This is a genomic window from Corynebacterium aurimucosum (assembly GCF_046895345.1).
Taxonomy (GTDB): Bacteria; Actinomycetota; Actinomycetes; order Mycobacteriales; family Mycobacteriaceae; genus Corynebacterium; species Corynebacterium aurimucosum_G.
In genome coordinates this window covers 1,198,538-1,313,880 of record NZ_CP160096.1, presented here as the reverse complement: position 1 = coordinate 1,313,880, position 115,343 = coordinate 1,198,538, and the positions used below count along the sequence as shown (strand labels likewise).

105 protein-coding genes, 2 tRNA genes and 1 pseudogene (2 of these 108 running past the window's edge) are annotated in these 115,343 nt (G+C 59.9%); 59 read left to right on the top strand and 49 right to left on the bottom strand.

Going from position 1 to position 115,343, the window contains the following annotated elements; genetic code table 11:
• Positions 1–93: the 3' end of a type II toxin-antitoxin system RelE/ParE family toxin gene (locus ABZS45_RS06285; RefSeq protein WP_412101093.1), read on the top strand. The gene continues 189 nt to the left of window position 1, outside the view; 93 of the gene's 282 nt are visible here — the last part of the coding sequence; the start codon falls outside the window, past its left edge; its stop codon occupies positions 91–93.
• Between the two features lie 33 nt (positions 94–126).
• Positions 127–387, top strand: coding sequence for a HigA family addiction module antitoxin (locus ABZS45_RS06280; RefSeq protein ID WP_070447199.1), 261 nt, complete (start codon positions 127–129; stop codon positions 385–387).
• 183 nt (positions 388–570) lie between these two features.
• Here ABZS45_RS06280 and ABZS45_RS06275 read toward each other — a convergent pair whose 3' ends face one another.
• Complete coding sequence (locus ABZS45_RS06275; protein ID WP_412101092.1) at positions 571–1,074, bottom strand: N-acetyltransferase family protein; 504 nt, start codon at positions 1,072–1,074, stop codon at positions 571–573.
• A 163-nt stretch (positions 1,075–1,237) separates the two neighbouring features.
• On the opposite strand from ABZS45_RS06275, the gene ABZS45_RS06270 reads away from it, so the two are divergent.
• From ABZS45_RS06270 to ABZS45_RS06250, 5 genes are all read left to right on the top strand, one after another.
• Positions 1,238–2,062, top strand: coding sequence for a TatD family hydrolase (locus tag ABZS45_RS06270; RefSeq protein WP_070447195.1), 825 nt, complete (start codon positions 1,238–1,240; stop codon positions 2,060–2,062).
• Positions 2,063–2,306: 244 nt separating this feature from the next.
• On the top strand, positions 2,307–3,455 hold the full coding sequence (locus tag ABZS45_RS06265) for a resuscitation-promoting factor (RefSeq protein ID WP_070646153.1): 1,149 nt from the start codon (positions 2,307–2,309) through the stop codon (positions 3,453–3,455).
• Positions 3,456–3,488: 33 nt separating this feature from the next.
• On the top strand, positions 3,489–4,331 hold the full coding sequence (gene rsmA / locus ABZS45_RS06260; protein WP_144657734.1) for a 16S rRNA (adenine(1518)-N(6)/adenine(1519)-N(6))-dimethyltransferase RsmA: 843 nt from the start codon (positions 3,489–3,491) through the stop codon (positions 4,329–4,331).
• Positions 4,328–5,266 (top strand): 4-(cytidine 5'-diphospho)-2-C-methyl-D-erythritol kinase, encoded by a 939-nt coding sequence (locus ABZS45_RS06255; RefSeq protein ID WP_412101091.1) that lies wholly within the window; start codon positions 4,328–4,330, stop codon positions 5,264–5,266. The genes rsmA and ABZS45_RS06255 overlap by 4 nt, the downstream gene beginning before the upstream one ends.
• 49 nt (positions 5,267–5,315) lie before the next feature.
• Positions 5,316–7,151, top strand: coding sequence for an ABC-F family ATP-binding cassette domain-containing protein (locus tag ABZS45_RS06250; protein ID WP_412101090.1), 1,836 nt, complete (start codon positions 5,316–5,318; stop codon positions 7,149–7,151).
• Between the two features lie 22 nt (positions 7,152–7,173).
• On the opposite strand, the gene ABZS45_RS06245 is transcribed toward ABZS45_RS06250, so the two are convergent.
• On the bottom strand, positions 7,174–8,088 hold the full coding sequence (locus ABZS45_RS06245; protein WP_412101089.1) for an AEC family transporter: 915 nt from the start codon (positions 8,086–8,088) through the stop codon (positions 7,174–7,176).
• 158 nt (positions 8,089–8,246) lie between these two features.
• On the opposite strand from ABZS45_RS06245, the gene ABZS45_RS06240 reads away from it, so the two are divergent.
• Together ABZS45_RS06240 and ABZS45_RS06235 are read left to right on the top strand one after the other, a co-directional pair.
• Positions 8,247–8,834, top strand: a complete 588-nt coding sequence (locus ABZS45_RS06240; RefSeq protein ID WP_412101088.1) for a hypothetical protein — start codon at positions 8,247–8,249, stop codon at positions 8,832–8,834.
• A 98-nt stretch (positions 8,835–8,932) separates the two neighbouring features.
• Complete coding sequence (locus ABZS45_RS06235) at positions 8,933–9,253, top strand: putative quinol monooxygenase (RefSeq protein WP_070447180.1); 321 nt, start codon at positions 8,933–8,935, stop codon at positions 9,251–9,253.
• A gap of 72 nt (positions 9,254–9,325) precedes the next feature.
• On the opposite strand, the gene ABZS45_RS06230 is transcribed toward ABZS45_RS06235, so the two are convergent.
• Positions 9,326–11,941: an acyltransferase family protein gene (locus tag ABZS45_RS06230; protein WP_412101087.1), complete on the bottom strand. Its 2,616-nt coding sequence runs from the start codon at positions 11,939–11,941 to the stop codon at positions 9,326–9,328.
• A gap of 115 nt (positions 11,942–12,056) precedes the next feature.
• Between ABZS45_RS06230 and ABZS45_RS06225 the strand changes: the two genes are divergently transcribed.
• Complete coding sequence (locus tag ABZS45_RS06225) at positions 12,057–12,338, top strand: hypothetical protein (RefSeq protein WP_210386037.1); 282 nt, start codon at positions 12,057–12,059, stop codon at positions 12,336–12,338.
• Between the two features lie 60 nt (positions 12,339–12,398).
• On the opposite strand, the gene ABZS45_RS06220 is transcribed toward ABZS45_RS06225, so the two are convergent.
• The gene (locus tag ABZS45_RS06220; RefSeq protein ID WP_412101086.1) at positions 12,399–13,196 is read right to left on the bottom strand and encodes an HAD family hydrolase; all 798 of its coding nucleotides are present in this window, start codon (positions 13,194–13,196) and stop codon (positions 12,399–12,401) included.
• Between the two features lie 96 nt (positions 13,197–13,292).
• On the opposite strand from ABZS45_RS06220, the gene ABZS45_RS06215 reads away from it, so the two are divergent.
• Positions 13,293–14,327, top strand: coding sequence for an enoyl-CoA hydratase/isomerase family protein (locus ABZS45_RS06215; protein ID WP_070447176.1), 1,035 nt, complete (start codon positions 13,293–13,295; stop codon positions 14,325–14,327).
• Between the two features lie 7 nt (positions 14,328–14,334).
• Here ABZS45_RS06215 and ABZS45_RS06210 read toward each other — a convergent pair whose 3' ends face one another.
• Genes ABZS45_RS06210 through ABZS45_RS06200 form a run of 3 tightly spaced genes read right to left on the bottom strand, consistent with a single transcriptional unit; the run spans position 14,335 to position 17,885 of the window.
• Entirely contained in the window at positions 14,335–15,495 is a 1,161-nt protein-coding gene (locus tag ABZS45_RS06210; protein WP_070447173.1) for a DUF6882 domain-containing protein, read from the bottom strand.
• Positions 15,495–16,658, bottom strand: a complete 1,164-nt coding sequence (locus tag ABZS45_RS06205) for a glycosyltransferase family 4 protein (protein ID WP_412101085.1) — start codon at positions 16,656–16,658, stop codon at positions 15,495–15,497. Before ABZS45_RS06205 ends, ABZS45_RS06210 begins: the two co-directional genes overlap by 1 nt.
• A 6-nt stretch (positions 16,659–16,664) precedes the next feature.
• Entirely contained in the window at positions 16,665–17,885 is a 1,221-nt protein-coding gene (locus ABZS45_RS06200; RefSeq protein WP_412101084.1) for an NAD-dependent epimerase/dehydratase family protein, read from the bottom strand.
• Between the two features lie 248 nt (positions 17,886–18,133).
• On the opposite strand from ABZS45_RS06200, the gene ABZS45_RS06195 reads away from it, so the two are divergent.
• Positions 18,134–18,790: a hypothetical protein gene (locus tag ABZS45_RS06195; protein WP_412101083.1), complete on the top strand. Its 657-nt coding sequence runs from the start codon at positions 18,134–18,136 to the stop codon at positions 18,788–18,790.
• Between the two features lie 148 nt (positions 18,791–18,938).
• On the opposite strand, the gene ABZS45_RS06190 is transcribed toward ABZS45_RS06195, so the two are convergent.
• Positions 18,939–19,484, bottom strand: a complete 546-nt coding sequence (locus ABZS45_RS06190; RefSeq protein WP_412101082.1) for a gamma carbonic anhydrase family protein — start codon at positions 19,482–19,484, stop codon at positions 18,939–18,941.
• A 6-nt stretch (positions 19,485–19,490) separates the two neighbouring features.
• Positions 19,491–19,898 carry a hypothetical protein gene (locus ABZS45_RS06185; protein ID WP_412101081.1) on the bottom strand — a complete coding sequence of 136 codons (408 nt, stop codon included), beginning with the start codon at positions 19,896–19,898 and terminating at the stop codon, positions 19,491–19,493.
• A gap of 35 nt (positions 19,899–19,933) precedes the next feature.
• Between ABZS45_RS06185 and ABZS45_RS06180 the strand changes: the two genes are divergently transcribed.
• Both ABZS45_RS06180 and ABZS45_RS06175 read left to right on the top strand, forming a co-directional pair.
• Positions 19,934–20,803, top strand: a complete 870-nt coding sequence (locus tag ABZS45_RS06180) for a patatin family protein (protein ID WP_412101080.1) — start codon at positions 19,934–19,936, stop codon at positions 20,801–20,803.
• A 126-nt stretch (positions 20,804–20,929) separates the two neighbouring features.
• A complete protein-coding gene (locus tag ABZS45_RS06175; protein ID WP_412101079.1) occupies positions 20,930–22,495 on the top strand; it encodes an aspartate:alanine exchanger family transporter in 1,566 nt (521 codons plus the stop codon).
• Here the strand turns inward: ABZS45_RS06175 and ABZS45_RS06170 are convergent.
• The 3 genes from ABZS45_RS06170 to pth (ABZS45_RS06160) are packed head-to-tail and all read right to left on the bottom strand — an operon-like array spanning position 22,492 to position 25,727.
• A complete protein-coding gene (locus ABZS45_RS06170) occupies positions 22,492–24,123 on the bottom strand; it encodes a peptide chain release factor 3 (protein ID WP_412101078.1) in 1,632 nt (543 codons plus the stop codon). The two genes, ABZS45_RS06175 and ABZS45_RS06170, sit on opposite strands and share 4 nt — an antisense overlap.
• 24 nt (positions 24,124–24,147) lie before the next feature.
• Entirely contained in the window at positions 24,148–25,005 is an 858-nt protein-coding gene (locus tag ABZS45_RS06165; protein ID WP_412101077.1) for an SDR family NAD(P)-dependent oxidoreductase, read from the bottom strand.
• A gap of 41 nt (positions 25,006–25,046) precedes the next feature.
• Complete coding sequence (gene pth / locus ABZS45_RS06160) at positions 25,047–25,727, bottom strand: aminoacyl-tRNA hydrolase (RefSeq protein ID WP_412101076.1); 681 nt, start codon at positions 25,725–25,727, stop codon at positions 25,047–25,049.
• A 38-nt stretch (positions 25,728–25,765) separates the two neighbouring features.
• Between pth (ABZS45_RS06160) and ABZS45_RS06155 the strand changes: the two genes are divergently transcribed.
• On the top strand, positions 25,766–26,749 hold the full coding sequence (locus ABZS45_RS06155; protein WP_412101075.1) for a nitronate monooxygenase: 984 nt from the start codon (positions 25,766–25,768) through the stop codon (positions 26,747–26,749).
• A 64-nt stretch (positions 26,750–26,813) separates the two neighbouring features.
• The gene (locus ABZS45_RS06150; protein ID WP_412101074.1) at positions 26,814–28,268 is read left to right on the top strand and encodes a glyceraldehyde-3-phosphate dehydrogenase; all 1,455 of its coding nucleotides are present in this window, start codon (positions 26,814–26,816) and stop codon (positions 28,266–28,268) included.
• 172 nt (positions 28,269–28,440) lie between these two features.
• On the opposite strand, the gene ABZS45_RS06145 is transcribed toward ABZS45_RS06150, so the two are convergent.
• The 12 genes and pseudogenes from ABZS45_RS06145 to ABZS45_RS06090 all read right to left on the bottom strand — a co-directional run bounded on the left by ABZS45_RS06145 (position 28,441) and on the right by ABZS45_RS06090 (position 40,401).
• The gene (locus ABZS45_RS06145; protein WP_412101073.1) at positions 28,441–29,778 is read right to left on the bottom strand and encodes a hypothetical protein; all 1,338 of its coding nucleotides are present in this window, start codon (positions 29,776–29,778) and stop codon (positions 28,441–28,443) included.
• A gap of 187 nt (positions 29,779–29,965) precedes the next feature.
• Positions 29,966–30,709: an ATP-binding cassette domain-containing protein gene (locus ABZS45_RS06140; RefSeq protein ID WP_412101072.1), complete on the bottom strand. Its 744-nt coding sequence runs from the start codon at positions 30,707–30,709 to the stop codon at positions 29,966–29,968.
• A gap of 86 nt (positions 30,710–30,795) precedes the next feature.
• Complete coding sequence (locus ABZS45_RS06135) at positions 30,796–31,467, bottom strand: response regulator (protein WP_070520856.1); 672 nt, start codon at positions 31,465–31,467, stop codon at positions 30,796–30,798.
• Positions 31,448–32,653: a histidine kinase gene (locus tag ABZS45_RS06130; protein ID WP_412101071.1), complete on the bottom strand. Its 1,206-nt coding sequence runs from the start codon at positions 32,651–32,653 to the stop codon at positions 31,448–31,450. The genes ABZS45_RS06135 and ABZS45_RS06130 overlap by 20 nt, the downstream gene beginning before the upstream one ends.
• 30 nt (positions 32,654–32,683) lie before the next feature.
• Complete coding sequence (gene ppk2, locus ABZS45_RS06125; protein WP_412101070.1) at positions 32,684–33,583, bottom strand: polyphosphate kinase 2; 900 nt, start codon at positions 33,581–33,583, stop codon at positions 32,684–32,686.
• Between the two features lie 75 nt (positions 33,584–33,658).
• Positions 33,659–34,120: a PepSY domain-containing protein gene (locus ABZS45_RS06120; RefSeq protein ID WP_412101069.1), complete on the bottom strand. Its 462-nt coding sequence runs from the start codon at positions 34,118–34,120 to the stop codon at positions 33,659–33,661.
• A 95-nt stretch (positions 34,121–34,215) separates the two neighbouring features.
• Complete coding sequence (locus ABZS45_RS06115) at positions 34,216–35,094, bottom strand: fumarylacetoacetate hydrolase family protein (protein ID WP_412101068.1); 879 nt, start codon at positions 35,092–35,094, stop codon at positions 34,216–34,218.
• 5 nt (positions 35,095–35,099) lie between these two features.
• Positions 35,100–35,640: pseudogene (pth, locus tag ABZS45_RS06110) on the bottom strand (aminoacyl-tRNA hydrolase).
• A 106-nt stretch (positions 35,641–35,746) separates the two neighbouring features.
• Positions 35,747–36,403 (bottom strand): 50S ribosomal protein L25/general stress protein Ctc, encoded by a 657-nt coding sequence (locus ABZS45_RS06105; protein WP_412101067.1) that lies wholly within the window; start codon positions 36,401–36,403, stop codon positions 35,747–35,749.
• A 210-nt stretch (positions 36,404–36,613) separates the two neighbouring features.
• Complete coding sequence (locus ABZS45_RS06100) at positions 36,614–37,588, bottom strand: ribose-phosphate diphosphokinase (RefSeq protein ID WP_284762131.1); 975 nt, start codon at positions 37,586–37,588, stop codon at positions 36,614–36,616.
• A 24-nt stretch (positions 37,589–37,612) separates the two neighbouring features.
• Positions 37,613–39,076 (bottom strand): bifunctional UDP-N-acetylglucosamine diphosphorylase/glucosamine-1-phosphate N-acetyltransferase GlmU, encoded by a 1,464-nt coding sequence (gene glmU / locus ABZS45_RS06095; RefSeq protein ID WP_412101066.1) that lies wholly within the window; start codon positions 39,074–39,076, stop codon positions 37,613–37,615.
• 65 nt (positions 39,077–39,141) lie between these two features.
• On the bottom strand, positions 39,142–40,401 hold the full coding sequence (locus tag ABZS45_RS06090; protein WP_412101065.1) for an MFS transporter: 1,260 nt from the start codon (positions 40,399–40,401) through the stop codon (positions 39,142–39,144).
• A gap of 70 nt (positions 40,402–40,471) precedes the next feature.
• Between ABZS45_RS06090 and ABZS45_RS06085 the strand changes: the two genes are divergently transcribed.
• The 5 genes from ABZS45_RS06085 (at position 40,472) to ABZS45_RS06065 (ending at position 48,147) form a co-directional block, all read left to right on the top strand.
• Positions 40,472–42,106: a multicopper oxidase family protein gene (locus ABZS45_RS06085; RefSeq protein WP_412101064.1), complete on the top strand. Its 1,635-nt coding sequence runs from the start codon at positions 40,472–40,474 to the stop codon at positions 42,104–42,106.
• 310 nt (positions 42,107–42,416) lie between these two features.
• Complete coding sequence (locus ABZS45_RS06080) at positions 42,417–43,157, top strand: trimeric intracellular cation channel family protein (RefSeq protein ID WP_412101146.1); 741 nt, start codon at positions 42,417–42,419, stop codon at positions 43,155–43,157.
• Between the two features lie 248 nt (positions 43,158–43,405).
• On the top strand, positions 43,406–44,014 hold the full coding sequence (locus ABZS45_RS06075) for a TetR/AcrR family transcriptional regulator (RefSeq protein ID WP_412101063.1): 609 nt from the start codon (positions 43,406–43,408) through the stop codon (positions 44,012–44,014).
• Positions 44,015–44,026: 12 nt separating this feature from the next.
• Positions 44,027–47,665: a transcription-repair coupling factor gene (gene mfd, locus ABZS45_RS06070; protein WP_412101145.1), complete on the top strand. Its 3,639-nt coding sequence runs from the start codon at positions 44,027–44,029 to the stop codon at positions 47,663–47,665.
• Entirely contained in the window at positions 47,665–48,147 is a 483-nt protein-coding gene (locus ABZS45_RS06065; protein WP_412101062.1) for a hypothetical protein, read from the top strand. The genes mfd and ABZS45_RS06065 overlap by 1 nt, the downstream gene beginning before the upstream one ends.
• Here ABZS45_RS06065 and ABZS45_RS06060 read toward each other — a convergent pair.
• Positions 48,144–49,631 (bottom strand): amino acid permease, encoded by a 1,488-nt coding sequence (locus tag ABZS45_RS06060; RefSeq protein WP_412101061.1) that lies wholly within the window; start codon positions 49,629–49,631, stop codon positions 48,144–48,146. The genes ABZS45_RS06065 and ABZS45_RS06060 overlap by 4 nt on opposite strands.
• An 81-nt stretch (positions 49,632–49,712) precedes the next feature.
• Between ABZS45_RS06060 and ABZS45_RS06055 the strand changes: the two genes are divergently transcribed.
• Positions 49,713–50,330 (top strand): MazG nucleotide pyrophosphohydrolase domain-containing protein, encoded by a 618-nt coding sequence (locus ABZS45_RS06055; protein ID WP_412101060.1) that lies wholly within the window; start codon positions 49,713–49,715, stop codon positions 50,328–50,330.
• Here the strand turns inward: ABZS45_RS06055 and ABZS45_RS06050 are convergent.
• Positions 50,327–50,749, bottom strand: a complete 423-nt coding sequence (locus tag ABZS45_RS06050) for a hypothetical protein (RefSeq protein WP_070646285.1) — start codon at positions 50,747–50,749, stop codon at positions 50,327–50,329. The two genes, ABZS45_RS06055 and ABZS45_RS06050, sit on opposite strands and share 4 nt — an antisense overlap.
• A gap of 239 nt (positions 50,750–50,988) precedes the next feature.
• Between ABZS45_RS06050 and ABZS45_RS06045 the strand changes: the two genes are divergently transcribed.
• The 9 genes from ABZS45_RS06045 to ABZS45_RS06005 all read left to right on the top strand — a co-directional run bounded on the left by ABZS45_RS06045 (position 50,989) and on the right by ABZS45_RS06005 (position 60,067).
• Positions 50,989–51,780, top strand: a complete 792-nt coding sequence (locus ABZS45_RS06045; protein ID WP_070710718.1) for a hypothetical protein — start codon at positions 50,989–50,991, stop codon at positions 51,778–51,780.
• Positions 51,781–51,922: 142 nt separating this feature from the next.
• Positions 51,923–53,200: a phosphopyruvate hydratase gene (gene eno, locus ABZS45_RS06040; RefSeq protein WP_412101059.1), complete on the top strand. Its 1,278-nt coding sequence runs from the start codon at positions 51,923–51,925 to the stop codon at positions 53,198–53,200.
• 235 nt (positions 53,201–53,435) lie between these two features.
• Entirely contained in the window at positions 53,436–53,939 is a 504-nt protein-coding gene (locus ABZS45_RS06035) for a septum formation initiator family protein (RefSeq protein WP_412101058.1), read from the top strand.
• A gap of 34 nt (positions 53,940–53,973) precedes the next feature.
• A complete protein-coding gene (locus ABZS45_RS06030; protein WP_412101057.1) occupies positions 53,974–54,522 on the top strand; it encodes a DUF501 domain-containing protein in 549 nt (182 codons plus the stop codon).
• Positions 54,523–54,538: 16 nt separating this feature from the next.
• The gene (locus ABZS45_RS06025) at positions 54,539–55,501 is read left to right on the top strand and encodes a Ppx/GppA phosphatase family protein (protein WP_070646294.1); all 963 of its coding nucleotides are present in this window, start codon (positions 54,539–54,541) and stop codon (positions 55,499–55,501) included.
• A 78-nt stretch (positions 55,502–55,579) separates the two neighbouring features.
• A tRNA-Leu gene (locus ABZS45_RS06020) sits at positions 55,580–55,656 on the top strand.
• Between the two features lie 255 nt (positions 55,657–55,911).
• Entirely contained in the window at positions 55,912–56,712 is an 801-nt protein-coding gene (locus ABZS45_RS06015) for a Bax inhibitor-1/YccA family membrane protein (RefSeq protein WP_412101056.1), read from the top strand.
• A 1,073-nt stretch (positions 56,713–57,785) separates the two neighbouring features.
• Positions 57,786–58,223, top strand: coding sequence for a DUF3558 family protein (locus ABZS45_RS06010; protein WP_412101055.1), 438 nt, complete (start codon positions 57,786–57,788; stop codon positions 58,221–58,223).
• Positions 58,224–58,576: 353 nt separating this feature from the next.
• Positions 58,577–60,067, top strand: coding sequence for a hypothetical protein (locus ABZS45_RS06005; RefSeq protein WP_412101054.1), 1,491 nt, complete (start codon positions 58,577–58,579; stop codon positions 60,065–60,067).
• Between the two features lie 92 nt (positions 60,068–60,159).
• On the opposite strand, the gene ABZS45_RS06000 is transcribed toward ABZS45_RS06005, so the two are convergent.
• The 3 genes from ABZS45_RS06000 to ABZS45_RS05990 all read right to left on the bottom strand — a co-directional run bounded on the left by ABZS45_RS06000 (position 60,160) and on the right by ABZS45_RS05990 (position 61,597).
• Positions 60,160–60,417: a hypothetical protein gene (locus tag ABZS45_RS06000; RefSeq protein WP_070447056.1), complete on the bottom strand. Its 258-nt coding sequence runs from the start codon at positions 60,415–60,417 to the stop codon at positions 60,160–60,162.
• A 49-nt stretch (positions 60,418–60,466) separates the two neighbouring features.
• Positions 60,467–60,988 carry a transcription elongation factor GreA gene (gene greA / locus ABZS45_RS05995; protein ID WP_010187368.1) on the bottom strand — a complete coding sequence of 174 codons (522 nt, stop codon included), beginning with the start codon at positions 60,986–60,988 and terminating at the stop codon, positions 60,467–60,469.
• A gap of 117 nt (positions 60,989–61,105) precedes the next feature.
• A complete protein-coding gene (locus ABZS45_RS05990) occupies positions 61,106–61,597 on the bottom strand; it encodes a DUF4307 domain-containing protein (RefSeq protein ID WP_216379857.1) in 492 nt (163 codons plus the stop codon).
• 92 nt (positions 61,598–61,689) lie between these two features.
• On the opposite strand from ABZS45_RS05990, the gene mca reads away from it, so the two are divergent.
• The 3 genes from mca to ABZS45_RS05975 are packed head-to-tail and all read left to right on the top strand — an operon-like array spanning position 61,690 to position 63,669.
• The gene (mca, locus tag ABZS45_RS05985; protein WP_412101053.1) at positions 61,690–62,580 is read left to right on the top strand and encodes a mycothiol conjugate amidase Mca; all 891 of its coding nucleotides are present in this window, start codon (positions 61,690–61,692) and stop codon (positions 62,578–62,580) included.
• Between the two features lie 3 nt (positions 62,581–62,583).
• A complete protein-coding gene (locus ABZS45_RS05980) occupies positions 62,584–62,877 on the top strand; it encodes a hypothetical protein (protein ID WP_010187365.1) in 294 nt (97 codons plus the stop codon).
• Between the two features lie 21 nt (positions 62,878–62,898).
• Positions 62,899–63,669 carry an isoprenyl transferase gene (locus ABZS45_RS05975; RefSeq protein WP_070447051.1) on the top strand — a complete coding sequence of 257 codons (771 nt, stop codon included), beginning with the start codon at positions 62,899–62,901 and terminating at the stop codon, positions 63,667–63,669.
• 15 nt (positions 63,670–63,684) lie between these two features.
• On the opposite strand, the gene coaA is transcribed toward ABZS45_RS05975, so the two are convergent.
• Positions 63,685–64,611, bottom strand: coding sequence for a type I pantothenate kinase (gene coaA, locus ABZS45_RS05970; protein WP_412101052.1), 927 nt, complete (start codon positions 64,609–64,611; stop codon positions 63,685–63,687).
• Positions 64,612–64,807: 196 nt separating this feature from the next.
• Between coaA and glyA the strand changes: the two genes are divergently transcribed.
• Positions 64,808–66,109: a serine hydroxymethyltransferase gene (gene glyA / locus ABZS45_RS05965; RefSeq protein ID WP_412101051.1), complete on the top strand. Its 1,302-nt coding sequence runs from the start codon at positions 64,808–64,810 to the stop codon at positions 66,107–66,109.
• Here the strand turns inward: glyA and ABZS45_RS05960 are convergent.
• The gene (locus ABZS45_RS05960) at positions 66,106–66,426 is read right to left on the bottom strand and encodes a DUF5997 family protein (protein WP_412101144.1); all 321 of its coding nucleotides are present in this window, start codon (positions 66,424–66,426) and stop codon (positions 66,106–66,108) included. The genes glyA and ABZS45_RS05960 overlap by 4 nt on opposite strands.
• Positions 66,427–66,524: 98 nt before the next feature.
• Here ABZS45_RS05960 and ABZS45_RS05955 point away from each other — a divergent pair, with 98 nt between their 5' ends.
• From ABZS45_RS05955 to ABZS45_RS05935, 5 genes are all read left to right on the top strand, one after another.
• Complete coding sequence (locus tag ABZS45_RS05955; protein WP_412101050.1) at positions 66,525–67,226, top strand: LysR family transcriptional regulator substrate-binding protein; 702 nt, start codon at positions 66,525–66,527, stop codon at positions 67,224–67,226.
• A gap of 135 nt (positions 67,227–67,361) precedes the next feature.
• Positions 67,362–67,991, top strand: a complete 630-nt coding sequence (locus ABZS45_RS05950) for an LGFP repeat-containing protein (protein WP_412101049.1) — start codon at positions 67,362–67,364, stop codon at positions 67,989–67,991.
• 333 nt (positions 67,992–68,324) lie between these two features.
• Complete coding sequence (locus tag ABZS45_RS05945) at positions 68,325–69,683, top strand: PhoH family protein (RefSeq protein WP_412101048.1); 1,359 nt, start codon at positions 68,325–68,327, stop codon at positions 69,681–69,683.
• A 71-nt stretch (positions 69,684–69,754) separates the two neighbouring features.
• Positions 69,755–70,330, top strand: a complete 576-nt coding sequence (locus ABZS45_RS05940) for an N-acetyltransferase family protein (protein ID WP_412101047.1) — start codon at positions 69,755–69,757, stop codon at positions 70,328–70,330.
• Between the two features lie 81 nt (positions 70,331–70,411).
• Positions 70,412–71,545, top strand: coding sequence for a hypothetical protein (locus ABZS45_RS05935; RefSeq protein ID WP_412101046.1), 1,134 nt, complete (start codon positions 70,412–70,414; stop codon positions 71,543–71,545).
• A 76-nt stretch (positions 71,546–71,621) separates the two neighbouring features.
• Here the strand turns inward: ABZS45_RS05935 and ABZS45_RS05930 are convergent, their stop codons facing one another.
• From ABZS45_RS05930 to glpX, 4 genes are all read right to left on the bottom strand, one after another.
• Complete coding sequence (locus tag ABZS45_RS05930) at positions 71,622–73,196, bottom strand: MDR family MFS transporter (protein ID WP_412101045.1); 1,575 nt, start codon at positions 73,194–73,196, stop codon at positions 71,622–71,624.
• A complete protein-coding gene (locus ABZS45_RS05925) occupies positions 73,190–73,813 on the bottom strand; it encodes a TetR/AcrR family transcriptional regulator (protein WP_412101044.1) in 624 nt (207 codons plus the stop codon). The genes ABZS45_RS05930 and ABZS45_RS05925 overlap by 7 nt, the downstream gene beginning before the upstream one ends.
• A 155-nt stretch (positions 73,814–73,968) precedes the next feature.
• Positions 73,969–75,369, bottom strand: a complete 1,401-nt coding sequence (locus tag ABZS45_RS05920; protein ID WP_412101043.1) for a class II fumarate hydratase — start codon at positions 75,367–75,369, stop codon at positions 73,969–73,971.
• A 97-nt stretch (positions 75,370–75,466) separates the two neighbouring features.
• Positions 75,467–76,486 (bottom strand): class II fructose-bisphosphatase, encoded by a 1,020-nt coding sequence (glpX, locus tag ABZS45_RS05915; protein ID WP_070447033.1) that lies wholly within the window; start codon positions 76,484–76,486, stop codon positions 75,467–75,469.
• 201 nt (positions 76,487–76,687) lie between these two features.
• Here glpX and ABZS45_RS05910 point away from each other — a divergent pair, with 201 nt between their 5' ends.
• Positions 76,688–77,278: a DUF4245 domain-containing protein gene (locus ABZS45_RS05910; protein ID WP_412101042.1), complete on the top strand. Its 591-nt coding sequence runs from the start codon at positions 76,688–76,690 to the stop codon at positions 77,276–77,278.
• 10 nt (positions 77,279–77,288) lie between these two features.
• On the opposite strand, the gene ABZS45_RS05905 is transcribed toward ABZS45_RS05910, so the two are convergent.
• The 3 genes from ABZS45_RS05905 to xseA are packed head-to-tail and all read right to left on the bottom strand — an operon-like array spanning position 77,289 to position 79,231.
• A complete protein-coding gene (locus tag ABZS45_RS05905; protein ID WP_412101041.1) occupies positions 77,289–77,645 on the bottom strand; it encodes a hypothetical protein in 357 nt (118 codons plus the stop codon).
• Positions 77,646–77,933: an exodeoxyribonuclease VII small subunit gene (locus ABZS45_RS05900; protein WP_010187330.1), complete on the bottom strand. Its 288-nt coding sequence runs from the start codon at positions 77,931–77,933 to the stop codon at positions 77,646–77,648. It abuts the gene before it with no gap.
• Between the two features lie 56 nt (positions 77,934–77,989).
• Entirely contained in the window at positions 77,990–79,231 is a 1,242-nt protein-coding gene (gene xseA, locus ABZS45_RS05895; RefSeq protein ID WP_412101040.1) for an exodeoxyribonuclease VII large subunit, read from the bottom strand.
• 154 nt (positions 79,232–79,385) lie between these two features.
• Between xseA and ABZS45_RS05890 the strand changes: the two genes are divergently transcribed.
• Positions 79,386–80,345 carry a 4-hydroxy-3-methylbut-2-enyl diphosphate reductase gene (locus ABZS45_RS05890; protein WP_412101039.1) on the top strand — a complete coding sequence of 320 codons (960 nt, stop codon included), beginning with the start codon at positions 79,386–79,388 and terminating at the stop codon, positions 80,343–80,345.
• Here ABZS45_RS05890 and ABZS45_RS05885 read toward each other — a convergent pair.
• From ABZS45_RS05885 to ABZS45_RS05875, 3 genes are read right to left on the bottom strand one after another with little or no spacing between them, the layout of a single operon-like run.
• Positions 80,342–81,085, bottom strand: a complete 744-nt coding sequence (locus ABZS45_RS05885) for a DUF6542 domain-containing protein (RefSeq protein WP_412101038.1) — start codon at positions 81,083–81,085, stop codon at positions 80,342–80,344. The two genes, ABZS45_RS05890 and ABZS45_RS05885, sit on opposite strands and share 4 nt — an antisense overlap.
• Before the next feature lie 35 nt (positions 81,086–81,120).
• On the bottom strand, positions 81,121–82,191 hold the full coding sequence (locus ABZS45_RS05880) for a DNA recombination protein RmuC (RefSeq protein WP_412101037.1): 1,071 nt from the start codon (positions 82,189–82,191) through the stop codon (positions 81,121–81,123).
• Positions 82,192–82,227: 36 nt separating this feature from the next.
• Positions 82,228–83,721 carry an AI-2E family transporter gene (locus ABZS45_RS05875; protein ID WP_412101036.1) on the bottom strand — a complete coding sequence of 498 codons (1,494 nt, stop codon included), beginning with the start codon at positions 83,719–83,721 and terminating at the stop codon, positions 82,228–82,230.
• Positions 83,722–83,768: 47 nt separating this feature from the next.
• Between ABZS45_RS05875 and ychF the strand changes: the two genes are divergently transcribed.
• The 4 genes from ychF to ABZS45_RS05855 all read left to right on the top strand — a co-directional run bounded on the left by ychF (position 83,769) and on the right by ABZS45_RS05855 (position 87,847).
• A complete protein-coding gene (ychF, locus tag ABZS45_RS05870; RefSeq protein WP_412101035.1) occupies positions 83,769–84,854 on the top strand; it encodes a redox-regulated ATPase YchF in 1,086 nt (361 codons plus the stop codon).
• 31 nt (positions 84,855–84,885) lie between these two features.
• Positions 84,886–86,079: an amidohydrolase gene (locus ABZS45_RS05865; RefSeq protein ID WP_412101034.1), complete on the top strand. Its 1,194-nt coding sequence runs from the start codon at positions 84,886–84,888 to the stop codon at positions 86,077–86,079.
• Positions 86,080–86,173: 94 nt separating this feature from the next.
• Positions 86,174–86,707, top strand: a complete 534-nt coding sequence (locus ABZS45_RS05860; RefSeq protein WP_412101033.1) for a type 1 glutamine amidotransferase domain-containing protein — start codon at positions 86,174–86,176, stop codon at positions 86,705–86,707.
• Between the two features lie 228 nt (positions 86,708–86,935).
• Complete coding sequence (locus ABZS45_RS05855) at positions 86,936–87,847, top strand: cation diffusion facilitator family transporter (RefSeq protein WP_412101032.1); 912 nt, start codon at positions 86,936–86,938, stop codon at positions 87,845–87,847.
• A gap of 1 nt (position 87,848) precedes the next feature.
• Here ABZS45_RS05855 and ABZS45_RS05850 read toward each other — a convergent pair whose 3' ends face one another.
• Together ABZS45_RS05850 and ABZS45_RS05845 are read right to left on the bottom strand one after the other, a co-directional pair.
• Complete coding sequence (locus tag ABZS45_RS05850) at positions 87,849–88,814, bottom strand: winged helix DNA-binding domain-containing protein (protein ID WP_412101031.1); 966 nt, start codon at positions 88,812–88,814, stop codon at positions 87,849–87,851.
• An 11-nt stretch (positions 88,815–88,825) separates the two neighbouring features.
• Entirely contained in the window at positions 88,826–90,373 is a 1,548-nt protein-coding gene (locus tag ABZS45_RS05845) for a succinic semialdehyde dehydrogenase (RefSeq protein WP_412101030.1), read from the bottom strand.
• Between the two features lie 90 nt (positions 90,374–90,463).
• On the opposite strand from ABZS45_RS05845, the gene ABZS45_RS05840 reads away from it, so the two are divergent.
• The 4 genes from ABZS45_RS05840 to ABZS45_RS05825 all read left to right on the top strand — a co-directional run bounded on the left by ABZS45_RS05840 (position 90,464) and on the right by ABZS45_RS05825 (position 95,546).
• A complete protein-coding gene (locus ABZS45_RS05840; RefSeq protein ID WP_412101029.1) occupies positions 90,464–91,636 on the top strand; it encodes an amino acid deaminase/aldolase in 1,173 nt (390 codons plus the stop codon).
• The gene (locus ABZS45_RS05835; protein WP_412101028.1) at positions 91,633–92,916 is read left to right on the top strand and encodes a D-arabinono-1,4-lactone oxidase; all 1,284 of its coding nucleotides are present in this window, start codon (positions 91,633–91,635) and stop codon (positions 92,914–92,916) included. The genes ABZS45_RS05840 and ABZS45_RS05835 overlap by 4 nt, the downstream gene beginning before the upstream one ends.
• Positions 92,917–93,017: 101 nt before the next feature.
• A complete protein-coding gene (locus tag ABZS45_RS05830; RefSeq protein ID WP_412101027.1) occupies positions 93,018–94,208 on the top strand; it encodes an MFS transporter in 1,191 nt (396 codons plus the stop codon).
• Between the two features lie 186 nt (positions 94,209–94,394).
• Complete coding sequence (locus ABZS45_RS05825; RefSeq protein WP_412101026.1) at positions 94,395–95,546, top strand: HNH endonuclease signature motif containing protein; 1,152 nt, start codon at positions 94,395–94,397, stop codon at positions 95,544–95,546.
• 30 nt (positions 95,547–95,576) lie between these two features.
• On the opposite strand, the gene ABZS45_RS05820 is transcribed toward ABZS45_RS05825, so the two are convergent.
• The 4 genes from ABZS45_RS05820 to ABZS45_RS05805 form a co-directional block, all read right to left on the bottom strand.
• A protein-coding gene (locus ABZS45_RS05820) for an IS3 family transposase (RefSeq protein ID WP_412099203.1) occupies positions 95,577–96,769 on the bottom strand; the annotation gives its coding sequence in 2 pieces (ribosomal slippage) (positions 95,577–96,487 and positions 96,487–96,769; 1,194 coding nt in all).
• Positions 96,770–97,283: 514 nt separating this feature from the next.
• The gene (locus ABZS45_RS05815) at positions 97,284–98,570 is read right to left on the bottom strand and encodes an MFS transporter (protein ID WP_412101025.1); all 1,287 of its coding nucleotides are present in this window, start codon (positions 98,568–98,570) and stop codon (positions 97,284–97,286) included.
• 46 nt (positions 98,571–98,616) lie between these two features.
• Complete coding sequence (locus ABZS45_RS05810; RefSeq protein WP_412101024.1) at positions 98,617–99,969, bottom strand: dicarboxylate/amino acid:cation symporter; 1,353 nt, start codon at positions 99,967–99,969, stop codon at positions 98,617–98,619.
• 118 nt (positions 99,970–100,087) lie between these two features.
• Positions 100,088–101,158: a biotin/lipoate A/B protein ligase family protein gene (locus ABZS45_RS05805; protein WP_412101023.1), complete on the bottom strand. Its 1,071-nt coding sequence runs from the start codon at positions 101,156–101,158 to the stop codon at positions 100,088–100,090.
• 470 nt (positions 101,159–101,628) lie between these two features.
• Between ABZS45_RS05805 and ABZS45_RS05800 the strand changes: the two genes are divergently transcribed.
• From ABZS45_RS05800 to ABZS45_RS05780, 5 genes are all read left to right on the top strand, one after another.
• The gene (locus tag ABZS45_RS05800; protein ID WP_412101022.1) at positions 101,629–102,489 is read left to right on the top strand and encodes a PRC and DUF2382 domain-containing protein; all 861 of its coding nucleotides are present in this window, start codon (positions 101,629–101,631) and stop codon (positions 102,487–102,489) included.
• Positions 102,490–102,612: 123 nt separating this feature from the next.
• Positions 102,613–105,885 (top strand): formate dehydrogenase-N subunit alpha, encoded by a 3,273-nt coding sequence (gene fdnG / locus ABZS45_RS05795; protein ID WP_412101021.1) that lies wholly within the window; start codon positions 102,613–102,615, stop codon positions 105,883–105,885.
• A 9-nt stretch (positions 105,886–105,894) separates the two neighbouring features.
• The gene (locus ABZS45_RS05790; RefSeq protein ID WP_412101020.1) at positions 105,895–106,938 is read left to right on the top strand and encodes a 4Fe-4S dicluster domain-containing protein; all 1,044 of its coding nucleotides are present in this window, start codon (positions 105,895–105,897) and stop codon (positions 106,936–106,938) included.
• Positions 106,935–108,020, top strand: coding sequence for an NrfD/PsrC family molybdoenzyme membrane anchor subunit (gene nrfD, locus ABZS45_RS05785; protein ID WP_412101019.1), 1,086 nt, complete (start codon positions 106,935–106,937; stop codon positions 108,018–108,020). The genes ABZS45_RS05790 and nrfD overlap by 4 nt, the downstream gene beginning before the upstream one ends.
• Positions 108,021–108,148: 128 nt before the next feature.
• On the top strand, positions 108,149–109,051 hold the full coding sequence (locus ABZS45_RS05780) for a GDSL-type esterase/lipase family protein (RefSeq protein WP_412101018.1): 903 nt from the start codon (positions 108,149–108,151) through the stop codon (positions 109,049–109,051).
• Here the strand turns inward: ABZS45_RS05780 and selD are convergent.
• Positions 109,048–110,028, bottom strand: a complete 981-nt coding sequence (gene selD / locus ABZS45_RS05775; protein ID WP_412101017.1) for a selenide, water dikinase SelD — start codon at positions 110,026–110,028, stop codon at positions 109,048–109,050. The two genes, ABZS45_RS05780 and selD, sit on opposite strands and share 4 nt — an antisense overlap.
• Positions 110,029–110,063: 35 nt before the next feature.
• On the opposite strand from selD, the gene ABZS45_RS05770 reads away from it, so the two are divergent.
• The 3 genes from ABZS45_RS05770 to selB all read left to right on the top strand — a co-directional run bounded on the left by ABZS45_RS05770 (position 110,064) and on the right by selB (position 113,257).
• Positions 110,064–110,158 (top strand) — tRNA-Sec (locus ABZS45_RS05770).
• A 24-nt stretch (positions 110,159–110,182) separates the two neighbouring features.
• The gene (selA, locus tag ABZS45_RS05765) at positions 110,183–111,466 is read left to right on the top strand and encodes an L-seryl-tRNA(Sec) selenium transferase (RefSeq protein WP_412101016.1); all 1,284 of its coding nucleotides are present in this window, start codon (positions 110,183–110,185) and stop codon (positions 111,464–111,466) included.
• On the top strand, positions 111,467–113,257 hold the full coding sequence (gene selB / locus ABZS45_RS05760) for a selenocysteine-specific translation elongation factor (RefSeq protein ID WP_412101015.1): 1,791 nt from the start codon (positions 111,467–111,469) through the stop codon (positions 113,255–113,257).
• Positions 113,258–113,328: 71 nt separating this feature from the next.
• Here the strand turns inward: selB and ABZS45_RS05755 are convergent, their stop codons facing one another.
• On the bottom strand, positions 113,329–114,168 hold the full coding sequence (locus ABZS45_RS05755; protein WP_412101014.1) for a hypothetical protein: 840 nt from the start codon (positions 114,166–114,168) through the stop codon (positions 113,329–113,331).
• A gap of 139 nt (positions 114,169–114,307) precedes the next feature.
• Here ABZS45_RS05755 and ABZS45_RS05750 point away from each other — a divergent pair, with 139 nt between their 5' ends.
• Positions 114,308–115,343: the 5' portion of a BCCT family transporter gene (locus ABZS45_RS05750; protein ID WP_412101013.1), read on the top strand. It continues 902 nt past the right edge of the window; 1,036 of the gene's 1,938 nt are visible here — the first part of the coding sequence; it begins with the start codon at positions 114,308–114,310; the stop codon falls past the right edge of the window.

Genomic DNA, 115,343 nt, shown 5'->3' with positions numbered 1-115,343 from the left:
CAATATAGTATTCGTATCAATGACCAATGGCGGATCTGCTTCCGGTGGACCGCTTTAGGGCCAGAGGAGGTTGAGATCGTTGACTACCACTAACAAGCTCCCCCGGTGCACCCAGGTGAAATCCTTATGGAGGACTTTCTCAAGGGCATGGGGATTACCCAACACAAACTCGCTGTTTCGATAGGGGTCCCGCCTCGACGTATTAACGAAATCGTCCACGGAAAGCGGGCTATTACCGCCGATACGGCTCTTCGCCTTGCCAAGTACTTTGGAATGTCCCCACAATTTTGGCTCGGGCTGCAGACTCACTACGACTTGGATGTCGCAGAAGACAAAATTCTTGCTGAGTTGGACGATATTGTGCCGCTTCAGGCAGCGTCGGCTTAACACGTTTGCCGTCTGTGACCGCGTAGCGCAGGATAAGTTGTTTAAGCCGAAGTCGCCGTTGTTGCCAAAGTTTCCCGCTTTGCCTCAAGATCTGGCCAGATCTTTGGCAACAATGGCAGTGCCGTCACTGAGGCGGGGCGTAAGACAGTGCCGTCGCTGGGGTGGGGCGGCAATCAAGCCGTTTTAGGGGCGGTCGAAGTCGCGTTGCAGGTGTACCAGACCGAGGCGGACGCCATCCTTGGTGTGGATATTGGGCATGCGGCCGGTTTCCACAAATCCGAACTTTTTATGCAGGGCAATGGAGGACTCGTTGGTGTCCACGATGTAGGTAATCATCGTCTCCACGTAGTCATTTTCCTTCGCGTGATCCATGAGCGTGTCCATGAGCTCGCTGCCCACGCCCTTGCCGCGCGCAGACTCCGCAATATAGATAGAGTCCTCCGCCGTGCCGTAGTAGATAGCCGGGGTGACAAACTGGAAGTAGGCGGCCCAGCCAACGATTTCATCGTCATCGACGGCGACATAGACCGGATAGCCTTCCTTGTCCATCTGCGCCAGCCACTTTTCGCGGTCTTCTACGGATTCTTGCCATGTCACCAGGTTGGTAGCTGGTTTCGCGGCGGAGGCAGAGTTGTAGATGGCGGAGATTGCGGGGGCGTCGGCAAGCTCTGCGGGACGAACGTGCATGATGTTCCTTAAACCATGAGTTGCAAGTGGGTGAGGTCTATCCAGCGCCCAGCTTTGCGGCTGACTTCTTTTAACGTTCCTACAGTGGCAAAGCCGAACTTCTCATGCAACTTGATAGCTCAGCGTTAGGGGCTGGCCTAAGTCGGTGACTACACTCGCAGCCATGTCTAAGAAGAAGCCACGCCCCACGCCCGTGCCCGCCGAAGGTATGAGCCAGCTTATCGACGCCCATACGCACCTCGCCTCCTGCCGCGACGCCGACGCTGACCTTGTTGCCCGCGCTCATGCTGCTGGAGTTGAGCGCATCGTCACCGTGGGTGATGGTTTGGCCGAGGCGGAGAAGGCTTTGGCCGCAGCACACGAGTTCGACAACGTGTATGCGGCCTGCGCGATTCACCCGACGAAGGCTCAAGAACTCGATGAGGCCGCCCGCGCGCGCCTGATCGAGATGGCAGCGGACCCACGCTGCGTGGCCATTGGGGAAACGGGGTTGGATACCTACTGGATTCACCACGAGCCGGAGCGCACCGCACCCCTTGAGGTCCAAGAGGAAGCGCTGCGCTGGCACGCCGAATTGGCGGCGAAGGTGGGCAAGACACTGATGATCCACAATCGTGAGGCTGATGAAGATCTTATGCGCGTACTGGGGGAGTGCGCCCAGGCGCCGAAGGTGATGCTGCACTGTTTCTCTTCACCGTTGGAGGTAGCCAAAGAAGCCCTTGAGCGCGGTTATGTTCTTTCCTTCGCTGGCAATGTGACTTTCAAGCGCAACGAAGAAATGCGCCAGGCCGCAGCGCTTGCCCCAGCCGGCCAACTGCTCATTGAGACGGATGCGCCGTATATGACACCGGAGCCTTTCCGCGGTGCGCGCAACGAACCATCCTTGATCGGACACACCTATCGCTGCGTGGCCGAAGCGCGCGGTCAAAAGGTGGAGGATTTGGCTGCCGAGGTGACTGATACCTTCGCGCAGGTCTTCGGAGTGTGACGATTCTCACCCAACGCAAAAGTGCTGCTCATAGGTGGCGTGCGTGCTTGTTGTGGCAAGTGTGTTGCTAGTGGTCCTGGCGTGTAAATACGTCTCGATCGTTGAGTTCTGTTACCGTATCGTTATTCAAAGTTAGTCCGGCCTTGATGTTGCCGGCCGGCGCGCCCAGAGTGCGCCATGACAGGTGCCAAAGGTAGGAAGCTGCCTTTCGTGCACACAGCATCGCAGAGACGAGTAAAGGTTTATGTCCCCGAAGAAGCAGATCAAGCGAATCAATAACTCCCGCTCCTTGCCGCTGCGCATGGCCACCGGCGGTGTGCTCGGCACCCTTGCCGTGGGTGGTGTTGTTGCCGTTGGTGCCCAGAAGGACATCACGCTCGACGTCAATGGTGAGACCACCGAGCTGGCTACCTTCGCTGGCGATGTCAACGCCGCTCTCGAAGCTGCGGGCGTCAACGTCGGGGGAGAAGACGTTGTTTATCCCGCGCTGTCAGAGCAGGTTTCCGACGGTGATTCGATCACCGTTCGTACCGCTAAGCCGGTTGCGGTGACCATCGATGGTGTTGAAAAGCAGCTTTCCTCCACTGAACTCACGGTCTCTGACCTATTGGGCGGCCTCGATGGTATCGCCCCGGGAGCTGCCATCACTTCCGGCTCCAAGACCGTGAAGGAGGATGAAACGGTGACTGAGGGCATGAACCTTGAGGTTACGTCCCCGAAGATCATCAAGATTTCTGACGGCGGTTCCGTCTCCTACGCCAGCGTTGCCGCTAAAACCGTGGAAGACGTGCTGGAAGCCCGTGGAATTTCCGTGGGCAAGGATGACCGAGTATCCCCAGCGTTGGATACCCCGGTTAAGGCCGGCACGGCCATCACTGTGGACCGCGTCGAGATTTCCGAGGAAGAAAAGACCGAAGACTTCGATGCCCCCGCCGACTTTGTCGACGATCCTGAGTTGGAAGAGGGAACCGAGGAAGTCCGCGAGGAAGGCACCCCTGGTTCCCGTACCGTGACCCGCAAGATTGTGAAGGTCAACGGTAAGGAAGAGTCCAACGAGATCATCAAGGAAGACGTCCGCAATGAGGCCGTCGCCGCCGTGATCGCGCGCGGCACCAAGCCCAAGTCCACCGCCCCGGCCGTTGCCGAGGGCTCCGTGTGGGATGCCCTGGCGCAGTGTGAAGCTACCGGAAACTGGTCCATCAACACCGGCAACGGTTTCTCCGGTGGCCTGCAGTTCACCCCGTCGACCTGGGCTGCTTTTGGCGGAACCGAGTACGCCCCGCAGGCATGGCAGGCCTCCCGCGAGCAGCAGATTGCTGTGGCCCAGAAGGTTCAGGCCGCACAGGGCTGGGGTGCATGGCCCGCCTGCACCTCGAAGCTTGGCCTGCGCTAAAGCTTCCGAGCCGCGCGTATTAGTCTGGATGACATGACACAACCCCACCTGCTAGGCCCGGTGGAAATCCGCGAGCTCGCCGCTGAGCTCGATGTGACGCCGACGAAGAAGCTGGGCCAGAACTTTCTCCATGACCCCAACACCATCCGGCGCATTGTTGCCGCTGCGGACCTGAGTTCGGAGGATCGCGTGGTGGAAGTCGGCCCTGGTCTGGGTTCGCTGACCTTGGGGCTGTTGGGAGAGGTGGAGCACGTCACGGCAGTCGAGATTGACCAGCGTCTGGCAGGCAAGCTTCCGGACACCGTGGCCGCGCGGGCGGCCGACTTTGCGGAGCGCCTCACCGTGGTGGAGAAGGATGCACTCACCGTTGAGGCGGGGGAGCTGGGGGAGCCGACCGCCTTGGTGGCCAACCTGCCCTATAACGTGGCCGTGCCGGTGCTGCTCCACCTGTTGGAGGTCTACCCATCGATTCGCCGTGTTCTGGTCATGGTGCAGCTGGAGGTAGCTGAGCGCCTCGCCGCCGCGCCGGGCAGCAAGGTCTATGGCATACCTAGTGTGAAAGCATCTTTTTATGGCCCCGTCCGCCAGGCCGGCACGATTGGCAAGAACGTGTTTTGGCCGGCACCCAAGATCGAGTCAGGGCTGGTGCGTATCGACTGCACCCGCCCTTTCGACGAGGAGCTGCGACCACGGCTCTTTGCGCTGATCGACGCCGCCTTTGCCCAACGCCGCAAAACGCTTCGCGCCGCCTTAGCGGGCTTTTATGGCTCCGCCGCGGCAGCCGAGGAGGCGCTGCGCGCGGCGGAAATCGATCCGCGCCTGCGCGGTGAGAAGCTGGGCGTGGAGGACTTCGTTCGATTGGCGGAAGTCTCATGAACAAGACGGTAAACGAGTCCCCGCAGCTGTGGCAGGCGCGCGCCCACGCCAAGGTCAACCTACACTTGGGCGTCGGTGAGGCCCGCGCGGACGGTTTCCACGAGCTGGCTACTGTCTTCCAGTCTCTTGATGTGCACGATCGCGTAAGCTACCGCTGGAGCGAGGGAAGCACCGTGGAAGTCGCCGGCAACCATGCGAAGGGCGTTCCGGCAACGACCGAGAATCTGGCATGGCGCGCGGTGGAATCGGTGGCACAGAACCTCATGCTGCCGGCTGCTGGAACGCTTACGATGGAAAAGAGTATCCCCGCCGCCGGCGGCATGGCTGGCGGTTCTGCCGATGCCGCCGCAGCCCTGCTTCTGGCTAATCAGGCGTTGAGTACCGAGTTTGGCCGCGAGCCGCTCAGTATGGAGAAGCTCTACGAGCTTGCCGCGGAGCTGGGTTCCGACGTTCCTTTTACCCTCATGGGTGGCACGGCCTTGGGGCGCGGGCGCGGCGAGCTCTTGACGCCGATGCTCTCGCGTGGGCGCTATGTCTGGGCAATCATCACCAATGCGGAGGGCTTGTCAACGCCCTCTGTCTTCCGCAAGCTGGACGAATTGCGCGCTGCCGGCCGCGGAAGCACACCGCACCTCGACACTGAAGCCGTGGGGCAAGCCCTCGTGGGCGGCAACCCTCGCGAGCTCGCCGCGGTGATGCACAACGACCTCCAACCAGCAGCCCTCTCGCTACGCCCGGACCTGCGCAAGATTCTTGATACTGGTGAGGCCGCCGGCGCCCTCAAGGGCATCGTCTCCGGTTCCGGGCCTACCTGCGCCTTCCTCTGCGAAGACGAGGAGACCGCCCAGGAAATGGTGGCCCAGGTCTGCGCCGATAACCGCGGGACCCGTGGATTGGTGACCTATGGGCCGGCTACCGGCGCAACGCTGGTGTAGAGGCCCGCAGCCAGATTTCCACGCCGAGCCACTAAGATGAACTCTCGATATGGCGAACCTCATTAACCTGGAAAACGTAAGCAAGTCTTTTGGTCTCAAGACCCTGCTGGACGGGGTGTCCCTCGGCGTGCAAACCGGTGATCGTATCGGCATCGTCGGCGTCAACGGCGGCGGCAAAACCACGCTGCTGGAGGTCCTCACCGGCATCGAATCCCCGGACTCGGGCCGTGTGTCCCACAATTCGGATTTGCGCATGGCGGTGGTAACCCAGCGCTTTGAGCTGGAGGAGTCGCTCACCATCGCCCAGGTCATCATCGAGCCGCTTGGGTTGGAGACATTCGAATGGGCGTCTAATGCCAAGGTGCGTGATGTCCTCGGTGGCCTTGGCATCGTTGACCTAGGGCTAGACACCCCTGTGGGCTCGCTCTCCGGCGGTGAGCGCCGCCGCGTCAACCTGGCCGCCGCACTCGTCCAAGACCTCGATATTGTGGTGCTCGATGAGCCGACCAACCACCTTGACGTTGAAGGCGTGCAATGGCTGGCCAGCCACCTGCTTTCGCGCAAGCTGGCGGTTGTCGTTGTCACTCACGACCGCTGGTTCCTTGACACTGTGGCTACGACAACCTGGGAAGTACACGACGGTGTTGTCGATGCCTATGAGGGCGGTTATAACGACTGGACCTTTGCTCGTGCCGAGCGCGCCCGCCAGGCCGATGCCATCGAACAACGCCGACAGAACCTGGCACGCAAGGAGCTAGCCTGGCTGCGTCGAGGAGCACCGGCCCGTACCTCGAAGCCGCGTTACCGTATCGAGGCGGCCGAAGCACTCATTGCGGATGTACCCGCACCGCGCGACAAGGTTGAGCTCATGGCCTTTTCCAAGCAGCGTCAGGGCCGAGTCGTCATTGAGCTTGAGGATGCAAAGGTTACAACCCCGGACGGCCGCACGCTAGTGGATCACCTCACCTGGCGGCTGGCGCCGGGCGAGCGCATCGGCCTCGTCGGCGTTAACGGTTCCGGCAAGACCACGCTGCTGCGCGCCCTTGCTGGTGAAGTAGAGCTCGCCGCAGGCAAGCGCATCGAGGGCAAGACCGTGCGCCTGGGTTGGCTGCGCCAAGAACTCGATGACCTGGATCCACAGCGCCGGCTTCTCGACGCCGTCGAAGACGTTGCCACCTACGTCCACCTGGGCAAGAAAGAGCTTTCTGCCTCCCAGCTGGCCGAGCGCCTGGGCTTTTCGGCCAAGCGCCAGCGCACACCCGTCGGCGATCTCTCCGGTGGTGAGCGCCGCCGCCTGCAGCTGACCCGCGTGCTCATGGCAGAGCCGAATGTGCTGCTTCTCGACGAGCCCACGAACGATCTCGACATCGATACTCTTCAGGAGCTGGAGTCTCTTCTAGATTCGTGGCCCGGCACCTTGGTGGTGATTTCCCACGACCGCTACCTCATCGAGCGCATCGCCGATAACACTTATGCGCTTTTCGGGGATGGCAAGCTCACCAACCTGCCGGGAGGCATTGAGGAATACTTGCGTCGCCGCCAAGAGATGGAAGCTGCCACCGCCCGCGGCGTTCTCGACTTGGGGGAGAGCTCCAAGAACACCGACGAACAAAGCGCGGAAGCTGCCCCGACCAAGCGTTTGAGCTCCCAGGAGGAGCGCGAGCTGACCAAGAAGATGAATGCGCTGGAACGCAAGATGAGCAAGCTCGACGACAAGACCGCGAAGCTGAATGAAAAGATGGCACAAGCCGCGGAGAAGATGTCCTCTGGTGAGGGGGACAGTGGTGAGCTAGCGAAGCTCGACACCGAGCTCAAAGCCGTTGCCGCCGAGCGCGAAGAACTCGAGATGGAGTGGCTGGAGCTGGGGGAGAAGCTCGAAGGCTAGTGCTTGACGGTTTGGCCTAGCCCTACCCAAAGAACCCGGCGATAGCCAGCATGGCCGGCAGGGAGAGGAAGGTGGTGAGGAAGACCGTATCGCGCGCCACCGTTTCTCCCGATTGGTAGGTCGCGGCATAGTTGTAGACGTTCTGCGCGGTCGGAAGCGCGGCCAAGATGAGCGCTGCGTAAAGCTCGTTGCCGCTCAGCCCCAAGGCTAGGCCTGCCGCTAAGGCGATGGTTGGCATGGCAATGAGCTTAAGAACCGTGGCGGTAATCGTCGGCAGGCGGTCGTTGGTCAGCAACCCTTTACCTGTAAGGGAGGCTCCGAAACTCATGAGGATCATCGGAATGGAAGCACCACCGAGGATCTCGAGGGGCGCCATGATGACATCGGGGACCTGCCAGCCAGCCGCAGAAACGATGAAGCCAGCGATGGCCGCGATGACGACAGGTGCCGTAAGCCCGGAAACCACGGAGCTGGCGATCGAACGCAGGCTTGTCCCCTGAGCGTTGAGGCCGGCGATGATGAAGGGGGAGAGTACCGCCATCTGGAGTACGAGTGCTGGCACCACAAAGGTGGCATCACCGATGACATAGGTCGCGATGGGCAGTCCAATGTTGACGGAGTTGTAATAGCTTGCCGCTGCCGCACCGGCCATCGTTTCTGCTCCGCTTCGCCGGAAGAACAGTGCGCTGAGTAGACCATACAGTGCCATCGTGGTGACTGAAGCAATCGCAATGACAGCGACAACGGGAGAGGTGAAGGCAGAGGTATCTGAGGTGGCCACGCTGGAAAAAATCAGCGCCGGGGTGGCTGCCCAGAACGCTGTGCGGTTGAACTGCAGGCGCGCCTCGCCCTCGCCAATAACGCCTCGGTGAGCCAAGAAGAAGCCCACCCCGATAACCACAAAAATGATGGCGAAGCCGGTTAAGACGTCCAGCAACAGTGATCAACCTTTCGAATAATTGTGAAAGCTAGCCTTCGGTCATTCTTTCACGTCGTGGCGCTGACGCCGGCAGGGGATAACAAAGTGGTATCGAAAATCCCCTAGAGCCGAGCAGACCTTCACTGCGCTCGCAGTTGTATGGCACGGTAGAAGGCATGAATTCCTTCCGTCGTGTTTCCCGTCTGTCCGCTACTGCCGCCGTGGCAGCATCCCTTAGCGCCGCTTTGTCGGTCTCCGCGGCCCAGGCCGCCCCGGTCAACTTTTCCTCCGCACAGCCGCAGGAACTGAATCAGCTGTCCTCCCAGGCCGTTGAGCAGGTCAACTCTTTAGAGATCGAGCTGCCTGCGCAGGCTTATGACCTGGCCAAGCAGTACAACGTCGAGCTGCCAGGCTTCATCAAGAAGCCGACCCCGGCCGTGGCAAATGAGCTCGTTGGTGCAACCCACGCCCACCTGCTGAAGCAGGGCCACCACGAGGATGCCAACGCCAAGAACATTGCCCAGGAGTGGGCAAACCAGGCCGCGGCTGGCAAGGTCACCTTCCAAGACAATGTTGGCGATGGCCTGACCCACCTGGAAGAGGGCAGCGGCAACATCTACAAGCTCACTGAGTCGGAAGCGAAGGACCGCGTGAACTGGCTCAACCGCGACGTGCCCGTGACCAAGACCGATGGCACCGGTTTCGGCGTAGCCCAGGCCTTTGATGGCGCCCACGTCTATGTAGCGGAGTACTTCTTCAACTAAGCCGCCGCGCGGTTCATGAAAGCCGCCCTAGCAGAAGGCCCTGCCGCCTCAGGCAGGGCCTTCTGCACGTTTTCGTGGAGAGCGTTAATGTGGGGCACATGATTTTGATCAACGTACAGTTCCACGTTAAGCCCGAGTACGCGGATACCTTCCTGGACGAGATTGACTGGTACACCAAAGCATGCCAGGCAGAGCCCGGCTGCATCGACTTCAAGTGGTTCCGCGATCCGGAAGACAAGCAGCGCTTCCTGCTGCTTGAGTCCTACAAGGATGGCACTGACGTCGACCACGTCAACACCGAGCACTTCAAGCGCTCCTGCGAGGAGTTCCCGAAGTACCTGGTGGAGACCCCGGACATCATCAATACTTCCATTCCAGGTAAGACGGAGTGGGATAAGATGGCTGAATTCTCGGTCTAAACCACATGCTTAAACAAAAGCCGCCCAGCTGTGAAGCTGGGCGGCTTTTCGTGATTCTTAGGTCTTTGTCGCTTAGCTGGAGCACACTGTAGTGAGGTTCTTCTCCTCGTCTGCGTACTGCTCGAGGGCAGCGTACAGAGCATCCGCGTACAGGTGCGCGCCTTCGGGTAGCGGGTGGACACCGTCGTCGTAAAGCATGGCAGGATTCTCCTGCGCTACTCCGCACCAGTCTGCGATATAGACGTTGTCGTGCGTCGTTGCGGCCTCGATGATTTCGGCGCGCGCCGGCCCCATCCAATCGCGCTCACCGTAAGGCAACACGAGGACCAGTGTGCGCTCGGAGCCAACGATGTCGATGAGCTCGTCCATTTGGCCCTCAAACGTAGCTCCGTTGGTGCCCAAGCCCATAAATACGGTGGAGCGCAACTGCCCGGAATCCTTCAGCCCCTGAACCACGGGTAGGGCTGCCGAATAGTGGCGGGAGATAGCAGCGTCGATACTGATACCCGGGAAACGCTCACTAAGTGCTTCGGAAGCAGCAAGCATGACAGAATCACCGATCGCACTGATTTCGTTGCCAGTGGGTATCGCGCGCTTCTCCTTCGGCTTTGCAGTTTCCGAGGGCTGTGCCGGAGCGGAGCTAGCAGCCTGCTCGTTGGACTGCGCCATGCGCTCGAGCTCGCGCTCTAGTTCGCTCTTATCCTCCGAGGTCACCAGGGCATAGCCCACACCGAGCAGAGATAGCACGACGATGACGGGGACTGCAGGCCACAGGGCCTTGCCAAAGCCATCCTTAATCTCCTCCATGCTGGGGCGTGCCGACCAATAGGCATGCCACGTGGGGCGGAATCCGGCGCGGCGGAAGGGGTTTTCTACAAACTGGTAGGTCACCTCTGCCAGCAAGCAGCTCAGCGGAAGGCAAAGGAGACCCAGGAGCCACGAAGGGGCATCGGACAGCGCGTGGACAATCATGACCACCGGCCAGTGCCAGAGGTACAAAGAGAAGGAACGCTGTCCCAGCCAGCGCATCACGCGGGTGCGGAAGATCCAGGTAAGGGGGCCGGTTTCCCGCACCACTCCCCAAATCATCGCCGCGCCGAGCACACTGGTGAGGACCAAACCACCGCGGTAGGTGAATTCGCGGTCCGCGCCCATCCATACCAGTTGGGCAAGGTAAGCAACTAGTGCGAGAGCACCAACGGCACCGGCAAGAGTGCCCTTGTTTGCTGCCGGCCAAGAGTCGGCGTCGATGTCCTTGTCGGTGGAGGTCAAAAGCAGGGACAACATTGCGCCAATGAGGAGACCGAAGGCATGGGTATCGGTTCCGTAGTACACACGGGTGGGATCCTCGCCCGGGGTGAAGATGAGCGCCATCGCGACGGCCGAAGCAATCGTGAGGATCAGTGATACCGCGATGGGCAGACGCTTGGGCTTGCGGCGGGAAATGGCAAAGATGCCAAACATCAGCAGGGGCCAAATCAGATAGAACTGTTCCTCGACGGCCAAGGACCAATAGTGCGCGAAGACCTGCACTTCATTTGGCGCAAAGTAGGTTTGGCTGGTGGCGATTTGGGTCCAGTTGTTGACAAAGAAAAAGGTGCCCAAGAATTGCTGGCGGATGCCTACTGCTAGGTCGCCGCCGATGAGGGCCACAATCGCAGTACATATCGAGAGGACCACGAGGGCGGCGGGGAGAATGCGCCGGAAACGGCGGATCCAAAAATCCTTGAGGCTGATGCGCCCAGTCGCGTTGAATTCACGGACCAGCAGCGAGGTAATGAGGAAGCCGGAAAGGACAAAGAACATGTCCACGCCGAGGTAACCGCCGGGGAGGATATCCCCGAAGAAGTGATAGATCACTACGGCGAGCACCGCGAGACCACGCAGACCATCCAAGCCCGGTACTTGACGCAGCCGGGCGCGTCGACGGCGTGGTTTGGTTGCAGGTGAAGTTGTAGACGGGGCGGCTGTGCTGCGGGCGGATGCACTGGCAGCGGCAGGAGCCGTGGCGGGGGCCGTAGCCGCAGTGGCGGACGTCGCGCTTGCCGTTGCGGCGCCTACCGCTGCCGCGGTTGCAGTTGCCGGAGCCGCGGCAGCAGCAGTGGATTCTTTCGCTACTGGCCGCTTTGTTGAACGGCGCTTTTCTTGTTTTGTGCTCAGTACCCCGACGGACTGTGAGCGACGAGCCAGAGCCCGCGAAATCTCATTCTCGGGCCCGGCGGTTTCTTTTTTCTTTTTTCCCTTTCCCTTTCCCGGTTCTTTGGTCTGTTCAGGTGCCTCGGCCTTGATGGCCTCAGTGCGCTGGGCTTTTTGGCGCTCTTCGCCCTGTGCAGGATTCTTAGTAGGCTTGGGAGTCTTTTCTTTGTGTGCAGCCGGTGCCGGAGTCGAGGCAGGCTTCTGTGTTGTGGCAGCTGTAGGGGACTTTGCCGCAGCGGGCTGGGAACCTGGTGTGGCGGCCGGAGTCTTGCTGGCACGGCTGGTCTCCGAGACCTTGTTTCCCGGAACAGAAGTCTTGTTCTGCTGCTCAGAACCTGTTTTCTGCGGGGCAGGGCTCTGCGTGATCGGGCGGCGAGGGACGGTGCGTCGTGGGCCGCGGCGGCCAGTCGAGACTACGTCAGCCTCCTCGCGGGCTTTGACGAGTTTGGCCTTCTTCACCGCCGCAGCTTTGGGAAGGGCGCTCGGCGACAAGTCCAGGGTGAAGTCTTCCGCTGGCCGTGGGCGCACGCGGCCAGGCCGCGCGGCTGGGCGCTGAGTGCTGGGCCGCTGAGCTCTGGGCGTAGCGCTTTTATCCGAGGTGGTGGGCTTGGCGGGTGAGGTCGACTTTCCAGGCTTCGTGGTGTCAGTAGGTGCGGTGGATGGAGAAGCCGATGAGGGCTTGACAGCCGTAGTGGACTTAGTAGACGCGGCTGAGACTTTAGATGCAGTAGTCGACGTTGAAGAAGGCTTCTGTGAAGCGGAAGGGGAGTCCGGAGTGGAACTCGATGTGGATGATTCGCCTTTTGCCAAGCGTGACACCATCGACCGCAAAAACTTCTTCACTTCACACTCCGCAGGTAGACACCGTGGTTCGGATACTGAGGCTTAGTAACCCGAGTAATCCTACTCTGTGCGTGCGACTAGTCGGTCAAGGAGTCAGGGGAGCGTGTTAGGTGCGCAAAAGCTGGCGAAGCACGGTGCTGACGCCGTTGTCAGTATTGGGAGGGGCAATGATGTCCGCTAGGTCTTTCAGCTGCGGATGTGCGTTCTCCATCGCGACGGCTGTCCCGGCAGCGCGCAGCATTTCGAGATCATTGAGGTAGTCACCGAAGGCCACGGTGGCGGTGATGGGTACGTTGGCGAGTTCAGCGAGCTTGACTAAGGCTGCACCTTTATCCACGCCGCGAGCCATGACATCGAGCCAGACTTTGCCCGATACCGCCACGTTGTCTTCCGGGACAGCGCGGACAATGGGTTTGTAGATGTGTGCCTCTGAACCGGATTCGCAGAAGATGGCGATCTTGATGATGTTGCTATCGGGGACGGCGTCTAGGTCATCGACCCACGTGACCGCCTTGTAGTACTTGGAGATCTCTGCGCGGGCTGCATCGGATGCATCCCGCCCGACATAGGCGGTTTTAGGTGAGCACAGCACCACGGTGTGCTCCACATCCATGGCTGCTGAGGCCTCGCGTGCTGAGTGCACGGTCGCTTCTGGGAGCGGGAATGTCGCAATGATGTCGCCACCACGCATGACTACTGAGCCATTTTCAGCGATGAAGGTTTCGCCTTGCGGGAACATCTGCTTGAGTGTTGCCAGTTGGCGCCCTGAGGCCGGAACTAGCTCGCATCCACGGTGCGCGGCAAGCTCCTGCAGCTCCGCGAAGTCCGCTGGTAGTTGGCCGTGGGCATCGAGGAGCGTGCCGTCCATGTCAAGAGCAACAAGTTGTGGGAGCAAAAAAGTCACACCAATCTAAATGGGTTGGGCTAAAGCAGAAACCATGTCCAAGGTAGCGCCAAAAATAGGTGGCTGAAACATTTGTGATATGGAACACTGGTGCGCATGACTATGACTGATCCAGTACTCGTTTCTGTCCGCAACCGTACCGGAGTCCTTGAACTCAATCGCCCGAAGGCTCTGAATTCTTTGAACCCGGAGATGATTGACATCATCCGCCGCTCCCTCGAAGCGTGGGCGCAGGATGACGAGATTGAGCAAGTCCTGATTCATTCCAACAGCCCCAAAGCTTTTTGCGCCGGTGGCGATGTGCGCCACGCACGGGAGGGAATCGCGGAAGGAAAGTTGGAGGAGGTCGATGCCTTCTTCGCCAGCGAGTACCTCACTAACGGTGATATCGCCGAGTTCCCGAAGCCCTATATTGCCGTCATCGACGGGGTTGTGATGGGTGGTGGATTGGGTATCTCCATGCATGGTTCGCACCGCGTGGTAACTGAGAAGGCCTTCGCGTCGATGCCGGAGATGAATATCGGCTACGTCACGGACGTGGGAGTGGCCTATGCAGCGCAGCGCATGGTGGGCACACGCGGAGTAGCTTCGCCGGGCTTGGCAAAATTCTGGGGGCTCAGCGGCTACCGCATGTATGCCGCGGACATGCTGTGGACGGGTGTCGCAACCCACGTGGTTAAGGATGCCGCTGAGTTGATTGAGGCAGCTATCGAGCGGGGCATCGACGCAGCACTGGAGGATCTAGCTTTGCCTGCACCACAACAGCCGGCGCCGTTGGAGCAGGTAGCCAAAGACTTGGAGGAGACCTTCGCGCTGCCGACGTGGGAGGAGATTTCCGCAGAGCTCGACAAGCGCCCAACCATTGCCGGCGAAGTACGCCGCCTCATGGCCGCCGCCTGTCCAGCCGCCATCGTTGCGGCCAATGAGCTTTATGAGGCGGAGGCTGCTGTCGACGATATCCGCGAGGCCCTCCTACTGGAGCTCAAGCTGGGCATGCACATGTACCGCCGCCCCGATTTTTCCGAAGGCGTGCGCGCGGTGCTGGTGGACAAGACCCAGGATGCTGCGTTTAACCCAGCGACCACCGAGGAGGTTGACGCCGAAGAATTCCGCGCAGTGTTGAACTCCTAGTTAGGACTTATAGGCCACGTGCCTGCTGATAGGCGGCGCGCGCCCGGTGTTCATCCACTCCTTCAGGCACGGCAACGTTAAGGGTGGCCTGCGTGGCGGCCGGGGTCGGTGCGGGCAGATGGAAGGCAGGGGCATCGGTCAGCGCCAGCCCCTGGCGACCATCGGGCAGCTGCACAGGCAATAGGGTCCACAGTCCCAAGACCGGCATGGCTAACTGCGGCAGGCGCACCGAGCGCGCTTCGGGGATCGACACACGGGCGCGAATCAGCTCGGGGAGAGCATTGTCATAGCCGAAGCGGCGCAGGTTCGCCGCTGCTTGGGCGGACATGGAACTAGATAGCTCGTCCGCCCATGCCCAGGTGAACGTGTCCGTGGATGCGTCGAGAGTAGCAATGAGGTGGGCGGGAACCGTGAGCGAACCATAATCAGAGTTGACCACGGTGCGAGACGTGCCAGGGGCGAGGTCCGCAGACAGGTTGGGGAAGCGGGCCTCCAAGAAGAAATTATGCTCGGTGGCAAGAAAGTGGGCGTCAGCCAATACATCGCGTGCGCTAAGCCCGGCCTGGCCTGAGGGGTGGGGAAGGGCCGCGATCCGAGTGCCGTGGAAGCGCGCGAGGCCTTCTGCTGCCACCGGTGCCACGCCTAGATAGGAGGCGAGCTCAGAGGTAGCAAGGCGCTCGTCGACGCCCCCTTCGACATCCCCCGAGCGTTCGAGCCCGGCCAGGATGCTAACACGGGGATCCGGGGGGAGCTCCGTGAAATCGACGGCGACGAGTGCTTCGCCCTCACCCTGTGGGACGCGGAGAACGGGCCGGTCACCCACCAACCGCCGTGCTAAGCCGCGAAGCAGGGCGGAATCGGGCTGTGGTCCGTGGAACTGAGGTTGGGGCGCTTGTTCCGTCAAACCCGTGGCCCAGTGCAGCTGTCCATCCTGGATGGTGGCTAGACGCAGTCCATCGAAGTCATAGCTCCCTGAATCAGTACTAAAGCGCACCACCGCGCGCTGGTCTTGGTCTGGCTGCGCTGCTTGTCGGGCTTCGGGGGCTGGGGCAGCGGGCGTGAAGTTCACTTCGACGTCGCGCACGTCGCCCAAGCGGGACGTAAACGTGGCGTCGATGCCGGCTTGGATAAAAGCGCCTGCGGAGTACAGGTTCTGGGCGGAATCCATTAGCGCTCCTTGACTTCGTTTTCTTCCCTGCGGAAGGGGTGCTCGATAGCTTCCTCATAGGCCTGAAGGAGGGCTTGGGTGGATTCTACCCAGGAATACTTTTCAGCTTCGTGGCGGGCGGCGGCACCCATCTTCTCCCGGCGGGCAGGGTCTTCGAGGAGTCCGAGCGTGGCGCGGGCCCAGGCCTCATCATCGGCGTCCGGCGCGATGAGGTGCCCGGTCACGCCTTCCTCAATGACGAAGGGGATACCACCGGCATTCGTGCCGACGACCGGCACGCCCGAGGCAAAGGATTCCAGAGCAACAAGCCCCAAGGTCTCCGTGGCGGAGGGGAAAAGGAAGACATCCCCCACGGCGAAGGCAGCGGCGAGCTCCTCGCCAGACAGGTAGCCGGTGAACACTGTGTGCGCAGGATCGAAGCTAGCCTTGAGCTCCTCCAAGGCGGGGCCATCGCCAACGATGGCTAGACGGACGTCGCTAAGCTGTGCCCGCACTAACTGCATCACGTGGTCGAGGCGCTCCAAGTCCTTCTCTTTGGATACTCTGCCGATATAAGTCACCAGCGGGGCATCCGGGTTACCGTCGGTGAGGCGCTCGCGCATCTGCGTCGTGGCGCGGCTGGGGTGATAGTTTTGCGTATCAACGGCTTTGGGCCACAAATGCACGTTGCGGATCCCCATCTTCTGCGCCTTATCCACCATGGGTCCAGAGGTACATAGGTTCACTGCAGCCTGGTTGTGCAGATACTTCAGCGCGGCTTCGGTCAGCGGCCTAGTCCACCCGATGCCCAGCGCGTCGACGTACTCAGGGACATTGGTGTGGAAGCTAGCTACCAACGGCACGGCATCGCGCTGCGCGGCAAAGACGCCGAGGGCCGCGGTCCAAATGGGATTGACCGCGTGGATGACATCGGGATCGAAATCCCGGATCTCCTTGAAGAATTTCCACGAAGGCAGGCCAAACTTGATCTCCGGGTAGACCCACAGCGACAGACTGGGGATGCGGGTGACCTCGAAGCCGGCATAGGAATCAGGAGCCTTGCCCGTGGCAAAAATCCGGACCTCGTGGCCCATCGCGGCCAACTGGTCCAGCGTGCGCGTCAGGCGCGTGACCACGCCGTCGATCTTGGGCAGGAAGACCTCAGTAACGATAGCGATGCGCACGAAGGTTTAGGCCTCCGCAGCGTCGGCGCCGTTGGTCAAGGTTTCGGGAACACCGGCGTGCTGCTGGCGCGTCCACAGTGACTGTGCCGGAATCTTGGAACGGTCAGCGCGGTCGGCGTACTTACGCGCGACCTCCTCCACCTCATGGAGCAACCCCTCCGACAAGGTGGTCGGCTCCAGTCCTAGTTCGAGGAAGGTGTCGTTGGTGACGTGAAGTTCATTCTCGGCGGATTCCTTGCGCGGGTTCGGCACATAGGCCACTTCCGCACCAGAGATCTTTGCCAGCAATTCTGCCAGGTCGCGCACGCGGTGGGTTTCGGTCATCTGGTTGATGATCTTGACGCGCTCGCCGCGTGCCGGCGGGTTCTGCAGGGCTAGCTCGATGCAGCGCACCATGTCACGGATGTGGATGAAAGCGCGGGTTTGTCCGCCGGTGCCGTGCACGGTCAGCGGATAACCAATGCCGGCCTGGATGAGGAAGCGGTTAAGCACGGTGCCGTAGTCACCGTCATAATCAAAACGGTTAATAAGGCGTTCATCTTTCTGGGTCTGCTCAGTGTGGGTGCCCCAGATAATCCCCTGGTGCAAGTCGGTGATGCGCAGCTCATCGTTCTTGGCATAGTAAGCAAAAAGGTGCTGGACCAGCACCTTCGTCATGTGGTAGACCGAGCCCGGGTTGGAGGGGTAGAGGATTTGCTGCTTGACGACGCCATTCTCACCCGCATCCACCTGCACGTCCAGGTAGCCCTCCGGGATCTTCATGCCGGCGGTGCCGTAGCCGTAGACCCCCATGGTGCCCAAGTGTGCGACGTGGATATCCTGCTCAGACTCGACAATGGCGGCGAGCAAGTTGTGGGTGGCGTTGATGTTGTTATCCACTGTGTAGCGCTTGGTGCGCGAATTCTTCATGGAATAGGGAGCGGCGCGCTGCTCAGCAAAGTGCACCACAGCATCTGGGTGCTCGGTCTGCAGGAACTCCAACAAGCCGTCGTAGTCCTGGGCCACGTCGAGGTTACGGAAGCCGATGGTCTTGCCGGAGACCTCAGTCCACGCAGCCAGGCGCTCTTCAATGGAGGCGATGGGTGTTAACGATTCCGCGCCCAACTCCTCATCGATGGCGCGCCGGGAGAGGTTATCCACGATGATGACCTCATGGCCTTGGTCGGAGAGATAAAGGGAAGCGGGCCAACCGCAAAAGCCGTCTCCACCGAGAATCGCTACCTTCATTTTTTAATCTCTCCATATTCGCTGTCGGGGGCATGAGTTACGGCGCCGCCGACGATGGGGGAGAAACCCGTCGCGGCGGCAAGCACTTTTCAATACCTTACCGTTTACGGCCTTTACATGAGGGCTCTTAACGGTAAACAGTGAGTGAATGTTTCCTCAGGCTGTACCGCTAGGGTGAGGCTCGGTTCAGGAGCTGAAGACTCGGAGTCCGTATTAGCTCCGACACGACGCCCTGTACACTGGCCCGCATGCTCGAAGCCGTGCTTAATGCTTTTGCCGATTCCGTCAATGCTCTACTGATCGGAATCCTGGTAGCTATCGGCATCATGCTTCCGCGGGGCAGCTACCGCAAGATCGCAGCCCTCGTCATCGTCGGTGACTGGTTCGGTGTGCTCACCGCGGCCGCCGTGGTGATGTTCGTATTCGTTGGTATCCAGGACAAGGTGGCCGCCGCACTCGAATCACCGCTGCTTGGCTGGGGGCTGGTGATCATTGGCCTGGGACTGGGCCTTCTGGCCTGGCGCTCCAAGGGCGAACCTAATGACATGGTGCAGAAACTCCTCGGCCCGCTGCGTACACCTTCGGCCAAGACTGTCGCGGTGGGCTATGCCATGGGCGTTATCCAGTCCTTGACTTCCGTGCCGTTCTTCTATGGCCTGATGCACCTTGCGGCCGGCGACTTTAGCAACACCGTTAAGTATGGCGGTCTCTTCTTCTATGCCACCTTTGCGCTCTCGCTGCCCACGGTGTGCGGGCTTTTCATCGCTGTGGTCCGGGCGAAACCGCACTCCTGGGCCGGCCGCGCCTTCGCGTGGGCGCGGGAGAACTCCGCAACCGTTGCGTTGTGGAGTGGCTACGGCGTGGCCGCCTTCCTAGTGATTATGGGGCTTGTTTCCCTGTTCTAGGGCTGTAGCCCTGAAATCATCTGATTGTGGCTTAGTTCGTGGCCCGAGGCTGCGTAGATGGAACTGCCCAAGTTGACAAAGATCTGGTCAGATCCTGCGGCGAGTTCAAGAGTTTTGGCAACAACGGCAGTTTGAAAGAGTCGTGGCGCTAGTCGTAGAGGACAGCGTCGAGGGGGAGGGCGTCGCCAAACAGCGCCTGCTTCTGAGCAATCTCGACGTAGCGCGCGGCGTGCGGGATGAAGGCGGCGGATTCCTCAGGGCTCAACTCACGCCGCACCTTGGCAGGCACCCCAGCAGCTAGGGTGCCGGCGGGAATGTCTTGGCCTTCGAGCACCACAGCGCCGGCGGCGATGAGAGAACCTGGGCCCACGGTAGAGCCGGAGAGTAGGGAGGCTTTCATCCCGACGAGCGTGCCCGCGCCCACGTGCGTGCCATGGAGCATGGCCATGTGTCCTACGGTGACGTCATCCTCCAGCACACAAGGCGCAGTGGCTTCGACGTGAATGACGCAGTTGTCCTGGATGTTGACGCGCGCCCCAAGGCGGATGGAACCGACGTCCCCGCGCAACACAGAGCCATAGAACACGGAAGAATCTGGCCCGATGGTGACGTCACCGATGATGGTGGCATTCGAAGCAATCCAGGCGCTGCGGTGGATGCGGGGAGTGTGTCCTTGGAAGGGGAGGATGAGCATGGCGGACTAGCTTTCTTCAGGGGTGGTTTCGATGGAGACCGCGAGGGACTCGGAGACTTCATAATCGCCGGGTTCGGTGCTGAGGTGTATCAGCGTGTCCCGTTCTGCAGGGGATAGCGGGATAGCCCAGCCCCGCTTGGGATCGTGGATAGGGCGCTGTGTCTTCGCCGTGGGGGAGAGGTGCACCGTGGATTGCGGTCCGCGCAGCTGTGCGGGCTCGCCGGAGCGGGCCACCTCACTGAGCACCTGTGCACCGTCTGGGGAGGTCACCAGGATGATGAGGCCGCCGGCCGTGTGGACGGACAGGTGGTCTACAGAGACCTCGACGGCGTGGGGATCCGGGGAAGCCAAGCGGACGGTGGGGGAGCCGCCGAGCTTATCGACGATCTCCTTTACCGCAGAAAACAAACTCATGGCGCGATCCTAGCGCGGGGGTACCATCGGGCACTGTGATTGACGCGAAAGATACAGCACTCGTCATTGAAGGCGGCGGCATGCGCAACTCCTATACCGCCGCGTGCATCGTCAAGCTTCTGCGGGAGGAGGTGGAATTCGGCTGGGTCGGAGGCGTGTCCGCGGGCTCCTCGCACACCGTGAACTTCCTCTCCCGCGACCTAAGTCGCTCGGAGGAATCTTTCGTCGACTTTGCCAAGAATCCCAGCTTCGGTGGTCTAGGTTCGCTGCTGCGCGGTAGCGGCTACTTCAATGCGGAGTTCATCTACGAGAAGGCTGCGGACCAGGACATGCCTTTTGACTGGGAAGCCTTCGAAGCCAACCCGGCGCAGATGTGTATTTCCGCCGCGCGCGCCGATACGGGGGAGAGCGTGTATTGGGGACGTGAAGACATCAAAACGCAGGAAGATTTGATGGTGCGTGTGCGCGCCTCCTCGACGCTGCCGCTGATCATGCCGATGCGTGTCATCGACGGTGCGCCGTATGTCGATGGTGCGATGGGCGAGTCCGGTGGCATCCTCATCGAGCAAGCGGAGAAGGCCGGGTTTGAGAAGTTCCTGTTCCTGGGGTCGAAACCGCGAGGCTACGTGCGGCCCGAGGTTGGGCGGCCGGCGGCGCTGCGACGAATCTTCCGGAAGTACCCTGCCGTGGCAGAGGCGATGATTGGACGGCCACCCCGGTACAACGCCTCCAAGGACCGGCTTCTGGAGCTGGAGAAGGAGGGGCGCGCTCAGCTTTTCTTCCCGGAGGATATGCAGGTGGCGTCGACTGAACGTTCCGTGACAAAGCTGCGCTCTAACTATGAGGCCGGGCGCGCACAGACCTATGCGGAATGGCCGGCATGGAAGGAATTCTTAAGCAGTTAGCTTGTCAGCACGGTGAATGTGTACTCAGCTCACCTTGATGCTAAGGGCGTGAGACGTAGCACCCTTGGAGCGGAAAAGCGTCTTTGAACGTGGCGTTTTCCACACGTTTTCCTACAATGGCCTTTCGTGTTGGCTCTATTTGATGGAAATATTTGGCTGAGCATATTCTTTGTTGCCTTGCTCGGCACGTTGTTTGGCATGATCCCCTTCGGCCCGTTGCGCTTCGGCGCGGCCGGTACGTTGTTCGTGGGCTTGGCCATCGGCGCCTTTATCGAACTCGATGGAACGATTTTAAGCAGCCTGCAAGAGATGGGGCTTGGCCTCTTTATCTATATGCAGGGCTTGTCTGCTGGTGAACGCTTCTTCAAGGGTTTCTCTGAGCAGCTGAAACACATGATCACCGCCGCTATCGCGGTGGTCGGTGCTGCTGCCGTGGCGCTTCTCGCGGGTGGATGGTTGGGCCTGTCACCCTTGCTTTCCGTGGGCGTATTCTCCGGCGCGACGACTTCGACGGCGTCGCTAGCCGTTGCCCAACAACAGACCGGCGAGGAGCTGCCCGCCGTGGGCTATTCCTTGGGCTACCCGGTGGGCGTAGCCGTTGCCATTCTGCTCGTGGCCTTCCTGCTGAAGCAGTCCTGGCCGGATTCCAAGGACAAAGACAATTCTGCGGAGGAGGTTTTCCGCTCCCGCACCATTCGGGTGACCAAGGACATCACCTATGAGGAGCTCGTGGAGCGCTTTGAGGACCAATTTGTCATCGCCACGATTCGCCGCGGCAATACCCGCACCGTGGCGGGGGACCATCCAGAGATTCGCAAGGGCGATATCCTGCGCGTGCTCGTGACGAAGGCCAAGAAGCATGAGCTGACCGCTGCCTTGGGAAAGCGCCAGCCCCAAGTGCCCTTCGTGGATAAGCGCTTGGTCATTGAAAACGTGGTGGTCTCGAACACCGATATTGCGGGACGAACCGTGGAGGACCTCAACCTTTTCCAGCGCTTTGGTGGCCGTATCGTCCACGTGCAGCGCGGTGATGAGGAGTTCCTCGCTAGCTTCGATACGCACCTCGATGCCGGTGACCGGGTAGCGGTGATTGGGGATCAGGACCGTATGGGCGATATTCGCGATTATTTCGGTGACTCGGTTCAGGGCTACTCGCAGCTGAACTGGATCGCTGTGGGCGGCGGCCTGTTCTTGGGCTACCTCATTGCGCTCATCGTGGTGCCCTTGCCAGGTGGTACGTCCTTTGAGCTGGGCTTCGCGCTGGGGCCGCTGATTACCGGACTTGTTCTCGGTGCTCTGCACCGCACACGCCGCGTGCCCTGGAAGGTTCCGGCCTCTATCAATATGGCTCTTCAGCAGTGGGGTCTAGTCATCTTCTTGGCGTCGGTGGGGCTCGCTTCGAGTGAGGCTTTCCAGTCCACGGCATTCTCCTGGATGGGCCTGAAGTGCATGCTTCTGGCTGCCATCATTACCGTGATTGCCGTCGCCCTCTTTGCTGTGGCGAACAGGTTCCTAGGCCAGTCGGAGACCCGCACTGCTGGCGGCATTTCCGGCATCTTCGGCCAGCCTGCCGTGGTCAACTACGCCACAGGGATGAGCTCAGATTCCCGCATCATGACTGGCTACGCAGCCACCATCGTGGTGGCGCAGATAGTCAAGATTGTGGTCATTCCGTTGATGCTCACGTTCTAATCCGCCACCAGCGTCTCAATGGTCAGCTCCGGGTGCTCCTTCTCAATGAAGGCCAGCTTCCACTTATCACCAAAGAGTGCGATGAGCTCGCCGTCGCTGCGGGTGAAGATCTCCACGCCGCGCTGGCGGCCCAGCTCGGGCGCGGACTCGGCATCGGTGCGGCGCGCCACCGAGTAGGGGATGGGCTCGGTGATGGTCTCCACGTTGTATTCGACTTCCATGCGGGCCTGCATGACCTCGAACTGCATGGGGCCCACCGCGGCCATGACTGGGGCGGCGTCGCCGCGCGTATCGTTGCGCAGAATCTGCACCACACCTTCTGCGGCCAGCTGGTCCAGGCCCTTGCGGAAGGCCTTGTAATCGCCCAAGGATTTTGCACGCAAAATCTGGAAAGCCTCTGGAGCGAACTGCGGCATTGGCTTGAACTGCACCTTCTTGCCGGTATAAATCGTGTCACCTGGTGCCAAGGAACCGGCGTTGACCAAGCCGACGATATCACCCGGGTAGGCCGTATCCACGGTGTCACGCGTGCGGCCAAAGACCGTCAGCGCATACTTGGTGGAGAAGCTGCGGCCGGATTGGGCGTGGTTGACCTGCATACCGCGCTCAAACTCACCGGAAACCACGCGCATGAAGGCCAAGTTATCGCGGTGCTTGCGGTCCATGCCTGCCTGCACCTTGAAGATGACGCCCGAGAACTCATCGGTGACCTCGCGGACCTCATCGATGGCGGAGGTGGCGGCCTCGATGGCCTGCGGATCCGAATCGCGGGAGCGCGGAGCCGGGGCGATGGCGCATAGGGTATCCAGAATCTGGTGCACGCCGAAGTTCAGCATCGCGGAAGCGAAAATCAGCGGGGAGGTCACGCATTGCTCAAAGAGCTCTTGGTCGTGCAGAGCGCCGTCCGCGGCCAGCAGCTCTGCTTCCTCCACGGCGGTCTCCCAAGCAGCCTCTTCCTTCTCGGCGGCTTCCGCAGGCTCGTAGTGCTCCTCCGGGGCGATAGTGGAACCACCTGCGGTGCGCAGGAAGTGCACGTACTCGTCGGCCTCGCCGTCATCGTTGATGTGGGCCAAGCCGCGGAAGTCGCCGGCGATACCCACCGGCCAGTACAGCGGGGTGGGCTGCAGCTGGATTTCGTTCACGATTTCATCGACAAGCTCCAGCGGTTCCCGTCCCACGCGGTCCCACTTGTTGATCACCGTGATGATCGGCAGGCCGCGGGCCTTACACACGCGGAAGAGCTTGAGGGTCTGGGGCTCGAGGCCCTTGGCGGCGTCGATAAGCATGACGGCAGCATCCACCGCCGTGAGCACGCGGTAAGTATCCTCCGAGAAGTCCGCGTGGCCCGGGGTATCCACCAAGTTGATCATGTAGGGCTCGCCCTCGTGGCCTTCGGGCGCGTACTCGAACTGCAGCGCGGAGGAGGCCACGGAAATACCGCGTTCCTTCTCCATCTCCATCCAGTCAGAGACCGTGGATTTGCGGTTGCCCTTGCCGTGCACCGCGCCGGCCTCGTTGATGACGTGCGCGTGCAGCGCCAGCGCCTCCGTCAGCGTGGACTTACCAGCATCCGGGTGGGCGATGACGGCGAATGTGCGGCGGCGGGAAGCTTCGGAGGCAATACTCATGCGGGCTAGTTTAGCCGCTGGCTGCTACCACTCCACATTGAGCTGGCGGCCCAGATCATCAAAGATGCGCCGGGCCACGGAGAGCTTCTTCGCAATCGGCCGCTGCAGGCCGGGTTTACGCTTTTGGTTGTAGTACTCGCCGGAGTCGAAATGGATGCCCGGGGTGCCGCTGAGGAAGTAGGCCAAGTTCTCCCCACCCTTGTCCGCTTTGCCCAAGACGTATTGAGCCGCAGCGGTCGAATACAGCTTGCTCGTCCTGCTCGTTGAGTTATGCCCGAAGCCAGTATTCAAAATGCCCGGGTGGAAAGCCACCGAGGTTAGGCCGTGGGAATCGAGGTAGCGGGTCAGCAGAATATCGCCCAACTTGGCGTTGCCGTAGGCGAGCTCGGCGCTGAACTTTTCAAAAGTATTCGGGTCACCGGGGTCGAAAGAAGAATACAGCATGTTGGCCAAGGAGGCAGTCTGCACCACGGTGGCGTTGCTGGCCCGCAGCGTATCGCGCAGCAAGGAGGTCAGCAGAAATGGGGCCACGACGTTGATCTGCCACGTGCGCTCGAAGCCATCGGCGGTGGCGAAAGGGCCGTCGAACATTCCGCCGGCGTTGTTGCCCAAGGCATCAATCTGCGGGTACTGGCCCAACTCCTCCGCGAGGCGGCGCACCTGGCCCAAAGACTCAAAATTGGCCACATGGTACTGTGCGCCGATTTCCTCAGCTACAGCCTGCGTCTTCTCCGGATTGCGGCCTACCAGAACCAGCGAATCCTGCGGGCGGCGCTGGTGAAGGATACGGGCAGCGGCCGCCCCCACGCCGCTAGAAGCGCCGGTGATGACGATAGTTCTCGGGTCGTTATTCGATGGCAGGCTGTGGCTCGTGCGGCTCATACTTGGACAGTGTAGGACGTTGAGCTAAGGCGCGCCGGGGTTTATTTCGCCCGGGAGTGGATTTCCTGCTGGGCCTTGTTGAGGCCCTCAGTCACGATGAGGCGTGCGGCCTCGGCGGCGGTAGCGATGGTGGAATCGAGCTCAGCGGTGGTGTCGACAGGCGCGAGCACCCAGTCCGGGATGGAACCACCCTTCGGCGGGCGCCCGATACCGATGCGCACGCGCAGGTAATCGCGCGTGCCCAAGCGCTCGCTCAGCGACTTTAGGCCGTTATGGCCATTCTCGTTGCCGCCCTTCTTAATGCGCACCTTTCCAACAGGCAGGTCGAGCTCATCGTGGATGACGATGATGTTTTCTGCCGCAACCCCCAGTTGCGCGGCCAAGGGTGCAATGGGATCGCCGGAGAGATTCATGTACGTGTGCGAACGCAAAGCCACGACCTTCGTGCCCCCAAGCTCGAGCTGCGCCGCGCTGAGCTGGTGCCCAGTGACGGGGTCAAGCATGTCGCCAGATTCGGCGAGGAGATCATCCACCGCCATGTATCCCACGTTGTGACGAGTCGCGGCGTATTTCGCGCCGGGGTTGCCCAAACCCACGATGAGCCACTCGGCGCTTAAATCTGCCGGGTTTAATCCGGAGGTGGCGGCCTTCTGTGTTTTCTTATTCGGTGCTTCGCCGGCGCGGCCAAAGAGGCGGGTGAAAAAGTCACGGATGGCAGACACTACAACTCCCTTGATGGTTTTCTTTAGGCTGGGTAACCATGAGTCAACTTCTTGAGACTATCACTTGCCCCGTCCTACCTGCCCCGATGGCGGGCGGGCCCACCACGCCTGAACTGGTGGCCGCCGCCGATGCCGCCGGTTCCTTCAGCGCGTTGGGCTTGGGGAGCTGCTCCGTCGACGCCGCGCGGGAGGCCATCGCTGCGTGTGTAGGTACGCGCTTCGGGGTCAATATCTTTCACCCCCAGCGCGCACTGACCGAAACGGAACTCGCGACTGCGCAGTCCCTTGCTGCGGAAGAGGGCGCCGTGCTTGGCGACGTCTCCCTAAACTTCGGCTGGCAGGACAAGCTCGAGGCCGCGCTGGAGGGTGGGGCAGCAGTGCTGTGGTCGATGTTCGGCGTCTTTAGTGAGGAAGAGATCGCGCGCATCCATGGCGCCGGGGCAGAGGCCTGGACCACAGTCATCACCCCCGAGGAAGCGCGGGCTGCCACCGAGCGGGGCGTCGACGTCTTATGCGTGCAGGGGCCTGAAGCAGGCGGGCACCGCGGCGTGTGGGACCCGGGTGCGGAACCGGATCAGCGCCCACTTAAAGAACTTGTTGCGGCGGTCCACCAGGTCACGGACCTTCCACTCATTGCCGCGGGTGGTCTGCGCACCGCAGAGGATGTTGCCACGGCCCTGGCCTGGCCGGGGGTAAAAGCAGTCAGCTGTGGTTCCGCCTTCCTGCTCTCCGAGGAGGCCGGGACGAGTGAGCACAACCGCGAGCTGCTACACCGCGGCGGCCAAACGGTTTCCACCCGCGCGTTCTCCGGGCGCTACGCCCGCGGGCTGGAGACCGCCTACACACGGGCACACCCGGACCTGCCTTTGGTCTACCCCTATCTCAACGCGTTGCTGAAACCGCGTCGTGCGCAGCTCGACGCCGACGTGGACTATTGCCTCGTGGGCGTCGACTTGGAGAAAATCGGCGGGGGTAGTGTGGCGGAGATCCTCGCGCAACTACACCCAAACGGGCATGAATAAGGGTTAATATTTACGGATGGACAGAGTTTTACACCCTTTTTGACGAGTAAAGGATACAAAGCACGTGACTTCGAACGCGCACATTGGGCACGAGGATTGGAACGAGCGCCTGGAGCTGGCCCAAGAGATGATCCCGCTCATCCACCAGCTGCACCGCAACAACAACGTTGTCACCTCTATCTACGGCCGCCTGCTCATCGGCGTGACCGATATCGACATCATCAAGGCGCACCGCTACGCCCGCCGCATCGCTGAGCGCGAGCTTTCCACCGCAGAGACCCTGCCCATCCTCAAGGAACTGTGCTCGATGAACCTGGGCACCGCTTCCATCGACTTGGGCCGCCTGGCCACTGGCTTCCAAGAGTCCGGCTCCGATAACCTGCGCAACTACCTCGAGGAGACCCTCGTGGATCTCGTCGGCGCTGCTGTGGATAAGGAATCCACCGACGTCGTTCTTTATGGCTTCGGCCGGATCGGCCGCCTGCTGGCCCGCATCCTGATTGCCCGCGAGGCTGCTTACGGCGGCGTGCGCCTGCGCGCCATCGTCGTGCGCAAGAAGGGCGACATTGACATCTTCAAGCGCGCCTCCCTTCTGCGCCGTGACTCCGTCCACGGTGCCTTCAATGGCACCATCGCTGTTGACGAGGAGAACGAGGTCATCTGGGCCAACGGCACCAAGATTCAGATGATCTACGCCAACAACCCGGCAGAGATCGACTACACCCAGTACGGCATCGACAACGCCATCGTCGTGGACAATACTGGTGTCTGGCGCGACCGCGAGGGCCTGTCCCAGCACCTGCAGTCCAAGGGTGTGGCTCGCGTGCTGCTCACCGCTCCGGGCAAGGGAGACCTGAAGAACATCGTCTACGGCATCAACCACGGTGACATCGAGGACTCCGACCAGATCCTTTCCGCCGCTTCCTGCACCACCAACGGCATCACCCCAGTGCTCAAGGTCATCAATGACCGCTACGGCGTGGTTCACGGCCACGTGGAGACTGCGCACTCCTTCACCAATGACCAGAACCTCATCGATAACTTCCACAAGGGTGACCGCCGCGGCCGCGCCGCCGGCCTGAACATGGTGCTCACGGAAACCGGTGCAGCCAAGGCCGTGTCCAAGGCTCTGCCGGAGTTTGAGGGCAAGCTCACCGGCAACGCCATCCGCGTTCCCACCCCGGATGTGTCCATGGCTGTGCTCAACCTCGAGCTGGAGAAGGAAGCTGACCGCGACGAGGTCAATGACTTCCTGCGCAACGTGTCCCTGCACTCTGACCTGCGCCAGCAGATTTCCTACATCGCTTCTCCGGAAGTTGTGTCCTCTGACTTCGTGGGCTCTACCCACGCCGGTGTGGTCGATGGTCTCGCCACCATCTCCTCCGGCAAGCACCTCGTGCTCTACGTGTGGTACGACAACGAGTTCGGCTACTCCAACCAGGTCATTCGCATCGTCGAGGAAATCGCCGGTGCCCGCCCGGTGGTCTACCCGAAGCGCGTCGATGTTTCTGAGCTCTAAGAGCTAGATAGCTAACACCGCTCTCGCCACATGGCGCGGGCGGTGTTTCGTTGTTTTGGGGTCGTTATCGATTCATCCCTAAGCTTGCCAGGATGCTTCACACGCACAACTGCCCGATCTGCCAAAAGTAGGGGCCGAAAAATCTAGACTGTTTTCGACAGATTGGTCAGTTTTAGCGGGAAGACAGCGCTCGAGTATGGAGTAAATGCCGTGCGCGCAATGTTGCGGCCACACCAAGCACTGCGGCCAACAGCACAGCGACGGCATAGCGCAAAGGTGAGTGCGCAACCAAAGGCCAGGCGGGGAAGGCGAGTACCCACAGACCGGTATCTGCCAAGACATCGCCGCCCAAGGTGACGGAGACAATCGTCCCTACGATTGTGAGAGCGATAGCGCTCACAGTGCCGAAGCGAATCACCAGAATGAGTGATACAGCTGCGATGACATAGCCCACCCCAACCGCAAGGGGCAAAGCGGAAAACTGTGCAGCGCCATCACCACCTGCGAGCGCGCTGGCCAGGTATGCGGCAGCGCAAACCGCCACGATGACGGACAAAAACCACATGAGGATTCCGGATGTACCGAACCGTGTTTCCATATACACCAGCGGCCACGAATCTGACATGCGCGGCCATACGAGGACAGGCAAAATACCTGCGCCGACCGGCAGCAGAAAGAAGTAAAAGAAACCTTCGACGTAGTTAGCAGGATATTGCAGGGCGACAAAGCCTAGCGCCAGAGTGCTGAGCATCAGGCAAGAGAAAACCGCTGGGCTAAAAGCTGCACGGTGGAGTCCTAGCAGCGTAGACCACAGCGAGGACTGTGCCGCCGCACGTGGGTGGTTCGTTGGCTGCCATACTTGGGCTTTTTCCACGGTGGTATCAGCCACGTCGGCGTCAGCCTGGGCCGTTGTAAAACGCGCGAAACGGTGTCGCAGCGAGAACATTGGCCGGTATCGTCGCGGCGTGTAGACCGCGGCTAATGCTCCGAGCACGGCGAGGATGACGCACAATATGAAAGCCGGTAGTGGACTGCTGTTTAGAAGTGGGTCGTGTGGTTCAAGAGGCACCGAGTTCTGGTGAATACGCAATGCGCGTAAAAGCAGTCGTTGTGGCCATGCTGGGGGAAAGGCCCACCACTTGCCTGATTCAACAGTGTTCGGAAGGATGCTGAGTATTTGCCACAGGGCCGCAGCAACCAGTGTAAAGGCGAAGCCCAGTCGGCGGGCACAGGCAGCGGAAAGCCCGGCAATGCCAAGTGCACCAAGGAAAGAATAAAGCCCGGCTACGAGGATAAGCTCGTGGTTCTCGCGCCCCTGAATGGCGACAGCGAGCCAGGAACCACCAAAGTTCAGCATGTGGAAGAGCGCAATGCTGGCAATGACGACGAGAAGCCGGACAGCGTTCTCCCGACGCGGGTTGAGGTTTCTCCACTGCGTCCCGCCGCTGCGGGTAACGGCTTCACGGTGTTCTGGGATCGCAGCGAATAGCGCAACAAGTGGGGCGTACATGCCAGTAACAAATAAGGATTGCCAAGTCAAGACGCCTGTGGCATCACTGTGCACCGATGCCATAGATGAGAAGATCACCGTCATGATGACCAGCGGTAGAGCAAGTAAAGGCAACCACTGTAAGGTGCTTCCACGGCTGCGCAGTAGTTCTGCTGAAAGGTAACTCGGGCGAGGAGCAGTAGTGTGCTTAGGCACGTGACTCTCCTTCCCGGTTGGTAGGCGCTTGGGAGGGGTGGCCAGGTGAGGTAAGTCGGAAGAATTCCTCCTCCAACTGACCACGTGGAGCTAGCTCGTGCAGGGAACCGGAATAGCGAATCGTGCCCTCGGCCAAGACGGTGATGTCATGGGCAAGGTGCAGGACCTCTCCAAGCTGGTGGGAGCTGACGATAACGGTGTGCCCAGCCGCGGCTAGTTGTTGTAGTAGCTCTCGCAATTCCATGATGCCTTGGGGATCGAGGCCATTCTGGGGCTCATCAAGAACAAGTACCTCTGGATCGCCGAGGAGAGCTTGCGCTAACGCCAGGCGGGCCTTCATACCAGTGGAAAAGGATTTCGCCTTCTTGGAGCCAACGCCGTTGAGCCCAGCGATGGAGAGAACCCGGTCAATCTCGGAATCAGGAAGGCCCAGAAGTCGAGCGTGAACGCGAAGATTCGCCGAGGCAGACAGATGGCCATAAAAGGCTGGCCCGTTCACTGAGGCACCAATGCGGCGAAGCACATTGCGGTTCCAAGGTTGGCCCGCCACGTTGATGGAGCCTGAGTCAGGCGGCAGGAGACCTAAGAGGATGGAAAAGAGCGTCGATTTTCCTGCCCCGTTGCGCCCGAGGAGCGCATGCACGCTGCCAGGAGAGATACGGAAAGAAATGTCATCGAGCACTCGTTGCCGACCAAAAGACTTCGAGATGTGCTCAAAAGAGATATCGCAATTCATAAAATGCAGTATCGCCGGGGCTCATCATAAAGGAATCCGCCTGCATGATGGTCTTCAGCGAGCAGACCTCCTACCGTGGTAGGAGCTTAGGCAACCCCAGCACGCTGCGCTAAGAGAACGAGGGCCACTCGGTCACGTGCGGCGAGTTTAGACATGAGCGCGGAGACGTGAGTTTTCACCGTGGTTTCTGCGATGACCATGTCGGCGGCTATCTCCGCATTTGTAGCACCACGCGCGATGAGCGAAAGCACTTCCATCTCGCGGCGTGTTACAAGACTGAGTCCTTGGCGTTCCTGGGCGCTGAGGTTTTCGCGCGTCAGCGCCGAGCGATAAGCCTCCAGCACTGGGCCGGTTACCCCGGCGGCCAGCACCGATTCTCCTTGCGCCACGTTGCGAACGGCGGTCACAAGAACCTCTGGGTCGGCATCCTTCAGCAGGAAGCCGTGGGCGCCAGCGGAGATGGACCGCGCCACGAGTTCTTCATCATTGAATGTGGTGAGCATGATGATGCGGCACTCGGGCTTGCGCTCGAGTATGGCTTGAGCCGCTCCGATGCCGTCCATGCCGGGCATGCGAATGTCGAGGATAGCCACATCAATGTGGTGGCTTAGTGCTGCTGCCACGGCATCCGCCCCCGTGGCCGCGGTGGCCGCGACCTCGATGTCTTCTTGCGCAGTGAGGATGGTAGACAACGCTGAGAGCAGCATTGCTTGATCATCGGCCAATAAGACGCGGATTCTAGATCTGCTGTGTGGCATCCTTGGTCTCCTTCATCGGTATCTGTGCGTGCAAGGAAAAGGAATGAGCATCGCCGGAATAGTCGAGGCGACCGCCGAGCGAACGGGCTCGTTCCGCCACTCCGACTAAGCCCACGCCGCTGCCCGCGACGTTGCTTGGCGTGGGATGAGGATTGGTGGAGGTGAGGGTGAGCGCGGCGGCGTCATCAAGTACAAGCTCAACCACGACATGCGTGCCGACGCCCTGATGGCGCAGAGCATTCGTCAAGCCCTCCGTGGTAATGCGCACCAATGCCATCTGCACCAACGACGGCACGGCGTATTCAGCTGGGAGGTTTGCGTCGACTTTCAGCCCAGCAGCGCGGAAGCCTTCGAGGATTCCTTCGATGTGCTCAAGTTGTTGAGCAGGCTCCAGAGCCGTGGGTCGGGGTGAGCGCAAGGCAGCGACGATTCCGCGAACCTCGCGCAGGGCGGTATCCGCATTATCGCGGATCGAAAGAAGTGCTTCTTCAGCCGCGCCGGAGTCCGCAGTCGCTGCAATGATGCCTGCATTAGCCTGAACCTTAATCAGGGTGAGGGAATGGGCAAGGACATCGTGAAGTTCCCGTGCAATGAGGAGGCGTTCTTCTTCTTGTGCTTGGTGGAAGCGCTCGCGCGCTAGTATCTCCCGTTGGCGATCACGGTCAAAATACCGGGCAGCGATGAAATACGTGCTTCCCAGCACCGCCCAGTGAGCCACCACCATGGCAAGGAAGGGTGTGTCGACCTCATAGCGCAGAAGGTAGGTCTCAGTGTCGATGCGCCACATGAAGGGGGAGATAAAGGTACCGATCACGGTGATGAACAGAACCACCCGCGGAATCAGTCTCTGGGTGATGTACCGCGAGGTGGTGTACACGGCCATGGGGGCGGTCAACGCCCATGGGGTGAGGCCGCTATTGGTGGGGAGCTGGTTCATCCATATGACAGCCCAGGCCAGGAGCAGAACTAGGAATCCTGTTGCGCTCACGACAGGCTTCGAGCGCCAGACTAAGAAAAGCGGTATGAACAGTAGCGACAAGAGAGCCTCGACAACTTCCACCGTTCCGGGGGAGGAAAATGCCAAGGCACAATAAAAGGCCGCTACGAGCCCCGCGACTCCTGCGAGTAGCGCGTCTCCCAAGCGCACCGAGGTCAGGAAGGCGCGTACGGTGCGGGAAACTCTCATAGACGGCCATGGTAGTACATGCCGAAAGTACTACTTCTTCTTTTTGTCCTTCTTGCCCTTCTTTTTCTTTCCCTGCTTCTTGCCGTCGCCGTTGACCTTGGCACGCTCCAAGTCGGCCGCGACATCTGGGACGTAGGCAAAGTCGTTGCGCGGCGGGCGGACGTATTCGGCCTCGAGCTCGGGGCGGCTCGGTATCTCCGGTACGTCCTGCTCCACGTGCTGGTAGGGAACTGTCTTGAGGATGTGGTTGATCACGTTGATGCGTGAGCGCTTCTTATCCTCAGATTCCACGGTGTACCACGGCGAGGATGGGGTATCCGTGTGGACGAACATCTCGTCCTTGGCACGCGAGTAGTCTTCCCAGCGGGTGATGGACTGCAGGTCCATGGGGGAGAGCTTCCAGCGGCGCAGCGGATCGTTGCGGCGGGATTTAAAGCGCGCGAGCTGCTCCTCGTCAGAGACGGAGAACCAGTACTTAAGCAGAATGATGCCATCTTCGATGAGCATGTGCTCCAGCAGCGGGGCCTGGTGGAGGAAGCGAACGTATTCCTGCTGGGAGCAAAAGCCCATGACGCGTTCCACGCCGGCGCGGTTGTACCAGGAACGGTCGAAGATGACGATCTCGCCTGCGGTGGGCAGCTTTTCAATGTAGCGCTGGAAGTACCACTGGCCCGCCTCGCGGTCGGTGGGCTTGGGCAGTGCTTCGATGCGGCAAGTACGCGGGTTTAGGTATTGCGTAATACGCTTGATGGCGGAACCCTTGCCGGCGGCGTCGCGGCCTTCCATGACGATGACCACGCGGGCGCCGGTCTCAACGACCCACTGCTGCATCTCGACGAGCTCTGCCTGGAGGCGCTTGAGCTCGTCCTCATAGGCTTGCTTGTCTAGCTTCGGCGGCTTGGTGGCAGACTTCTTAGACTGTGAACTCATACCTCTAAATTTACCCCTTAGCTGGGGAAATACCTAAACGTGGGCTAAGGAATGGGAACCGGATTAAGCGTGTGCTTAGTCTACTTCGTGTTGCGTTACCGCTCCGCTGGCGGCATCGACATCGAGCTCGTGTTCCTGGCCGTTGGCCTTGAATTCAATCTCCCAGTGCGGGCCCTTGCCGTCGTCACCATCGTCGTAGTCGACTTCCTTCTCTGTGACGGCCTGGGCATCAACGCCGGCATGGGCTAAAGCTTTCTCGAATGCTTCATCACCGGTGAGTTTCCCGGAATTCTCTGCATTTCCGGCGTCCCCGGCGCCAGCCGTGTTGGCAGGCTGCTGGGCGTCGTCATCGCGGTCATCGTCGTCATCATCGCCCTGGGCCGCGCCAGTTGCAGCGGCTGTTTCCGTCACGGTTTCCACAGGCGCGGGAGTCGGCGTCGGGGCGGGATCGGCCTCTTTATCTGAAGAGCACGCAACCAGCGCGGTGCTCGCGAAGAGCGCGATGCCGGCGGCGGTAAAGCGGGAACGAAGAGTCATTAAGGCTCATCCTTCTTGGTCGGTCGGGCAAGTGTGGTGCCCCACCCTAACGAAGCCTGTCAGTTTTCGCTGAAGATCCTGGATATAGATGAATGTTAACGGCCGTGACAAGAGCAGTCGTCGCCGCAGCCACCAGCAGCGGGTGGCTCACCGAAGCGCGTGGTGTTTTCGATTGCCCCAAGACCTTCGATGCTGATGCGGGTGCGGGAGCCGTTGCCCAGCAGCGCCTGTTCACCGCGCGCGAAGCCCACGCCTTCCGGAGTGCCGGTGGCAATGACATCGCCCGGATTAAGAGGGTAGAGGGAGGAACAGAAGGCGATGAGCTCGGCCACGGAGAAGATGAGATCATCAGTGTTGTCATCTTGGCGCACGTCGCCGTCGACGGTCGTCCTAAGCCGCGCGGCCTTGCCCGGGGCCCATTCATCAGCCGTGGTCAACCATGGTCCGAAACCAGCGGTGCGGTAGAAGGATTTGCCGGCGTGGAACTGCGTGGTAGCGCGCTGATAATCCCGCAGAGTGTAGTCGTTCATGATGGCATAGCCGGCCGCATAGTCCAGTGCATCTTTCACGCTTACCCGGTGCGCGCGGCGGCCCATGACTACGGCGAGCTCTCCTTCATAGTCCGGCTTTTTCGTGGCATAGTCCGGGACATAGACATCGTCGAAGGGGCCGGTCAGAGCCTCCGGGAACTTGATGAAGAGCGTGGGCTGTGTGGGAAGCTCGCGGCCCATCTCCCGGGCATGCTTGGCGTAGTTGACGCCAACGCAGATAATCTTGCCCGGGTTCGGGATAACGGGGGCTAGGTCTGAATCCTCAAAAACCACCGGCTCGCCGGAGAGCTGCGCGGCTTTACGCCAGTCTGGACTGGCCAGCAATTCGCCGACGTCCTCATAATCCAGCTCGGTGCCCACGTTGGGGCCGTCAATACGGATAGCGCAGGTGCCAAAACTGGTGCGGAGAGTAGCGAGCTTCATGCCGGTTAGTCTAACGCGCGAAGAATCTCATCCACCGCATCAGCACAGACGATGGGAATTTCCTGGACTTCCTGTTTGCTCCACGGCTTGAGAACAAACGCGGCTGGGTCCATGCGGCCAGGTGGACGGCCGATGCCCACGGAAAGCCGCTGATAGTCCTTGGTGCCCAGAGATTTCGTGGTGGAGCGCAGGCCATTGTGGCCGTGGTCCCCGCCGCCGAGGCGGCGCTTGATGGCGGCGAAGTCAAGCTCCAGCTCATCGTGGACGACGATGATGTGGTCAGCGGCGACGTTGAAGTATTGGGCGAGGGCCTTGATGGGTCCGCCGGACAGGTTCATAAAGCTGCGCGGCTTGGCGACGATCACCTTGGCGTCCCCACGCCGCGCTTCGGCGACATCCGTGTTTGTTTTTCTTGTGAACGGAAAAGGAAGTAAGCAGCTCGCGGGCTAGTTCATCAGCCACGTCAAAGCCAATGTTGTGGCGGGTACCGGTGTACTTCGGGCCGGGGTTTCCTAGACCAACGACGAGAAAGGGAGAAGAAGTCACGCTGCCCATTCTAAACAGCGCGAGGGTGAAAACGGCGAACCGCGCCCGCCCCAGCAAAGCAGGGGACCAGGCGCGGTGCGCTAGATAGGTGAGGGGGAGAGGAGCTTTACTCCTCGTCCTTCTTCTCCTCGGAAGCGCCCTCATCGGCGGACTCGGCGCCAGCCTCAGCGCCGCCTTCCTCAGCAGCCTCAGCGGCAGCCTCGACGTCCTCATCAACCTCCGGCTCGGAGATGGAGACGATGACGGTGTCTTCCTCGGCCACGAGGGTGGTGCCCTCCGGCAGGGTGATGTCGCCAGCGGTAACCACGGTGCCATCCTCGAGACCCTCGATGGAAACGGCGATCTCTTCCGGAATGTTGAGTACGTCGGACTCGACCAGCAGCACGTCGGCATCCTGGATGAACATGAGGCCCGGAGCCGGCTCGCCCTCGATGGCGAGCGGCACCTCAACCTCAACCTTCTCGCCACGCTTAATGGAGAGCAGGTCGATGTGGTCGATGTCGAAGGTCAGGACGTTCTGGTCGATGTGCTTGACCATGACGAGGTGCTGCTCGCCCTCGAGCTCCAGCTCGAACACGGCGTTAACACCTTGGTTACGGACGACTGCGGTCATTTCCAGACGGTCAACGGCGAAGTGCAGAACGTCGACGGCGTGGCCGTAGACAACGCCTGGGACCTTGCCGGCAGCGCGCAGACGGCGAGCGAAGCCCTTGCCAAACTCAGAACGGACTTCAGCCTTCACTACGGGGCGCTCAGAAGCCATAAGTAAATCTCCTTAAAGTATCGTTGTGCGGCAAGGGCTGATGAAGGACCGTGTAGATACGACAAAAGCCTGCCGATGGACGTCTTGGACGAGTCATCGCAGGCTTAAATACAAGATTCACTGCTTAACTTGTGCTATCGCGTCGATAACGGATTTCTCCCTCGCCGAGACGCACAAGATTCTAGCAGCAGCGCTGTCGCTGAACAAAATTTAGTGAGTCTCAAACAGAGTGGTCACGGAACCGTTCTCGAAGATCTCGTGGATGGTGCGAGCCAGCAGCGGGGCGATGGACAGGACCGTGAGGTTGTCCCAGCCCTCGGTGGACTGCGGCAGCGTATCGGTGGTGATGACCTCTTCAGCGCCGCACTCGGACAGGCGCTCGCGTGCCGGGTCGGAGAAGACACCGTGGGTACAAGCAATAACCACGGATTTGGCGCCGGCTTCCTTGAGCACGCGGACTGCGCCCGCGATGGTGCCGCCGGTATCAATCATGTCATCGAGCAGGATGCAGTCTTTGCCCTCCACGTCACCGACGACGCGGTTGGATACGGTCTTGTTGGCCTCGGTGGTGGAGCGAGTCTTGTGGACGAAGGACAGCGGGGCATCGCCCAACTCGTGTGCCCACTTCTCCGCGACCTTCACGCGGCCGGCATCGGGGGAGACCACGGCCAAGTTGTCCATCGGGTACTTGGACTTGATGTAGTCGGTCAGGATCGGCATCGCGTGCATGTGATCGACTGGGCCATCGAAGAAGCCCTGGATCTGGTCGGTGTGCAGGTCTACGGACACGATGCGGTCGGCACCGGCAGCGGCCAGCAAGTCTGCCACCAGGCGGGCAGAAATGGGTTCGCGGCCCAGGTGCTTCTTGTCCTGGCGTGCGTACGGGTAGAAGGGCAGGATGGCGGTAATACGCTTGGCGGAGCCGCGCTTGAGCGCATCAATCATGATGAGCTGCTCTACCAGCCACTTGTTGAGCGGCTGGGTGTGGGACTGCATCACGAAGCAGTCTGCACCACGGACGGACTCCTCGAAGCGAATGAAGATCTCACCGTTGGCGAAATCGCGGGCGGTGGTCGGCACCAGATCGGTCTTGAGCTCCTTGGCCACAGCTTCAGCCAACGCCGGGTGAGCGCGCCCGGTGAAGAGCATCATGTTCTTGCTGCTGCCGGTAACCTTGCCAGTCATCAGTAGATATCCCTTTACTTGTCGTTAGTTAGTGGTCTGTTCGTCAGCTTCGGCGCCCTGTGCCTTGTCGGCGGCTTCTGCCGCCGGCGTGCCCGGACGCTTCTTTTGCACCCAACCTTCGATGTTGCGCTGCTTGCCGCCGGAGACCGCGAGCGCTCCCGCAGGAACGTCATCCTTAATTACTGTACCCGCACCGGAGTAGGCGCCATCACCGACGGTAACGGGAGCAATGAACATGGTGTCTGAACCGGTGCGCACGTGGCTGCCGATGGTGGTGTGGTGCTTGTTGACGCCGTCATAGTTGACGAAGACGGAGGAGGCACCAATGTTGGAGTAATCACCCACGGTGGCATCGCCGATATAGGTCAGGTGAGGAACCTTGGTACCGCGACCAATCTGGGCCTTCTTCGCCTCGACGAAGCCGCCCAGCTTGCCTTCTTCACCCACGATGACGCCGGAGCGGATGTAGGTGAACGGGCCAATCTGCGCATTGCTGCCAATGACGGAGTCGAAGCCGTGCGTGCGCACCACGCTGGCGCCTGCTCCTACCTGCATGTTGGTCAGGGTGGTGTCGGGGCCAATCTCGGCGCCATCGGCGATGGTCGTCGCACCCCACAGCTGGGTATTGGGGTGAATGACAACGTCCTGGCCAATGGTCACGTTGACGCCGATCCAAGTGGTATCGGGATCAACGATGGTGGCGCCGCCGCGCATGGCGTCCTCGACCACACGGCGGTTGAGAAGGCGGCCGGCCGCGGCCAACTGCACGCGGTCGTTCACACCGGAAAGCTCCTCCGGATCGGCGGCGACGTGTGCGCCGACGCGGTGGCCCGCCTCGCGGGCGATTTCCAGAACATCGGTGATGTAAAGCTCGCCCTGGGCGTTATCGGGGTTGAGCTTCGTCAGGGCGTCGCGAAGCACGGCGCCGTCAAAGGCGAAGACGCCGGAGTTGACCTCGCGCACCGTGCGCTGCTCCTCGGAGGCATCCTTCTGCTCCACGATGGCGGTGACAGAACCATCCTCGGCGCGCAGCACGCGGCCGTAACCGGTGGGATCCTCCAGGGTCATGGACAGCACAGTCACGGCATTACCATCGCCGGAATGGGCCTCGTGCAGCTGACGCAAGGTCTCCGGGCGCAGAAGCGGAACGTCACCGTTAGTCACGATGACGGTGCCGTCGAAATCAGGCACAGCACTTAGGCCGCACTGGACGGCGTGGCCGGTACCGTTTTGCTCCTCTTGGACGGCCTGGGAGACCGCGCAGTCCAGCTCCTCGGAGATGGCATCGACGGCGGGGGAGACCTGGTCGCGCTGATGGCCGACGACGACCACCAGGTGCTCCGGGTTTAGACCAGCTGCTGCGTGGAGGGCGTGGCCGAGAAGTGACCTCCCGCCAATCTCATGCAACGTCTTTTGGGTTGAGGATTTCATGCGGGTACCTGCGCCTGCGGCGAGGACGATGGCGGCGCAGTTCGTTACTTCAGCCACGAGTGTGTGCTTCTCCTGTGATTGGGGATGTCAGGACTTACTTTTTTCATCATAACGCCTGCGTTCTATTTTTCGCGTGAGACCTCCGGAAGTGCGCGGGCGCGCCAGGCACCGAGTAAGCCGATACAGGCCAAGAACACAATGGCTGCTGAGGGGCCCGCCAGAGCGATCACGGCGGAGATGCCGCCGATCACGAGGAGGATGACGCCCATCATGGTGTTTGCGGCTCCGACGTAGCGGGTGCGCTTATCCTCACCAGCCATGTCCACCACATAAGTCTTGCGAGCCACGCGGATGGCGGCGTGCGCAAGATTGACCAGGAAGAAGCCGAGGGGAAGCGCCCACATGCTCACCGCCGTCGGCGCCCACGCGGCGCAGGCCACGATGCCCAGCAAAATGATCGCCGCGGCACCCGCGGCCCAGGACATGACCAAGCGCGACGACTTATCCGAGAGCACACCGGATACCCGGCCGCCCACGAGACTGGCCAAACCCGAGGCCAAGACGAAGCCGCCGAGCCCAGTCAAAGCCTGCGAGCCGATGCTTTGCGAAAGCACCACGATGAAGGAGGTGGACAGGGCGGACACCAGCAGCAGGGCGCGGACGTTGACGAAGCTGCGGAAGCGCGCATCCTGTGTATACAACTGCCAGGTATCTGTCCACCAGCTGCGGTTCATACCCTTCTGCCCGGAGTCTTCCGGTACCGGCTCCTCGATGCTGCGAAAGACCGCTGCTGCGATAAACCAGGTGGCCGCACCGATAGCCAGCAACACCGCTAGCCCCCAGCGCGGGAGATCGCCGAGAACAGCGAGGATGCCGCCGGTAGTCAAGGTAACCGCGCCGCCGAGTTGCGTGGCCCGGCCGGTGACCACGCCGCGGTGCCCCTTGGAGATGGTCCGGCCCTGCACGTCCTTGCCGGTCAGCGAACACAGCGCGCGCAGCACGGCAAGCGCAGCAAGCGCGAGGCAGACGATGAGGCCGAGGAGGGGACCTCGAACAAGCACGGCAGCTGCCGCGATGATCGCCGCGCACAGACCTTGGCCCACCGAGCCCAGCACCCACAAGCGCTTGCGAGCTGGGTGGGTGAGCACCCACGGAGTCAAGGCGGCTTGGGGGAGCATAGACCCGGACTCGCGCAAAGGAACCAGCAAGCCCGTAAAGAAACTCGCGACTCCGGCGGCGCTAAACAGCCAGGGCAGGACAGTCTTGCCGGAGAGGAATTGATCACCCACTCCCTGCAGGCCATTCGACCAGATGAAGCGGCGGGCATTGGCGGATTCTGAGGAGGGTGACGAACCGTGAGGAGACGGAGAACGCGAAGTCATGACTGTGATCTTAAGCCCGGCTGGGCCTAATCCGCGGCCTAAGGTTTACCTGATCTCTATCCTGGGGAGCATGTCTATCTCCGCTCGCCCTACCATCTCCCGCCGCATCTTCGTCCAGGGTTCCGTGCTCACCGTTGCCGGTGCCGCCGTAATGGGGCTGGGTGCGTGCTCCACCTCGGGATCGAAGAATCAGCCGGAACCGCTGGGCTACGACGGTGAGCCGCGCCCCCTGCCCATCCCACCCGTGGAGGAAGGGGAGGTGAGTGACGGCACACGCGTATTCAAGCTCACCGCCCGGGACGGCTACTCGGAAATTCTTCCCGGCAACGACCGCACCCGGACGTGGGGTTTTAACGGTCCCTTCTTAGGCCCCACGCTGCGCGCCCGCCGCGGTGAGAAGGTCCGCGCGGAGATCACCAACGACCTTATTGAAATGACCACGGTGCACTGGCATGGCATGAAGCTGCCGGCCTACTCGGATGGCGGCCCGCACTCGCCGATTGAGGTGGGCAAGACCTGGAAGCCCGAGTGGGAGATCATCCAGCCCGCGGCCACGCTGTGGTACCACCCGCACCCGCACATGGCCACGGCCACGCACGCCTACCGCGGTCTGGCGGGCATGTTCCTCATCGATGACGACGTTGCCGATGACCTGGACTTGCCGCAGGACTACGGCGTGGACGATATCCCAGTCGTCATCATGGATGCGAAGTTCACCGAAGACGGGCAGATCGACGAAAAGAGTGACAACACTCTGGGCCTTCTGGGCACCACGCCTCTGGTCAACGGCATCACCAATGCGCGCTTCGACGCCACCACGCGCCGGGTCCGCCTGCGCCTGCTCAACGGCGCTTCGATGCGCTTCTACACACTGGAGCTTACAAACGGCCCCTTCCACGTCATCGCCACGGACACAGGGCTTCTCGACGCCCCCGTCGAAGCCGATACCCTCCTGCTTGGCCCCGGCGAGCGTGCCGAAATCATCGTGGACCTGGAACCCGGTAAAGAGGTCACGCTGCGCTCGGTGCCGCGCAAGGATAACTTCGGGGTGCCCAAGGACAAGGATGCGGCCGATTTCGGCTTCCAAGATTCCTTCGACCTGCTCACCATTTCCGGGCCGGAAGAGTCCGCGCCGGAAGCCCCCGCCCTGCCGGCAACACTTGACCCCGCGGCGGCGAAGACCCCGTCCACGCAGGGCCTTGAAGAGCGTGAGTTCGTGCTCAACACCTTCATGATCAACGGTGAGCAGATGGACATGGCACGTGTGGATACCGTCATCGACCACGACGCCCCGGAGATCTGGACCGTGACCAACGAGAACTCTGACTGGCCGCACAACTTCCACATCCACAACGCCCGCTTCAAGGTTCTGGACTGGGACGGCGATGAGAAGATGAAGGTCTTCAACTCCGGGTGGAAGGACATTGTTAACCTTCCACCGAAGGTGACCGCACGCCTGTTGGTGGAGTTCGGACACTTCCCGGACAAGACCATCCCGTACATGTACCACTGCCACATGTTGCTGCATGAGGACGAGGGAATGATGGGGCAGTACGTCATGGTCAACAAAGGTGAGAAGCCCGACGTGCGCGTCAAGCCCGCCGCCTTAGTCTTCGACCAAACCGCCACCGCCCACTCCGCCCACGCGGGCCAGGTGGTGGACTCCTCCCGCAGCCCCTATGCGACGCCGGAGGCGAAGGGCTAACCGTTTACGATTTTCTCGTAGGCACGGCCCGCCAGCTCCGAGCTGTGCCAGCGGCGTGCCCATGCGGAGGCTCTTGAAACTCGCAAAAGTGCAGACCTGAAAGTGCAGACTCGCTGGTCGTCGCCAAGCAATGTGTTGGTGCTTCACGACGCCCACCTGGGGGTCTGTACTTCCAGGTCTGCACGTTTGGTAAAGACGACCGTCAGTAGGGTTCCTTTGAGTCACACTGAGGCGGCACGGGGGTAGCGATAGTGAACTGAAACAAATCCACCATTGATATGTGAGCAGTGCGCTATGGTCAGTATCTGTGATTCAGGACGTCGACCCGCTCATCCATTCCCTGTACCAAGTCTTTGACCTCATCGGTGTTGTGCTCAACGGCATTATTGGAGGCACGATTGCACGCCGTAGGGAATTTGACATTATTGGTTTCGTCTTTCTGGCGCTCTTTTCGGCGCTGGCGGGCGGCATGATCCGTGACATGCTGATAGCCAGCGGTCCGGCAGCGGCTATCTCTGATCCGCTGTATCTCACGCTGGCGTGTGTGGGCGCGCTCATTGCTTTCTTGACGGACCTAAAGGGCAAGGCCTGGGAGATCTTCCTCGAGCACGCGGATGCTGTCATCTTGGGCGTGTGGTGCACAACTGGCTGCGTGAAGGCTCTGGCCTACGGTATGCCGTTTATTGCCTGCGTATTCTTGGGCGTCTTGACCGCAGTGGGCGGCGGAATGGTGCGCGATGTTGCTTCAGGCCAGATTCCCTCAGTCTTTGGCGGCAGCCCGCTCTATGCCGTGCCGGCGGTGCTTACAGGAATCGTAATGGCGTCCTTCGCCCACTTTGATAAGTTCGCCCTTGGCATGATCATCTCGCCCTTCGTGGGCTTTGGCCTTGCAGTGATGGCGTATTGGCGCGGGTGGGTGCTTCCGCGAGCCGGCATTGCCCCCTTGAACTACACCGCGGCGCAGGTGGCATCGATTGCGCGGAAGGCCGAAATCAGGGGCTTTAAGCGTGGTCGGAAGAAAAGAAAACAAACACCGCCTAACGCTGAATAAATGCAGGCTAGGTGGTGTTTTATCTTGCTTCCCCACCAGGACTCGAACCTAGAATGACGGTACCAAAAACCGTAGTGTTGCCGATTACACCATGGGGAAACGCGCACATAATATGAGCGCTGGAGGACATATTACATGACAGGTGTCGGCTAGACCTAAACAGGTGCCCGAGACTTTCGGGCGCGCGGTTAACGGCCGACTTTTAGCTGGTGCGGGCCATGTCCAGTGGGGGAGATACAGTAGAAGGCATGGTTCGACAAAGGATGACCGGGCGTGAGCGCCGTGAGCAGTTGATCTCCATTGGGCGTGCAGCCTTCGCAGAACGCGGCTTCGATGGTGCCAGCGTCGAGGACATTGCAGCACGCGCTGGTGTGTCCAAGCCGGTGGTCTATGAGCACTTTGGCGGCAAGGAAGGCCTCTATGCTGTCGTCATTGACCGTGAGCTTGTCGCGTTAGAGAAGGTTGTGACGGATTCACTGCAGACAGGGTCGTGGCGCGAGCGCATTGAGCAGGGGGTCGTCGCCTTGCTGACCTACGTGGAGGAGGAGACCGATGGTTTCTTGATCCTCGTGCGTGATTCCAAGCCAGGGGAGGAGCGTAGCTTTTCTACGTTGTTGAACACGGCGGTAAATCAGATTGCGCATATCCTCGGTGAGGCCTTCGAACACCGTGGTCTCGACTCCGAGCTGGCGGTGCTTTACGGCCAGGCGCTCGTCGGCATGGTGGCCACCACGGCACAGTGGTGGCTGGATGAACGCGAGCCTTCGCGGGAGACCGTCGCAGCACACATCGTTAACTTGTGCTGGAATGGTCTTTCGGGCATGGAAGCAGCACCGAAGTTGAAGGGAGCTAAGTAGGTGGCAACGCCGATGCTGGGCGGGCTGCTCAAGGTAGCCGCCTCAGATCCGAAACTTAAAGGCCTCGCCTCCCAAGTGGGGGAAGCCTCATTGCACATTACTGGCATCGACCAGGCACGCCCGTGGGCCATCGGTACGCTGGCGCATCATGCGCCGGTGCTGGTGGTGACTGCCTCCGGGCGTGAGGCGGAGGACCTCACCGCGGAGCTGACGGCCATGCTGGGGGATAAGGTGGCTTATTTCCCGGCTTGGGAGACACTTCCACACGAGAGGCTGTCGCCGGCCCCGGATATCGTCGGCAAGCGCGCGCGTGTGCTCGACCTGGTGGGGGCAGGCAAAGCCCAGGTCGTGGTGACCTCTGCCCGCGGGTATTGCCAACCCATCCTGAGCAAGGTGGAGGGGCGTGCACCCATCTTCCTGAAGGAAGAAGATGAGCACGAGCTTTCACATATCTTGTCGGAGCTGGAGTTTCGCGCCTATAAGCACGTGGATATGGTGGCCAAGCGCGGTGAATACGCCACGCGCGGCGGCATTCTCGATGTTTTTCCCACCACCTCCGATTACCCGGTACGCGTCGAGTTTTGGGGCGATGAGATTACGGATATCCGCCAGTTCTCCGTGGCGGACCAGCGCGCCATCCCGGAGATTGAGGTCGGTGAGGTTGCAATCTATCCCGCTCGCGAGCTGCCGATCACTAATGAGGTTGCCGCACGTGCCCGCGAGCTGGCGCAGAAGTTTGGGGGCAACGCGGCGCTGGCGGAGCTTCTGACCAAGGTAGGGGAGCACATCCCGGCTGAAGGTATGGAAGCTGTGCTGGCGGTGCTTGCCGCCGAACCCTTTGTCACCCTCCCCGAGCTCCTTGCAGCAGGCACCCATGTGTTGCTCGTGGCACCGGAAAAGATCCGCACCCGTATTGCAGACTTGGAATCCACCGATGCCGAGTTCTTGGCCGCTGGCTGGGAGGCCGCCGCGATGGGCGCGGATGGTCCGCTGGCGGCCGAGGGTTTGGATACCTCGGCGTCGAGTTACCGCTCCTATGAGTCCCTTGAGGCGACATGCCGGAATATCGAGTCCCCGCTGTGGACTTTTGCCCCGCCGGGGATGTTCGCCGCCGCCGAATCGGAGACCCTGCCACTGGACTTTGAGCCCGGACCTACTCCGCGTGGTGATATCCCAGAGATAGATGCCATGATGGCGCAGCTTTTGGCGCACACCACCGCCGGCGGACGTGCCGCTTTCATTGCCCCTGCGCGGGGTGCGATCAAGCGCATGGTGGAGCGCTTCGCGGAAAAGGGCATTCCCACCAAGGTGGCTACTCCTGGCTGGGAGCCGAGCCCTGGTGAGGTCACTCTCTACCAGGCCTTGTCCCATGCGGGTCTGGTGTTCCCGAAGGTGCGTAAGCTGAAGGATGCTGAGGCGCTGCCACTGGTCGTCATCACGGAAACCGATCTGACAGGTAACCGTGTGGGCGATATTGCGGGGGCGAAGCGTCGCCCAGCAAAGCGCCGCAACCGCGTGGATCCTCTCGCCTTGAAGCAGGGCGACTACGTGGTGCATGAGACCCATGGCATCGGCAAATTCCTCAAGATGGCCGAGCGCACCGTCCAATCCGGTGATGAGACCTCCCGCCGCGAGTACATCGTGCTGGAGTATGCGGCGTCCAAGCGCGGGCAGCCTGCCGACCAGCTGTGGGTACCCATGGATTCGTTGGATCTACTGAGCAAATACACCGGCGGTGAGGCGCCGACGCTGTCCAAGATGGGCGGCTCGGATTGGAAGAACACCAAGAAGAAGGCGCGTGCCGCGGTGCGCGAGATCGCCGGTGAGCTGGTGGAGCTTTATGCCAAGCGCCAGGCAGCACCGGGCCACCAGTTTGGGCCCGATACCCCGTGGCAGGCGGAGATGGAGGATAACTTCCCCTTCATCGAGACGGAAGACCAAATGCTGGCCATCGATGCCGTCAAGGAAGATATGGAATCTACGGTGCCGATGGACCGCGTGGTCGTCGGTGATGTGGGCTACGGCAAGACCGAGGTGGCAGTGCGCGCAGCCTTCAAGGCGGTGCAAGATGGCAAGCAGGTGGCGGTTCTTGTGCCCACGACGCTGCTGGCGCAACAGCACGCCGATACCTTCCGCGAGCGCATGCAGGGCTTCCCAGTGGATATCGAGGTGCTCTCGCGCTTTACTTCGGCCAAGGAGTCTAAGGAGATTCTCGCCGGTTTGGCGGATGGTTCCGTGGATATCGTCATCGGCACGCACCGCTTGTTGCAGACTGGCGTGCAGTGGAAGAACTTGGGCCTCATCGTGGTGGATGAGGAGCAGCGATTCGGTGTTGAGCACAAGGAGCACATCAAGGCACTCAAAGCCAGCGTGGATGTGCTCACCATGTCCGCGACACCGATTCCGCGCACCTTGGAGATGTCCATGGCGGGCATCCGCGAGATGTCCACCATCCTGACCCCGCCGGAGGACCGCCACCCGGTCCTGACCTATGTGGGCGCGTACGAGGATAAGCAGGTGGCCGCGGCCATCCGCCGCGAGCTGCTGCGCGACGGCCAAGTCTTCTTCATCCACAACAAGGTCGCTGACATCGAAAAGAAAGCCCGCGAGCTGCGGGACCTGGTGCCTGAGGCCCGAATCGTCGTGGCACACGGCCAGATGAATGAGGACGTGCTTGAGCGCACCGTCCAAGGCTTCTGGGATCGCGAATTCGACGTCCTGGTGTGTACCACCATCGTGGAAACCGGCCTGGACATCGCTAATGCGAATACCCTCATTGTGGAAAACGCCCACCACATGGGCCTATCCCAGCTGCACCAGTTGCGCGGGCGCGTGGGCCGCTCCCGCGAGCGCGGCTACGCCTACTTCCTCTACCCGAAGGGCGCCACGCTGACGGAGACCTCCTATGACCGCTTGGCCACCATCGCTCAGAACAACGATCTGGGCGCCGGTATGGCAGTGGCCATGAAGGACCTTGAGATGCGCGGCGCCGGCAACGTGCTCGGCGCTGAGCAGTCCGGCCACATCGCCGGCGTGGGCTTCGATCTCTACGTGCGCCTTGTCGGCGAGGCCGTAGAGACCTTCAAAGCGCTTGCCCGCGGTGAGACGCCCGTCGTCACGGACGAAGGACCAAAGGAAATCCGCATCGACTTGCCGGTGGATGCTCATATCCCGGAGTCCTACATCAACTCCGAACGCCTCCGTCTGGAGGTTTACCGCAAGCTGGCAGCTTCCAAGGACAACGCGGACCTGGCACACGTGGTGGAAGAAATGCAGGACCGCTACGGGCCTGTCCCGGAGCCTGTGGAACGCCTTCTCGCGGTAGCGCGCCTGCGCCACCAGGCCCGCCGGGCCGGGGTCAGCGATATCACGGTGCAGGGCACACGCATCAAGGTTCACCCGGTGGAGCTGGCGGATTCCAAACAAGTGCGCCTCAAGCGCCTCTTCCCGGGCTCCAATTACCGTGCAGCGGCCAAGGCCATCCAGCTCAACTTCCCCAAGGCTGGCCGCAATGTCACCGACCCCAAGTTGCGTGACATTGAGCTGCTGCAATGGGTGGCAGACTTCCTAGCGTCGATGTTTGAACTCGAGCGCGTTGACGTCAGCGGTGCTAAGACTAAAAAGAACGTCATTAGCGTAGGAGAAAAATAATGAACGCCGCGAACAACCACAGTGGGCCTAGTAGAGCTAATCCCCGAATCATCATGATGGTGGTGTGGATGTTCGCGGCGTTGTTCAGTATCCCCGTCTCCCTGGTTATCAAATTCAGCGGTGAGAACGGCGGCTGGCTCACCTTCATGTTGGTGATGTTTGGGATCTTCCTAGTTGGCATTTGGGTGTTGTTCGGGTTACTCCCGCTATTCATCCGCGCTGATTACCCAAGCCGGTTGGAGTGGGCGTGGGTGTCAATGGCATTGCTGTTTATCGGCTTCATTGTGGGCAACGCCAACCTGCCCGATTTCGGGGACACTGGGCCAGCCACCGTGCCGACGTGGTGGTCCGGCAACGAGGAAGCGGCCGAAATTACCGGCGGCATTTTCCTCGTTATCAGCGCCATCGGCCACGTGCTCTGGCTGACCAGCTGCATCGCGTATGCAGTACTGTCACATCGCTCGGAGCCCGAGGCCTTCTAAAGCACCAAACGGCCGGTGCCCAAGCCCCACACCGCGGCCACCGCGCCGATAATCACCAGTGCCACCACGAACCACTCAAAAGTGTTGAATACGCGTTCCTTCTTGTACAGGCGGGTAGCCACGTAAGGAATCATGCTGGGGACCACGGCCAGTGCACCAAGCAGCACGTAGACTGGGTCAGCAGCGTAGATGAGCCACAGTGAGTAGATGAAGGCGACCAAGCCGATGAAAAAGTGTCGGCGATTTTCGCGGCGGCCCACGTCCGGGCCAGATAAATCGAAACGAACGCCGGCATGCGGGTGCGTTAGGCCCTTGCCGCGTACGGCCAAGAGAACTAGGTACAGCGAGGAGAAGATGTACGGCAGCAGGTACATGATTGTAGCTAACTGCACCATGGCGTTATAAGAGGTCTCGTTGAGGAAAAAGACAATGACGAAGAGCTGAATCGTCAGCGTGGAAATCAGCTGCGCTACCCATGGTGCGCCGGCGATGTTCACTGTGCCGATCTTGCGGGGGAGAAGGCCATCGACAGCCATCATGACGATCGGCTCCGCGCACAGCATCTGCCAGGACACGTAGGCACCAAGCACAGAAAGGCACAGGCCAAGCGAGATGAGCGCGCCGCCCCATTCACCCACGGCGGCGGTGAGCACGGAAGCCATGGAGTTATCCGGTAGTGCAGCGAGCTCCTCCTGAGTAAGGACACCGAAGCTCAACGTGGACACGGAGACCAGCAGCGCCAAGACGCTGATGAAGCCGATGACAGTGGCGCGGCCGACGTCGGCACGCGTGCGAGCCTGCTTGGAGTAGACCGAGGCGCCTTCCACGCCGATGAATACCCACACGGTAAAGAGCATGATGCCCTGTACCTGCTCAAAAAGAGTTTTGTCGGAAGCTTGGCCCCAAAAATCCAGGGTGAACTTGTCCCAGCTGAAACCCACAAAAGCGAGGATGATAATGAATGCCAGGATAGGCACGATTTTGGCGATGGACGTCACCATGTTCATGATCGCTGCCTGCTTAATACCGCGGGCGAGCACAGCAAAGATACCCCACGACAGCAAGGAGACCGCGATCGCGGAAACCCAGCGATGGTCCGCGTCGAAGAAGGGAACGTAGTGTCCGATGGTGTTGAAGAACAAGGTGGCGTAGCCCACCTGCGCCATGACGGAGCCGAGCCAATAACCCCAGCCGGAGGTAAAACCGATGAAATCACCCAGGCCGGCGCGGACATAGGAGTAGACACCGGAGTCGAGGTGCGGCTTGCGGTGCGCGAGGATTTGGAAAACGAAGGCAACGGAGAGCATGCCTACGCCGGCGATGAGCCAACCAATGAGCATGGCTCCGGGGCCGGCCACCGAGGCAATGTTTTGTGGAAGAGAGAAAATTCCGGCGCCCACCGTGGAACCGATGATGAGCGCGACGAGCGTCCACAGCGTCACGGAGTGCGTGCGCGGCGATTCGGTGAGATTGGAAGTGGTCATTGGTTAAAAATACCTCCTAAAGCGGCCTTTTGCGCAACCGGAGCGATGGTTCTGGGAATCCGAGACCTATACTCGTTGCTTATGACTGTCCTGTTGTTAGATCCGCGCTGGCCCACCTTGATCCCCATGGAGGCCATTGGAAAACTTCAGGGACCTGTTGTTTTCACTGATGAGGTTCCGGTGAAGGTGCGCTGGGACTTCGACAAGTTGCTGTGCGGTGAAGATCCGGCAGGCCATGGTGTTGTGGTGAGCACAGACCCGTCACACCCGCAGGTGCGCGAGCTTATCGACGCCCACGCGGAGCTCATCCTCGCTCCTTCCTTGGAGGATCCGATGTGGCAGGCGCGCGAGGTGATGATGCGCGCGCGGCGCATAGGGGAGTGGGAGCGCGATCAAACCCACGAGACCCTGCTGCCATATATGGAGGAAGAGTCCGCTGAGTTTGCCGAGGCAGTGCGGGAACATGCTTCGGATGCTGAGCTGCTGAAGGAATTGGGCGATGTCTTCCTGCAGATCCTCTTCCACGCCGAAATCGCGGCACGCCGTGGGGCCTTCAACCTTGATGATGTTGCGATGTCTTTCGTCAACAAAATGCGCTCCCGCGCGCCCTACCTTTTTGATGGCTCAGAGGACATCGTGGGGGTAGAGGAACAGGAGCGCTTGTGGGCCGAAGGTAAGGCCCGAGAAAAGAAGGACTAGCCCTTCTGGATCATGGAGGACAGTAGGGGAGCGTAGTCCGCAATCTTGGAGGACAGGCCCGTGCCGCCGGTGGCGATGGTGTCTTCCTTGACAATCTTGCACTCGAGAGCGCGGTCAGCGGTCTGGCCGGCGTACTTCACCGCGGCAAAGGCCAGCGGGCCGAGTTCCTCGGTGGTGCCCAGTGCAGTGAGGTTCTTCGAAAGCTGGTTGCGGGTGGTATCCGGAGTCAGAAGCTCGACTTCAGTGCTTCGATCGATGAGTGTGAGGGTGCTGCGCAGGGCGTTGCAGTCAGCGGACTGGATGCCCTGGGAAAGGAAGCCGCCCAGCTCAGTGAGGGAAGCGGCGGAGGCGGTAGCGGGTGCGATGGCACCCAGAGTAACAATGGCGGAAGCAGTAGCGAGGATACGACGGATGGACATGGAACTCCTTGACTAAGAGAAAAGCACGTTTCTAGAACGGACAGTGATAGAACGTGGAGCACCAGCGGGGCCTCGGCTCTCTGTTCAACGCTGCAGTGTAGCGCAGAATGTTACGCATGGGAACATTTTGACATAACTTTTGTTTCGCAAATTTCGTAGGGCGTGCCTATATAGTCGCCTCGTGGTGCCCTCTGTGTCGCTAGACCCCCTTCGCGCAACGGGCTGTAGTATTCACCTTTATGACGCAGGGGCTTAGGAGGATCGGGGGCTGTGGCCTTGGAATTGTCTTAGCCATCATTCTGATCATTTCCCTGGTGGCCTGGAGTCTTTCCTTCCTGGGTAAGCCATCCCCGTTCCGGCAGCTTTCCCCTGTCCCAGAGGATCTTCCACCGGTCGGCGGGGCAGAAGTGCCCAATATTGATGTCGACGGTCCGGGGCGCACGGCGGATAAATTGACGTGGTGGTCCGACCAGCTTGCTGATGCCACCAGCATCCCCGATCAAGCCTTGCGGGCCTATGGCAATGCGGAGTTGATTGCGCGGGAGTCCTGGCCGAACTGTAATCTGCGCTGGAATACCCTTGCGGGGATCGGTTGGGTTGAAAGCCGTCACGGGACCTATAACGGCAATCTCTTTCACCGTTCTACACTCGATGAGAACGGCTACCCCGACCCACCCATCGTGGGTATACCTCTCGATGGTACGAACAACACCACCATGGTTCCGGATAGTGATGGCGGCGTGATTGACGGCGATACCGACTTTGATCGCGCCGTCGGACCGATGCAATTTATCGCTTCTTCGTGGGAGCATTTAGGTCGTGATGCCAATGGCGATGGGGTGGCTGATCCCAACCAGATTGATGATGCTGCGCTAGGTGCCGCCGCATTGTTGTGTTTTGGGGATAGGGACCTTTCCACGCCGGAAGGCTGGCGCTCAGCCGTCCTCAACTACAACCAATCGGAGGACTACCTGCGTAAAGTGGCGGCAGCGGCAAATTCCTACGCCATTGAACAGCCTGCGACGTCCTAGTCTCTTCCTAGATCTTTGTCACGTTGTCCGTTTAAGCCCGACACGTTCCGAAGTTTTCTGGAACAATTGGCTGCAGGTGGTTTGGGAGCACCTCCCAGAACACAAACCAAGATCAATTTGGCTCTATAGGAGTGAAAGCAGCATGGCTGACATCATCCACGTAATGGCACGCGAAATTCTTGATTCCCGCGGCAACCCCACCGTTGAGGCTGAAGTCTTCCTCGACGATGGCGCACGCGGTGTCGCCGGCGTTCCGTCTGGCGCTTCCACCGGTGTTCACGAGGCTCACGAGTTGCGCGACGGTGGTGACCGCTACTTGGGCAAGGGCGTTCTTAAGGCCGTTGAGAACGTCAACGAAGAGATCGCTGATGAACTTGCCGGCTTCGAGGCCGATGACCAGCGCCTCATCGACCAGGCCCTGATCAAGCTGGACGGCACTGAGAACAAGTCTCGCCTCGGCGCCAACGCCATCCTGGGCGTTTCCATCGCAGCAGCTAAGGCCGCTGCCGAGTCTGCCGGCCTGCCGCTCTACCGTTACGTCGGTGGCCCGAACGCCCATGTCCTGCCCGTTCCAATGATGAACATTCTCAACGGTGGCTCCCACGCTGACTCCGGCGTGGACGTCCAAGAGTTCATGATCGCCCCGATTGGCGCGGAGTCCTTCTCCGAGGCGCTGCGTCAGGGCACTGAGGTTTACCACGCACTCAAGAACGTTATCAAGGACAAGGGCCTGTCCACCGGTCTGGGTGACGAGGGTGGCTTCGCTCCGTCTGTCGAGTCCACCAAGGCAGCGCTCGATCTCATCGTTGACGCAATCAAGAAGGCTGGCTTCGAGCCGGGCAAGGACGTTGCTCTTGCACTAGACGTTGCTTCCTCCGAGTTCTTCAAGGACGGTAAGTACCACTTCGAGGGCGGCGAGCACACCGCTGAGGAGATGGCCAAGGTTTACGAGGATCTCGTTGCTAAGTACCCGATCGTGTCCATTGAGGACCCGCTGCAGGAAGATGACTGGGAGGGCTACACCAAGCTCACCGAGACTATCGGTGACAAGGTTCAGATCGTTGGCGATGATTTCTTCGTCACCAACCCGGCCCGCCTCCAGGAGGGTATCGACAAGAAGGCTGCTAACGCTCTGCTGGTCAAGGTCAACCAGATTGGTACCCTGACCGAGACCTTTGACGCCGTCGAGCTGGCTCACCGCAACGGCTACCGCACCATGATGTCCCACCGCTCTGGTGAGACCGAGGACACTACCATTGCTGACCTCGCAGTCGCCCTGAACTGTGGCCAGATCAAGACGGGTGCTCCGGCCCGCTCTGAGCGCGTAGCCAAGTATAACCAGCTGCTGCGTATTGAGCAGGAGCTGGGCGATGCCGCTGTTTACGCCGGCCGCTCCGCATTTCCGCGCTTCCAAGGCTAAGTTTGCCACTAGCTTCTCATGGCAGTCTTCTCGGACTGTCCGCTGAGCTAGCGCTAGTTCAGAAGGTGTCACAGGAAACTGTGGCACCTTTTGCGTTGGGAGGGCAGCCGCAGAGCCCAAGTTGACGCGGCACACGTACCGGAACAGACTTTGAATTTCTGTGACACGTGTTATTTCTGAGACACGACGCGCGCCGCACAGCACTGGGGCCGGTCCGGGATACAATGGCTTCCCGATGGCACGCACTATTTCTCCTCGTACAAAGCGCCGGAACACCGTTCCGGTACACACGCGTGCCCGCGATGCGCAGCGCACCAAGCGGAAGAAGACCCCGGTCCAGCCTAAAGGCCTGGACATTCTGGGCGTCGGTGTGATCATTGCCGTTGTTCTCGTAGTCTTGTTATCCATTGCTGTTCCGCTGCGCAATTACTACCATGGACAATCAGAAATTGCCCGCTTAGAAAGCTCTATTGCCGCCAAGCAGGCCCATAAGGATGAGCTCCTCACCGAGATTGATAAGTACAACTCGGAGGAGTACGTCAAGCAAGAGGCGCGTCGCCGGTTCGGTGTGATGGATGAGGGTGAAACGGCCTTCCGCATCATGGATCCGCGCATGGACTCGGGTGACACGGTAACCTCGGAGCGCCGCGAGGATACCGATGACCGCGAGTGGTACGCGGTGTTGTGGGATTCTGTAGCGGAAGAAGTAGAGAATCAGCCGCAAGCCCCTGCTGAATAGGACTCAACCATTCCTCCGTGTCACAATGGTTCCTATGACCGTGACCGATGCTGATCTTGAAGTCGTCCGCGAACAACTAGGCCGCACCCCACGTGGCGTCGTGGACATTGCATACCGCACTCCGGACGGAGCCCCGGCGGTGATTAAGACCGCGCCTAAGCTTCCCGACGGCACCCCGTTTCCCACCCTTTACTACCTCACCGATCCGCGCTTGACCGCCGAAGCATCGCGCCTTGAGGTTGCCCATGTCATGAAATGGATGGAGCAGCGCCTTGCAGAGGATGAGGACCTGCAGAAGGATTACCAAGCCGCGCATGAACACTACCTGGCAACCCGCAACGCCATGGAAGACCTAGGTACTGACTTTTCCGGTGGTGGCATGCCTGAGCGCGTGAAGTGCCTTCACGTCCTCATCGCGTATGCCCTGGCGGAGGGGCCAGGCCGCGTACGTTTCGGCACCGAAGCCGTAGCGATGGCCGCAGAACACGGTAAACTTCGAGGAAGCGCCATCCCAAAGGATTGGCCCACCGTGGGGGACCTGGGCATTGATATGGCCCAGTTCGATTTTTCTAACGCCGGTTAAGAGAAAGGCTAGCCTTATGACACGCGTCGCTGCTGTCGACTGCGGAACCAACTCCATCCGCCTGCTTATCAGTGAGATTCAGGAAGATGGAAAGATCCGCGATATCTCCCGCACGATGGAGATCGTTCGTCTCGGACAGGGCGTCGACGCCACCGGCGAGTTTGAACCAGAGGCCCTTGCGCGGACCCGCGCGGCGCTCGAGGGCTACGTCAAACAGATGAAGTTTGAGAAGGTTGAGCGCGTGCGGATGGTGGCCACCTCAGCCACCCGCGATGCCAAAAATCACCGCGAATTCTTTGACATGACCGAAGAACTGCTCGGTCAAGTCCAGCCTGGTGCTCGTGCGGAGGTTATCTCCGGCGAGGAGGAAGCACTGCTGTCCTTTACCGGCGCGGTGGGGGATCTGCATTCTGAAGAGGGCCCATATTGCGTTATCGATTTGGGTGGTGGTTCGACGGAGTTCGTCGTTGGCACCATCGACGGTGAGATTCTCGGCTCCCACTCGGCACAAATGGGATGTGTGCGTCTTACCGAGCGCATCATGCGCAATGATCCGCCCACCGAAGCGGAAATTGAGATCGCTACGGATTATGTGGCTGAGCGCATGGCCGAAGTCGAGAAGATCGTTCCTATCGATAAAGCCCTGACCTTCGTTGGCTGCGCCGGTACGTTTACGACTCTTTCCGCGCTGGCCCAGGGAATGGAGCGCTACGATGCCGATTCCATTCATGGCTCCGAGCTGCGTTTCGACGCCCTGCGGGTGCTCACCCGACAGATGATTGGTCTGCCTTCGGATGTTCGCGCTCTCAACCCCGTCATCCACCCTGGACGCGCGGATGTCATTGGCGGTGGATGCGTGGCAGTCGAGGGCATCATGACGATGATTGAACGCAATAGCGAGGCACGTTCTTTCTTCATCAGTGAGAAAGACATCCTCGATGGCATCATTACTGGCCTTGCAGCAAAATTAGCGGGCTAAGGCCGGAAGGCTACGCAGAAGCCGACCCTATTTTCAGTTCATGACTATCCGTGCCCTAAGATAAGTGAGCACGGTTTGGCCCCCATAGCCCAATCGGCAGAGGCAGTCGACTTAAAATCGATTCAGTCTGGGTTCGAGTCCCAGTGGGGGCACCATGACCAGCGGAAACGATGGTCCAATCAAGGGGGTGGAGATTGAAAACCCAAAAACTCTCTATCTAATCAGAACAGTTGTTGCGGGGAAGAGCAGTGCTTGTCGACGATTCCCTGTTAAGCATGGATAATTTTGCGAATTTTGGGATTTTGGGAACTTCCTAGCAATGGGGAGCGTTGATCCTAGTGAAGTGAAAGACAAGGCGGCCCCGAGTGGCCGCTTTTTAGAGAACGACTGTGAAAGGAATCGGGATTCGCGTGCGTTCTAGTAACCCCGTCATGAGTTCCCTCTCGTCCAGCCAAAGCCAGACCCAGGTTAACCCCTACGGTCAGAGCGACAATCCGTTTAACCAAGGAAACCGTAGCGCCGATCGTCCGCTGACGGTTGATGATGTCGTGACCAAGACTGGTATTACTCTTGGCGTCATCATCGTAATGGCCGTACTTAACTTCGCCATTGGTGAGTTGATTAACCCGGGCATTGCGATGATTCTTACCTTGGTTGGTGCGCTGGGCGGTTTCATTACTGTTCTCGTCTCAACGTTTGGCAAGAAGTTTGGTTCCGCTGCGGTGACGTTGATTTACGCCGTGTTTGAGGGCCTTTTCGTGGGCGGCTTCTCGCTCATGTTCGCTGGCGTATCCTTCGGTAACTCCGATGGTATGGCGCTTATCGGTCAGGCCATCATGGGCACTGTAGGTGTATTCATCGGCATGCTGATGGTCTACAAGACCGGTGCGGTCAAGGTCACCCCGAAGTTCAACAAGATCATGTTCGGCCTTATTGCCGGTGTGGCAGTGTTGGCGCTGGGTAACATGCTGGGTGCTATTTTCTTCGGCTTCAACCCGCTGCGTGATGGCGGCATGCTCGCCATCATCTTCTCCCTTGTCTGCATCGTCTTGGCTTCGCTGTCCTTCATGACGGACTTTGACCAAGCTGATCGCCTTATCCGTCAGGGCGCTCCGGCTCAGTACGCCTGGGGTATCGCTCTTGGTCTGGCTGTGACCTTGGTCTGGCTCTACACCGAGATTCTCCGTCTGCTGAGCTACTTTAGGGACTAATCAGTCTCATAACGCTATTGCGAACCGGTGGCCGGAACCACAATCTTTGTGGTTCCGGCCACCGGTTTCTTTTCTGAGCCGCGAACCTTCTATTGGGCACAGCGCCGGCTATAGGCGGAGCGTTCTTTCTTTCGCCTCAGTGCTAAAACCGTCGAAGCTGGCCAGCTGTTAGCACGAATGTTCCTAAAGTTCCGTGTGTGATTGTGTATTGATTCCGCTCGGTGCGTTAGTCATTTTCCCCGCGCTACGTGGATGGCCATCCACGTAGTTATGCTTGTGAAGCCAAAGGTTCTCCTGGTGGCTATGGGCGAAATGTTCGATTTATCGAAGCTTGAGAGAAGTCAATCAGGGGTTATGTGGGTTGCCGCTCGTCTGCTGGCAATGGTGTGACTGTTACTAAACCGCAGTGTCGCGTGGTTGTGCCATTGCCATTTCCTTGCGTGTTGATGGAACTAGCTGGGCTTTTAAGCGGAGCTTGAGGTGTTGTCTAGGGGGATCATCTGAGGTGGCTGGCTTCCTGCTTTCCTATTGGAAAAACGACACCCGAAAGTTAACAGTGTTGTAATTAGGGGACCCCCACTTGGTTATAATCGGCAGCTCGGTCACATGTAGATCACTGCTGGCGTCCAAATTTCTTACAGGCTACGACCAGCGATTATTTATAAAAGTTCTATTAATGTCGTCGAATGGGTGTTCTGTCGGGAAATATTGCATGAATCTTTTTTGGCTCTGGCGCGACATCTTGATAGTTCTCATGCATTCTGGTCGCAGAAGCCGCTCGAAGCTTTCAGCTTCAGCGAGGGGCTTCTAATGGTCAGGAAAATTGGTTGAAAGGAAACCATGAAGCGAATCGGGGGCCTAGTGCTGGTGGCAGTTTGTATCGGGGTGCTGTCCAACTGTGCATCTCCGCTAGGTCTAGGTGCTCGCGACCATGGTGATAATCCGGGGGACTTTCACAATGTTCCTGGCGATAACACCGGCGGTGGCTCAGGGGACTCGGGGGTCGCTGATGCCACCGCCACGAGGTTGCGGGAGTCGCAGGCTTCAAGCGACGAACCTCGTGCGGGAGAGGGGTGCTGCCGCCTCTCGGTGAATTTGATCGTACGGTGCCGGGATTCCAAGTGTTTGATCCATGTACCACGGAGACTCTAGCGGTGTTTGAAGACTCGGGCTTAGTGTCTACTGGTTCGGTTAAGCGCGAAACTGGATATCGGTCTTGTCAGTTTGAGGCGCAGGAACGGGATGGAAGTAAAGCTAGCGTGACTATTGCATCAAGGGATTTCACTCTCTCTGAGGTTCGCTCTACGTTCCCCGATGGGGTGGAGGCGACCGGAGAGGACGCCAAATCAATCTACCTTGTCGAGGAATCGTTTATAACGAACGCGACCTGTACCGGGTATGTGGGGACTGTACAGGGGACGCTCTCAATCTCTTGGACCAACTTGTCCGACGCTATTTCGATAGAAGATAACTGTAAAAACGTTGAAAGGTTAGCAAGCGCCGTTATCTAGTTTGATGGCGCTCGGGGGAAGCAATGATTATTAATCAAGAAGATTTAAATCAACAAGTCGACGCAATTAACAATCTGGGTCAAAATCTAGCTTTGGCCACGCAAAAGGCGAATAGCCCACTCGATGGAGGCTTCTCCACGGTGATCGGCCTAAGTGAAGTTGGTGCAATCCACCAGCGTGTGCTGGCAACGGACCCTGGGTCCGCGCGGAATTCTTTGGAAGGATTTAGGGGGCAGGTTTCTTGGCTCGGGGAAGCTCTTCAAACAGAGCTAGCAAGCTTCGAATCACAAGACATACTTACCAGCCGGGGGCTGGATGTCGCTGATGCTGGCGGGGGAGGCGGTGCAGCGTCGATGCCGATAGTCTCGCAACCGGATCCGGGCTATAGTCCGTTTGGGTTTACTGTTCCGATCGTGGACCCGGGAACGTCCATCATGGGCCTGGCATCGAATCTGTTCAGCACTCGCTTCTGGGATGTGTCCGAAGCGAATGCGCGGTGGGGAGCGCTGAGTGGGGAAGTCGCTGATATCGTCGCTGGACTTGAGCGCTCAGCCGCGTCCTTAGAATCGGAGAATGACAGCGAAGCTACTACACGAGCGGCACAAAAAATTCGTGAGGTCGCACAGGCAGGAACGCACTTCATCGCCAACGCAAATGTCATGCAGCAGAAGCTATTTGGCTTCCAAGCGCAGCTAGTGAACGTTCAACCCGAAGCCGTTGCCCTGGCATTCGAGGTGGCCGCAATTCCAGATCCTGTTGCACGCGCTGCTGCTGAAAAAGCAGCATTGACCTATATGCAGGGTGTTCTGCAGCAGCAAGTGATTTCGGCTATGCCGTATCAGCATGCACTCATGGATGCGGCACCGCCCAGCGGCGGTGGGGACACCAGCACTCATTTTGGAGCCGTCGCGGGCGACGGAAACCAGTACAACACAGATGGGGTTGCCTGGCCCCAAAAGATTGCTGAAGCAATCGAGAGTGGTGCTGTGGGGCCTGGGTCTTTCAATGTTGCCAATGGTCAGATCCAAGGGCTTGAAAGCGTCGGGATGGGCGCTGAGGATATCGCGAAGCTTCATGGTGATTTACATAATCGTGGGCGCAGTATCCTCAACGACCTAGGCTTTGGTGAAGCGCTGGCACCCATCAATGCAGCCGAGGTAAACACGTCGGCCGCTAGTGCGGGAATCGGGTCTCTTAACCCAGTTCACGGCACGATGACAGGAGCCACGACTGCTCCGGGCGGTGCGCCTTATGCGGCGAGTGGTCTCAATGGGTTGGGATCGGTCGGTCTCGCTGATGGACGTGGCAACCAGCTTCCCGGAGGAATTGCGGGACTCAGTGGTCGTTTGCCGGAGGCATCAGCGAATCCAAACACTTCCGCGGCGGGCTTGGGCGGCTTGAATTCCTCCTTCGGCGGGCCGCAGACCGGAACACATCCGGTACTCGGTGGACTTCCCGGGGCCGTAACAGGGGCTGGTCAGCAGCGGGAGGGGCGGGCGTCGCTAAGCGGCAATGGCCTCCTGGGCGGTAATGCAGGCAGTGGTGCCGTTGGTGTGGGTGGCATGGGCGGCGTGGCCGGTCCTGGTGCCGTCGGCAACGCCGGTGGTGTCGTGGGTGCTGCGGGCGGAGCGCACGGTGCGAAGTCGGGTGTTGGCAATGCCCGTGGTGCGGGGATGCGCATGATGCCGTTGATGGGTGGGATGGCACGTGGCGGCGATGGTGAGCGGCGGATCAAATCCGTTACCACGCAGGTAGAGCGCGATCCCAACCGCCGCGACCTATTAGGCGAAGCCCCTGCGGTGCTGCCAGGGGTTATTGGGGATTGGGCCCGCGAAGAAAACTAGGTGCAAGGCGGTGGAGGGGAAGTGCCCTCAAAACGCTAAAAGCGGCGCCGGATTATTCGGGGCGCCGCTCTCGCTTTAAGATGCCGTTGAGCTTACTGCTGAACCGGGGCAGTGGTGTATTCAGCCGGAGCTACCGCGGTCTCGGTGGCAGCTTCGGTGCCAACGACGTCGGTGGCATCTGCAGACTCGGAGGATTCGGCTGCGCCGGCTCCCGGGGCCTCACCGGTGAAGGTAGCACCGGTGTCGACCTTTTCAGTGGAATCCTGCTCGCTCGGCGGGTGGCAAGCAGCAAGGGTAAGACCAGCAGAGACAACCAGACCAGCAGCAGCGAAACGAGTGAACTTCTTCATGGGGATAAAACTCTTTCTCAGAAAAACGGTGACCTAAGAGCAGTATAAATTAGGACTTGCGCGGAGTTGCGGCCTTTGCGGAATCATAAGGTGCAGCGGAGACCACGGTCACCGACAAGGTCTTGCCATTCGGCGCGGTGTACTCGCGGGTCTCGCCCTCGGCAGCACCCAGAAGGGCAGCGCCCAGCGGGGACTGCTCAGAGTAGGTCTCCAAGTCCTTGTTGTCGGAAGCAGCAGCGCGGGTACCAATGAGGAAGGTCTCGCGGTCCTCTTCGTCACCGTTGTAGTAAACGTGGACCACCGAACCGATGTGGGCAACGCCCTCCTGGACGGCGGTGCGCTCGGTGGTGGAGTTAGCCAGAACCTCGGAGATCTGCTTGATGCGGGCCTCTTCCTGGTCTTGCATCTCGCGTGCGGCGTCGTAACCCGCGTTCTCCTTAAGGTCACCCTCCTCGCGGCGCTCATTAATTTCCGCGGCGACGACCGGGCGGTGGTCAATCAGGGCCTGCAGCTCGGCCTCGAGCTTGGCCTTGGTTTCCGGGGTGATGTATTGCTTCTGCTGCTCAGCCATAGTGCAACCTTCCGTATACGGTTTCTAATGAACACTTTTATTTCTCAAAGAACGGGCGCAAAAGTGCAGGTGGCGCAGCCCATTCAGAACGCTCAACATACTAGCACAGCTGGGCTTTTAGTTGTCGGTTGCCTCACCCGCTGTATCCATTGCGCTGGTATCGAGATAAGAAGGAATATTTCCAGAACAACCGTAGACGCCACCGGCGACAGCCGGGTGGTTGGTGGGGATGTCCACTGCGACGCGCTGGGCAGACTCGCCGCCGGCCGGCACGGCAATTTCGCGGCGGCCGACCTCCGCTTTGGAGTAGTCAAAAGCCTGCACGATGCAATAAGCAGGTTCTTCAACGCGGTTGCGTGTGATGTCTACCCAAATGCGCATGGAGTCATCGGAGAGGATCTCGTGTGTGACATAAGATATATCTGCGTTGACCTTCTGCTGGCTGCGGAAGTACTGGACGCCAAAGACAACGGCCGCGACGAGCATGGCCAAAAACACCAGTACCAGTGCCCGGTTGGTCCACGAGCCTCCCTTGAGCGGAGAGTGGTTCGTGGAGCCATAGCGGTACTGTGAACGTGCGGAGCGAGAAGCGGGTTGGGCGTCAGACATGAGTCTGATTCTATCCAACGGTCGCCGCGAAGCTACTATCCACTAGACTGGGCGTCTGTTTAAAGAAGCAATCTAGGGAGATGTAGCACCCAGTGAGTACAAAGCGCCTTTTGGCTATTCACGCGCACCCTGACGACGAATCCTCGAAGGGTGCGGCGACAACCGCGAAATATGCTGCGGAAGGGGCGGAGGTCCTCGTCGTCACCTGTACCGGTGGTGAGCGTGGGGATATTATCAACCCGGCCATGGACCGCCCTGGTGTCCTTGAGAATATGGGCAGTATTCGTCGAGAGGAAATGGCGGAAGCGGCCGCTGCTTTGGGCGTGCAACACCGCTGGCTTGGGCACGCGGATTCGGGCCTTCCCGGCAACCCGCTTGCGCCTAATATTAAGGACCTGCTCCCCGAGGGCTGCTTTGCTCTCAAGGAAGATGATGAGGTAGCCCAAGAGCTGGTGGAGATTATCCGTGAGTTCCGCCCCCACGTCATCATTACCTATGACGAAAATGGCGGCTACCCACACCCGGATCATCTCATGGTCTACCGAGCGTCTATGTTGGCGTGGGACAAGGCGGGCGATTCCGCGTACCACCCAGAATTGGGGGAGCCGTGGGAGCCGCTGAAGCTCTACTACACGCACGGCTTTGTGTATCAAAGGATGAAGATTTTCCACGACCTCCTTGTGGAGGAAGGAAAGGTGAGCCCTTATGAGCCGATGCTTGCGCGGTGGGATACCGCTTTCGGTGACATCATGGCGCGAGTGACCACGCAGGTAGAGTGCGCGGACTACTTCCAAAATCGGGAGGACGCTCTCCGCGCACACGCCACCCAAATTGATCCGGCCGGTGCCTTTCTTGCGACTCCGGTGTCCGTGCAGCAGGAGCACTGGCCTACGGAGGAATTTGAGCTGGCTAAGACCCGCGTTTCGACGGCGCTGCCGGAGGATGATTTATTTGCGGGAATCCCGGAAGTAGGGGAGGCTTAAAACATGAACGCTTTGTACTTCGCGGCGCATGACGTCGCCCTGCTCGCCCAGGGGAGCCAAAGCGGGCCGGTAGGACCAGAGTTCGGTAAGGCCTCGCCCATCGGTTTGCTCATTCTTGCCCTGATGGGCGTTGCCGTCCTCTTCGCAGGCTGGAATTTTCACCGCCGCTACTCGCGTTTCCGCCGCCGTACCATGTTCGCGCAGGATCACGGCATTGATCCTTTCGATGATGAGGCGGTCGATGCGGCTATGAAGGAAGCCGGCATCCTCGATAACAGTAAGAAGTCCATCTTTTAACGCAGAGGACGTTTCCCCACCGTGAAGTTCCTAAGCCAGCTCCTATATCCCCTGTATGAGGCGCGTCTAACGCGTGAGATTAAGAACAAACCGCAGCCACGCCACGTGGCAATCATGGCGGATGGCAATCGCCGCTGGGCGCGCGAGGCGGGCTTTACGGATATTAGCCACGGTCACCGCCAGGGAGCGCGGAAAATTAGTGAGATGATCTCTTGGTGCCAAGGCACTGACATTGAGGTCGTCACTATTTACCTGTTGTCGACGGAAAATTTGAAGCGCAGCGAGCAGGAAGTGCAGCTGCTTTTTGACATCATTTCTGATGTTGTCACGCACCTTTCCCAGGGCGATCTGGATTGCCAAATCCGTCTCGTGGGACACCTAGATCTGCTTCCTGAACAGGTTACCGCCAAAATGCAGTGCGCTGCTGAAGCCACAGAAGATCACCAGGGCGTCATCGTTAACATCGCGGTGGGCTACGGCGGGCGTCAAGAAATCGTCGATGCCGTGCAGAGTCTCATTCGTAGCGAAGCCGAAAAGGGATTGAGCGCTGAGGAGATTGCGGAGAACGTGACGGCAGAGGCCATCACGGGCAACCTCTACACCAAAGGTTTGCCGGACCCAGATCTCGTGATCCGCACCTCCGGTGAACAGCGTCTTTCCGGCTTCCTTCTGTGGCAGGCTGCTTATTCAGAGATTTGGTTTACGGATACGTATTGGCCCGCATTCCGCCGGGTAGATTTCTTGCGCGCTTTGCGCGATTATTCGCAGCGCTCACGCCGCTTTGGGCGCTAGCCCGATAATGCCCGCCTAGAGCTTGCGCATCCGCACTTGCTCCACCAAATGGTGTGAGCCCTTGCGTAGAACCAAGGAAGCACGCACTCGGGTGGGCAAAATATTTTCAATAAGGTTGGGCAGGTTGATGGACTGCCAGATTTCTCGGGCCTGCACGTAGGCTTCCTCATCCGTCATGTCCGCGAAGGAGGCAAAGTGCGCACCCGGCTCGCGGAAAGCAGTATGCCGGAGCTTGAGGAAGCGGTCAATGTACCACTTTTCAATGTCGTCGACTCGGGCGTCCACATAAACAGAGAAGTCGAACAGGTCGGAGACCATGAGGGTCGGACCGGTTTGCAGCACGTTGAGGCCCTCCAAGATGAGGATGTCCGGCTGCCGGACCTCCTGGAATTCCCCGGGGACGATGTCATAGGACACGTGCGAGTAGAGCGGGGCCGTGACTAGGGGTTTGCCCGATTTAACGTCGGTAACAAAACGCATCAGCGCGCGGCGGTCATAGGACTCGGGGTAGCCCTTGCGCTGCATCAACCCGTGTTCTTTGAGGTAGGCGGTGGGATAGAGGAAGCCGTCCGTGGTCACCAAGTCGACCTTCGGGTGGGATTCCCAGCGCTCAAGGAGTACTTGGAGCAGGCGTGCTGTCGTGGATTTGCCCACGGCAACAGAGCCGGCGACGCCGATGACGAAGGGCACGTGCGTCGGTGGATTACCCAAGAAGGCCTCGGTGGCCGCGGTGAGTTTTTGTCGGGCCTCCACCTGCATGTGAATGAGACGCGAAAGGGGGAGGTAAACCTCTGCTACCTCGGTGAGGTCGATGCGGTCACCAATGCCGCGGAGTTTTTCCACCTCATTTGCCGTTAGCACCTGTGGCATGGATTTACGCAGGGCACGCCACGTATCACGGTCAAAATCGAGGTACGGGCTCGCATCGGTCATTCGCGCCATGCCGACTATTGTCGCACTGCATCAGGCACCTAGTGCAATTGCCCCGAATGAAAAGATTCCTAGAGGCCCCCGCGCGGGGGATAGGGGCGTTAGGATGTAGAACTAGCTTCGGCGATTTCTAAAGCCGGTGGTGTTGTGCCGCGAGCGGGCACTGCTGGCGATCTTGACCATCTGTAGGAAGGGACACCACGCTTTCATGACGACTACGAACAATTCAGACGTGCGCTACCAGGAGATGCGCGATCTTGATCCCGAGGTCTTCGATGCTATCTCCGGTGAGATTGCTCGTCAGCGCGATACCCTCGAGATGATTGCCTCGGAGAACTTCGTCCCCCGCGCGGTTCTGCAGGCACAGGGCTCTGTTCTCACCAACAAGTACGCAGAGGGCTACCCGGGACGCCGCTACTACGGCGGCTGCGAGCACGTCGACGTCGTGGAGGATCTGGCACGCGATCGCGCCAAGGCGCTGTTTGGTGCGGATTTTGCCAACGTCCAGCCGCACTCCGGTGCCCAGGCCAACGCTGCGGTCCTGGCTTCGCTGATCCAGCCGGGTGACAAGATCATGGGCCTGTCCTTGGCGCACGGCGGTCACCTGACCCACGGTATGCAGCTGAACTTCTCCGGCAAGCTTTACGACGTTGCCGCGTACGAGGTTGACCCGGAGACCATGCGCCTCGACATGGACAAGGTGCGCGAGCAGGCCCTGGCAGAAAAGCCACAGGTGATCATTGCTGGTTGGTCCGCTTACCCGCGCACCATCGACTTCGAGGCCTTCCGCTCCATCGCCGATGAGGTCGGCGCATACCTGTGGACGGATATGGCACACTTCGCGGGCCTCGTGGCAGCTGGTCTGCACCCCTCCCCGGTGCCGCACTCCGATGTTGTGTCCTCCACCGTCCACAAGACTCTTGGTGGCCCGCGCTCTGGACTCATCTTGGCCAAGCAGGACTTTGCCAAGAAGATCAACTCCAATGTCTTCCCGGGCCAGCAGGGCGGACCGCTCATGCACGTCATCGCGGCGAAGGCTATCGCCCTCAAGATCGCGGCCACCGAGGAGTTCAAGGAGCGCCAGGAGCGCACCCTGGAAGGCGCGCGCATTCTGGCTGAGCGTCTGACCGCCGAGGATTGCACCAAGGCGGGCGTTGACGTCCTCACTGGCGGCACCGACGTGCACCTCGTCCTGGCGGACCTGCGCAACTCCGAGCTTGATGGCCAGCAGGCGGAGGACCTCCTCCACGAGGTGGGCATCACCGTGAACCGCAATGCGGTTCCGAATGATCCGCGCCCGCCGATGGTTACCTCTGGTCTGCGCATTGGTACCCCGGCCCTGGCTACCCGTGGCCTCGACACGGCGGCCTTTACCGAGGTGGCCGATGTTATCGGTACCGCACTGGCAAACGGTAAGAACGCGGACGTCGCCAAGCTGCGCGCCCGCGTGGAGAAGGTCGCCGCGGACTTCCCGCTCTACGACGGCCTTGAGGACTGGAAGCTGGTCTAAGCTTCCTTGCGCTCCTCAGCGTGAGCTTTCCGAGCGGCTTCGAGCCACTCGGGCTTTGCGCTGAGGAGTTCTTTAATTTCCGCGGTGGTGAGCGGGCGGTCCATCTCGTTCTTCTTCAGCGCGGTCACGGAGATCCCCAGCTTCTGCGCCACCACCGGGCGCGGGTGCGGGCCTTCTCGGCGCAGGGTTGCGAGCCATTCCGGCGGATTCTCCTGCAAGTCGCGCAATTGGGCGTGGGTTACTGCGTTGGCTTGAAACTCCTCCGGGGTGGCCGGCAGGTAGATGCCCAGCTTCTTGGCCGCGGTTTGCGCGCGCATGGCGGTACCGGAAGGCTGCTGGGTTTCGTTGGTCGGGGTTTCATTATTCGGGGTATCAGTCACGCTCACCACGCTAGCAGCACCGTAGTATGAGGTGCATGCTCCGCCTTGTCTTTTCCACTGGTACAGAACCCGGTAAGTGGTTTCGCCGCTACCGCGACTCGCATTCCCCCGAGTCCCTGGTGACCGTCGACGCCGATGATGCGCTGGCGGTTCTTCTCGCGCATGAGGCAGACCTCGCACTGACCCGCCTGCCGGATCCGCGAATCGACGACAGCTTCCATGTGGTTCGTCTTTATGAGGAGGCGCCTGGTATTGCGGTGCCGAAAGACTCGGTCTATGCGGAGGTGGGGGAGGACATCGCGCCAGCGGATGTTGCCGAAGAGATCGTGAACTACCGAATATCCGCAGACGGCAGCGTCGACGTTCCGGCCCTGTGCACCGCGCTCCAGGTCGTGGCAGCTAACGTGGGCGTGGCCATCGCGCCTCGACCACTGCTGAAGGTGCTGAGCAAGAAGCAGGTAGTCGCACTTGGGCTAGAAGACCCTTCCGTTGCGCGCACAGAAATCGCTTTGGTGTGGCGTCGGGCTGATGATGGTGACGAGATTCAGGATTTCGTTGGGGTGGCAAAGGGAAGGACGCGGAATTCCTCCCGCAACACGGCTGAGAAGCGCACAGCACGCGACAAAGCAAAAGCTAAGCAAGAACGCAGAAAGGCCCAAGGAAAGTCTCACAAGGGCTCGATTTCCAAACCGTTATCGAAAAGATATAGGGGTTCTCAACAGCGGAAACGTAGATAAAGAAAGCTCTTTGTTGTCAAATCACAGGTTCGATGGTGGCAAGACGTGCTGTCTAGGCCTACGGTGGGCTTCGTTCTCAACAAAAGTACTTAGAACAGTGCTCAACTAGAAGAGAAAGGCTTAAGAATGAAGAAGATGACTCGTCGTTTCGCTGCTGGTATCGCCGCCGCCACCCTGTCCCTGGGTGTCGTTGCTTGCTCGGATGCTGAGGATGCCGCTAAGGATGCTGGCGACGCCGCACAGTCCGCCGCGTCCGACGCTACCGATGCTGCCGGCTCTGCCGCTCAGGACGCTAAGGATTCCATGAAGGACTCCGAGTCCGCCGATCCTTCTGATGCTGAGGGTGCAGAGGATGCTGACTCCTCTGAAGCAGATTCTGCCGACTCGGAGGGCGGCGCTGAGGGCGACAAGGAGAGCGTATCCACCGCCAACGGTGATGTAGAGGTCCCGGCCGACTTCGCTCAGGCCATCAAGGAGAAGGCTGCTGAGTGGGGCGACCCGGAGTCCATCGAGACCACCGATGCCGGTAGCGTTGCCACCTTTGCCAAGGACAAGCTGCTGGCATTCGCTGAGGGCGAAGGCACCCAGCCGATCATTGGCAAGATCGCCGAGACCTGGACCGAGGAAGGCGGCCTTGAGAGCAAGGTAGGCCTGCCGACTGCCCCGGAGCAGGCCGAGGGCAACGGTTGGGTACAGGAGTTCACCAACGGCACCATCTCCTGGCTGCAGGGTGAGTCCGGCGAGTACGAGGCCACCATCAACTAAGGCTTAGCTCGTATGCAGCGGGATTAACCACCCGTTGAGCTTCTAAGACAGACTCCGCACTGATAGAACGGTGCGGAGTCTGTCGCTGTTTTCCATGGTCACGGCTTCGCGAAAGAATGAACTACTCCCAACTCGTGGGAATGGTGTGACTGTGGTGAATGCCGTTTTAAAACTGTTCATCTTGCACCCATGTAATTTCAACCTTCGCTCTCTAGCGTGGACGGTGTCCGGAGGTTAAGTGCAGTTTCCGGGCAGTTCGACAATCACCAGCTTCACCATGCCCTCCCAGGTCGATGAGTTGGGACGGGCATAAAAAGGGAGAACCCTGCCGCTATGACCAATCCTTCCGTCCTGACCGAGCAGCCGCACGAGGCCGCTGTGGCAACCAAGACCTATGTCATCGATACCTCCGTCCTTCTCTCCGACCCCTGGGCGTTGCGTAAATTCGCAGAGCACGATGTGGTTCTGCCCATCGTCGTTATCTCTGAGTTGGAAGGAAAACGTCATCACCCGGAGCTTGGCTGGTTCGCCCGCCAAGCTCTTCGCTTTTTGGAGGACCTCCGCGCCACTTACGAAGCTCTCGACCAACCGCTGCCCGTCAATGCCGCGGGCGGAACGCTGCGCGTGGAGCTTAACCACCAGGATCAATCCTTGCTGCCGGTGGCCTTCCGCGGGCCGGAGGGGGACCACAGAATCCTCGCGTGCGCGCTCAACCTACAGCATGAGGGGAAAGACACCGTTCTGGTGACCAAGGACGTTCCGCTACGTGTCAAGGCTGGCGCTGTGGGCTTGCAGGCCGATGAGTACCATGCACAGGATGTCGTGCTCACCGGCTACACCGGTATGGCCATAGTGCCCACCAGCGCCGAGGTTATCGATGAGCTCTACGGGGAAGGCGAGGTGCTTATCGACGGCTCCGTGACCACCGCCGGCACCCGCGTCGAAGACCTGCCGGTGCACTGTGGCGTGACTCTGCAGGCAGGCGGGCAGTCAGCACTGGGCCGTATGACGGCTGAGGGCACTGTTCGCTTGGTGCGTGGGGATAGCAATGTATTCGGTCTGCAAGGCCGTTCCGCCGAGCAGCGCGTTGCACTGGACCTCTTAGTAGATCCTTCCGTGGGCATCATGTCCATCGGCGGCCGAGCGGGCACGGGTAAGTCCGCGCTGGCATTATGTGCTGGCTTGGAAGCAGTGCTGGAGCGTGGTGAGCACCGCCGCATCGTGGTATTCCGCCCGATGTATGCGGTGGGAGGGCAGTCCTTGGGGTACCTGCCGGGCTCGGAGAGCGAAAAGATGAACCCCTGGGCCCAAGCAGTCTATGACACTTTGGAGGGCTTGGTTTCCGAAAATGTCCTGGAGGAAGTCCACGATCGAGGTCTTTTAGAGGTTCTCCCGCTGACCCACATCCGAGGCCGCAGTCTGCATGATTCCTTCGTCATCGTCGACGAGGCCCAGTCACTAGAGCGCAATGTGCTGCTCACAGTCCTTTCGCGGTTGGGCCGCGGCTCCCGTGTGGTTCTCACACATGACGTTGCCCAGCGCGATAACTTGCGCGTTGGTCGCCACGATGGTGTGCAGGCGGTCATTGAGAAACTCAAAGGGCGTGAGCTTTTTGCGCATGTCACCCTGCAGCGCTCTGAGCGCTCTGCCATTGCGGAGCTCGTCACCGATTTGTTGGAGGGTGAGAACTAACGCGTTCGCGCGTGGCGATCTCCCCACCCTCAGCTTGGCATTCATGCAGTACGCTCAGTAATAATTGTTTCATGAGCGACAACGCGAAAGACAAGAAGAGGGATTTCCGCATCCGTCCCTTCAACGCTGCAGACTACCCGCAGATGCGGGAAATCTATGAGCAGGGTCTTAACACTGGTCACGCTACCTATGAGACCCGCTCGTTGACCTTCGAGGAGTTTAAGAACGTCAAGATCATGTCGTCCGTCTTCGTCGCTGTTGAGGAAGACGATGACTCGAAGGTTCTCGGTTGGGTTTGCGCTGCGCAGGCGTCCACCCGTACCGTGTTCCACGGCGTGGTGGAGGATTCCATCTACCTGAGTAAGGAAGCCCAGGGCAGGGGTATCGGTGGCGCCTTGCTGGATCAGCTCATTGAGGTCTGCCGTGACTTGCACAAGTGGGCCATCCATTCGTGGATTTTCCCGGAGAACGAAGGCTCTGCTGGTCTCCACAAGTCCCGTGGCTTCGTCAAGGTGGGTACCTACTCCCACATGGCAAAGATGACTTATGGTGAGCTTGCCGGCCAGTGGCGCGATACCGATGTCTATGAGCTGCTCCTTCCGAAGCCGGAGGAAAAGAAGGCAGAAGCCAACCAGAAGAGAAAGTAATTATCTCACTTTTCCAATATCAGGGCAGGAGTGGGGATAGAATAGAACCTGTTCTCAACCACTCTCTATCGAAGGCGAATCATGGCTTTCCGCACCTCCGTGCTTGCCCTTTCTACCGCCGTAGCCGTGTCGACCGGTGCTTTCGCAGCGCCCGTTGCCACGGCTGCTGAGTTTCCATCTGCTGGCTCCGTCCCTGTGGCGGAGCTCGACGTTAACCACCCCAATGGTGCTTTGGCTTATGTCTTTGCTGAGCCCGTGATGCAGTCCGATATTGACCTGGTTACCCGCCAGGTTCGGCAGCTGCGCGGCAAGGCTTGGGACGATAACCTTCCCTTCAACGGCGGAACGCTGCGCCAGGCTGCTAGCGCCGCAGGTTTCCGCACCCGCGACGCCTATGTGAATTCCATCTCCTGGGATCGAGGTCTCGAGCACGCGGTAATGCAGCGTGCTGCCGAGGAGAACCTTGACTTCAACCATGAGAGGCTGCCAGGGGTTCCCCCATTCGGAGTCATCGGCAACCTGTTTGCAGGTGAAAACCTCACCACGACAGGAATGTCGGAGGCGATCGCATCGTGGTCGACCGATAAATACCAGGGCGCAAGCGAATGGGATATGCTCATCCGCTCTAATGGCCAATTCAATGAACGGACTGGACACCTCTACTCGATCCTCGATCCCACCCACGTAACATTCGCTCAAGCCCAAGTGGGGGAAGTGACCGCTGGTTTCTTCTCTAATCGCGATATGCCAGGTGAGCCCGCCCGCATTTCGGGCCGCCACGCATTCCCCATTGCCGTGCCGGAAAGCGCAGTCGGCAAAGCCGAGCTCATGACGACCGGTGGCACTTCTGTCGGAAGCCAAGGAAGCCTGGGATTGAGCATCGATGGATTCCGGGGAGCGACGCTGGGGGTTCCGGTGGCGTCGCCAAGCAGCAGCAATCCAGAGATCCTCGAAGTCAACGAGGACGGAACGTACACGGCCAAGTCTGAGGGCACCGCGACCGTAACCTTCAACACTTATGTGTTGCGTAACGGTCAGCCCCAGCTGTCATCCAACCAAGTCACCAAGACCGTGAAGGTGACCAAGAAATCTTCCCTCGGAAGCTCAAGCTCCGGCGGCACGGATGTGGGAACCATTGTTGGCATTCTTGCTGGAATTTTTGCACTCATCGGTGTGGCCGCCCAGGTAGCACGCCAAATGGGAATCCTGCGTTAAACTCTTAGAGCTGAAAAATCCTCGCCCGTAAATCTACGCGGCGAGGATTTCTTGTTGTGTGGGAAACAACGGTGCTCTAGTCGATGGTCTCCTTGAGGTGCTCCTCCCGCACCGGAAGGATGAGTAGGAGCGCAACGATGGCAATCGGCACCATAAGCAGGATCACGGGAGTGAGACCGTCGTTGTAGGCGTTGAGGATCACGTCGCGGATCGGGTCAGGAAGCTGTGCCACCATCGACGGGGTCAGGCTAGAGGAACCGCCGCCCTCGGCGCTGAACTTCTCTGCAAAGGGCGCGCCGGCCTTACCCATGGAGGCGATGGCAGCAGGCATATTGGCAGCCAACTCATCCTTCATGTTGTGGATGAATAGCGAGCCCACCAAGGAAGCACCCATGGCGGAACCAATTTGGCGGAAAAAGTTGTTAGCCGCCGTTGCAGTACCCACCAGTGCCACGGGGAAGGAGTTCTGAACGATGAGAACGAGCACTTGCATGACGAAGCCGAGGCCGATGCCGAAGACGAGGAACTCAGCGCCAAGCTGAGTCAGGGAGGTGTCCACAGTCAGCTTCGACATCCAGAACAGAGCGCCAGCCGTAATCGCGAGGCCAATGATGGGGTAGCGCTTGTAGTGGCCGGTTCGGGCGATGATGAATCCAACGGTGGTGGAGGTAGCGATCATGCCGAGCATCATCGGGATCATCATCAAACCTGCCTTGGTTGGCGTCAGGGTATGCACCATCTGCAGGTAGGTCGGCATGTATCCCAGCACTCCGAACATAGCCAAGCCCAGCACCATGCCGGCGGCCGTCGTGAGCACCATGTTGCGGTTCTTAAACAGCTGTACAGGGATCAGGGGCTCTTTAGCCCGCTTCTCGACGAAGACCGTGATGACGGCACCGATCACAACGATGACAGCCAAGGTGAGAATCAGCGGATCCGACCACTCGTATTGGGTACCGCCCCAGGTGGTCATGAGGATGAGTGAAGCGGTAGTGATAGCGATGAAGGTGGCTCCCAAAGCATCAAACTTACGCAGATCAGTATCGCCGACGCGCAGGCGCAGAACGAGCACGCACACGGTCATAGCGAGCAGACCAAGGGGAATATTCATCCACAGACCCCAGCGCCAGCCAGGTCCATCGGTGAACCAGCCGCCAAGGACTGGGCCGAGGACGGAGGACAGGCCGAAAACGCCGCCCATGATGCCCATAAACTTACCGCGCTCACGTGCCGTGGTGACCTCCGCGATGATGGACTGGGAGGAGATCATCATGAATCCAGCGCCGAAGCCCTGAATGGCACGGCCAATAATGAGTAGGTTCATCGAATTAGCGAAGCCGCCCACGGCGGACCCGATGACGAAGGTGGCAATACCGCCGATGTAGAGCCACTTGCGGCCCATCATGTCACCGAGCTTGCCGGAGATAGGCATAGCAATGGTCATGGTTACCAGGAAAGCGGAGATAACCCAGCTCATGTGGTCGACACCACCGAGCTCGCCGACGATTGTGGGAAGGGCGGAAGCGAAAATCATTTGCCCCAGGGAGCTCATCAACATGGTGAGCACGAGGGCAGAGAAGACGAGGGCAAGGTTGTTTTCCGGCTTGCCATTGTCAGTGTTGGCCACTGGCGGTTTCGCGGTAGCTACCATGAAAGTCCTTTCGAATAGTTGTTGATGAGTGTGAGTGCGGAGTCAAAGCGCTGCTCAAAGGGAATATCACAACTGAAGTCTGGCGAGGTGGTGGCCAACCAAAAAGCCTCACGGATGGTGACAGCAATGAGTAGTGCCTCCGTGTGCGGGGAGACATCCGGCATGGTCTTTAACGCTGACTCCTTCTCTAGCCGCTGGGTGAGAAGCTCAAGTACTTCGTTAGACTTGGCACGCTTTCTGCTTAAGGACGCCGCCGCTGCGTCCGCATCGCTGGAGATACGGCGGCGTCGTTCAGCAATTTCCTTATTGGCGTGCTGCCCATTGAGGTGTTCCTTGATGAGGCCTACGGCCAGCTTGAAGAGGTTCTCCGTGGGAGTTTCGAGCAGGTAGCTCTTTTGCTCCTGGGAGAACTCTTGACTGGGGTTGCCCAAGACGGCTGAGTCCTTGGAATCGAAATAATTAAAGAAGGTGCGCCGGGAAATTCCGGCTTTCTCACAAATCTCCTCCACCGTGACGGAGGCAAAGCCATGCTCGTCTACCAAGAGGGTGGCAGCATCCTCTATGCGCAGGCGGGTTTTCAGGCGTTTTTGCTCGCGTAATGACAGATCTTCTTGCACGGAGTGCAATCCTACACCCAGTGCAAGTTTGCACCAAGTGCAATGATGGTGATTTTGCTGATTACAGAGCTATCTCTATGTCCTAGAACACAGCGGTGGCGAAAATGGCGAAGCCGCCCTCCCGAAGGAGAGCGGCGGCGTGGGCGAAAGCGAACTTAGAAGTTATCGCGGTCGCGGTTGGTCATGGTGAGAACGTTGAGGCGCTCATCGAGTTCCTCTTCGGTGAGGTTCTCGCCGTCGACGAAGCCGAGGTCGATGACGGCTTCGCGGACGGTGATCTTCTCGTTCAGTGCGTGCTTAGCTGCCTTGGCGGCGTTCTCGTAGCCGATCTTGGAGTTCAGCGGGGTGACGATGGAGGTGGAGGACTCCGCAAACTTCTTCATGCGCTCCTCGTTGGCCTCGATGCCGTCAACGCACTTCTCAGCGAAGACGCGGGAAACATTAGCTAGCAGGCGGGAGGACTCGAGAACGTTGCGGGCCATCATCGGGATGTAGACGTTGAGCTCGAAGTGGCCGTTGGAGCCGCCGAAAGCAACAGCGGCGTCGTTGCCGATGACCTGGCTGACCACCATGGTGGCGGCCTCGCTCAGAACCGGGTTGACCTTACCCGGCATGATGGAGGAGCCCGGCTGCAGATCCGGGAGGTGGATCTCCGCAAGGCCGGTGAGTGGGCCGGAGCCCATCATGCGAATGTCGTTGGCAATCTTGTTGAGGGAGATAGCAACGGTGCGCATGGCGCCAGAGAACTCGACGAGGGCGTCGCGGGCAGCCTGGGCCTCGAAGTGGTTCTTGGCCTCGGAGAGCTGGTCAATGCCGGTGAGCTTCTTGAGCTCCTCGGTGACCTTTCCGCCAAACTCAGCGTCGGTGTTCAGGCCGGTACCGGTAGCGGTGCCGCCGATAGCCAGTTCACCCAAGCGCGGCAGGGTAGCCTCAACGCGCTCGATGCCGAGCTCGATCTGGCGAGCGTAGCCGCCGAATTCCTGGCCCAGGGTGATCGGGGTGGCGTCCATCAGGTGGGTGCGGCCGGACTTTACTACATCAGCGAATTCCTTGGCCTTGGCCAGCAGGGAATCGTGCAGGATTTTGAGGCCCGGGATGAGGTCATTCACTGCAGCTTCCGTTGCCGCAACGTGGGTTGCGGTGGGGAAGGTGTCGTTGGAGGACTGACCCATGTTCACGTGGTCATTCGGGTGAATCTCCACGCCGTTCTTGTGGGCGATGGAGGCGATGACCTCGTTGGTGTTCATGTTGGAGGAGGTGCCGGAGCCGGTCTGGAAGACGTCAATCGGGAAAGCATCGTTGTGCTTGCCCTCTGCAATCTCGGTGGCGGCGGCGATGATGGCGTCAGCCTTCTCTGCGTCCAGTTTGCCGGAGTCCTTGTTCACCTGAGCACAGGCAGCCTTCAGGAGGCCGAGAGCGCGAATCTGCGCATCCTCGAGACCGCGGCCGGAGATCGGGAAGTTCTCCACAGCGCGCTGGGTCTGGGCACGCCACAGGGCGTCTGCCGGAACCTTTACCTCGCCCATGGTGTCGTGTTCAATGCGGTATTCAGTCATGGATTCACCTTTTCTGTGAAATGAGTTTTTTGGGGTCTTTGTGTGCGCCGTGGCACGGCATTCATGGCCACCGTAGCACTCTTCCTAAGAAAGTGAACTAGCTTTCCTTATCGTGGGGGTTGGTGTAGTCGACCACGGAGTATTCCTGCAGCTTAGCCAGCTTATGGATGGAGTCGACATAGCGGATGGTGCCGGACTTGGAACGCATGACCAGAGAGCGGGTGGTGGCACCGTTCGGGCGGTAAGAGACACCGCGGAGCATATCGCCATTGGTCACGCCGGTAGCGGCGAAGTAACAGTTCTCAGAGGACACCAAGTCGTTGGTGGTGAGGACGCGGTCGAGGTCGTGGCCAGCCTTGCGAGCTTTCTCGGCTTCCTCCTCATCCTTGGGCCATAGCTTGCCCTGAATTTCTCCGCCCATGCACTTCATAGCGCAGGCGGTGATGATGCCCTCCGGGGTGCCGCCGATGCCCATCATGATGTCGATGGAGTTGCTGTCCTGGCAGGTAGCGATGGCGCCTGCGACGTCACCGTCCATGATGAGGCGAACCTTGGCACCGGCCTCGCGGATCTCACGGATGAGGTCATCGTGGCGCGGGCGGTCGAGAACGACGACGGTCAGGTCAGCCGGCTTGATGCCCTTGGCCTTGGCCACGGACTTCACATTCCATTCGACCGACTCATTGAGGTCGATCGCGCCGACTGCTTCGGGGCCGACAGCAATCTTCTTCATGTAGAAGACAGCGGACGGGTCGTACATGGTGCCGCGCTCGGCAGCGGCGATGACAGAAATAGCGTTCGGGCGGCCTTCAGCCATCAGGCGGGTGCCGTCCACCGGGTCAACGGCGATGTCCATCTCGGCGCCCTGGCCGGTGCCGACCTTCTCGCCGTTAAACAGCATCGGGGCTTCATCCTTCTCGCCCTCGCCAATGACGACGACACCGTTCATCTCGACGGAGTTGATGAGCTTGCGCATAGCATCCACCGCGGCGCCGTCACCTTCATTCTTCTGTCCACGGCCAACCCAGCGACCCGAGGCGAGTGCTGCCGCCTCGGTGACACGCACCAGCTCCATGGCTAGGTTGCGGTCGGGGATATAAGACGTGTTATCAGACATGTTTGATTAGTCCCTTTCTTTTCAGGTGGCTCGGCCCGGGGTGGGGGACAACCCGGAATACATATTTCATTCTTCCACTTTTCTTCCGGTTTCAAGCCCGAATGCCTCCCCCAGAAGTGGGATGTGGGGGTGCTTACTGCCAAAAGGGCAGGTAGGAGGTCGCTGTCGCATGTGGTGGAGCAGGCGTGACATACTAGGCGAGTGGCATCTGAAGATAAACCAAAGATTTTTGAGGACGCGCGCGATATCACCCTGACGGTGGGCGTCATCCTCATCATGATGTTCCTCGCGGTCGGAGCTACGGGGCTGTGCTCAATTAATCCGGAGAAGACGGGACCCGTGCAGAACGTGGATGCGGCCACCTTCCTGGAAATGGAAGCGCGCGGCAGCGGGGCTGTCATTAGGGAGCCGGATATGCCGGAGGGCTGGCAGCCCACCGCGGCGCGGCGCAAGCAGATGGGCGGCGAATCTGGTGCCGTGGTGAGTTGGCTGACGGCCAACGAGGGCTATGTCGAGTCAGCACAGACGCAGTTGGCGCTTGGCGATGTCCCCGGGGCTTATGACTCCAATTACCGTGCCAACTCCGAGCGGCGCGAGGTAGCGGGCCAGGACGTGGAAATTCTCAGTAGCGATGACAAAGACGTGCGCCCGCTGTGGATTACCGACTTGGGTGATGCCCGCCTCGTCCTCACCGGCTCTGCCTCCGATGCCGACTATGAAGCGGCCCTGACCGCATTTGCTGAGGCCGAGCCACTCCAGATCGCTGAGGATGGAAGCGTCATCAGCGACTAGGTTCCGCTGATTAACGGAAGGTTACGCTCTGCAGTGTGGTTCCGTCCCATTCCACCTCGACCGAATCTCCAGCGGCGCTGGTGAGGGACTCTGGATCGAGGCCGCTCAAGCGCGTCTTGCCGAGGTAGACATCTACCTTCTCATGGAGGGACTTGCCGGGGAAGACAGCGATTTCGCTGAGCTTATTTTCGCTAAAGCGCAGCACAATGGAGTCAGAGAAATAGCCAATCTCTTCATCGTTCGCGGTGTGCGGGGTACCGAAGAATTCTTCGGCGAGCTGGCGGGAGTCACCAAAAACCATGGACCCTGCTCCGCCTGACTTGGAGACGAAGTCCACGCGATCTCCCGGGTAGCCGTAAATCTTCATTTAGTCTTCTCCTGCTTCTTCGTTGTGAGCTGCACTATCGGTGCCCTCTGCGTTCTTTCGGAGGGCCTCCTCTACGCGCTTCGAGGCACCGTCGAGGTGCGCCTCGCAGGCTTTAGCTAGGGCCTCGCCGCGCTCCCAGTACTTGAGGGATTCATCCAATCCCATCTGTCCTAGCTCGAGGATTTTCACTGTTTCAATGAGCTCATCACGAGCCTGCTCATAGCTCAGCTCTTCCACCGGCGGGAATGCATCCTGGCCGGGCTGGCCGGCGCCAATCGTGTCAGTCATGAGGTGAAGTATCTTCTTTCTCTTTTATGTTCCGTCTTAACTATTAAGTGTTCTGTTTAGTCTGCGGCTTGAGAAGCCATTGCAGCAGCGGTGATCGAGCCATCGCCCACACGTATACGCAGCTGCGAACCCGGTGGTGATTGCGTGTAGCTCGTGACGACCTCCGGACCGCTCCCATCGCGCGGAAGGACCTGCACGATGGCATAGCCGCGTTCGAGGGTGGCCGAGGGACCTAAGGCGGAGACCCGAGCACGCAATGAGGCTACCTGGTTAGTTTCGCGGTCCAGCTGGTGGCTCATTACCCGGCGGATCAGCGCGAGATTTCGCTCCAGCTCCTCGCGGCGTGCGGTGATAGGCACCATCGGATCTGCAAGAACCGGGCGGGAGCGGATGTTTTCGAGTCCGCGGCGCTCTCGGTCCACCCAGCCGCGCAGCGCTGCCGCCATGCGCGAGCGTGCTTCGGAGATCAGCGCGTATTCCTCGGCGGCGGAGGGCACGACACGTTTGGCCGCATCGGTGGGGGTGGCGGCGCGGAGATCGGCGACATCATCAAGAACCGGGTGATCCGGTTCGTGGCCGATGGCGGAAACGACAGGGGTGCGGGCCTCCGCAACGGCGCGCTGCAGCGCCTCCTCGGAGAAGGGGAGGAGATCCTCCACTGAACCGCCGCCGCGAGCAACGATGATGACATCTACGTCTGGGTCCGCGTCGAGGGTCCGCAGAGCGTCAATCACCTGGGTAACAGCCGTGGCGCCCTGCACTGCAGTATTGATGACGTTGAACTGGACCGCCGGCCAGCGGTCCTGTGCCACGGACAGGACATCGCGCTCGGCGTGGGAGCCGCGGCCGGTGATGAGGCCGATTTTCTTGGGCAGGTAGGGAAGCGGCAACTTGCGCGAGGGATCACACAGGCCTTCCTGGCGCAGCTTCTGCCGCAACATTTCCACCCGAGCGAGGAGATCGCCGATGCCGACGTGGCGGATCTCGGTCACCCATAGGGAAAAGCTTCCGCGCCCAGCGTAGAAGGCAGGCTTGCCGTACACCACGACGCGGTCGCCATCTTTGAGCGGTGAGGGAGCATTGCGGATGAGCGAGGTGTTGCACGTCAACTGAACAGACTTTTCCTGCTCGACGTCACGCAACGTGATATAGGAGAGCTTCCACGTCGGCTTCATGTTCAACTGGGTAATTTGCCCCTCCACCCAGAGGAAGCCGAGGCGCTCGATCCAGCCTTTGACTTGGTCATTGACCTTGCCGACGGGCCACGGTGTCTCCGCGGAATTGGCCGGTTGGTTCACGCGCAGTCCTTTCTCTTGAGCGGTCTTCTCGGTGGGGTCTGTTCCGAACAGTGTATGGCTCAGTCTAGGAGGCGCGCCGGACATCCGGTGTCACCAGCCAAGCCGGGTGGGCAGAAACTACAGTATGTGCCCGACTTTCGATACTGTGGGTGCCATGACTGAAACTGCAAAGAAGGTGCTCCTGGCGGCTCCCCGCGGCTACTGTGCCGGCGTGGACCGTGCTGTTGAGACAGTGGAAAAGGCGTTGGAGAAGTACGGCGCCCCTATCTACGTGCGCAAGCAGATTGTGCACAACCGATTCGTTGTTGAATCCCTGGCTAAGCGTGGTGTCATCTTTGTGGAAGAGGCTTCCGAAGCCCCCGAAGGCGCTCATCTCGTGTTCTCTGCACACGGCATCGCGCCGAGCGTGCGCAAGGAGGCACAAGAGCGCAAGCAGCTCACGCTCGACGCCACCTGCCCGCTGGTGACCAAGGTCCACAAGGAGGCCCAGCGCTTTGAGCGAGATGGCTACCAGATCCTCCTTGTCGGCCACGAGGGGCACGAAGAGGTCGAAGGCACCGCCGGTGAGGCCCCGGACGTTACCCACTTGGTGGATGGCTTGGAGGGCGTCGACAAGCTGCCCGATTTCCTGCATGAGGAAAAGCTCATCTGGCTGTCCCAAACCACCTTGTCGGTGGATGAAACCATCCAGATCGTCAACAAGCTGCGCGAGCGCTTCCCGCACTTGGAGAACCCGCCATCAGATGACATTTGCTATGCCACGCAGAATCGCCAGGAGTCGGTCAAGGCCATTGCTCCGAAATGCGATCTCATGATTGTTGTGGGCTCCGAGAACTCCTCGAACTCCAAGCGCCTCGTCGAGGTTGCTTTGGAGGCGGGCTCTAAGACTTCACATCTGGTGGACTTTGCCTCGGAGATCGACGAGACCTGGCTGGAAGGCGTGAACACTGTAGGCGTGACCTGTGGTGCGTCCGTGCCTGAGTTGCTGGTCCGTGAAGTGCTGGAGTTTCTGGATGAGCGCGGCTACAACGATGTTGAACAGGTGACGACGTCCACGGAGACCATCACTTTCTCCCTGCCACGCGAACTGCGTCCGGCACGTACTGCGCGTTAATCCTCGTCGTAGAGATTTTCTTCCAGCGGCTGGGAGGACCGCTGGGAGCGCTCCCGTGCACGCCGCGCCTTCTCTGCCGACTCAGCGGCGGCGCGACGGAAGTCCTCCCGCTCATCCGCCTCGGGGGAAGCCTGTCGGCGCTTCGCGCGTTCTTCGGCTTGAAGCCGGCGGCGTTCTTCGCGGTCGCGCTCACGGACTCGGCCCGAGCTCGTATTTTCACGGGCAAGCAGTTCTGCTACGGACAGGCGCTCGGAGCGGTTCCGACGGTCAGAAGCCGCGTCAGCGCGGCGCTTTTCTTGAGCTTCAGCCTTAAGGTTCTTCGCGTGGCTATCGCTGCGCCACAGGCGTAGAACTGCGAGCAGCGCGCAGGCCACAACCGTAACGATGAGCACCGGGAAATGCTGCAGTAGTGGGAAAGCCGTGGTGAGAATCGCGGTTTTGGAAAAGGGCGAGGCACCTTCCGGCAATCCAGCGGTGGAATTGAGGAACCCGCCGCCCACGGTTCCTAATGCGTACAGCAGCGGCAGGGAAATTACCGTCATGTAGAGGCCGCGAGTTTCCACCAACCAGGTGACAGCCAGCGAACCGAGTCCAAAAATCAGAGCGAAGGGCAGCCCCACGCTGCCCAGAACGCCGGAGACCGCCAAGGCCACAAGCGTAACGACGAGCGCGACGAGGAGTGCTCGGCTAAGCGGCATCCCGCGGCGGCGAGGGCGGCGACGATTTTTGGCTACAGACACGCCCAGAAAGCTTACCGGGATTGGTGACCAAAACGTTATTCATTCTGGGCGCGCCGCGGCCAAGAACCGACGCTGCGCGGCTCCACCGGCAGCCGGTCAACGCGGGCTGGGACATCTAGCTCCTTAAGCCGCCGCGCCGTAACCCCGACGCGAGAATCCAAACTGGCCAAGCTTGCGTTATAGGCTTCCACTGCCCGCTCGAGTCCGCGGCCCACCTTGTCGTAGTGCTCGTTAAGAGTATTCAAGCGCGTATAAAGCTCGCGACCCAAACGCTGGACTTCGCGGGCCTTATTGGAGATCTCCTCGTGCTGCCAGCTCACCGCGACGGTGCGCAGGAGAGCAAAGAGGGTGCTTGGGGTGGCGATGACGACGTTGCGCTCGAAGGCGAATTCCAGCAATTCGGCGTCGATAGACAGGGCAGCGTCGACGAAAGTATCGGCGGGGACAAAGAGGATGACAAACTGTGGCGTGGGGGAGAAGGCCTCGATATAGTCCTTCGACGCCAGTGCCTGCACGTGGGAACGCATGAGGTGCGCGTGGCGGCGAAGATAGCCTGCCCGCTCCTCTGGGTCCTCGGTCTCCATTGCGTCGAGGTAGGCGCTCAGTGGCACCTTTGCATCCACGACAATGCTGCGCCCTCCTGCCAAGTGAATGACCAGATCAGGGCGTACCAGCGATCCGTTGATGCGGGCGCTGACTTGGGAATCAAAGTCCACGTGTTTGCGCATGCCGCCGAGCTCAACGACGCGCTCTAGTTGTACCTCGCCCCACCGCCCGCGGACATTGGGGGAACGCAGCGCGCCGACCAGCTTGTCCGTTCGATCAGACAGGCGTGTTGAGGTCCGAGTTACAGCCTGGACCTGGCTGCTGAGTGCTGCGAGTGAGGTCGCTCGATCTTCCTCAATTTCCTGGAGCTGTAGCCCTAGACGGTCCATGGCTTTCTCCAGCGGAGCGAGCTCTGCTTGGCGACGCTGGGACTCTTGCAGGGCGCGATGCTCCTCTGAGGGCTGGGCGGACTGCGCTGAATAAGCGCGGGCTAGCCAGCCCAATGCGGCCCCAATGATGAGGCCGAGGAATAGGAGCACTATGGGTAGGGAAGACGTCATGCCTGTCATCATGGCATGCGCCCCGGACATGAAGAATTAGTCCTTATCCTTTGAGTGCAACATCTGTTCGAGAGCGCCAATTGCGCGCTTGATCCCCGCTCGTGCTCCTCCATCGCGCTCACTGAAATCCGCATCAACGTCGACATTCGCGTCGATCTTTTGGTCCAGAGGGCTCGTGCCGTTGTGGGCGACGTCTTCGGCTGCGCCTTCGGGTGCGGCGTGGTCGGGGATGGACAGCCATTGCTCGCGCTTGTGATCACCCTGTTGCTGCGTGTAGCGCCCGATGAGGAATCCAGCGACGGTCGAAAACTCCAAGTCCTCGGCAGTTCTCTCGCCCGATTGGAGCATCATCATGTCCTGGAAATAGCGGTAGACCACCGCGATGGTCGCTGCGGCTGGGACGGCGAGGAAACCACCGATGAGGCCAAAGAGCGCGGAACCCACGGTCACGGAAATCAACACGATAACCGGGTGCAAGTTCATGGCTTTCGACTGCAGCCACGGGGACAGCACGTTGCCCTCAAGCTGTTGGACCAGCAGTACCAGGCCCAGCACGAGCAGCGCCTTGGTGAAACCCAAGGACACTAGCGCGATGGTCACGGATAGTGCGCCGGCCACGATTGCGCCCACAAAGGGGATGAAACCGGCGATGAACGTGATAATGGCAAGCGCCATGGCCAAAGGCACACCGATGAGGGCGAGGCCGAGGCCGATGAAGATGGCGTCGACAAGCGAGACCACCGCTTGTGCCCGCACGAAACCGCCCAACGTGCTCCACACTCGGGTCAGCAGCTCGGTGAGGTGCCAGCCGGTCCGGCGGCCGGTGGCCTGGCGCAGCCAGGGCAGGAAGTTGTGGCCGTCCTTAAGGAAGAAGAAGGTCAGTACCACGATGATGAAGAGCGTGACCACGATGGAGGTCGCCGTGCCAATGCCCGTGAATACCGAGCCCGCGATGGACCCTGCTTGGCGCTGTAGCCACAGGGCGATTTCATCGATATAGCCGCCGATCTCATCCGCGTCGAGGTTGAGCGGAGGGCCCTGTGCCCATAGCTGCAAGCGCTGAATTCCTTCTACAGTCTGCAGATATAGCGTCTGGGACTGCCGCGCGAAGTCCGGTGCGATGAACATAAAGAGGGTGCCTACCGCAGTAAAAGAAACCAGAATGGTCACTGCCGCAGCGAGGGCTGAGGGCAGTTTCTTGCGCCGCATGGCGCTCGCAATGGGAGCAAGCACAGTGCAAATAATCAGCGCGATGAGGACGGGAAGGATGCCGCGCCAGAAGTTGCCCAGCATGCGGAAGGAGGCATAAAGGAATATCCCAATGATGGTCAGGCGCAGTGCCCACAGCGATGTGGACTTGATGACCTCGCCGACCACCACAGAGCGATCCACCTGGTTGCCGGGCGGGTGCGGAGAGACAGCGTTCAGTGAAGCAGCATCGACGGAGTCATCGAAACGCCCGCCGAGCGCTGCCTCCGCGGCGGCGAACTCAGAGGAAGAGGCGTTGGGGGATGGCTGATCAGAACTCACCCCACCATCTTGCCTCAAAAGATTCGGGGTGCGTTAGGATTGGCCCCGTGAGTCTTACACTTGGAATCGTCGGCCTGCCCAACGTGGGCAAGTCCACTTTGTTTAATGCCCTGACCCGTTCCGACATCTTGGCGGCGAATTACCCGTTTGCCACCATTGAGCCCAATGTCGGTCTCGTTGAGCTTCCCGATTCCCGCCTGAACCGCCTTGCGGAAATCTTCAGCTCCGAACGTATCCTTCCGGCCACCGTGTCCTTCGTGGACATCGCCGGCATCGTTGAGGGCGCTTCCAAGGGCGAGGGAATGGGTAACGCCTTCCTCGCCAATATTCGTGAAGCTGATGCCATTTGCCAGGTAGTGCGTGCCTTCGCTGATGAGAACGTCATCCACGTCGACGGTGAGGTCAACCCGGCACACGATATTTCTGTCATCAATACGGAGCTCATCCTCGCGGACCTGCAGACCATCGAGAAGGCTCTGCCGCGCTTGGAAAAGGAAGCCCGCAAGAACAAGGATTTAGCCGAGACCGTTGAAGAGACCAAGAAGGCGCAGGCCATCTTGGAGGATGACCGCACCCTCTTTGCTGCTTCCAAGAGCAACGAGATCGACCTGTCTCTCCTGTGCGAGCTGCACCTCATGACCGCGAAGCCCTTCCTCTATGTCTTCAACTCGGATGAGGCCGTGCTCACCGATGACGCCAAGAAGGAGGAGCTGCGCCAGCTCGTGGCTCCTGCGGAATGCGTCTTCCTCGATGCCCAGACCGAAACCGACCTCCTTGAGCTCGATGAAGCGGAGGCACTGGAACTGCTCGAGTCGGTGGGCCAGGAAGAGCCTGGCTTGGCGACGTTGGCCAAGGCCGGCTTCGCCACCCTCGGCCTGCAGACCTACCTGACCGCAGGCCCGAAGGAAGCCCGCGCATGGACCATCAAGCAGGGCTCCGCTGCACCGCAGGCTGCGGGTGTTATCCACACCGACTTTGAGAAGAAGTTCATTAAGGCCGAAATCGTCTCCTTCGATGACCTGGACGCCGCTGGCTCCATGGCAGAAGCCCGCAATGCGGGCAAAGTCCGCCAGGAAGGCAAGGAGTACATCATGCAGGACGGCGACGTCTGCGATTTCAAGATCGGCGGCTAATTCGTGCGCTCATAGCGCGTAGGCTGTGGGCATGAGTATCGCCCACATCCTAGATCGCGCAGCAGGGGCCACGCAGTGGCAGGAAGCCCTCTACAAGGATTTGCACCAGCATCCTGAGCTCAGCATGGAGGAGGAGCGCACCCGCGGTGTTATCGCGGATAAGCTCCAGGAGTTTCCAGGAGTTGAGGTGCTGGAATTCGGCGGGGGAGTAGTCGGCATCCTCCGCAACGGCGAAGGAGCGACCGTTTTGGAGCGTGCCGATTTCGACGGTCTGCCCATCACAGAGGACACTGGCCTGGACTATTCCGCTACGGGCGAGGCTATGCATGCCTGCGGCCACGACACCCATGTGACCGCCTTGCTGGGTGCCACGGAGGCGCTGGCGAATTCCACTGAAGCGTGGTCCGGTACCTTCATCGCCCTTTTCCAGCCGGGTGAAGAGACCGCTGAGGGCGCGCAGTCCATGGTGGACGCGGGCCTCACCGATAAAGTCCCCACGCCCGATGTGGCTTTTGGCCAGCACATCTTCATTGATAAGAATGCCCCCGCTGGCAGCGTACTGATTGCACCCGGACCGGTCTTGTCTACAGCGACCTCACTTACCGTCACCGTTTATGGCCACGGTTCTCACGGCTCGATGCCGCACCTCAGCGTTGATCCGGTGGTGCTGGTCAGCTCCATCATTTTGCGGTTGCAAACCATTGTCTCCCGTGAGATCGATCCGCACCAGTTCGCCGTACTGACCGTTGGCGCGCTGCAGGCGGGATCAAAGGCCAATATCATCCCGGACTCGGCCACCCTGCGCATTAACATTCGTGCTTATGACGAGGACGTTCGAGCACAAATCGTTGAGGCTATCCGCCGCATCGTCGAAGCCGAGTGCCAGGCAGCGATGTCCCCGTGCGAGCCAGAGTTTGTGCAGAGTGATAATTACCCCCTTACCGTCAACGATGAAGACGTGACCACAAAGGTACGCGCGCAGCTTATCGACGTCTTGGGTAGCGACAACGTTCTCGGCATGGAGCCGTGGACCGCCTCGGAGGATTTCTCTCGCATCCCCGATGCCTTCGGCACTCCCTATTGTTTCTGGGGGTTTGGCGGGCGTACCGATGGCGCATCAATTCCCAACCACAACCCGCGCTTTGCGCCGGAGCTGCAGCCGACGCTGACCACTGCGACGCAGACACTCATCGCCGCGGCCTACGCTTATCTGAGCCCACGGTAAAGGCGAATCGTTGTTTGGAGTCCTCCACGGCGGTAGCGAAATCACTAGTATCGCGTTAGCCTGGGCGCCGCACTCAATAGAAGGAGGTCGCATCATGGCTGAACTAGATAATAAGACTATTGCAATCGTCGCTACCGATGGTTTCGAGGACTCCGAGCTGACTTCTCCGCTGGAGGCCGTCAAGAACGTCGGCGCTACCGTACGAGTACTCGCCCCGGAGGCAGGCAAGATTACCGGCAAGAATGGAACCGAAATTGATGTTGATGCCACCACCGCCGAATCCACTGGCGAGGCATTCGATGGCATTATTTTGCCTGGCGGTACCGGTAACGCGGATATGCTCCGCCTAGACAAGTCTGCCGTGGAAATCGTGCGCAATCACGTCACCAAGGACCTTCCGCTGGGCGTTATTTGCCACGGTGCGTGGATTCTGACCGATGCCGATGTGCTTAAGGGGCGCACCCTTACTTCTTTCCCTAGCCTTAAGACCGACCTGCGTAACGCGGGTGCTACTTGGGTGGATGAAGAGGTTCATTGCGACCAGGGTCTGGTGTCCTCCCGTACCCCTGACGATCTGCCAGCGTTCAACGCTAAGTTGGTCGAGGAATTCGCTGAGGGCCAGCACTAAATCAGTTGCTTAGCATAGCCGCGGGTGGCTCACCCGCGGCTTTTCACGCCTTGCGTCCGCTGGGAGCTCGCTATAAGGTTAGGTATTCCTGAAGGGGAGTAGTTCCCTCGGATACTTTCCGAGATGCCTGGTCGACATCCTGGCTTTCCGCCCGGCCAGCCAGCGCCTGCACGGCCTGCGGCGTGAACGAGACCTTCGGTCCGCGCCCGAACCGAAGGAGTCTTTAGCGTGTCTTCTCTTAGCACCGAGCAAACGATCCTAGAGCGTTTCATGAAGCTCTCTATCGCCACTGCGGTGGCCACGATCGCGCTCAAGGTTGTCGCTGCCGCTGTGACGGGGTCGGTAGGTTTCCTTTCGGATGCCCTCGAATCCGGTGTGAACCTCGTTGCTGCCGTTGTGGGATTCATAGCCATCAGGATTGCCGCCAAGCCCGCGGATGCGAACCACCAATTTGGTCATGGCAAAGCTGAATATGTTTCCGCACTGGTGGAAGGCGCGATGATTTTCGTCGCGGCCGCGATGATCATCTACACGGCCATTCGCCGCTTCTTGCACCCGCTGCCGCTTGAACAACCGAGCGTGGGTTTGCTGCTGTCAGTAGTAGCAGCTCTCATTAATTTGGTGGTCGGTCTGCTGCTCGTGCGTGCCGGCAAGCATTACCGTTCTTCTACCCTGCAGGCGGATGGTCAGCATCTGCTTACCGACGTCTGGACCTCCGTCGGCGTCATCGTCGGCATCGGGGCAGTGGCGTTGACAGGCTGGCTGTGGTTGGACCCCGTCATCGCGCTGGCAGTCGGTATCAATATCTTATGGACCGGGTACAAGCTGCTCAAGGAATCCTTGAGCTCCCTTTTGTCGGAATCCTTGCCCAAGGAAGAACATGCACAGCTGGATGCGCTACTCAATGAGCTGGAGGACCACCACCAGGTCTCTTTTACCTCGCGCCGCACAGTAGCAGCGGGGCGCCAGCGCCTTGTGTACCTTACGATGGACGTGCCCGGCGAGTGGACGGTGTTGCACTCGCACACCATCGCCGACCGCATCGAGGACGCCATTGATGAGCTTTTCCCCGGCGCTGAGGTCTTCATCCACGTCGAACCCGCCGGAACGGTTCATCGCCGCATCCTGCGCATGCTGTAGATTACCTCGCATACCGCAGGCTAGCGACCCCGCGTCCGCCCTCCATGACCCACGGCCAGCTGAGGCCGTTCCTGGTCAGGACATCATTGCGGATCTCATCAGGAACGATCCATTCTTTGTGTGCATATCCCAGAAGGTATTCATCAAAGGCGGGGAGCTCGAGGCGAATTTTTAGGGCCTTCTCGATCTCACTAGATGTGACATCCTCCTGCCAAGTGGCCATCCAAAAGTCTTGGCCATCGTGGCGAGTGTGTCGAGCGTCTGCCGACTTCAAAGCTGTGGTGGCTTGAGTCTTGCTGAGCTTGGACCATGCTTGGAGGTCGGCTGCGGATACTGGCCCGTGTCCTTCGACATAGCGCTGGGCCAGCTCAGCAAGCGGTTCCTCCGGCTCGCGCTGTTTGGTAGGCAGCGCGTCGACGTGGAGGAAAGTCTCTTGGCTGCCAGCTTTCGGGCCCTGCACGAGGTCGCCGGCGCCACCAAAGGCACGGAGTAGGTGGGAGCCCCTGCCTTCAGTGGGATCAACACCAGCTTCAGCGAAGATCTCGTAGACTTCCGTGCGGCTCAGGGGTTCGGTCGCTGCGCTGTGAAGCGCTTCCGAGGCGGCTGCCACCATGTCTTCGCTCAGCCTCAAACTCGGACGCCGAGATTTCTGGCTGGAAGCCACTCGTGGATAGAGAAGGCGGGACATCCAGCGGACGTCGGCAGCCGGCATGAAGTGCAGCGTGCCGCGCTGCGGCCAACAGCGCACCACGCGAAAGCGTGCTACGTCTTCGAGTACCTTTTGCTCATCGCAGCCGGCGCGAAGAGCAAGTGCTCTGATACCGGCATCGTAGGTCTGGCCCTGGAGGGCGAGCAGATGCTCGGCAACATCGAGGGCCGACGCCAGAGTCGGCCGCGCCGCCGATGGTGCAAGGCCTTGAGCAATGAGCCGACGAGCGAGAAGTTCATCGCGGGTAAGTTCCTTCATGGCTGTTTAGGTTAGAGCCGGAAGGTCTTCATCAGCTGCATGCCGGTGGAGACCAGCTGGCGGAAGCGCTCCGGGGAGATGTACTCCGAAGGAGCAAGTGGGTGCAGGCGCTGCTCGGCCACGGTGCGCTCGTTGGCCCACAGGCGCATGCCGGTAATACCGTGGCGGTGGTTCAGGCCAGACTCCTTGACGCCGCCACCGGGTGCGGCGATGGAGCCATAGGCGGCGGCGAAGCCCTCGTTGATATTGACCATGCCGGCCTCCAGCTGGGATGCCACCTTCCAGGCGCGGCGGGAATTCCCAGACCACACGGAAGCGGATAGGCCGTAGGAGGTGTCGTTCGCGCGCTGGATGGCTTCGGCATCAGAGCTGACCGGATAGACAGCGAGCACTGGGCCGAAGGTCTCCGCGGCATGGAGATCCATGTCTGGGGTCACTCCGGTGAGCACGGTGGGCTCGTAGAAGAAGGGCCCAAGGTCCGGCCGGGCCTTTCCGCCGTAGACCACGGTGGCGCCCTTGGATACGGCGTCTTCGACGTGGGCTTCCACGGCATCAAGTTGGCGCTGCGAGGTCAGCGAGCCGATGGTGGCGGCGTCGGAAAAGGCCGCACCAAGCACCTGCTGGTCCAGCGCGTTCTTGAGTTCGGCGAGGAACTCCTCGAAGATGCTCTCGTGGACATAGGCGCGCTCGGCGGACATGCACAACTGCCCGGAGGAGGAGAATGCGGTGCGTACGGCACCTTGGGCGGTGGATTTCAGGGGGGCGTCGTCAAGCACCAGCATCGGGTTCTTGCCACCCAGCTCCAGCATGGTGGGGATGAGGCGCCCCGCAGCCTGGGTAGCGATGGACTTGCCGGCCTTGGTGGAACCGGTAAAGGAAAGGCCATCCACCAGCGGAACAAGGGCATCGCCCACCTCCGCACCGCGGCCGGGAACCAGCTGCCAGGCAGCCTCCGGAAGACCCGACTCGATGGCTAGGCGCCTCAGCAGAATTGCCGTCAGCGTGGTCTGAGAATCCGGCTTGTGTACCACGGCATTACCAGCCGAGAGGGCTGCCAGAACATCGCCAACACCGAGGGACAGGGGATAGTTCCACGGAGAGATGAGCCCCACCACGCCCAGTGGGTAATGCTGGGTGCGGGTCTTAGTCAGCACGGGAAGCGCGCCGGGGTGGCGGTCAGCGCCGAAAGCTTTGTGGATATTGACCGCGTAGAAGCGCGCGCAATTATACAGATCCATAAGCTCGTCATAGGCATGGGAGCGGGACTTGCCGTTTTCTGCCTGAATGAGGTCGAGGATGAGCTCCTCATTCTCGTGAACGAGGTCGTGCAGGCGCAGCAGGATGGCGGCGCGGTCACCCTGGCCAACGCCAGCGCGCGCATAATTTACGGCCTTCTCGACGTCCACTGCAGTGGCAACGGGGAAGCTAAAAAGCTCGTCACCACTAAACGGCGCGTGAGCCTGGTGTTGCTCACCCGTGCCACGGACATCGCGGGCGGGGGAAGTGTCTAAGAAATTGAGCACTCGCTGGGGAAGACGTGTCTGCGTGAAGGTTTTCATGCGGTCTATTGTTCCAAAAATATGCAATCGCGCTATAGAATTTTCGAGATTTGTCTCACAAACTAAACTATTCGTGGTTAGGATGACGCTATGCCAATCCTCGCGACCATTCCACAGGCCCAGGTGCGCTCGGCGGTTGAGCCGCTCATTAGATCTGGAGAAAGCCCGGCGCCCGTAGGTGTTATCGACCTCTCCGCATTCGACTACAACGCTGCACAGATGCCGGCCCGCTCTGGGGGACTGCCCATCCGCGTGGCCTCGAAGTCAATCCGCAGCGTGGCAGCACTTCGCCGTGCCCTCGAGCATGAGGGCTACCAAGGCATCCTTGCGTATTCCGTTCCAGAAGCGCTCCATCTGGTGGGAGAAGGCTTCCGCGACATCGTGGTGGCCTACCCGAGCGTCAACCGGAAAGCCTTGCGTGAGCTCGCCACAGATGACACGGCGCGCGAGGCTATCACCGTCATGGTGGATAGCGTCGAGCTCTTAGACCTGCTTGAGGGATCCCTGCGTGTGGCCATCGACATTGATTGCACCCTTCATTTGCCGGGCGCAGTTGTGGGCCCGCGCCGCTCGCCCATACGGGAACCGGAACAGGTCACGGAACTTACTCGGGACATCATTCGCCGTGGTCATCGGCTGGTAGGACTCATGGCCTATGAAGGGCAGGTGGCATCTGTTGCCGATGGCTTGCCGGGGCCGGTGGGAGCAGTCAAGCGCTGGCTGCGCACGCGCTCCATGTCAGACCTAGCCCCTCGCCGCCGTGCCTGCGTGGAGGCAGCGCGGGAGGTTGCGGACATCGAATTCGTTAACGGCGGGGGAACGGGCAGCCTCCAGGAATCCGCGGCGGAGGGAACTCTGACCGAGCTTGCCGCGGGCTCCGGCTTTTACACACCGGCCATCTTCGATGACTTCACCGGCATCAATCACAAGGCGGCAGCCTTCTTCGTTTGCCAGGTCTCCCGCGTTCCCGCGCCGGGCTGGGCCACGGTCAACTCCGGAGGTTGGATTGCCTCCGGGCCGCCCGCGAAGGATCGCGTTCCGGTTCCGGTGTGGCCGGAAGGGTTGAGCTACTCCAGCACGGAGGGCGCTGGTGAGGTGCAAACCCCGCTTCACGGGGCCGACCTGAACGTCGAGGACCTGGTGTGGTTCCGCCACGCCAAGGCCGGTGAAATGACAGAAAACGTCGACCGCCTCCTCGCCGTCGGACACGACGGCGTTGATGTATGGGACACCTATAGAGGACAAGGATGGACACTCCGATGACAACCACATTTAGCAACTGGGCAGGATCGGTCACCACGAAGCCACAGGAGTTTGTGCAGCCATCCCGAATCGACGAAATTCCAGATATCATCAGCCGCTCCCGCAGCGTGCGTGCTGTGGGCGCTGGTCACTCTTTCACTCCCATTGCGGCGGGGGAGGAGACGATGCTCAATTTGGATCACGTGAGTGGGCTGGTGAGCGTCGATAAGCAGCGCAAGCGCGTTCGTTTCCTGGCGGGGACCCGGTTACGTGATGTCCCAGCCCTTCTGCGTCCCTATGGGTTGGCGCTGGCCAATCAGGGTGATGTTGACCCGCAATCGCTGGCGGGCGCGATTTCGACCTCGACCCACGGTACCGGCATCGATTACACGGGCTTTGCGGGGACGGTCACGGGGCTGACGCTTATCGACGCCGACGGCAACACCCACACCTATTCCATCGACGAAGACCCAGAACTCCTTCGCCTCGTGGTCGTCAGCGTGGGCGCGCTCGGGGTGGTTGTCGAAGTCGAAATGCAGTGCGTGGATGCCTTCGACCTGCTGGCGGAGGAATCAGGGATTGATTTCGATGAGTTGATGGATAATTGGGAGGAGCTCTCTCGGGGCGTCGACCACTTCGAGTCCTACTGGTTCCCGCACACCGACCGCGCGATGGTCAAGGCCAACACGCGCCTCGAACCGAACGGGGAGCGCCGCTCGCGGCTTAAGCAGCTTATCGACGACGAACTCATCGGCAATGGGGCCTTCGCCGCAGCCCTAGCGCTGGGGCGTCTTGTGCCGGGGACGATCCCGACGCTCAACAAATTCGCTACCTCGGTCATTTCCAATAACCGCTACCGATCCGCTGCTCACGACGTGTTCGTCAGCCCGCGCCGGGTTCGCTTCCACGAAATGGAGTATGCGGTGCCGCTTGCCGACGGCCCCGCCACCGTCCGCGAAATCCGTCGCTTCATCGACGAACAGGGCTGGCGCATCGGGTTTCCGATGGAGCTGCGCACGACGGCCGCGGATGACGTTGCACTGTCAACGGCATCGGGCCGCGAATCGATGTACATTGCCTTCCACATTCCACGTGCGCTTAATCCGCGGGACTACATGCCCAAGCTGGAGCCGATCTTCCGCGCGGCCGGTGGCCGCCCGCACTGGGGCAAGATGAACTCCCTGTCCCGAAACGACTTTTCTCAACTTTATACAAGATTTGATGAGTTCTGCGAGCTGCGCGAAAAGATGGATCCGGAGTGGAAATTCGGTTCGTCCTACCTGCGGAAACTGTTCGGATAGGGGCGTCGTCAAGCGCAGTCCAAGGCGTGGAAGTGGATTCGAAAGTCTCTCTGATCTTTGGTAGCGTGTGGAAGTCTTAATTCCATACGCTGTCGAAGAAGGTGTCTCAAACGTCCGCTGAATCCAAGCCCCTCATCACGCCGACATTTGTGTTTGCGTGGTTGGTAAATTTCGCTCAGTTTACGGTCTTCTATCTGCTCGTGACCATCATGGCTCTCTATGCAGTCGAGCAGTTCCAGGCTTCGGATACGGCGGGCGGGTTTGCCTCAAGCGCCTTCGTGGTGGGGGCGACGATTGCTCGCCTCTTTTCGGGCTACATTGTGGATGCTGCTGGGCGGAAACGTTCGCTGGTCATCTCCCTCATCGTGGTGGCTGTGGCGATGGCGCTGTATTTCCCAGCTCAGTCTCTGCCACTGCTGTTTGCTGTCCGTATCGTGCACGGCTTCGGATATGCGGTGGCGTCGACGGCTGTGATGGCCGTGGCGCAATCGGTTATCCCGGACCATCGCCGCGCTGAGGGAACCGGGTACTTCGCCTTGGGGACAACGCTGGCTGCAGCTTTTGGTCCGGCGGCAGGCCTGGCGATTGTCCACAATGCTGGCTATAACTCCGTGTTTCTGGTGGCGCTGACGCTGACGGTGGTGGCGCTGGGGCTGGGGCTCGTCGTCAAAGCGCCCGCGCAGGAGCAACGTAGCGTGACCTTCTCGCTGGGGAATATTGTGCACCCAGCGGTGGCACCCTTCGGTGTCTTTATCCTGTTTGTAGGTGTTGCCTACACCGGAATCATTACCTTCCTGAATGGCTATTCCGCTCACGCCGGTCTGGAGAAGGGCGCTAGCTACTTTTTCTTGGCTTATGCGGTGGTGAGCCTCGTCCTGCGCTTTGTGCTGGGTAAGCTGCAGGACCGCCGCGGTGACAACATCATCATCTACTCCTCACTCGTCTTCTTTATTGCTGGTCTGGCTGTTCTGGCTTCGGCTGGTGCGGATTGGCAGATTATTGCTGCGGGTGCCTTGGTGGGCATCGGATATGGCTCTATCCTTCCAGCGGGCCAGGCTATCGCTGTGCGTCTGGTGCCGATGCACGAGATGGGTGCGGGGATCTCAACCTTCTTCTTGTTGCTGGACATAGGCATCGGTTTCGGTCCGATTCTGCTGGGGCAGGTTATCTCCGCGACCGGGTACTCCGCCATGTACTGGGCGCTGGCGGCTTTGATGGTGGTGGCCGCGGTGGTGTACTTCTTCGTTCACGGGCGCAAGGATATTGCGCGCGGTGACGTGCGCTACGAATAGATTCCTCGTCGGTGACTTCTCCACTGGGTGAGGTCGAACGTGCAGTCTAAACCTGGGGTTGATACCCCCGTTTATAGTAACGACTTGACGTGAATTCACCACTAGCTATAGCCATGTTCGGTGGAGGCCGCTAGGATCATGTGTAGAACATTTCTTCTAATACATGTTTATCTCGGGGGAGATACCATGACCACCACTGCTACACGCCCGCCTACCTTTTTCTTTTCCACCACCAACCCTAATAATCCACATGCGATGGCTCGTGCTCAAGCACGAAGAGCCACCTATAAAACCTGGGTCGGGGCCATGCCCAGCCTTGACGCCGATATCAACACCACCGCACTATCCCTGGTGGCTGCCTGGTCACTGCCGGAAGGTCACATCAAATCCGGACTGCGCGCTATCCACCGCCTGGAGAGTCTGCCAAAAGTCAAAGCCATACAAGACACCCACTGCCTGCTCGACATTGAATCCCTCATTGCTATTGATCAACCCATGTCAGCGCTGACAGCCTTAACCGGTGAAACCCTAGACTTCATCGACACTATCCTGGCTGACTTCTTTACCCCTTCTAAACCGAATCAAGCTTTTCCTACGCGTAGCCAAATCAGACGCAAAGTCCGCGATATATGTAAAACACTGGATGATTCCATTGCCTATCGCGATACCCGCCCTAAAGACTCCTACAGGTTTTCTTCTAACGGTACGTCTGCCTGGCTGGAACTGCAGGTTGGGGAAGATACCGGCATGAAACTTGATGCCTTCATCCACCAGACCGCAGCCAAGGAAGACATCACTGTCCCTGAGGCAGTCATCAAACTGCTTTCCGGTGAAATCAAACCACCAACCACCGTGATACTACACACCTACCAAGCCCGCGATATTGAAAACGCACCAACCTTTATTGAAGGCTTCGGCTGGCGGACTACGCCCATGCCGCATGATAAGACTCGGGATTTAGCCGAAGACATAAAAGAAGCCGACGGCTACCAACCCGGCCTGATTATGCGCAAACTTGTCGAAGGACGCGACGGAACCTGCCGGGTCGGCGGCTGCGACGAGCCTGCCTTTCTCAGCCAGTTGGATCACCGACACAACTGGGCCGAAGGCGGGCCAACCCACCCGAAGAACCTAGCGTGTTTATGCCAAAGCCATCACAACATGAAAACCGATGGCAGCTTGAAATACCTGCTGGACCCCTACAGCGGGGATGCCATCTGGCTCTACGAAGACGGCACCTGGACAATTACCGAAGCCGATGGACCCTTAGCGCCAAAGCAGAAACGCTGGGCGCAAACAGTAGCCCAACACATCACCAACACCAGAAAACGGGCCTGACCCCCGGAAAGTAGACACGTCGGGGGTTAGCTATGCTGCTTGGGCCAGTGTAGCTGATGTGAATGCTTCGAAGGTATCGGGGGCTAGAAGATTGCACCAGGAGTGCCGTCTGTGCGTGTTGTAGCGCATGCACCATCGGAAGACTTCTTGGCGGCAGGTAATGGGATTGTCAAAGACTTTCCGATCACGCAGAACTTCACGCTTTAGAGTGGCGTTAAACGATTCTGCCAGGGCATTATCGGCACTCGTTCCCACCGCTCCCATGGATTGGCGAACACCAAGCTGGGTGCAGTGGTCCCTAAATGCTTGTGAGGTGTACACACTGCCGTGATCAGAATGGAAAATTGCCCCTTTCAGGCTTCCGCGGACTTTCCTTGCATGAGATAAAGCTTCGATAACCAGCGATACCCGCATGTGATCGGCGAGTGCATGGCCGACAAGTTTGCGCGAGTAGACGTCGATGACCGTGGCCAGGTACATGTTCTTGCCTCCCTTACACGGCAGGTAGGTGATATCGCCTACGTAGACGTGGTTCGGCCTATCAGCTGTGAATCTGCGGCCTACTAAGTCTGGCATGACTCGGTGGCCAAACTTTCGTCTGGTGGTGATGCATCGACGGCGTTTAGTAAAGCCTTTCAGCCCCATGGATTTCATGATGCGTGCGACCTTCTTGTGATTTATCGGAGGAAAGTCCGTATCGTCGTTGAGACTTGCAGCGATGCGTTTAGCACCATAAAGCCCGTGCTCATCATCGAAGATGGTCTTGATTCTCGCACCAATAAGGGCATCGGAACACGTCTTTAACCTGCGTTTTTCGCGGGTGTTGGCCCATTTGTAGAACGAGGAGCGATTGAGCTTTAACACGTGGCACATCCGCTTGACCGAGTATTCGGTTCGATGGTCATCGACAAACTGGAAGCGGATTACCAGCGTGTCTCTTCGGCAAAATATTTCGCGGCCTTGCGCAGGATGTCGCGTTCTTCACGAAGCTTAGAGACTTCTTTTTCTAGCTGGCGGATCCGTTCAGAATCAGTCGTCGCCTTCGCCTTGTCACGCATGGTCTTCGTGCGGGCACGCTTGCCGGTGCCGTACTGCTTAAGCCAGGAATAAAGTGAGGAACGATTGACTCCAAGCTCTGCTGAAGCCGCGTGAAGTGAGAGGTCCTCATTGTTTTCGTAGAGGGCCACAGCATCACGTTTGAACTGTTCGGAGTACCTAGGCATGGTGGTAGATTACCTTTCTTCCCAACCCAACCGGGCTGGATATCAGGTGTCTACCAAACAGGGGTCAGGTCCAACGCATCCGCGAGCAAGCCCAACACTTAAAACAAGAACTCGACGACTACCAACAACAACAGCAAGCCCAAGCCAAAGCCGAAGCCGAGGACGCGGACAACACCGACACAGATGCCGGCACCGACGACATCCCCTTCTAAACACCCGCCGTCGAATCACACGACGAAGAAGAACTCGGGCACACCCCTTAGGGGCTGAACCCAGACTCGTCGTTTCAAACGACGAAACCTGGCAAAGGGACCTGAAAGGAAAAGAGAAAGACTACGAACCCACACCGTCGAATAAAACGACGATCCTGCCTGGTGCTGAATAGGACTGGGTCAGCTCGTCGTCTGAAACGACGAATGCGGATCGCTAGCGGTCGGGAGACTCAAGCTGCCTCTGGGACTCAAGTGGGGATTGTTGGCGGTAGTTATTGCCAGGTGTCGGTGAGGGGAATGGACTAGACCTCTTTTAGACGATTCCGCTTGGAGGCGAAGAGAACGCCTCCGCCGGTGATAATCGCAGCGGCAACAAGGTAATACGCCGGGGCCAGTTGGTTGTCGGTTTTGTCAATGAGCCAAGTGGCGATCATGGGCGCTGTGCCGCCGAAGACAGCGTTTGCCGTGTTGAAGGTGAGTGCAAAGCCGGAAAGGCGAACATGGGTGGGGAACTGTTCGGAGAGGAAGGAGGGGAGGACGCCGTCGTTAAGCGCAAGCACGCCGCCCAGGCACACCTGGATGATGATGACTAGGAGAATCCCAGCGCCGTCTAGGAGCATGAAGGCAGGGACGATGAAGAGGCCCATGAAAAGTGCAGCACACAGCATGGTGGTGCGGCGTCCCAGGCGGTCCGAAAGTAGGCCGGTGAGAAGTGCGAAGCCGACATAGAAAGCGGAAGCGACCGATGACGCAATGAAAGCAGGTGTTTCCGCCATGCCCAGCTCCTGGGAGAGGTAGGTCGGCAGGTAAGTCAGGATGACATAGAAACCGATGGCGTTGAGAACTGCGCCCGAGAAGGCGATTGCCAGGGCCTTGGGGTATTTGATGACCTCGCGAAGAGGGGATTCTTCCGTGTCATCTTGATTCTCAAAGCGAGAAGACTCGTCGGCGTTGCGGCGAATCCACAGGCCGTAAAGACCCAGAGGTAGTGCGATGAGGAAGGGGACGCGCCAACCCCAGGAGATGAGGGCATCGGCGTCAAGCACGCCGGTGAGTAGTGCTGCGATGAGGGAGCCCAATAGCAGGCCGGATGCTGTGGCGGAAGGCACGATTGCGGCGTAAATGCCCCGCTTATGCGTCGGAGCGATTTCTGCGAGGTGCGTGGCTGCCCCGGCATATTCGCCAGCCGCGGAGAAACCTTGGACCATGCGCGAAAGCAGAAGTAGCAGGGTGGCGGCGAATCCGATTGCTTCGTAGCTGGGAAGGAAGCCGATCACGGCTGTCGCCAGCGACATCATCGTGATTGATACCGTCAGGGTTTGAATTCGTCCGTGTTTGTCACCAAAGTGTCCCCACACAATTCCGCCGAGGGGGCGGACGAGGAAGGAAAGTGCAAACAGTGCGAATGTCATGATGAGCGCGCGGCGCCCTTCCATCTCTGGGAAGAAGACTCGGGAGATAATGGCCGACATATAAATGTAGGCCGCATAGTCGAACCATTCGATGAAGGTTCCTATGAAGGACGCCTTGATAGCGCTGCGGTGTTGTGTGGAATTGGGGTCTGGTGGTGCTTGGGTTGACGTGGACATAGCTTCCACCGTACAGAAACTATGTGTGTTTCACGTCACTTAATATTTAAGCGTTCACGCTTTCCCGGTTGTTCTCATCAGCGTTCATGATGTCATTGACGCCACCTTCGGCAGCGTCCCAGGTTGCTTGGTCTTGGATGTCGGCGCGCTTGGCGACGATCGTGGCGCACAGTGCCTGACCGGTGACGTTGACGGCGGTGCGTCCCATGTCAATGATGGGCTCGATGGCTAGCAAGAGGCCCACGCCGGCGAGCGGAAGGCCCAGCGTGGAGAGCGTCAGCGTCAACATGACGGTGGCGCCAGTCGTGCCAGCAGTAGCTGCGGAGCCAATGACGGAAACGAAGATGATGAGAAGATACTGGGTCGGGGATAGGTCAATTCCGTAGAACTGGGCAATGAAGATGGCAGCGATGGCCGGGTAGACGGAGGCACAGCCGTCCATCTTGGTGGTGGCGCCCAGCGGGATGGCAAAGGAAGCGTATTCGCTAGGCACGCCCATGGCCTTTTCGGTAAACCGCTGGGTGACCGGCATGACTCCCATGGAGGAGCGTGTGACGAAGCCGAGGGAGAAAACCGGCCATACGCGCTTGTAGAAGCCGATGATTGGAATGCGGTTGAACGCAAGGACGGCAGGGTAGACCACAACAATGACAAGGGCGAGTCCGACATACATCGCGAGGACGAACTTGCCCAAGGAGCTCAGCGCATCCCAGCCATAGGTGGCCACGGCCTTACCGATGAGTGCGGCGGTGCCAATCGGGGCGAGGCGAATGATCCACCAGAGAACCACCTGGATGACCTTGAGGAAGGATTCGGTAAAGCGCAGGAAGGGATCGGCTGCTTTGCCGGCCTTAACCGCGGCGATGCCGAGAGCCAAAGAAATAACAAGAAGCTGAAGGGCGCCGAAGCTGAGGGAGATTTCACCGTCGCTCAGCGAAGCCTTGAGTCCAAAGAAGTTGGCGGGGACAAGTTGTTGGAGGAATGCAGTCCAGGAACCAACGTTGGAGGGATCGGCGGCGGTGGAGGCGTCGACAGTCGTGCCCACTCCGGGCTTCATTACTAGCGCGACCAGAATGCCGGCGAGCACGGAGAAGAATGCCGTAATGGCGAACCATACAAGGGTGGAGATTGCCAGCGAGGCGGCGTTAGCCACCTTGCGCAGGTTGGCAACCGAGGTAACAACGGCCGCGAAGATGAGCGGCGGGACCATCACCTTGAGCAATTGGACGTACGCACCGCCGACGCCGGACAAGGTATCGGAGAGCCACGTGGATTCCATGCCGGAAGCGATGAATCCGAGAATCAGGCCAATAATAAGGCCGGCGATGACTTGGGCGCCAAAGCCGGTGGCCCAAGAGGGCAGCGTGCGCGAGGATGCGCGGGAGGGAGTGTCGGACACGAGATTTTTCCTTCTAGACAGTGTTGTATAGAAATGGACCATTTAGTTCGGTACTCTCATACCGATCGGTTCACTTGAACTTATAACACCGTACGCTGCCCAGAAATTCCCCCGCAAATTATGGGATGCGCTTGGTCCATTCATCGTTGAGGAATTTGGTGTCGACGAGGCGACGGGCGGCGGCGAGGGAGTCGTCGGAAAGTACAGCGTCGACGGCGCCGTATCGGGTGGCGAACTCACGAGCCATGGTCTCGATGATTTCCTCGCGAGGCACGCCAGTTTGGCGACGCAGCGGGTCTACGCGCTTCTTTGCGCTGGCCAGACCCTTGGAGGAAACCTTGACCTTGCCAATGCGCAAGACCTCCATCATCTTGTCCGCATCGATGTCGTAGCTCATCGTGGTGTGGTGGAGTACCGCACCCTTGCGGCGCTTTTGGGCTGCACCGCCAATTTTGCCGCCGTCCGAGGTGATGTCATTAATCGGCACGTACCACGCATTGACGCCAAGCTTGCTCAATGCCGCGAGCACCCACTGGTCCAGGTATTCGTAGCTAGCCTCGTAGGAATATCCGGCCACGAGCGACTCCGGGGCGTACAGGGAATAAGTTACACAGTTGCCGCCCTCCATGAACATTGCACCACCACCGGAGATCCGGCGTACTGGAACAATGCCGTGCTTGTCGACGCCCTCCTGATCCAGCTCATTGGCGTAGGACTGGTAGGAACCGAATACGACGGCACGGTCGTCCCATTCCCAGAAGCGGAGCGTGGGCCCGCGCTGTCCTTCAGCAACCTCGTTGAGAAGAACTTCATCAAGCGCGACATTTACTGGAGTGGGGAGAACCCCTGGGCGCAGGATCTCCCAGTGGTGGTCGGTGAAGTCGGTGCCGCCAGACAGCGCGCGCTTGACCGTAACTGCAAGGTGGTGGGTGTCAAAACCGTGAAGGGCTACGGGGGAGTCGATTCGCGCAAGCGCGGCATCGAGCCGGGATTGAATCTCTTCTGTCGAGGTGGCTGTGGTGGTTCCGACCAGCGCCGGGGCTAGTGTCTCGTAGGCTTCTTCGGGTTCGAGGAAGAAGTCACCGGATACTTTCGCTGCGATTACGGTGCTGTCGGCGTCAATATCAAGATCGACGACGAGTAGTTTGCCGCCTGGGACTTTGAGTTCGAAGTGTTTCGTCTGGTTCATGATGTTCAGAGTACTCAATGGTGGAGTTGTGACGATTGGGAATGTAGACCAATTAAGGAATGTGCCGAACGGGGTGAGGGTAGCTAACGTTTATTGGTTGTCCCTGTGGGCAACGTAAAGAGTTGTATAGAGGATTGTTGCTGGGTGCTACGTTGCGAGTGCAGGTTGATGTCTTTGCGTTTCGGTCTGGGTGTGGGGTAGGGGGCGGGGCGTCGGGTTGGTGGGCCTTTGAGGTGCATAAATGGTCCCGTAATCCAATTGTTATAGATGGTGTGACCTGCGAGTAAGCGCGATTTCAACGATGACGTGTGCTGCTCCAGTGGCGCAGTGTCGCTTGATCCGTATGGTGGGTGTCAGCGCAAACGAAAAAGCAAATCTGCTTCCATTTCCCTTGGTTTATGGGGGTAGTGGCGCGAGCTATGGTTTGCCATCCCGATATAGACCAAAATACAGAAAGGTTTAGAGAACTAATGGGTAAGAACATCAAGGATCTGTTTAATGCAACTGCATACGACAAGACCGGCGACAAGCTGGGCTCCGTCAAGGAGGTCTTCGTCGACGAGCAGTCCGGTCAGCCGACTTTCGTTGAGGTCAACCACGGTCTGTTCGGCATGAACTCCAGCTTGGTTCCGCTCCGCGGTCATGATTTCACCGGTGATGAGCTCAAGCTGGCCTTCTCTAAGGACCGTATCGAGAACGCACCGGAGTTTGACTCCGATAAGCCTCTGACTCCTGAGGCGCAGGCGGACATCTTCAAGCACTACGACCTCGAGAACGCACAGGATGTCACCACCTACCGTGACGAGCGTGATGAGCGCGCTGGTGTTGCTGGTGCTGGTGTAGCTGGCGCTGGCGTGGCTGGAGCCGGTGCACATGCTACGGAGGAGACCGCTGCTACCGACCGTGTTGACACTGACCGCGCTACTGCTACCGGTAACGGCGTCTCCAACAACGAAGGTGAAGTTATCCGCTCCGAGGAGCGCCTAGACGTCAACAAGGAGCGCGTGGCCACTGGTGAGGCTCGCCTGCGCAAGTACGTCGTGACCGATACTGAGACTGTTGAGGTTCCGGTCGAGCGTGAAGAGGTTCGCGTCGAGCGCACTCCGATTTCCGAGGCTGACGCTGCCAACTACACCGGCACCATCGGTGACAACGACACCGAAGAAGCCTCCGTCACCCTGCATGAAGAGCGCGTGAACGTAGAGAAGAAGACCGTCCCGGTGGAGAAGGTCAACCTCTCCAAGGAAACCATCAAGGACACCGAGACCCACACCGAGGATCTGCGCAAGGAGCAGATCGATACTGATGGCATCACCGAGACCCGCAAGTAAACTCGGTTAAGGGTTAAAAGGCTGGAGCTGCAAAGCTCCAGCTTTTCGCTTTTTAGGCCTGTTCCGTGTCGTGTGGTCTTAGACAGGGTGGAAAACATGTAGGTAAACCAGTAGGTTTAAGGCATGTCACGTTTTAGCCCACTGAACTGGCCCGTCGTGCGCCAGATCCGAAATAAGGATGCCTTCGGCCGCGACGTATCTACGCAGTCAGCCAAGAGTGAAGACCTGCGCGGACGCACTGTCGACGCGGACCGTGTGGTGCAATCGGTGTGTCCCTACTGCGCAGTGGGCTGCTCCCAGCGCGTCTATGTGAAGGATGACAAGGTCATCCAAATTGAGGGCGACCCGGATTCTCCGATTTCCCGCGGCCGTCTGTGTCCCAAGGGCTCTGCTTCTGAGCAGCTCATTAACTCCTCGACCCGCATCACCACGATTAAATACCGTGCGCCCTATGCCACCGAGTGGCAGGAGCTCGATGAAGAGACCGCGATGAACATGATCGCGGATCGTTTTGTGGAATCGCGGAAGAGGCATTGGGAAGACGTCGATAAGCAAGGGCGTCCCCTCAACCGCACCATGGGCATTGCCGGATTGGGCGGTGCGACGCTGGACAATGAGGAGAATTACCTCATTAAGAAGCTGTTTACGGCAACCGGCGCGATTCAGGTGGAGAACCAGGCGCGCATATGACACTCCGCCACTGTTCCTAGTCTAGGAACATCGTTTGGCCGCGGCGGCGCAACCCAACCGCTGCAGGATATGGCGAATGCGGACTGCATCGTCATTGAGGGTTCTAACATGGCGGAATGCCACCCAGTGGGATTCCAGTGGGTCGTTGAAGCCAAGAAGCGTGGTGCACGCATTATCCACGTGGATCCGCGCTACACGCGTACGTCTGCCTTTGCGAACCGCCACATTGGCATTCGCGGTGGTACCGACGTGGTGCTGCTCGGCGCGATTATCAAGTACGTGCTGGATAATGACCTGTATTTCCACGATTACGTGGTGAATTACACCAACGCGGCGTCGATCATCTCGCCGGATTTTAAGGACACCGAGGACCTCGAGGGTCTGTTCTCTGGGTACGACGCAGAGAAGGGCAAGTATGTCACGGACTCGTGGCAGTACGTGCAGAAACCTGAGGGCTCCTCGTGGAACGTGGAGAAGGATATGACGCTGGAGGATCCGAACACGGTCTTCCAGATTCTCAAGCGCCACTACTCGCGCTACACCCCAGAGATGGTGGAGGAGACGTGTGGCATTTCGCCGGAGGACTTCTACTACTTGGCGGATTCCATTGCGCAGAACTCTAACCCGGAGCGCACGACGTGCTTTGCCTATGCTTTGGGCTTTACCCAGCACACTCTGGGTGCACAGTTCATCCGCACCGCGGCAATCCTGCAGCTGCTCATGGGCAACGTGGGCCGCCCTGGTTCGGGCATCATGGCCTTGCGCGGGCATGCCTCGATTCAAGGCTCGACTGATATTCCGACCCTGTTCAACTCGCTTCCGGGCTACCTGCCCATGCCGCACGTGGATCAGGAGACCTGGGCGGATTACCTGGATTCCTTCCGGCAGGAAGACCAGAAGGGCTTCTGGCAGTTGGGTGAGAACTACGCGGTCTCGCTCATGAAGTCCTATTGGGGCGACGCCGCCACCAAGGACAGTAATTGGGGCTTTGACCTCATGCCGCGCCTGTCCGGTGCGCACTCGACCTATGAGACTTTGCTAGCCATGCTGCGCAAAGAAGTGGAAGGCTACTTCGTCTTCGGCCAGAACCCGGCGGTGGCGCAGTCCAACGGTGGCATGCAGCGCCGCGGACTCGCCTCGCTGAAGTGGTTGGTCGTCCGCGATTTCCAAGAGATTGAAACGGCAAGCTTCTGGAAGGACTCGCCAGAAGTCAAGAACGGCGAGCTCAAGACCGAGGAGATTGGTACCGAGGTCTTCCTCATGCCGGCGGCAACGCACGTGGAGAAGTCCGGAACTTTTACCCAGACCCAACGCATGGTGCAATGGCGCTTCCAGGCGACTCCGCCACCGGGCCAGGCCCGCAGCGAGGCGTGGTTCTTCTACCACCTGGGGAAGAAGATTAGGGAGCGCTTGGCGGATTCGACCGACCCGCGCGACCTGCCGATTAAGTCCGTGACGTGGGATTACACCGAGGATGAACACGGGGATCCCAGCTCGGATGAGATCCTGCGTGAGATCAACGGCTACTACCTCGATGGGCCAAAGAAGGGTCAGCTCTTGCCGGCCTTCACCGAGATGCGCACCGATGGCTCTACCTCCGGAGGCTGCTGGATTTACACCGGCGTGTATAAGGACGGCATCAACCATGCCGCGAAGAAGGTTCCGGGGTCGGAGCAGAACGAAGTAGCACTCGAGTGGGGGTGGGTATGGCCGGCTAACCGACGCATCCTGTACAACCGCGCCTCCGCCAAGCCGGATGGCACTCCGTGGTCGGAGCGCAAGAAGTACATCTGGTGGGATGAGGACCAGGGCAAGTGGGTTGGTGACGATGTCCCGGACTTCCCGGTGACGAAGCGCCCGGACTATGTCGCGCCTGTCGACGCCGTCGGCCCCGACGCCCTCGACGGCGATGATCCCTTCATTATGCAGGCCGACGGCCTAGGTTGGCTGTTTGCCCCGAAGGGGCTGTCCGACGGCCCACTGCCGACTCACTACGAGCCGCAGGAATCCCCGGTCACCAATGCTTTGTACAAGCAACAGCAGTCGCCGACGCGTCTGACGATTAAGCGCGAAGATAACCTCTCCCGACCAGAGCCGGGGGAGCGCGGTGCCGATGTTTTCCCGTTCGTCTTTTCCACCTATCGCTTGACGGAGATGTATACCTCTGGCGCGATGTCACGCCGCTTGCCTTTCTTGGCGGAGTTGCAGCCGGGACTATTCTGCGAGGTGGACAAGGAATTGGCCGCCAAGCGCGGCTTGGTCAACGGTGAGTGGGCCACCATCGTGTCCCCGCGCGGTGTCATCGAGGCACAGGTTTTGGTGACGGACCGCATGGAGATGCTCACCATCAATGGAGAGGACTTCCACCAGATCGGTTTGCCGTATCACTATGGCGAATCGGGGACGACCGAGGTAGCCGGTGACGGCGCCAATGATCTGTTGGGCCTGACCCTGGAACCGAACGTGTTCATCCAGAACTCCAAGGTCGGTGCGTGCGATATCCGGCCGGGTCGTCGCCCACGTGGCGAGGCGCGTATTCAACTTTTGCGCGAGTACCAAGAGCGGGCTCACCTGACCGTTGACTCGGGTAACCGAATCCTCGATGTTTCAGATGCCTTCACAACTGAGAAAGCAGCTACCGAGGACAACACGGGTGATGATGAGACCGCTGGAAACGTCGCCGACTATGAAGGCAAAGAAAGCTAAGGAGGACTAATGGCTAATCTTTTGACCGAAAAAGCTGATAAGCACGGCTATGAGTCCTATCAGCGCATGGCTTTCTTTACGGATACCTCGATTTGCATTGGCTGCAAGGCCTGCGAGGTGGCGTGTAAGGAGTGGAACCGTAACCCGGTTGAGGGGTACGCGGTCACCGGTGACTCTTATGACAACACTGGTTCGCTGGGCGCGAATACTTGGCGCCACGTGGCCTTCATTGAGCAAAGCAACGAGCGTATTGAGCAGGCGCGCGAGGAGGGGCGCAAGCTCGTCTCACTGGGTCTGCCCACAGTCTCTGCGCCAAGCGTGCCCCCGGATACCGATGACTTCCGCTGGCTCATGTCCTCCGACGTGTGCAAGCACTGCACCAACGCAGGATGTTTGGACGTGTGCCCGACAGGCGCGCTCTTCCGTTCCGAATTCGGCACCGTCGTGGTGCAGGATGACGTATGCAATGGCTGCGGGACATGCGTGGCCGGTTGTCCGTTCGGCGTGATTGAGCGCCGCGATGACGGCGGAGTGACGCTGAAGGCGGACAAGACAGCCACCGTGGATTATCAGGTTCCGGATCACGCGGGCGTGAACGTGTTGGCAAAGCTGAAGCAGCTTAAGCCGCAGGGCCCCGACCATACGCCGGGACAGTCCATGCCTATTAAGAATCTGGGCGTGGCCCAGAAGTGCACCATGTGCTATGACCGCCTCAAAATTGGCGAGCAACCCGCCTGCGCCAAAACGTGCCCGACGGACTCCATTCAATTCGGTCCCTACGAGGAGATGCTCGCGGCCGCGCGGGAGCGCGTGCGCGTCCTCCACGAGCAAGGTCTGACCGAAGCGCGCCTTTACGGAGCGAACTCGCAAGATGGTGTTGGGGGAACGGGATCAATCTTCTTGTTGCTCGACTCTCCTGAGGTTTATGGGCTGCCGCCGGATCCGCGCGTGCCCACAGCGGATTTGCCGCAGATGTACAAGACGGCCGTGAAAGCCATCGGCGGCATGGCGCTGGCCGTGGCAGGAGCATTCATGGTGGGAGGCCGTAAATGAGCGATTTTGATGAGTACCGTCCTCCACAGGAGCCGCGTCGGCGTCGTGGCGGCGGGAAGAAGCGCCGACGCGGCCGCGTTGGCGCGGGTGCGCAGGACGGTTCTAAAGAAGAGCGCATGGCGGAGGACTTCGAGTTCTCCTCGTATTACGGCAAGCCCGTAGTCAAGGCCCCGCCGTGGGAGTGGCCGATTGGTGGCTATCTGTTCCTCGGTGGACTTTCGGGAGGCTCGGCATTACTCGCCGCTGGCGCGCAGGCAACGGGGAATACGGAGTTGCGCCGCTCCACCCGATTGACGGCGTTCTCTGCGGCTTCGGTGGGATCCGTTTTTCTCATCCTTGACTTGGGGCGCCCAGAGCGTCTGCTCAACATGTTCCGCGTTTTCAAGGTGACCTCCCCGATGTCCATCGGTTCGTGGATTCTCGGCAGTTTTGCCTCCGCTGCGTCGCTACCCGCAGTTGTCGAGGCGGATGAGTTGATCGGTGGCGTGTTGCCGAGGCCGGTGCGCCGAGCCCTTGATCGGGCAGCGGGCCCTGCGGGAGCCGTTGCGGGCGTTCTTGGCGGCCCATTGGCTGGTTATACAGCTGTGCTCCTAGCTAATACTTCGAATCCGACGTGGAACGATGCGAAGAAGCACTTGCCCTATGTCTTTGTCTCCTCAGCGTCGGCCGCGGCGGCGGGTGCTGCCATGGCCTTTACCCCGGTGAAGAGCGCCGGACCCGCACGAGCACTGGGCATGGCAGCCGCAGTGAGTGACCTAGCTGCGACGCGGATCATGGAAGACCACATGGAACCGGAACCCAGGCGGCCGCTGCATGAGGGATTGCCTGGAAAGCTCATGAAGGCTTCTGAATGGCTCATCGCCTCTGGTGGTGTGGGAACGGCCGTAGCTGCGGCGACCAAGTCGCGCACCGTGTCGGTGCTGTCCGGCCTCGCGCTCATGGCGGGATCTGCGTGCACCCGCTTCGGTGTGCTCAACGCGGGCTTGGAAGCAGTCAAGGACCCAGCCACCACGATTGCTCCACAGAAGCGGCGTGCTGAAGCGCGGGGTGACTACAGCACTTCCGTCGTGACGGGTGGATAAGAACCCTCATTTTGTGATGGGAAAGAATTGCAAGAATGGCAAAGGTTTAGGAAAGAGATAGACCAATGTGATTGAGTAGAACGAGGTAAACATTCTCTCGTTCTCCCTAATCGTTCTGTTAAGGAATCATGTCTCTCTCCTTCTCCCAGCGCATCAAGCGTTTTTCCGCTGCTCTTGCCGCAACTGCTCTGGCCTGCAGTGCCGTGACCTTCTCTACCGCTGCGGCCTCCGCAGAACCGCACCGGGGAGCCGATGTGGTGTTCTTCGGTGACTCTTTCTTTGCTAACCCTGGCTACAAGCAAGTCGCTGGCGTGCGGGCAGATCTCGTGCGTGCTGGGCTGAGCAGTGTGGAAGGTAGTGAGTCAGAAGCGGGTGCCCCGTCCCCGCAGGGCTGCCCGCAAGGCAAGAAGACAGTGGCCGGCGAGTACGGCAAGATTACTGGACGCTCGGTTGCGAACTATGCATGCTCGGCCGCCAAGGCTAGTGAGGGTTCTTTTCGGAAGGACTTTGATCAGCAGGTCGGTGGCGCCATTGCCAATCACCACCTCACTGCCGCTACTAAGAACGTCTTTGTACAATTCGGCGCAAATAACCTGCAGGACATTGCTGTCTCGCAATTCAATAATGGCTTTTACCGCAAGGCCATGGTGAATAACACGAACCGGATCCGTCAGGCTGCGCCGCATGCCACCATCACGTTTGTGGGGTACCCAGCTATCTCTGCCGCTAATGGCGCGATGTGCCCCGTGCGCTCTGGTAGCAGCAGCGAGGTGGGCTTCAACATGGATGTGCTGGGCTTGGTTCGTTTGGGAGAGGACACCATTAACTCCGCGATGCACACTGCAGCCACCGCTGCTGGTGCCAATTACGTTGACCTCCGCCGCGCTTCCATCGACCACAACATGTGTGCTCCGGACTCTATTCGCTGGGTATCCGGCATCAGCGAGAAGTCCGTGACACACAATTTGTCCAACCACCTCACGCATGCCGGAGTCGATGGCGTCGCGCGCATTCTGAGCGCGCGTTCCTAAGCAGAGATAGAAATCCGTGCCTCACCCGGCACGGTTCGCCCGATAACTGGGTAGCCGGGAACCTCTCCGATGAGGAGGAGGCCCCCGGAGGTTTGGGCATCGGCGAGGAAGATCAAGTCCTCTTCGCTCAAGTCCGAATCGAGGTGGGGGCGCACCCAATCCAGGTTGCGGCGCGAGCCACCCGGGATGAAGCCGTCTGCCAAGGCATCCTTCGCGCCGTCCACCGCAGGAACAGCGGAGAAGTCTAGCTCCGCTCCGATGCCGGAGGCGCGGCACATCTTGTAGAGGTGCCCCAGAAGACCAAAGCCGGTGACATCGGTAGCCGCGCGCACACCCGCTGCCACGGCTGCTGCGGAGGCATCCCGATTAAGCGCGGTCATGGAATCCACCGCGGCCTGGGAAACCTCACCTGTGGCCTTGTGCTTGTTGTTGAGGATGCCCACGCCAATTGGCTTGGTCAGCGTGATGGGAAGCCCAGCTTCGGCGGCGTCGTTGCGCATGAGCTTGTCTGGGTCCACAATTCCGGTGGCGGCCAAACCATAGATCGGCTCGGGGGCTGTGATGGAGTGGCCACCAGTAATGGAGATGCCCGCCTCGCTAGCGACGTCCATCCCGCCGCGCAGAACCTCGCGCAGGATGTCCAGGCTGAGCACCTCGCGCGGCCAGCCCACGAGGTTGATCGCGGTAACCGGCGTGCCGCCCATGGCGTAGACGTCGGACAGCGCGTTGGCAGCCGCCACCCGGCCCCAGTCGTAGGGGTCGTTGAGCATTGGTGTGAAGAAATCCGCGGTGGAGATGACGGCAAGGCCGTCCTGGATGCGCACGGCGGCGGCATCGTCGCCGTCGTCAAGCCCCACCAGCACGTTGGGGTCTGCGGTACCCACGAGGCCCTCAACAGCAGACTCGAGCTCACCCGGGGGAATCTTGCACGCACAACCGCCACCGGCGGCAAAGGACGTAAGTTTAATGTCAGTCATAAGTACTACTGTAGCCCCGTGTAAGGTGAGCAGGCGGAGGCGTACGTGTCCTGGTGGGCGCCCCGGTCTTCAAAACCGGTGAGGCCGAGCATCTCGGTCTGGCAGGTTCGATTCCTGTCCGTCTCCGCCATCCGCGCCGCTAGGAGGAACTTTGATGACTGACCCCCGCCGCTTTATCCCGAAGATGGATGAGAGCCTCCAGTACCCGGCGGTGCGCACTGCGCAGGAGCGCAGTGCACCCCACAAGGTGCGCGCGATCATCGACGCCGTGCTTGCCGACGCCCGCTCCGGCTCCCTCGCCCCCTCCCAGATTGAGGAGGAGCTGGCCGCCAGGCTCGATGCTGTGCAGCCTTATTCCTTGCGCCACGTCATCAACGCCACGGGCGTGATCATTCACACAAACCTGGGCAGGGCTCCTTTACCACCGGCTGCGGTGGATGCGTTGGTGGCTGCGGCCGGCTATACGGATGTCGAGATGGACTTGGATAGTGGTCTGCGCTCTCGGGATAGAGGGCGCGCGGCGGTTGATGCGGTGCTGGCAGCCTGTCCCGGCGCGGAGGATGCGCTGATAGTGAACAACGGTGCCTCCGCGTTGCTGTTGGCTACGGCGGCGCTGGCCCCCGGCAAAGAGGTCATCATCTCCCGCGGTGAGCTCATCGAGATTGGCGCGGGCTTCCGCTTGCCCGAGCTCATTGAGTCCACGGCCACCCGCTTGCGTGAGGTTGGCGCGACGAACCGCACCCACCTGGCGGACTATGAGCGGGCCTTGGGGGAGAACACCGGGGCGATTCTCAAGGTGCATCCCTCCAACTTTGTGATCAGCGGCTTCACGTCTTCTGTGCCGGTTGCTGAGCTTCGCGCGCTCACGGACCTGCCGCTCATCGTGGACATCGGTTCAGGGCTGCTTAGGCCAGATGACGCGCTGCCAGCAGAACCCTCCGCCAGTGAGGCTCTTCGCGATGGTGCCGACGTGGTCCTCTTTTCGGGGGATAAGCTGCTCGGCGGCCCGCAGGCCGGGGTGCTCGTGGGCACGAAGGAAGCGATTACTGCGTGTAAGAAGCATCCGCTGGCGAGGGCGGTGCGCATCGATAAGCTGCGGCTCAACGCGCTCGAGGCTTCTCTGTCCACGCCCTCCAACGCCGTGCAGGACGCGCTCCACATTGGTCCGCAGCGCCACCGCGAGCGCACGGAAAAGGTAGCCGCGGCAGTCGGAGGTGAGGTCGTCGAACATGCAGGCCGCGTCGGCGGTGGCGGGGCGCCCGAGGTACCGCTGCCGGGCTGGGCCGTGGCGTTGCCAGAAGAGCTGGCCCGTCCACTGCGATTGGGCGAGCCTCCTGTGGTGGCGCGCGTGAACCAGGGCCGCTGCCTGGTGGATGTGCGCTGCGTTCCGGAGGCACAGGATGCGGAGCTCATCGCGGCATTGCAGGCGGTGATGTAGGTGTATGTAGTGGCCACTGCGGGGCACGTGGATCACGGCAAGTCGAGCCTGGTCAAGGCGCTGACGGGGATGGAACCGGACCGCTGGGAGGAAGAAAAGCGGCGCGGCTTGACCATTGACTTGGGCTTCGTGTGGACGAAGCTTGGCTCCGGCGCCGATGTGGCTTTTGTCGATGTGCCGGGGCATGAGAAGTTCCTGGGCAACATGCTAGCCGGGGTGGGGCCCGCGCCGGTGGTGCTCTTTGTGGTGGCGGCCGATGAAGGCTGGCAGGCGCAATCCACTGACCACCGCGATGCATTGCGCGCTTTGGGAATTGAGCACGGCGTGGTGGCGCTGACTCGTGCTGATAGGGCTGAGACTGCCCGCCGGGTAGAGGTAGCCGCGCAGGTCAAGGCAGAACTGGCTGGAACAGCGCTTGCCGACGCCCCCATCGTCGACGTCTCCGCAAAGACCGGCGAAGGCGTGGAAGAGCTTCGCGCTGAGTTGGACCAGGTACTCGCCGCTATGCCAGTGCCCGATCCAACGGCGCGCGTGCGGTTGTGGGTCGATCGCGCCTTTAGTGTGAAGGGCGCTGGCACCGTGGTGACAGGAACGCTAGCGGCCGGGACGGTATCGGTTGGCGATGACCTTGAGCTTAGTGGGCAACGCGTCACGGTGCGCGGTGTGCACAGCGAGAACACAGCAGTGGACAGTGCTGGTCCGGTTACGCGCGTGGCGCTCAACCTGCGCGGGGTGGCCGCGGACCAGGTGCATCGCGGGGATGCCTTGCTTAGCCCTGGGCGCTGGCGTGTGCTCGACACCGTGGATGTGCGGCGAACGTTCGGTACTGACATGAGCGAGCTTCCACAGAACCTCGTGGTGCACATCGGCACTGCGGGAGTGGGGGCGCGGCTGCGGCCTTTAGGAAGCGAGTTCGCACGGCTAACTCTTGAAAGCCCGCTACCGCTTACTTTGCTCGATAGGTTTGTGGTGCGCAGCCCCGGTGGGCGGCACGTCGTGGCCGGTTTTGACGTGGTGGATGTACACCCAGCCGAACTGAATAGGCGCGGTGATGCCAAGAAACGCGCTGTTGACTTAGAAGCAATAGAACCGACAAACCCGGCCCAATGGCTCAAGCGCTGTGGCTACGCGGAGTTGCGTGGTCTTGTGCGCGATGGCTTTTCGGTGGCAGAAAAGCCGGCGGGAGTCATAGAGTTCCGCGACTGGTGGATCGCCGCCAGCCAGGTCACGGCATGGAAAAGGGCTCTGGTCCAGGCTGTGGAAGCCCATGCCGCGGCGAATCCACTGTCCCCGGGGATAACGAAGGCAGCGGCCATGGATGCGCTGGGTCTGACCGAGCCGGCCTTGCTGGGCCTTGCGGTAGCAGCTGCCAAGCTCGAGACAGTTGATGGCGTGCTGCGCATGCCCGGGCAGACCGTCGACCTTGGCCCTGCGGAGAGGGGAGTGGCTGAACTTGAGCAACGTCTTCGCACCGAACCATTTGCCGCCCCGGAGGCAGAAGATCTTAGGGAGTTGGGACTGGGGGCTAAGGAACTCGCCGCCGCTGAACGCGCCGGGCGCCTGCTCCGGGTGGCTAACGGTGTGGTGCTTCTGCCTTCGGCTCCGCGTGAGGCGCTCAGCGTGGTGGCACAGTTGGAACAGCCCTTTACCCTCTCGGCGGCACGTCAGGCCCTGGGCACGACGCGCCGGGTTGCCATCCCATTACTGGAGCACCTCGACGCAACGGGTGCGACGCGCCTAGTCGACGGAAAGCGGTTCGTGCGCGCGGCAGGGGCAAAGGAACCAAAGTAAAGACACCATCTGCGACTGGATTTCGGAGAAAACCCAGGTCAGTGCATTAGCTTCAGTGCATAAGGTGCCTGTTAAAAGGTGTTTTGGGGGGACGTGAAAGCGCGGGGGCCGGCCGGCAGCGGCGAGGCAAGGGGATCGGCCGGGGTGGTGAATTCCCAGTCAGCGTCGGGGTCGAGCGCCGGCGGGATGGCAGGCTTGTCCGGGTCGAGCGGCAACGGTGGTACTGCGGGGGCGAAGAGCGCTTCGGGGTCTATTGGAAGATCCACGGCGATGCGGCCCGCGGCAACATAAGCGCGGGCGGCAAGGGAGGCGCCGGATTGGGCGGCGGCCGTGAACGCGGCGGCCAGCGCTGGGGTATCGGAGAGCTCCGCGCACGGGCCGAGGACGAGGTTGTCGTGGGTGGCGAGGACGGTGTCGTCGAGAAGCACAAGCGTCACGAAGAGCTGTTCGGTTCCCATCTCGCGGAGCTGATATGCGGTGAGCTCTCCCTCCGTGACACGAACGAGGGCGCCGTATCCACCACTGAGCAGGGCGGTACCCGCTGGCTGATTGTTCGCGGGAATCATCCACGGGTCGAGGCCCAAGGCAACGGCAACGTCCACCTCACCGTCCACGATCTCGACGCTGGCATGTGTTGCTGGATTCATCGCCGCTGTGCGCAGCCGGTTCAGCGCTGGATACTCAGCGGACTCTTCGCCATCGAGCGCACCGAGAAAACCGAAATCCGAGCGCACGCGCCAGCCACCCGTGGTGGGGTCGGGGAGCAAGGAAACGTCGACGAGCGCAGGCTGCTGCGCCAACCCCGGGATGCTCAACGTGGTGGAAAAGTTGACGTGCTCAAGAATCGCGACGTGCTCGACACCAAAATAAGACGGAGCCAGCGGATACAGCACCATGGTTGCGACAGTCACCTCGTGAGTCAGATGGGAAGCGATGGACTCCTTCCAAGCTTACGCAGGAGCCGGAACTCGGATACGGTCGATAGGAGACTTAAAAAACAACATATCGATTAAGGAGTGAAGACCCATCTCAGCTGATTCTCACAGTTCGGTGAATAACACCGACAAGAGCAAGAAGCGCACGCGCGAGGCCAAGCGGATTCTCAAAGACATTATTTATCCGCACAACATTCACCCGGCCTTGGTGCCGGGCGTGTCCATCGAGGACCAGAAGGTCAAGTATGGGGTGGACAAGCCCATCTTGATCGTCGTGGGCGGACTCATTGTGGCCTTTGTGGCCTGGGGCGTCTTTGCGCCCGATCAGGTTTTCAACGCCTCCTCCGCGGCTTTGGATTGGGTCATGCGTAACCTGGGCTGGATCTTTACCGCGCTGGCAACCTTCCTGATGTTCTTGCTCCTCATCCTTGCTTTCTCCAAGTACGGAAAAATCCCCTTGGGCGTGGACGGCGAGAAGCCAGAATTCTCCACGGTGAGTTGGGCAGCTATGCTCTTTGGTGCCGGTATCGGAATCGGCATCATCTTCTTCGGCCCTTTCGAACCACTGAGCTACTACCTCTCGCCGCGCCCCGGCTCCTATGAAGCAGCCAGCGATGAGGCTGTCATGGGCGCGATGGCACAAGCAGCAATGCACTGGGGTATCAATGCCTGGGCAATCTATGCCATCGTGGGACTCTGCGTGGCCTATGTGTCCTATCGGCGCGGGCGAGTGCCGTTGATGAGTTCCATTCTCATGCCGCTTTTTGGCAACCGCGAAACGGACTCCACACCTGCCCGCATTATCGACGGCCTGGCCATCATCGCCACGCTCTTTGGCACGGCGGCAACGCTCGGCATCGGCGCGCTGCAGATCGGCCGTGGCATCGAAATTGTCAGCGGCTGGTCCACCACGGGAAACACGGCTGCATTGGTCATCATCATTGTGCTCTCCATTGGCACAATTTTCTCCGCGGTCTCGGGCGTAGCAAAGGGCATTCGTTGGCTGTCTAATATCAACTTGGTGTTGGCGCTGGGCCTAGCGATTTTCTTCTTTGTCGTGGGTCCCACCGCCTTCCTGGCCAATATGTTGCCTGCCGTCATCATTGAATACCTCGATGAGATGCCGAGCATGCTCTCCGCCAACATGGGTC

Coding starts and splice junctions, on each gene's coding strand:
- ABZS45_RS06280 (WP_070447199.1), top strand. CDS start 127: ATGGAGGACTTTCTCAAGGGCATGGGGATTACCCAACACAAACTCGCT.
- ABZS45_RS06275 (WP_412101092.1), bottom strand. CDS start 1,074: ATGCACGTTCGTCCCGCAGAGCTTGCCGACGCCCCCGCAATCTCCGCC.
- ABZS45_RS06270 (WP_070447195.1), top strand. CDS start 1,238: ATGTCTAAGAAGAAGCCACGCCCCACGCCCGTGCCCGCCGAAGGTATG.
- ABZS45_RS06265 (WP_070646153.1), top strand. CDS start 2,307: ATGTCCCCGAAGAAGCAGATCAAGCGAATCAATAACTCCCGCTCCTTG.
- rsmA (WP_144657734.1), top strand. CDS start 3,489: ATGACACAACCCCACCTGCTAGGCCCGGTGGAAATCCGCGAGCTCGCC.
- ABZS45_RS06255 (WP_412101091.1), top strand. CDS start 4,328: ATGAACAAGACGGTAAACGAGTCCCCGCAGCTGTGGCAGGCGCGCGCC.
- ABZS45_RS06250 (WP_412101090.1), top strand. CDS start 5,316: ATGGCGAACCTCATTAACCTGGAAAACGTAAGCAAGTCTTTTGGTCTC.
- ABZS45_RS06240 (WP_412101088.1), top strand. CDS start 8,247: ATGAATTCCTTCCGTCGTGTTTCCCGTCTGTCCGCTACTGCCGCCGTG.
- ABZS45_RS06235 (WP_070447180.1), top strand. CDS start 8,933: ATGATTTTGATCAACGTACAGTTCCACGTTAAGCCCGAGTACGCGGAT.
- ABZS45_RS06215 (WP_070447176.1), top strand. CDS start 13,293: ATGACTATGACTGATCCAGTACTCGTTTCTGTCCGCAACCGTACCGGA.
- ABZS45_RS06210 (WP_070447173.1), bottom strand. CDS start 15,495: ATGGATTCCGCCCAGAACCTGTACTCCGCAGGCGCTTTTATCCAAGCC.
- ABZS45_RS06200 (WP_412101084.1), bottom strand. CDS start 17,885: ATGAAGGTAGCGATTCTCGGTGGAGACGGCTTTTGCGGTTGGCCCGCT.
- ABZS45_RS06195 (WP_412101083.1), top strand. CDS start 18,134: ATGCTCGAAGCCGTGCTTAATGCTTTTGCCGATTCCGTCAATGCTCTA.
- ABZS45_RS06190 (WP_412101082.1), bottom strand. CDS start 19,484: ATGCTCATCCTCCCCTTCCAAGGACACACTCCCCGCATCCACCGCAGC.
- ABZS45_RS06185 (WP_412101081.1), bottom strand. CDS start 19,898: ATGAGTTTGTTTTCTGCGGTAAAGGAGATCGTCGATAAGCTCGGCGGC.
- ABZS45_RS06170 (WP_412101078.1), bottom strand. CDS start 24,123: ATGAGTATTGCCTCCGAAGCTTCCCGCCGCCGCACATTCGCCGTCATC.
- ABZS45_RS06165 (WP_412101077.1), bottom strand. CDS start 25,005: ATGAGCCGCACGAGCCACAGCCTGCCATCGAATAACGACCCGAGAACT.
- ABZS45_RS06155 (WP_412101075.1), top strand. CDS start 25,766: ATGAGTCAACTTCTTGAGACTATCACTTGCCCCGTCCTACCTGCCCCG.
- ABZS45_RS06145 (WP_412101073.1), bottom strand. CDS start 29,778: ATGTACGCCCCACTTGTTGCGCTATTCGCTGCGATCCCAGAACACCGT.
- ABZS45_RS06140 (WP_412101072.1), bottom strand. CDS start 30,709: ATGAATTGCGATATCTCTTTTGAGCACATCTCGAAGTCTTTTGGTCGG.
- ABZS45_RS06135 (WP_070520856.1), bottom strand. CDS start 31,467: ATGCCACACAGCAGATCTAGAATCCGCGTCTTATTGGCCGATGATCAA.
- ABZS45_RS06130 (WP_412101071.1), bottom strand. CDS start 32,653: ATGAGAGTTTCCCGCACCGTACGCGCCTTCCTGACCTCGGTGCGCTTG.
- ppk2 (WP_412101070.1), bottom strand. CDS start 33,583: ATGAGTTCACAGTCTAAGAAGTCTGCCACCAAGCCGCCGAAGCTAGAC.
- ABZS45_RS06120 (WP_412101069.1), bottom strand. CDS start 34,120: ATGACTCTTCGTTCCCGCTTTACCGCCGCCGGCATCGCGCTCTTCGCG.
- ABZS45_RS06115 (WP_412101068.1), bottom strand. CDS start 35,094: ATGAAGCTCGCTACTCTCCGCACCAGTTTTGGCACCTGCGCTATCCGT.
- ABZS45_RS06105 (WP_412101067.1), bottom strand. CDS start 36,403: ATGGCTTCTGAGCGCCCCGTAGTGAAGGCTGAAGTCCGTTCTGAGTTT.
- ABZS45_RS06100 (WP_284762131.1), bottom strand. CDS start 37,588: ATGACTGGCAAGGTTACCGGCAGCAGCAAGAACATGATGCTCTTCACC.
- ABZS45_RS06090 (WP_412101065.1), bottom strand. CDS start 40,401: ATGACTTCGCGTTCTCCGTCTCCTCACGGTTCGTCACCCTCCTCAGAA.
- ABZS45_RS06085 (WP_412101064.1), top strand. CDS start 40,472: ATGTCTATCTCCGCTCGCCCTACCATCTCCCGCCGCATCTTCGTCCAG.
- ABZS45_RS06075 (WP_412101063.1), top strand. CDS start 43,406: ATGGTTCGACAAAGGATGACCGGGCGTGAGCGCCGTGAGCAGTTGATC.
- mfd (WP_412101145.1), top strand. CDS start 44,027: ATGCTGGGCGGGCTGCTCAAGGTAGCCGCCTCAGATCCGAAACTTAAA.
- ABZS45_RS06065 (WP_412101062.1), top strand. CDS start 47,665: ATGAACGCCGCGAACAACCACAGTGGGCCTAGTAGAGCTAATCCCCGA.
- ABZS45_RS06060 (WP_412101061.1), bottom strand. CDS start 49,631: ATGACCACTTCCAATCTCACCGAATCGCCGCGCACGCACTCCGTGACG.
- ABZS45_RS06055 (WP_412101060.1), top strand. CDS start 49,713: ATGACTGTCCTGTTGTTAGATCCGCGCTGGCCCACCTTGATCCCCATG.
- ABZS45_RS06050 (WP_070646285.1), bottom strand. CDS start 50,749: ATGTCCATCCGTCGTATCCTCGCTACTGCTTCCGCCATTGTTACTCTG.
- ABZS45_RS06045 (WP_070710718.1), top strand. CDS start 50,989: ATGACGCAGGGGCTTAGGAGGATCGGGGGCTGTGGCCTTGGAATTGTC.
- eno (WP_412101059.1), top strand. CDS start 51,923: ATGGCTGACATCATCCACGTAATGGCACGCGAAATTCTTGATTCCCGC.
- ABZS45_RS06035 (WP_412101058.1), top strand. CDS start 53,436: ATGGCACGCACTATTTCTCCTCGTACAAAGCGCCGGAACACCGTTCCG.
- ABZS45_RS06030 (WP_412101057.1), top strand. CDS start 53,974: ATGACCGTGACCGATGCTGATCTTGAAGTCGTCCGCGAACAACTAGGC.
- ABZS45_RS06025 (WP_070646294.1), top strand. CDS start 54,539: ATGACACGCGTCGCTGCTGTCGACTGCGGAACCAACTCCATCCGCCTG.
- ABZS45_RS06005 (WP_412101054.1), top strand. CDS start 58,577: ATGCCGATAGTCTCGCAACCGGATCCGGGCTATAGTCCGTTTGGGTTT.
- ABZS45_RS06000 (WP_070447056.1), bottom strand. CDS start 60,417: ATGAAGAAGTTCACTCGTTTCGCTGCTGCTGGTCTGGTTGTCTCTGCT.
- greA (WP_010187368.1), bottom strand. CDS start 60,988: ATGGCTGAGCAGCAGAAGCAATACATCACCCCGGAAACCAAGGCCAAG.
- ABZS45_RS05990 (WP_216379857.1), bottom strand. CDS start 61,597: ATGTCTGACGCCCAACCCGCTTCTCGCTCCGCACGTTCACAGTACCGC.
- ABZS45_RS05980 (WP_010187365.1), top strand. CDS start 62,584: ATGAACGCTTTGTACTTCGCGGCGCATGACGTCGCCCTGCTCGCCCAG.
- coaA (WP_412101052.1), bottom strand. CDS start 64,611: ATGGCGCGAATGACCGATGCGAGCCCGTACCTCGATTTTGACCGTGAT.
- glyA (WP_412101051.1), top strand. CDS start 64,808: ATGACGACTACGAACAATTCAGACGTGCGCTACCAGGAGATGCGCGAT.
- ABZS45_RS05960 (WP_412101144.1), bottom strand. CDS start 66,426: ATGCGCGCGCAAACCGCGGCCAAGAAGCTGGGCATCTACCTGCCGGCC.
- ABZS45_RS05955 (WP_412101050.1), top strand. CDS start 66,525: ATGCTCCGCCTTGTCTTTTCCACTGGTACAGAACCCGGTAAGTGGTTT.
- ABZS45_RS05950 (WP_412101049.1), top strand. CDS start 67,362: ATGACTCGTCGTTTCGCTGCTGGTATCGCCGCCGCCACCCTGTCCCTG.
- ABZS45_RS05945 (WP_412101048.1), top strand. CDS start 68,325: ATGACCAATCCTTCCGTCCTGACCGAGCAGCCGCACGAGGCCGCTGTG.
- ABZS45_RS05940 (WP_412101047.1), top strand. CDS start 69,755: ATGAGCGACAACGCGAAAGACAAGAAGAGGGATTTCCGCATCCGTCCC.
- ABZS45_RS05935 (WP_412101046.1), top strand. CDS start 70,412: ATGGCTTTCCGCACCTCCGTGCTTGCCCTTTCTACCGCCGTAGCCGTG.
- ABZS45_RS05930 (WP_412101045.1), bottom strand. CDS start 73,196: ATGGTAGCTACCGCGAAACCGCCAGTGGCCAACACTGACAATGGCAAG.
- ABZS45_RS05920 (WP_412101043.1), bottom strand. CDS start 75,369: ATGACTGAATACCGCATTGAACACGACACCATGGGCGAGGTAAAGGTT.
- glpX (WP_070447033.1), bottom strand. CDS start 76,486: ATGTCTGATAACACGTCTTATATCCCCGACCGCAACCTAGCCATGGAG.
- ABZS45_RS05905 (WP_412101041.1), bottom strand. CDS start 77,645: ATGAAGATTTACGGCTACCCGGGAGATCGCGTGGACTTCGTCTCCAAG.
- ABZS45_RS05900 (WP_010187330.1), bottom strand. CDS start 77,933: ATGACTGACACGATTGGCGCCGGCCAGCCCGGCCAGGATGCATTCCCG.
- ABZS45_RS05890 (WP_412101039.1), top strand. CDS start 79,386: ATGACTGAAACTGCAAAGAAGGTGCTCCTGGCGGCTCCCCGCGGCTAC.
- ABZS45_RS05880 (WP_412101037.1), bottom strand. CDS start 82,191: ATGACGTCTTCCCTACCCATAGTGCTCCTATTCCTCGGCCTCATCATT.
- ABZS45_RS05865 (WP_412101034.1), top strand. CDS start 84,886: ATGAGTATCGCCCACATCCTAGATCGCGCAGCAGGGGCCACGCAGTGG.
- ABZS45_RS05860 (WP_412101033.1), top strand. CDS start 86,174: ATGGCTGAACTAGATAATAAGACTATTGCAATCGTCGCTACCGATGGT.
- ABZS45_RS05850 (WP_412101031.1), bottom strand. CDS start 88,814: ATGAAGGAACTTACCCGCGATGAACTTCTCGCTCGTCGGCTCATTGCT.
- ABZS45_RS05845 (WP_412101030.1), bottom strand. CDS start 90,373: ATGAAAACCTTCACGCAGACACGTCTTCCCCAGCGAGTGCTCAATTTC.
- ABZS45_RS05840 (WP_412101029.1), top strand. CDS start 90,464: ATGCCAATCCTCGCGACCATTCCACAGGCCCAGGTGCGCTCGGCGGTT.
- ABZS45_RS05835 (WP_412101028.1), top strand. CDS start 91,633: ATGACAACCACATTTAGCAACTGGGCAGGATCGGTCACCACGAAGCCA.
- ABZS45_RS05825 (WP_412101026.1), top strand. CDS start 94,395: ATGACCACCACTGCTACACGCCCGCCTACCTTTTTCTTTTCCACCACC.
- ABZS45_RS05815 (WP_412101025.1), bottom strand. CDS start 98,570: ATGTCCACGTCAACCCAAGCACCACCAGACCCCAATTCCACACAACAC.
- ABZS45_RS05805 (WP_412101023.1), bottom strand. CDS start 101,158: ATGAACCAGACGAAACACTTCGAACTCAAAGTCCCAGGCGGCAAACTA.
- ABZS45_RS05800 (WP_412101022.1), top strand. CDS start 101,629: ATGGGTAAGAACATCAAGGATCTGTTTAATGCAACTGCATACGACAAG.
- ABZS45_RS05790 (WP_412101020.1), top strand. CDS start 105,895: ATGGCTAATCTTTTGACCGAAAAAGCTGATAAGCACGGCTATGAGTCC.
- nrfD (WP_412101019.1), top strand. CDS start 106,935: ATGAGCGATTTTGATGAGTACCGTCCTCCACAGGAGCCGCGTCGGCGT.
- ABZS45_RS05780 (WP_412101018.1), top strand. CDS start 108,149: ATGTCTCTCTCCTTCTCCCAGCGCATCAAGCGTTTTTCCGCTGCTCTT.
- selD (WP_412101017.1), bottom strand. CDS start 110,028: ATGACTGACATTAAACTTACGTCCTTTGCCGCCGGTGGCGGTTGTGCG.
- selA (WP_412101016.1), top strand. CDS start 110,183: ATGACTGACCCCCGCCGCTTTATCCCGAAGATGGATGAGAGCCTCCAG.